This window comes from Actinomycetota bacterium (assembly GCA_005888325.1).
In the GTDB taxonomy this organism is placed as follows: Bacteria; Actinomycetota; Acidimicrobiia; order Acidimicrobiales; family AC-14; genus AC-14.
In genome coordinates, this window is record VAWU01000024.1 from 50,864 (window position 1) to 151,720 (window position 100,857).

90 protein-coding genes, 2 tRNA genes and 3 pseudogenes (1 of these 95 running past the window's edge) are annotated in these 100,857 nt (G+C 70.4%); 41 read left to right on the top strand and 54 right to left on the bottom strand.

Features of this window, described 5'->3' with window-relative positions:
- From E6G06_08405 to E6G06_08440, 8 genes and pseudogenes are all read right to left on the bottom strand, one after another.
- A pseudogene (locus tag E6G06_08405) lies at nt 1-436 on the bottom strand (FAD-dependent oxidoreductase) (it extends 620 nt beyond the left edge of the window).
- 19 nt (nt 437-455) lie between these two features.
- On the bottom strand, nt 456-959 hold the full coding sequence (locus E6G06_08410; GenBank protein TML91815.1) for a VOC family protein: 504 nt from the start codon (nt 957-959) through the stop codon (nt 456-458).
- A gap of 19 nt (nt 960-978) precedes the next feature.
- Nucleotides 979-1,869, bottom strand: coding sequence for an ABC transporter (locus E6G06_08415; GenBank protein TML91816.1), 891 nt, complete (start codon nt 1,867-1,869; stop codon nt 979-981).
- Between the two features lie 4 nt (nt 1,870-1,873).
- On the bottom strand, nt 1,874-2,869 hold the full coding sequence (locus E6G06_08420) for an ATP-binding cassette domain-containing protein (GenBank protein ID TML91902.1): 996 nt from the start codon (nt 2,867-2,869) through the stop codon (nt 1,874-1,876).
- An 86-nt stretch (nt 2,870-2,955) separates the two neighbouring features.
- Nucleotides 2,956-4,338 (bottom strand): glucose-6-phosphate dehydrogenase, encoded by a 1,383-nt coding sequence (zwf, locus tag E6G06_08425; protein ID TML91817.1) that lies wholly within the window; start codon nt 4,336-4,338, stop codon nt 2,956-2,958.
- Nucleotides 4,339-4,386: 48 nt separating this feature from the next.
- On the bottom strand, nt 4,387-5,256 hold the full coding sequence (locus E6G06_08430; protein TML91818.1) for an MBL fold metallo-hydrolase: 870 nt from the start codon (nt 5,254-5,256) through the stop codon (nt 4,387-4,389).
- Complete coding sequence (locus E6G06_08435; protein ID TML91819.1) at nt 5,256-5,675, bottom strand: hypothetical protein; 420 nt, start codon at nt 5,673-5,675, stop codon at nt 5,256-5,258. The genes E6G06_08430 and E6G06_08435 overlap by 1 nt, the downstream gene beginning before the upstream one ends.
- A gap of 39 nt (nt 5,676-5,714) precedes the next feature.
- Nucleotides 5,715-7,352: a hypothetical protein gene (locus E6G06_08440; GenBank protein ID TML91820.1), complete on the bottom strand. Its 1,638-nt coding sequence runs from the start codon at nt 7,350-7,352 to the stop codon at nt 5,715-5,717.
- Between E6G06_08440 and E6G06_08445 the strand changes: the two genes are divergently transcribed.
- Complete coding sequence (locus E6G06_08445) at nt 7,327-7,734, top strand: nitroreductase family deazaflavin-dependent oxidoreductase (GenBank protein ID TML91821.1); 408 nt, start codon at nt 7,327-7,329, stop codon at nt 7,732-7,734. The two genes, E6G06_08440 and E6G06_08445, sit on opposite strands and share 26 nt — an antisense overlap.
- 43 nt (nt 7,735-7,777) lie before the next feature.
- Here the strand turns inward: E6G06_08445 and E6G06_08450 are convergent, their stop codons facing one another.
- The 3 genes from E6G06_08450 to E6G06_08460 are packed head-to-tail and all read right to left on the bottom strand — an operon-like array spanning nt 7,778 to nt 10,657.
- A complete protein-coding gene (locus E6G06_08450) occupies nt 7,778-8,533 on the bottom strand; it encodes a DUF72 domain-containing protein (GenBank protein ID TML91822.1) in 756 nt (251 codons plus the stop codon).
- 7 nt (nt 8,534-8,540) lie between these two features.
- The gene (locus E6G06_08455) at nt 8,541-9,617 is read right to left on the bottom strand and encodes a Zn-dependent alcohol dehydrogenase (GenBank protein ID TML91823.1); all 1,077 of its coding nucleotides are present in this window, start codon (nt 9,615-9,617) and stop codon (nt 8,541-8,543) included.
- A gap of 59 nt (nt 9,618-9,676) precedes the next feature.
- Nucleotides 9,677-10,657: a GGDEF domain-containing protein gene (locus E6G06_08460; protein ID TML91824.1), complete on the bottom strand. Its 981-nt coding sequence runs from the start codon at nt 10,655-10,657 to the stop codon at nt 9,677-9,679.
- A gap of 140 nt (nt 10,658-10,797) precedes the next feature.
- Here E6G06_08460 and E6G06_08465 point away from each other — a divergent pair, with 140 nt between their 5' ends.
- Nucleotides 10,798-11,100, top strand: a complete 303-nt coding sequence (locus E6G06_08465) for a hypothetical protein (GenBank protein TML91825.1) — start codon at nt 10,798-10,800, stop codon at nt 11,098-11,100.
- Between the two features lie 32 nt (nt 11,101-11,132).
- On the opposite strand, the gene E6G06_08470 is transcribed toward E6G06_08465, so the two are convergent.
- Nucleotides 11,133-11,594 (bottom strand): nitroreductase family deazaflavin-dependent oxidoreductase, encoded by a 462-nt coding sequence (locus E6G06_08470; GenBank protein TML91826.1) that lies wholly within the window; start codon nt 11,592-11,594, stop codon nt 11,133-11,135.
- Between the two features lie 102 nt (nt 11,595-11,696).
- Here E6G06_08470 and E6G06_08475 point away from each other — a divergent pair, with 102 nt between their 5' ends.
- Nucleotides 11,697-12,416, top strand: a complete 720-nt coding sequence (locus E6G06_08475; protein ID TML91827.1) for a hypothetical protein — start codon at nt 11,697-11,699, stop codon at nt 12,414-12,416.
- A 75-nt stretch (nt 12,417-12,491) separates the two neighbouring features.
- Here E6G06_08475 and E6G06_08480 read toward each other — a convergent pair whose 3' ends face one another.
- Together E6G06_08480 and E6G06_08485 are read right to left on the bottom strand one after the other, a co-directional pair.
- Nucleotides 12,492-13,562, bottom strand: a complete 1,071-nt coding sequence (locus tag E6G06_08480; protein ID TML91828.1) for a hypothetical protein — start codon at nt 13,560-13,562, stop codon at nt 12,492-12,494.
- A 32-nt stretch (nt 13,563-13,594) separates the two neighbouring features.
- Complete coding sequence (locus E6G06_08485) at nt 13,595-14,950, bottom strand: LLM class flavin-dependent oxidoreductase (GenBank protein TML91829.1); 1,356 nt, start codon at nt 14,948-14,950, stop codon at nt 13,595-13,597.
- Between the two features lie 169 nt (nt 14,951-15,119).
- Between E6G06_08485 and E6G06_08490 the strand changes: the two genes are divergently transcribed.
- From E6G06_08490 to E6G06_08505, 4 genes are all read left to right on the top strand, one after another.
- Entirely contained in the window at nt 15,120-15,533 is a 414-nt protein-coding gene (locus tag E6G06_08490; GenBank protein ID TML91903.1) for a MarR family transcriptional regulator, read from the top strand.
- 50 nt (nt 15,534-15,583) lie between these two features.
- Complete coding sequence (locus tag E6G06_08495; GenBank protein TML91904.1) at nt 15,584-17,419, top strand: ABC transporter ATP-binding protein; 1,836 nt, start codon at nt 15,584-15,586, stop codon at nt 17,417-17,419.
- The gene (locus E6G06_08500) at nt 17,419-19,347 is read left to right on the top strand and encodes an ABC transporter ATP-binding protein (protein TML91830.1); all 1,929 of its coding nucleotides are present in this window, start codon (nt 17,419-17,421) and stop codon (nt 19,345-19,347) included. The genes E6G06_08495 and E6G06_08500 overlap by 1 nt, the downstream gene beginning before the upstream one ends.
- A gap of 71 nt (nt 19,348-19,418) precedes the next feature.
- Nucleotides 19,419-20,072 (top strand): pyridoxamine 5'-phosphate oxidase family protein, encoded by a 654-nt coding sequence (locus E6G06_08505; protein TML91831.1) that lies wholly within the window; start codon nt 19,419-19,421, stop codon nt 20,070-20,072.
- 80 nt (nt 20,073-20,152) lie between these two features.
- On the opposite strand, the gene E6G06_08510 is transcribed toward E6G06_08505, so the two are convergent.
- Nucleotides 20,153-20,947: a hypothetical protein gene (locus E6G06_08510; protein ID TML91832.1), complete on the bottom strand. Its 795-nt coding sequence runs from the start codon at nt 20,945-20,947 to the stop codon at nt 20,153-20,155.
- On the opposite strand from E6G06_08510, the gene E6G06_08515 reads away from it, so the two are divergent.
- From E6G06_08515 to E6G06_08530, 4 genes are all read left to right on the top strand, one after another.
- The gene (locus E6G06_08515) at nt 20,906-21,706 is read left to right on the top strand and encodes a M23 family metallopeptidase (protein ID TML91833.1); all 801 of its coding nucleotides are present in this window, start codon (nt 20,906-20,908) and stop codon (nt 21,704-21,706) included. The two genes, E6G06_08510 and E6G06_08515, sit on opposite strands and share 42 nt — an antisense overlap.
- A gap of 9 nt (nt 21,707-21,715) precedes the next feature.
- Entirely contained in the window at nt 21,716-22,033 is a 318-nt protein-coding gene (locus E6G06_08520) for a rhodanese-like domain-containing protein (protein ID TML91834.1), read from the top strand.
- Nucleotides 22,034-22,129: 96 nt separating this feature from the next.
- Nucleotides 22,130-24,127: an FAD-dependent oxidoreductase gene (locus E6G06_08525; protein ID TML91835.1), complete on the top strand. Its 1,998-nt coding sequence runs from the start codon at nt 22,130-22,132 to the stop codon at nt 24,125-24,127.
- Nucleotides 24,124-25,563 carry an amidohydrolase gene (locus E6G06_08530; protein TML91836.1) on the top strand — a complete coding sequence of 480 codons (1,440 nt, stop codon included), beginning with the start codon at nt 24,124-24,126 and terminating at the stop codon, nt 25,561-25,563. The genes E6G06_08525 and E6G06_08530 overlap by 4 nt, the downstream gene beginning before the upstream one ends.
- Here E6G06_08530 and E6G06_08535 read toward each other — a convergent pair.
- Together E6G06_08535 and E6G06_08540 are read right to left on the bottom strand one after the other, a co-directional pair.
- Nucleotides 25,521-26,582, bottom strand: a complete 1,062-nt coding sequence (locus E6G06_08535; protein ID TML91837.1) for a maleylpyruvate isomerase family mycothiol-dependent enzyme — start codon at nt 26,580-26,582, stop codon at nt 25,521-25,523. The genes E6G06_08530 and E6G06_08535 overlap by 43 nt on opposite strands.
- Before the next feature lie 13 nt (nt 26,583-26,595).
- Nucleotides 26,596-27,813 (bottom strand): CoA transferase, encoded by a 1,218-nt coding sequence (locus tag E6G06_08540; GenBank protein ID TML91838.1) that lies wholly within the window; start codon nt 27,811-27,813, stop codon nt 26,596-26,598.
- A gap of 33 nt (nt 27,814-27,846) precedes the next feature.
- Here E6G06_08540 and E6G06_08545 point away from each other — a divergent pair, with 33 nt between their 5' ends.
- Nucleotides 27,847-28,707, top strand: coding sequence for a histidinol phosphatase (locus E6G06_08545; protein ID TML91839.1), 861 nt, complete (start codon nt 27,847-27,849; stop codon nt 28,705-28,707).
- Nucleotides 28,708-28,719: 12 nt separating this feature from the next.
- Here the strand turns inward: E6G06_08545 and E6G06_08550 are convergent, their stop codons facing one another.
- Nucleotides 28,720-29,040: a GYD domain-containing protein gene (locus E6G06_08550; protein TML91840.1), complete on the bottom strand. Its 321-nt coding sequence runs from the start codon at nt 29,038-29,040 to the stop codon at nt 28,720-28,722.
- A 94-nt stretch (nt 29,041-29,134) separates the two neighbouring features.
- Here E6G06_08550 and E6G06_08555 point away from each other — a divergent pair, with 94 nt between their 5' ends.
- The 3 genes from E6G06_08555 (at nt 29,135) to E6G06_08565 (ending at nt 32,409) form a co-directional block, all read left to right on the top strand.
- Entirely contained in the window at nt 29,135-31,126 is a 1,992-nt protein-coding gene (locus E6G06_08555; protein TML91841.1) for an acyltransferase, read from the top strand.
- A 119-nt stretch (nt 31,127-31,245) separates the two neighbouring features.
- Nucleotides 31,246-31,419: a hypothetical protein gene (locus E6G06_08560; protein TML91842.1), complete on the top strand. Its 174-nt coding sequence runs from the start codon at nt 31,246-31,248 to the stop codon at nt 31,417-31,419.
- Between the two features lie 132 nt (nt 31,420-31,551).
- On the top strand, nt 31,552-32,409 hold the full coding sequence (locus tag E6G06_08565; GenBank protein ID TML91843.1) for an IS3 family transposase: 858 nt from the start codon (nt 31,552-31,554) through the stop codon (nt 32,407-32,409).
- Nucleotides 32,410-32,441: 32 nt separating this feature from the next.
- On the opposite strand, the gene E6G06_08570 is transcribed toward E6G06_08565, so the two are convergent.
- A tRNA-Glu gene (locus E6G06_08570) sits at nt 32,442-32,517 on the bottom strand.
- Between the two features lie 130 nt (nt 32,518-32,647).
- Between E6G06_08570 and E6G06_08575 the strand changes: the two genes are divergently transcribed.
- Nucleotides 32,648-33,871: an MFS transporter gene (locus E6G06_08575; protein TML91844.1), complete on the top strand. Its 1,224-nt coding sequence runs from the start codon at nt 32,648-32,650 to the stop codon at nt 33,869-33,871.
- Between the two features lie 20 nt (nt 33,872-33,891).
- On the opposite strand, the gene E6G06_08580 is transcribed toward E6G06_08575, so the two are convergent.
- The gene (locus E6G06_08580) at nt 33,892-34,587 is read right to left on the bottom strand and encodes a hypothetical protein (protein ID TML91845.1); all 696 of its coding nucleotides are present in this window, start codon (nt 34,585-34,587) and stop codon (nt 33,892-33,894) included.
- Between the two features lie 104 nt (nt 34,588-34,691).
- Complete coding sequence (locus tag E6G06_08585; GenBank protein ID TML91846.1) at nt 34,692-35,378, bottom strand: response regulator transcription factor; 687 nt, start codon at nt 35,376-35,378, stop codon at nt 34,692-34,694.
- On the opposite strand from E6G06_08585, the gene E6G06_08590 reads away from it, so the two are divergent.
- The 3 genes from E6G06_08590 (at nt 35,283) to E6G06_08600 (ending at nt 39,034) form a co-directional block, all read left to right on the top strand.
- Nucleotides 35,283-36,119, top strand: coding sequence for a sortase (locus tag E6G06_08590; GenBank protein ID TML91847.1), 837 nt, complete (start codon nt 35,283-35,285; stop codon nt 36,117-36,119). The two genes, E6G06_08585 and E6G06_08590, sit on opposite strands and share 96 nt — an antisense overlap.
- 142 nt (nt 36,120-36,261) lie before the next feature.
- A complete protein-coding gene (locus E6G06_08595; GenBank protein ID TML91848.1) occupies nt 36,262-36,924 on the top strand; it encodes a hypothetical protein in 663 nt (220 codons plus the stop codon).
- Between the two features lie 94 nt (nt 36,925-37,018).
- On the top strand, nt 37,019-39,034 hold the full coding sequence (locus E6G06_08600) for a PAS domain S-box protein (protein ID TML91849.1): 2,016 nt from the start codon (nt 37,019-37,021) through the stop codon (nt 39,032-39,034).
- Between the two features lie 773 nt (nt 39,035-39,807).
- On the opposite strand, the gene E6G06_08605 is transcribed toward E6G06_08600, so the two are convergent.
- Entirely contained in the window at nt 39,808-41,214 is a 1,407-nt protein-coding gene (locus E6G06_08605) for an alpha/beta hydrolase (protein ID TML91850.1), read from the bottom strand.
- 83 nt (nt 41,215-41,297) lie between these two features.
- Between E6G06_08605 and E6G06_08610 the strand changes: the two genes are divergently transcribed.
- Nucleotides 41,298-42,686, top strand: coding sequence for an adenylate/guanylate cyclase domain-containing protein (locus E6G06_08610; protein TML91851.1), 1,389 nt, complete (start codon nt 41,298-41,300; stop codon nt 42,684-42,686).
- 32 nt (nt 42,687-42,718) lie between these two features.
- Here the strand turns inward: E6G06_08610 and E6G06_08615 are convergent, their stop codons facing one another.
- Together E6G06_08615 and E6G06_08620 are read right to left on the bottom strand one after the other, a co-directional pair.
- On the bottom strand, nt 42,719-43,270 hold the full coding sequence (locus E6G06_08615) for a hypothetical protein (protein ID TML91852.1): 552 nt from the start codon (nt 43,268-43,270) through the stop codon (nt 42,719-42,721).
- A gap of 33 nt (nt 43,271-43,303) precedes the next feature.
- Nucleotides 43,304-44,221, bottom strand: a complete 918-nt coding sequence (locus tag E6G06_08620) for an MOSC domain-containing protein (GenBank protein ID TML91853.1) — start codon at nt 44,219-44,221, stop codon at nt 43,304-43,306.
- 80 nt (nt 44,222-44,301) lie between these two features.
- Between E6G06_08620 and E6G06_08625 the strand changes: the two genes are divergently transcribed.
- The 4 genes from E6G06_08625 to E6G06_08640 all read left to right on the top strand — a co-directional run bounded on the left by E6G06_08625 (nt 44,302) and on the right by E6G06_08640 (nt 48,321).
- The gene (locus E6G06_08625; protein TML91854.1) at nt 44,302-45,072 is read left to right on the top strand and encodes a thiamine biosynthesis protein ThiJ; all 771 of its coding nucleotides are present in this window, start codon (nt 44,302-44,304) and stop codon (nt 45,070-45,072) included.
- A 25-nt stretch (nt 45,073-45,097) separates the two neighbouring features.
- The gene (locus E6G06_08630) at nt 45,098-47,401 is read left to right on the top strand and encodes a response regulator (GenBank protein TML91855.1); all 2,304 of its coding nucleotides are present in this window, start codon (nt 45,098-45,100) and stop codon (nt 47,399-47,401) included.
- Nucleotides 47,402-47,415: 14 nt separating this feature from the next.
- The gene (locus E6G06_08635) at nt 47,416-47,844 is read left to right on the top strand and encodes a response regulator (GenBank protein TML91856.1); all 429 of its coding nucleotides are present in this window, start codon (nt 47,416-47,418) and stop codon (nt 47,842-47,844) included.
- Between the two features lie 72 nt (nt 47,845-47,916).
- Nucleotides 47,917-48,321, top strand: a complete 405-nt coding sequence (locus tag E6G06_08640) for a hypothetical protein (protein TML91857.1) — start codon at nt 47,917-47,919, stop codon at nt 48,319-48,321.
- A gap of 106 nt (nt 48,322-48,427) precedes the next feature.
- Here E6G06_08640 and E6G06_08645 read toward each other — a convergent pair.
- Both E6G06_08645 and E6G06_08650 read right to left on the bottom strand, forming a co-directional pair.
- A tRNA-Gln gene (locus tag E6G06_08645) sits at nt 48,428-48,499 on the bottom strand.
- Between the two features lie 19 nt (nt 48,500-48,518).
- Entirely contained in the window at nt 48,519-50,531 is a 2,013-nt protein-coding gene (locus tag E6G06_08650; protein TML91858.1) for a glutamate--tRNA ligase, read from the bottom strand.
- 28 nt (nt 50,532-50,559) lie between these two features.
- Between E6G06_08650 and E6G06_08655 the strand changes: the two genes are divergently transcribed.
- A complete protein-coding gene (locus tag E6G06_08655; protein TML91859.1) occupies nt 50,560-51,972 on the top strand; it encodes a proline--tRNA ligase in 1,413 nt (470 codons plus the stop codon).
- Nucleotides 51,973-52,006: 34 nt separating this feature from the next.
- Here the strand turns inward: E6G06_08655 and E6G06_08660 are convergent, their stop codons facing one another.
- The 4 genes and pseudogenes from E6G06_08660 to E6G06_08675 form a co-directional block, all read right to left on the bottom strand.
- Nucleotides 52,007-52,945 carry a hypothetical protein gene (locus E6G06_08660; protein ID TML91860.1) on the bottom strand — a complete coding sequence of 313 codons (939 nt, stop codon included), beginning with the start codon at nt 52,943-52,945 and terminating at the stop codon, nt 52,007-52,009.
- A 131-nt stretch (nt 52,946-53,076) separates the two neighbouring features.
- Entirely contained in the window at nt 53,077-53,646 is a 570-nt protein-coding gene (locus E6G06_08665; GenBank protein ID TML91861.1) for a PPOX class F420-dependent oxidoreductase, read from the bottom strand.
- Nucleotides 53,643-55,937: an EAL domain-containing protein gene (locus tag E6G06_08670; GenBank protein ID TML91862.1), complete on the bottom strand. Its 2,295-nt coding sequence runs from the start codon at nt 55,935-55,937 to the stop codon at nt 53,643-53,645. Before E6G06_08670 ends, E6G06_08665 begins: the two co-directional genes overlap by 4 nt.
- Nucleotides 55,938-56,010: 73 nt before the next feature.
- A pseudogene (locus E6G06_08675) lies at nt 56,011-57,235 on the bottom strand (cytochrome P450).
- A 109-nt stretch (nt 57,236-57,344) separates the two neighbouring features.
- Here E6G06_08675 and E6G06_08680 point away from each other — a divergent pair.
- Nucleotides 57,345-58,331: a hypothetical protein gene (locus tag E6G06_08680; GenBank protein ID TML91863.1), complete on the top strand. Its 987-nt coding sequence runs from the start codon at nt 57,345-57,347 to the stop codon at nt 58,329-58,331.
- A gap of 2 nt (nt 58,332-58,333) precedes the next feature.
- Here the strand turns inward: E6G06_08680 and E6G06_08685 are convergent.
- Nucleotides 58,334-59,179 (bottom strand): annotated as a pseudogene (locus E6G06_08685) (alpha/beta hydrolase).
- A 42-nt stretch (nt 59,180-59,221) separates the two neighbouring features.
- Here E6G06_08685 and E6G06_08690 point away from each other — a divergent pair.
- The 4 genes from E6G06_08690 (at nt 59,222) to E6G06_08705 (ending at nt 62,574) form a co-directional block, all read left to right on the top strand.
- Nucleotides 59,222-59,656 (top strand): hypothetical protein, encoded by a 435-nt coding sequence (locus E6G06_08690; protein ID TML91864.1) that lies wholly within the window; start codon nt 59,222-59,224, stop codon nt 59,654-59,656.
- A gap of 136 nt (nt 59,657-59,792) precedes the next feature.
- Complete coding sequence (locus E6G06_08695; protein ID TML91865.1) at nt 59,793-60,707, top strand: hypothetical protein; 915 nt, start codon at nt 59,793-59,795, stop codon at nt 60,705-60,707.
- Nucleotides 60,708-60,764: 57 nt separating this feature from the next.
- Complete coding sequence (locus E6G06_08700; protein TML91866.1) at nt 60,765-61,460, top strand: hypothetical protein; 696 nt, start codon at nt 60,765-60,767, stop codon at nt 61,458-61,460.
- Between the two features lie 55 nt (nt 61,461-61,515).
- Nucleotides 61,516-62,574: a VWA domain-containing protein gene (locus E6G06_08705; GenBank protein ID TML91867.1), complete on the top strand. Its 1,059-nt coding sequence runs from the start codon at nt 61,516-61,518 to the stop codon at nt 62,572-62,574.
- Here the strand turns inward: E6G06_08705 and E6G06_08710 are convergent.
- Both E6G06_08710 and E6G06_08715 read right to left on the bottom strand, forming a co-directional pair.
- Nucleotides 62,567-63,418, bottom strand: a complete 852-nt coding sequence (locus tag E6G06_08710; GenBank protein TML91868.1) for a class F sortase — start codon at nt 63,416-63,418, stop codon at nt 62,567-62,569. The genes E6G06_08705 and E6G06_08710 overlap by 8 nt on opposite strands.
- On the bottom strand, nt 63,393-64,247 hold the full coding sequence (locus E6G06_08715) for a DUF4397 domain-containing protein (GenBank protein ID TML91869.1): 855 nt from the start codon (nt 64,245-64,247) through the stop codon (nt 63,393-63,395). The genes E6G06_08710 and E6G06_08715 overlap by 26 nt, the downstream gene beginning before the upstream one ends.
- Nucleotides 64,248-64,441: 194 nt before the next feature.
- On the opposite strand from E6G06_08715, the gene lepB reads away from it, so the two are divergent.
- Complete coding sequence (lepB, locus tag E6G06_08720) at nt 64,442-67,069, top strand: signal peptidase I (protein ID TML91870.1); 2,628 nt, start codon at nt 64,442-64,444, stop codon at nt 67,067-67,069.
- Here the strand turns inward: lepB and E6G06_08725 are convergent.
- The 4 genes from E6G06_08725 to E6G06_08740 all read right to left on the bottom strand — a co-directional run bounded on the left by E6G06_08725 (nt 67,049) and on the right by E6G06_08740 (nt 71,981).
- On the bottom strand, nt 67,049-67,987 hold the full coding sequence (locus tag E6G06_08725; GenBank protein ID TML91905.1) for an MBL fold metallo-hydrolase: 939 nt from the start codon (nt 67,985-67,987) through the stop codon (nt 67,049-67,051). The two genes, lepB and E6G06_08725, sit on opposite strands and share 21 nt — an antisense overlap.
- A 500-nt stretch (nt 67,988-68,487) precedes the next feature.
- Nucleotides 68,488-70,095 carry a citramalate synthase gene (locus E6G06_08730; protein TML91871.1) on the bottom strand — a complete coding sequence of 536 codons (1,608 nt, stop codon included), beginning with the start codon at nt 70,093-70,095 and terminating at the stop codon, nt 68,488-68,490.
- On the bottom strand, nt 70,082-71,002 hold the full coding sequence (locus E6G06_08735) for a branched-chain amino acid transaminase (protein TML91872.1): 921 nt from the start codon (nt 71,000-71,002) through the stop codon (nt 70,082-70,084). The genes E6G06_08730 and E6G06_08735 overlap by 14 nt, the downstream gene beginning before the upstream one ends.
- A 4-nt stretch (nt 71,003-71,006) precedes the next feature.
- A complete protein-coding gene (locus E6G06_08740; GenBank protein TML91873.1) occupies nt 71,007-71,981 on the bottom strand; it encodes a 3-isopropylmalate dehydrogenase in 975 nt (324 codons plus the stop codon).
- A gap of 183 nt (nt 71,982-72,164) precedes the next feature.
- On the opposite strand from E6G06_08740, the gene E6G06_08745 reads away from it, so the two are divergent.
- Both E6G06_08745 and E6G06_08750 read left to right on the top strand, forming a co-directional pair.
- Nucleotides 72,165-72,632 carry a transcription elongation factor GreA gene (locus tag E6G06_08745; GenBank protein ID TML91874.1) on the top strand — a complete coding sequence of 156 codons (468 nt, stop codon included), beginning with the start codon at nt 72,165-72,167 and terminating at the stop codon, nt 72,630-72,632.
- Entirely contained in the window at nt 72,629-73,504 is an 876-nt protein-coding gene (locus tag E6G06_08750) for an alpha/beta fold hydrolase (GenBank protein ID TML91875.1), read from the top strand. The genes E6G06_08745 and E6G06_08750 overlap by 4 nt, the downstream gene beginning before the upstream one ends.
- Here the strand turns inward: E6G06_08750 and E6G06_08755 are convergent.
- On the bottom strand, nt 73,497-74,132 hold the full coding sequence (locus E6G06_08755) for an IclR family transcriptional regulator (GenBank protein ID TML91876.1): 636 nt from the start codon (nt 74,130-74,132) through the stop codon (nt 73,497-73,499). The two genes, E6G06_08750 and E6G06_08755, sit on opposite strands and share 8 nt — an antisense overlap.
- A gap of 41 nt (nt 74,133-74,173) precedes the next feature.
- On the opposite strand from E6G06_08755, the gene leuC reads away from it, so the two are divergent.
- Genes leuC through E6G06_08770 form a run of 3 tightly spaced genes read left to right on the top strand, consistent with a single transcriptional unit; the run spans nt 74,174 to nt 77,228 of the window.
- Complete coding sequence (gene leuC, locus E6G06_08760; GenBank protein TML91877.1) at nt 74,174-75,589, top strand: 3-isopropylmalate dehydratase large subunit; 1,416 nt, start codon at nt 74,174-74,176, stop codon at nt 75,587-75,589.
- Nucleotides 75,589-76,182 (top strand): 3-isopropylmalate dehydratase small subunit, encoded by a 594-nt coding sequence (gene leuD / locus E6G06_08765; protein ID TML91878.1) that lies wholly within the window; start codon nt 75,589-75,591, stop codon nt 76,180-76,182. Before leuC ends, leuD begins: the two co-directional genes overlap by 1 nt.
- A 17-nt stretch (nt 76,183-76,199) precedes the next feature.
- A complete protein-coding gene (locus E6G06_08770; protein ID TML91879.1) occupies nt 76,200-77,228 on the top strand; it encodes a prenyltransferase in 1,029 nt (342 codons plus the stop codon).
- On the opposite strand, the gene E6G06_08775 is transcribed toward E6G06_08770, so the two are convergent.
- Nucleotides 77,218-77,829: a class I SAM-dependent methyltransferase gene (locus tag E6G06_08775; GenBank protein TML91880.1), complete on the bottom strand. Its 612-nt coding sequence runs from the start codon at nt 77,827-77,829 to the stop codon at nt 77,218-77,220. The genes E6G06_08770 and E6G06_08775 overlap by 11 nt on opposite strands.
- Complete coding sequence (locus tag E6G06_08780) at nt 77,826-79,370, bottom strand: 2-isopropylmalate synthase (protein TML91881.1); 1,545 nt, start codon at nt 79,368-79,370, stop codon at nt 77,826-77,828. Before E6G06_08780 ends, E6G06_08775 begins: the two co-directional genes overlap by 4 nt.
- 257 nt (nt 79,371-79,627) lie before the next feature.
- Here E6G06_08780 and E6G06_08785 point away from each other — a divergent pair, with 257 nt between their 5' ends.
- On the top strand, nt 79,628-79,963 hold the full coding sequence (locus E6G06_08785; GenBank protein ID TML91882.1) for a hypothetical protein: 336 nt from the start codon (nt 79,628-79,630) through the stop codon (nt 79,961-79,963).
- Here E6G06_08785 and E6G06_08790 read toward each other — a convergent pair.
- Complete coding sequence (locus E6G06_08790) at nt 79,947-81,509, bottom strand: phosphoglycerate dehydrogenase (GenBank protein TML91883.1); 1,563 nt, start codon at nt 81,507-81,509, stop codon at nt 79,947-79,949. The genes E6G06_08785 and E6G06_08790 overlap by 17 nt on opposite strands.
- Before the next feature lie 81 nt (nt 81,510-81,590).
- Entirely contained in the window at nt 81,591-82,784 is a 1,194-nt protein-coding gene (locus E6G06_08795; GenBank protein TML91884.1) for a pyridoxal phosphate-dependent aminotransferase, read from the bottom strand.
- 18 nt (nt 82,785-82,802) lie between these two features.
- Here E6G06_08795 and E6G06_08800 point away from each other — a divergent pair, with 18 nt between their 5' ends.
- The gene (locus tag E6G06_08800; protein TML91885.1) at nt 82,803-83,924 is read left to right on the top strand and encodes a phosphoserine transaminase; all 1,122 of its coding nucleotides are present in this window, start codon (nt 82,803-82,805) and stop codon (nt 83,922-83,924) included.
- A 75-nt stretch (nt 83,925-83,999) separates the two neighbouring features.
- Nucleotides 84,000-85,112, top strand: a complete 1,113-nt coding sequence (locus tag E6G06_08805; GenBank protein TML91886.1) for a D-alanyl-D-alanine carboxypeptidase — start codon at nt 84,000-84,002, stop codon at nt 85,110-85,112.
- Here E6G06_08805 and ilvC read toward each other — a convergent pair.
- The 9 genes from ilvC to E6G06_08850 form a co-directional block, all read right to left on the bottom strand.
- Nucleotides 85,109-86,134, bottom strand: coding sequence for a ketol-acid reductoisomerase (gene ilvC, locus E6G06_08810; GenBank protein ID TML91887.1), 1,026 nt, complete (start codon nt 86,132-86,134; stop codon nt 85,109-85,111). The genes E6G06_08805 and ilvC overlap by 4 nt on opposite strands.
- Before the next feature lie 6 nt (nt 86,135-86,140).
- On the bottom strand, nt 86,141-86,674 hold the full coding sequence (ilvN, locus tag E6G06_08815; GenBank protein ID TML91888.1) for an acetolactate synthase small subunit: 534 nt from the start codon (nt 86,672-86,674) through the stop codon (nt 86,141-86,143).
- On the bottom strand, nt 86,674-88,398 hold the full coding sequence (locus tag E6G06_08820; GenBank protein TML91889.1) for an acetolactate synthase large subunit: 1,725 nt from the start codon (nt 88,396-88,398) through the stop codon (nt 86,674-86,676). Before E6G06_08820 ends, ilvN begins: the two co-directional genes overlap by 1 nt.
- 170 nt (nt 88,399-88,568) lie before the next feature.
- A complete protein-coding gene (ilvD, locus tag E6G06_08825) occupies nt 88,569-90,251 on the bottom strand; it encodes a dihydroxy-acid dehydratase (protein TML91890.1) in 1,683 nt (560 codons plus the stop codon).
- A gap of 30 nt (nt 90,252-90,281) precedes the next feature.
- Nucleotides 90,282-91,697 (bottom strand): Asp-tRNA(Asn)/Glu-tRNA(Gln) amidotransferase subunit GatB, encoded by a 1,416-nt coding sequence (gatB, locus tag E6G06_08830; GenBank protein ID TML91891.1) that lies wholly within the window; start codon nt 91,695-91,697, stop codon nt 90,282-90,284.
- Nucleotides 91,694-93,112 carry an Asp-tRNA(Asn)/Glu-tRNA(Gln) amidotransferase subunit GatA gene (gatA, locus tag E6G06_08835; GenBank protein TML91892.1) on the bottom strand — a complete coding sequence of 473 codons (1,419 nt, stop codon included), beginning with the start codon at nt 93,110-93,112 and terminating at the stop codon, nt 91,694-91,696. Before gatA ends, gatB begins: the two co-directional genes overlap by 4 nt.
- Nucleotides 93,109-93,411 carry an Asp-tRNA(Asn)/Glu-tRNA(Gln) amidotransferase subunit GatC gene (gene gatC, locus E6G06_08840; GenBank protein TML91893.1) on the bottom strand — a complete coding sequence of 101 codons (303 nt, stop codon included), beginning with the start codon at nt 93,409-93,411 and terminating at the stop codon, nt 93,109-93,111. The genes gatA and gatC overlap by 4 nt, the downstream gene beginning before the upstream one ends.
- A gap of 2 nt (nt 93,412-93,413) precedes the next feature.
- Nucleotides 93,414-94,172: an alpha/beta fold hydrolase gene (locus tag E6G06_08845; protein TML91894.1), complete on the bottom strand. Its 759-nt coding sequence runs from the start codon at nt 94,170-94,172 to the stop codon at nt 93,414-93,416.
- A 15-nt stretch (nt 94,173-94,187) separates the two neighbouring features.
- On the bottom strand, nt 94,188-94,496 hold the full coding sequence (locus tag E6G06_08850) for a 4Fe-4S ferredoxin (protein ID TML91895.1): 309 nt from the start codon (nt 94,494-94,496) through the stop codon (nt 94,188-94,190).
- A 50-nt stretch (nt 94,497-94,546) separates the two neighbouring features.
- Here E6G06_08850 and E6G06_08855 point away from each other — a divergent pair, with 50 nt between their 5' ends.
- Nucleotides 94,547-94,954, top strand: a complete 408-nt coding sequence (locus tag E6G06_08855; GenBank protein ID TML91896.1) for an SCP2 sterol-binding domain-containing protein — start codon at nt 94,547-94,549, stop codon at nt 94,952-94,954.
- A gap of 57 nt (nt 94,955-95,011) precedes the next feature.
- Here E6G06_08855 and E6G06_08860 read toward each other — a convergent pair whose 3' ends face one another.
- The 3 genes from E6G06_08860 to E6G06_08870 form a co-directional block, all read right to left on the bottom strand.
- Nucleotides 95,012-96,538 (bottom strand): multidrug efflux MFS transporter, encoded by a 1,527-nt coding sequence (locus E6G06_08860; protein ID TML91897.1) that lies wholly within the window; start codon nt 96,536-96,538, stop codon nt 95,012-95,014.
- Between the two features lie 239 nt (nt 96,539-96,777).
- Complete coding sequence (locus tag E6G06_08865) at nt 96,778-97,656, bottom strand: SDR family NAD(P)-dependent oxidoreductase (GenBank protein ID TML91898.1); 879 nt, start codon at nt 97,654-97,656, stop codon at nt 96,778-96,780.
- 12 nt (nt 97,657-97,668) lie between these two features.
- Nucleotides 97,669-100,386, bottom strand: coding sequence for a PASTA domain-containing protein (locus tag E6G06_08870; GenBank protein ID TML91899.1), 2,718 nt, complete (start codon nt 100,384-100,386; stop codon nt 97,669-97,671).
- A 55-nt stretch (nt 100,387-100,441) separates the two neighbouring features.
- Between E6G06_08870 and E6G06_08875 the strand changes: the two genes are divergently transcribed.
- Nucleotides 100,442-100,857: HIT family protein (locus E6G06_08875; protein ID TML91906.1), on the top strand; the 416-nt coding region annotated here is incomplete at its 3' end.

A 100,857-nucleotide genomic window follows, 5' to 3' on the forward strand; every position in this document is an offset into this window, starting at 1 on the left:
TGGTGATCATGATCACGTCGGCGCGGACGACCCGGGGCTCGCTGCCCGCGGTGGCATGGACCACGACGGTCCGATCGCGATCGAGGGTCGCAGTCCCGTAGATCATGTCGACGCCATGGCGACGCAGATTGGCCGCGGCGCTCTCCGTCATCAGCCGGACGACATCGTCGGTGCGATGGCGCAGCTTCTCGACGGCAGCCTCGGGAGCGAGGTCGAGACCCACGTCATAGACGTCGCGCCGGCGGAAGCCCGTGAGATAGAGGGCGGCCTCGCGCATGGTCTTGCTCGATACCGCACCGCCGACCATCGTCCCGCCCGGCCGACGCTGCCGATCGACGACCGCGACGCGCCTTCCCCAGTACGCAGCCTGCGCGGCCGCCTTCTCACCCGCGGGGCCGGCGCCGAGCACGACGAGGTCGTAGTGGGCTGACTCCACGTCGCCGACCGGGTACGGCCTACAGGACGGGGCTTCCGTACATCTCGCCGAGGGGGTCGGCGATGAGCTCGAGACGGGCGCCGTCCGGGTCCCGGAAGTAGATGGAGGTCCCGCTCTCCTCTTGATAGGGGACGGCCGCGTCGTCCAGGCGCGCCTTCGCCTCGTGCCACCGCTCGGGCGTCATCGAGATCGCCACGTGGTGCAGGCCGCCGAGCACCTCGGCGTACGGGCCCAGGTCGAGCCCCGGGAAGTCGAAGAACGCGAGCAGGTTGCCGTGGCCGAGGTCGAAGAAGAAATGGCTCGAGCCGCGGTAGTCGCGGTTCTCGAAGATCTCGGTCAATGGGAAGCCGAGCACCTCCTGATAGAAGCGAACGGTCCGCTCGACGTCAGACGACAGCAGCGCGAGGTGGTGGACGCCGCCCGCCGACGGCGCCGGTCGCTCGTCCGGCGGCCGCAGGTACGCCTCGCGGATGCGCCGGCGCTCCGCCTCGATGCGCTCGAGATCGATGGACGTGTCGCTCATGGCGTGTCTGCTCCGATCCTTAGTCGGCCCGGTCGAATTCCAGCACCGCAATCCACAGGAAGATCATGCCGGTGACGGCCACGACGGCCAGTTGGACGAGCGTCGGCACGGTCCAGCCCCACCAGGTGAGGGGTGGGTTGAGGTGCGCCAGCGCGAGCGGGCTCGCGTGGACGTGCTCGAACACCGCTTGGCGGAGCGGGTGCACCGCGTAGGTGATCGGGTTGAGGTGCACGAGGATGTTGAGCCAGCGAGGCAGGCCGACGAGCGGATACAGGATCCCGGACAGGAACATCAGCGGCATCAGGATCATCTGCATCAGGCCCATCATCGCCTGCATCTGCTTGATCCGGGCGGCGACGACGAGCCCGAACGCGGTGATGGTGAAGCCGAGCAGCAACATCTCCACCGCGAGGGTCGCGAGCATCACGGGCGAGTACGGAACCTCGACCAATCCCGCGAGCGCGAGCACGATCAGGCCCTGGATGGCCGCGACCGTGGCGCCGCCGAGGCACTTGCCCAGGATGATGGCGCTACGCGGCACGGGCGCGACGAGCATCTCGCGCAGGAACCCGAACTCGCGGTCCCACACGATCGACACCGCGGAAAACATCGCGGTGAACAGCACCGACAGCGCCAGAACGCCGGGAAAGATGAAGGTGCGGAGACTGACGTCGCCGGTCGAGCCTCTCGTGAGCGACGACAGCCCGGTGCCGAGCACGAACACGTACAGGATCGGCTGGACGAGCGCGGTGAGGATCCGGATGCGGTCCTGAGAGAAGCGGATCATCTCGCGTTGCCACACGACCTTGACCGCCCGCACGTCCTGGGCCGCGCCTCCTTCGGGAAGACGGATCTCCACAACCGCGGCACGCGCGGGAGCGGCGACCGAATCGGAGGTGCGCGTCGTCATGACCTCACCTCCGGGCCGCGGCGGCGAACGGGCTCGCACGGAATCGATCCGAGCTCGAGATCTCGGCGTCGCGAATGGTACGGCCCGTGTAGGTGAGGAAGACGTCGTCCAACGACGGGCGCGACACGTGCACCGACTCGATGGGCACGCTCAGCTCGGCGAACAGACGAGGGACGAACTGTTCGCCCGCGGTCACCGCGAACGTCACCGCGCCTTCATGGACGGCGGCGTCGACGCCGAAGGAATCGCGCAACTGGCCGATGGCTTGCGCGTCGTCTGCGGTCCGGATCTGCACGCGGTCCTTTCCCACGCTGGCCTTCAGGGCCTCGGGTGAGTCGAGGACCACGATGGCGCCTTCGTCGATGATGGCGATCCGGTCGCAGTGCTCGGCTTCGTCCATGTAGTGCGTCGTGAGGAAGATCGTGATGTCCTCCTGTTGCCGGAGCTCGTGGATGTACGCCCAGATCGAGGCTCTCGTCTGAGGGTCGAGCCCGACCGTCGGCTCGTCGAGGAACAGGACGCGGGGCGAATGCAGGAGGCCGCGGGCGATCTCGAGGCGACGCTTCATGCCACCCGAGAAGGTGTTGACTCGACTGGCGCGCCGCTCCCAGAGCCCCACCATGTCGAGCACCTGGTGCATGCGATCGCCGATGAGACCGCGGGGCACGCCGTAGAGCTCGGCGTGGAAGCGGAGGTTCTGCTCCGCCGTCAGGTAGAGGTCGAGGGTGGTGTCCTGGAACACCAATCCGATGTTGCGCCGGACCTCGCCCCGCTCGGTCACCACGTCGTGGCCCGCCACCAGCGCGGTGCCGCCCGTCGGCTCGACGAGCGTGCACAACATCCCGATCGTCGTCGACTTGCCCGCGCCGTTCGGCCCGAGGAAGCCGAACGTCTCCCCCGGCGCAACCTCGAAGTCGACGCCGCGCACCGCGACGAGCTCTCCGTAGCGCTTCTGGAGCCCCCGCACCGACACCGCCGACCGTGCGTCGCGCTGCTGCAGATCCGTCACCTACCGACCTCTCGACCGCCGGCCACTCGACAGTGGCGACTCTCCATCATGGCATCGACACGCAGCTACCCGAGTCGTCACCCGACCACCGGGTCGTGCCAACCGCCGGCGCTCGCGATCAGCGCATCCGCCTCCTTGGGGCCCCACGAGTGAATCGGGTAGGCCACCGCGCCCGTGTGGTTCGTGAGCACCGAGTCGACGACGGCCCAGGCGGCCTCGACGCCGTCCTCGCGAGCGAACAAGAGGCTCTCGCCCGCCATCGCGTCGCCGAGCAGACGCTCGTAGGGAGCCATCTCGTCGGGGAACTGGTTGTGCAGGTAGAGCTCGAACTGCTTGCCGACGAAGTCCTCCCCCGGCAACTTGGCGCGGGCCCCGAACGCGATCGCCACCTCCGGGTTCAAGCGGAACCTCACGTAGTTCGTGGCACCCGGCGCGGGCTCCGAGTCGGCGAACACCTTCTGCGGCGGTGCCTTCAGCTCGACGCGCACCTCGGTGCACGTGACCGCGAGGTTCTTGCCGGCCCGCACGTAGAACGGCACGCCGCCCCAACGCCACGAGTCGATGAACATCCGCAGCGCGACGAACGTCTCGACGTCGGAGTCCGTCGCCACGCCATCCTCGTTGCGGTAGCCGTCGAACTGGCCGCGGACGACGTCGTCGGGCTCGAGCGGGCGCATCGCCCGAAACAGTCGCTCCTTCTCGTCGCGCAGTGCTTCAACACCCATCTCGACCGGGGGCTCCATGGCGAGCAGCGCGATCACCTGCAGCAGATGGTTCTGCACGACATCGCGGAGCGCGCCGACCTCCTCGTAGAGTCGCCCCCGGCCGCGAACCCCGAAGTCCTCCGCCATCGTGACCTGCACGCTCGCCACGTAGTTGCGGTTCCAGATCGGCTCGAGAAACGAGTTCGCGAAGCGGAAGTATAAGATGTTCTGCACCTCCTCCTTGCCGAGGAAATGGTCGATCCTGAAGATCGACGACTCGGGGAAGACCGATCGCAGCACCTCGTTCAGCGCGCGCGCAGAGGCCAGATCCCGGCCGAAGGGCTTCTCCACGATGACGCGTGCGTCCTTGGCGCAGTCCGCCCTCCCCAGTCCCTCGACGACGACGGGGAACAGGCTCGGGGGGATCGCGAGGTAGTGCGCCGGCCGCTTCGCACCGTCGAGCGCATCGCGTAGGGCGTCGAACGTCGCCGCGTCCTCGTACCTGCCGTCGATGTAGCGAAGCGCCCCGAGCAGTCGATCGAACGCCGCCTGGTCGTCGATGCCGCCATGCGCCTCGACGCTCTCACGGGCCCGAGCCTGGAATCGGGCCAGGTCCCATCGTGAGTACGCGACGCCGATCACGGGCACGCCGAGACGTCCGTGCTTCGCCATCGCGTAGAGGGCCGGGAAGATCTGCTTGTACGCGAGGTCGCCGGAGGCACCGAAGAACACCAACGCGTCGGAGGGATCAGCCACGCGCCGAGCCTGTCAGTCGGCCGCGGGGCGCGGCAAGAGGACGCTGACTCACGCGGTCAGACGTACACCGCTTGCGTCGAGCACGACCTTCAGCCCCTCGTGGGCGAGGCATACGCGTTCCTCGGTGCCGTCCCACTGCCGGCGGGCTTCGGCGAGGAGCACCTCGAGCTCGTCGTCGTTGTGGTACGGATCGTGGTGGAACAGCACCACCATTCCGACGTCGGCCTTGCGCGCGAATGCGAGGGCGTGCTCGATGCACGAGTGACCCCACCCGACGTGGTGCGGGTACTCGTCGTCGCCGTACTGTGCGTCATGGAACAAGATGTCGGCGTCACGCGCCACGTCGTACCCGCTCATCCAGGCCGTCGGCTGATCGCGGAGATGCACGCCCAACGACGGCTCGTGATCGGGCAGGTAGACGAGCACTCTCCCGCCTTCCTCGATCCGGTACCCGACGGTGGGGCCCTGATGCGTCACCTTGGCGGCGCGAACGGTGGCCGAGCCGATCGACACCGCCTCCTCGGGCGCGTCGTGAAAGGTGAGTCGGGCGGGGATGTCGCCCAGCCGCACGGGGAACAGCGGCGGCGAGAGATAGATCGCGATGCGTTCCTCGAGGCCCTGCACCGGCGACGCCGGGCCCCAGACGTGCACGTCGAGGTCGGGTCGGAACAGTGGGCGGAAGAAGCCCAGGCCCTGGAGATGATCGAGATGCAGGTGCGTCAGGAGGATGTGCAGCTCCTTGGGATGCTCGTCCTCCATCGCGACGCCCAGCGCGCGCATGCCGGTGCCGGCATCCAGGACGAGCGTGTGCCCACTCTCGAGCTGGACCTCGAGGCAGGAGGTGTTGCCGCCGTACCGAACCGTGTCCGCGCCCGGCGCCGCCACGGAACCTCGACAACCCCACACCCGAGCGCGCATCAACCGCCGCCCTCCGGCGCGCGCTCCCAGAACACCGCGACGACACCGTGCATCTCGTCGGCAGCACCGAACAAGGGGTACGCGGTGGTATCGACGAGCCGCCGCACACCGTCGTAGCCGGTCGCCATCAGCGTGCGATGAGCGGGACGCCGTTGGAAGAAGGCGATCCCCGCGGCGGTGTCGCGCCGACGCACGGGAGAGCCGTCCCGCTCGGTCAGCTCGAGCACCGCGCCGAACTCGAGCGCCGGGATCTCGCCGAGCTCGGCGAACGTGCGCCCGATCAGGAGCTCGGCGGCCTCGTTGAAGAAGACGAGCGTCCCCCCGGCATCGATCAGGAACATCGGCGTCGCCAGGTTCGACGCGAGCTCCCGGGCGAGGATCAGGGGGAGGCTCTTGGCCTCACCGGCAGGGCTCGTCACGGCCTCACGTTATCGAGGGGCCGGCCGTCGTCTCGGCAGCTACGGCAGGGACGTGTCGGGCGGGCCGGGAGCGCTCTTGTGGTCGGGGTCGTCACCGGGCGGCTGGTAGGGCGAGACGAGGCGGGCGTCGACGACAGCACCGACACGAGGATCGTAGCGCAGGCGCAACGCGCGGTTGCTGTTGTAGTAGGGCGTGACCCACAGCTCCCAGGCGCGCTGCCACCACGACACCTCGGTCGCCCACGTCTGCGTCACCGCGACAGGATTGGCGTCGAGCTCGTGGCGGGTGAGGTCGAGGAACGGTTGCAGGCGGTGATCGGCCGCGAACGCGGCACCGGCGGCGTCCGCGCTCGAGGCGCGCGCCGGGTCGTCCCGCACGGGCACCGCGACGCGCACTTCGACGGGCGGGCGAGGCATGCCCGGGTAGTCGGCGGGTTGGTTGTAGCCGACGAAGGTCGCGGCCAGCTCCTGCGGCGCCAACGGTCCGGGGGGCACGCGGTCGTCGGTCGTGCCGGACCACCGCGTCTCGCCGCCGGGCGCGATCGTCTCGACGACGAGGTTCAACGTGCACAATTGCAAACGGGAACCGGCGGCCTTCGGGTCGACGAGGGCGCTCGGCGCGAGCGCGTTGTGGGGTCCAAGCCAGCCCGCCAGTGGTGTCGTGCCGTCCCATTGCATCGGCGCGCGACGATCGACCACCGGTGCACCGGCGGTCGTGAGCACGGCGGAAGCGGGTACGGCACACCCACCGTGCACCCAGTGCACGGGCACCGCGCCGACGTTGCGTACCACCACCTCAGCCCTCACCCGCTGTCCGACGTCGACCTGGCCGGCAGGCAGGGTGACGGTCAGCTCGATGCCGTCCCGGACGGTCGATGCGCTGAGCAGACCACGGATCGCAGTTGTCGTCGGGCCTGCTGCCACGTTCTGGCGGTGGTCGGCGTGCCTCCAGCTCACGACCGCGGCGGCAACGACCAACGCGGCGACGACAGCCGCTGACACGCCGCTCCGAACGACGCGCCGCGTGCGTGCGCGACCGAGCCACGCGNNCCCGTTCAGCCGGTCGACGGGGTCCCCGCCACCGTCGGGCCATCGCACCGCTCGGCGCAGGGCGGCGCGCCCGTGGTGCAGGTGCGTCTCGACCGCGCTCGGCGCGATCCCGAGCGCGCTCGCCACCTCCGCGACCGGATAGTCGCCGATGTGGTGGAGGCAGACGCAACGGCGCTGCTGAACCGGCAGGGCCCGCACCGCGCCGAGCAGGTCGGGTTCGGGCGCGCCCGACTCGGCGAACCCACGCGGTTGCACCACCGCGAGCCCCTCGGCCCTTCGCCGGCGATGGCGCCCGCCGTTCTGCAGCCGGCTCATCGCGACGCGCCGGACCCAGCCGGCGGGGTCGTCCAGCGACGCCACCCTCGCCCACCGGCGACCGGCCTCGACGAACGCCTCCAGCACGGCGCCGGCGGCCTCGTCGTCGCCCTCGGCGACCGCGAGCGAGCGGGTGAGGCGCGCGAACTCGGCACGGAACAGCACCTCGATCGTGGGTCGCCCCTCGCTCACCGCCCCCATCTCACCATGACCCTCGTGCGCTGTCCGCATGTCGGGTCCGCGCCGACGTGGGCATTTTTCCGCCGGGCGTGCCGTTGCCACCTGCATGGCCGGATGGAACGACAAGATCATCGAGGAGTTCCGAGCCAACCGCGGCAAGGTCGGCGGTCCGTTCGCGGGGGCTCCGCTCCTGCTGCTCCACAGTGTCGGCGCCAGATCGGGTGCGAGCCGTGTGCACCCGGTGATGTACCAGAAGGTCGGAGACAGCTTCGCCGTGTTCGCCTCCAAGGGCGGCGCCCCGTCCAATCCCGACTGGTACCACAACCTGGTGGCGAACTCACGAGCGACCGTGGAGGTCGATTCGGAGACGTTCGCGGTGGTGGCTCGCGTCGCGGAGGGCGAGGAGCGCGAGCGCATCTGGACGAAGCAGAAGGCCGCATACCCCGGCTTTGCGGAGTACGAGCAGCGGACCACGCGGTCGATCCCGGTCATCATTCTCGAACGGGAGAAGTGAGCGCCGCCCACCGATTGGAGCGAACGCTACGGGCTCACCGCCGTCATGGTCGGCGCAGCCGCTCCGCCAACCACCGGGCGTCCTGCACCGCAAAGCCCTCGTGATCGTTGTTGAAGTACGCGTGGACATCGCACCCCTCGTCGAGCCAGGTGCCCAGGCGGTCGGCCACCCGCCAGAGACGGCGCCCGCCGTAGCTGCCCCAGTACTTGCGCTCGAGCGCGTGCGGCCCGTGGAAGCGGACGTAGGTCCAGTCGGCGGTGAGCTCCCACGGGTGCTGGGCCAGCAGATCGTGCACGCAGAGCGCGGCACCGTGCCTGCGCAGGACATCGAAGACGGAGTCATGCAGCCACGACGCCTCGCGCAGCTCCACCGCCCACCGCATCGTCCGCGGCGCGGCGGCGAGGAACTCGTCGAGGCGCTCGGGGTCGCGACGCCAGCGGGGCGGCAGCTGCACGAGGGTCGGGCCCAGAGCCGGGCCCAACCGCTGCGCGCGATCGAGGTGATTCGGAAGCCAAGAGGCCGCGTCCTTGAGCTTCATGCGATGCGAGCCGAACGCGCCCAGCTTCAGCGCGAAGAGAAAGCCGGGCGGCGCCTGCGCGGCCCATCTTTCGACGGTCGTCGCCGGCGGCAACCGGTAGAAGGTGTTGTTGACCTCCACCGTGTCGAAGAGTTCGGCGTAGTGCTCGAGCCAGCGCCGCTGCGGCAGGTCAGCCGGGTAGACCGGACCGCGCCAGTCTCGGTACGCCCAACCCGAGCAGCCCACCCGAGCCCGACCCCGCCCGCGCCGGCCGCCGGTCAACCGGGCCTCACACGATGACGCTGCGAATGACCTCGCCGGCCTCCATGGCCTTGAATGCGTCGTTGACCTCGTCGAGCGAGATGCGACGCGACACCATTGCACCGAGGTCGAGCCGGCCGGTCTCGGCGAGCGCGATGAAGCGGTGGAAGTCGCGCTTCACCTGGGCGGAACCGTAGACGCAGCCCAACAAGCGCTTCTCGCCGCCGAAGAGCTGCCATGCGGGAAACGTGACCGTGGCATCCATGCGCGGCATCCCCACGATCACCGCTGTGCCGCCCGGGCGCGCCATCGAGAACGCCTGGATGATCGTCTCCGGCAACCCGATCACCTCGAACGCATAGTCCGCGCCCCGACCGCTCGTGAGCGCCTGGACCTGGGCCACCGGGTCGCCCTGGGAGGGGTCGACGAGATCGGTCGCGCCCAACTGCTCGGCGGTCTTGCGCTTCAGCTCGATCGGGTCGACGGCGATGATGCGGGCCGCGCCCGCGATGCGGGCGCCTTGGATGACGGCGGTGCCGACACCCCCACACCCCACGACCGCGACCGTCGAGCCGGGCTCGACGCGGGCGGTGTTGAGCGCGGCTCCGACACCCGTTGTCACGCCGCAGCCGATCAGAGCCAACTGCTCGACCGGGAGGTCGGTGTCCACCTTCACGACCGACCGCTCGTCGATCGTCATCACGTCGGAGAAGGTGCCCAGGCCGGTCATGGCCGTGACGACGCTGCCGTCCGGTCGGGTGGCGCGGGGTACCGCCGAGAACGACCACATCTGCTCGCAGAGGTTGGCCCGGTCGTGGAGGCAGTAGAAGCACGTGCCACAGGCAGGGACGAAGGAGGCGACGATCCGGTCGCCGGGGCGGACCCGGCCGACCTCCGCGCCGACCTCGAGCACCACCCCGGCGCCCTCGTGGCCGAGGATCGACGGCGGGGGCAGGGGCACGTACCCGTTGACGATCGAGAGGTCGGAGTGGCAGACGCCGCTGGCCAGCACCTCCACGGTCACGTCCTTCGGACCGGGCGGCCGGGGAGTCACCTCCTCGATCGACAGCGGTTCGCCCTCCCCGACGAAGATCGCGGCGCGCATCTTCCCCTCCTTGCTGGTCGTCTGAGCCGAAGGTACTCGCGGGTGGCGCGCCGCGTGCTCTAGATGGCGATCCCGACGTCGTAGAGCTGGTGCAGCGACTGATAGTTGCAGATGGTGTTTCGTCCTCGGCGCTTCGCTTCGTAGAGCGCCAAGTCCGCACGGGTCAAGGTCACCGCCGTCGTGATCGCCTCCTCGTGGGTCGCGAGCCCGCCGCTCCAGGTCGTCCGGGGTCGACGCGCTCGCCAACCCTGGAGCAACCGACCGGCGATGACGTCGGCGCCTTCGCCCACAGCCCGGAAGACCGCCAGGAACTCCTCGCCGCCGTACCGGGCGACGAGGTCGGCGTCGCGCAGCGCGCCTTGCAGGTAGGCGCCGAGCTCGCGGAGCACGTCGTCGCCGGCAGCATGTCCGCTGTTGTCGTTGACGGCTTTGAAGTGGTCGAGGTCGATCATCAACACGGCGTCGCCCGGCTGTAGCGTCGAGAGGATCGCCGTGGCATGACGCCGGTTCCCGAGACCCGTCAGCTCGTCGCGCTGGGCGAGCGCGCCGAGCAGGACGGCCTGGCGGTCGGACTCGGCGTGCGCCGCGTCGAGCTCGGCAACTGTGCGGGCGATGATCTCGGCGACGAGGACGCAGATGGGCAGGGTCACGGTCGCCGAGGGAAGCGCGGCAGCATGATCGCCCGGCCCGAACAGCAGCGGGGCGAGGTATGTGACGATGGCGATCGGCGCCATGAACAACGACGTATGTGGCGGCTGGGTCATCCCCACCCAGACGAAGACCACAACGAAGCAGGCGCTGTAGGAGTAGCTGGGGGCCATCCCGAGGTACGTCGGCATGGCGATGAGGGCCAACGCCGACCCGACCAGCAGCAGGCCGGCCCGTTTCGGCCAGCGATCCCACGGGGCGACCCACGCGAGCACGGCCACGAGCACGTCGGCGAGCGCGATGAGGTCGGCGGCGAGGCCCGCATGGGGCGTCCCCGGCACCCGGTTCGCGGTGAAGGAGAACACCCCTCCGAGCGCGAAGAACACCGCCACCTGCCGCACGCCGCGGTGTCGATCTCGAACGGATGAGAGCACTGCAGCGGATCATCGGCTGCGAGGCACCCGGTCTGGACCCTTTGGTGCCGGCTCCATCTCGGCGCCGGCGGCTCCGGCCCACCGCCTAGCCTGGGGCCATGACGACCATGGCGGAGCGGTTGCGCCAGGCCCGGGTCAAGATCGACGACGCCCGCGACGTCGTGCACGGCGATACGGGGGCGTCGCCGGTGCTGGTCGCGGTGGTCGACGAGTTCGCCGGCAAGGCCGAGAAGGCCGCGGGCGCCGACGACGAACGGGCTGCGGTGATCGAGCTCGAGCAGGCAGGCGACAGCGCCAAGGCGGCGGTGGAAGCCGACACCGGCGTGGCGGAAGCCACCCGGCAGGTCGTGCTGGACGCCCACCTCGCCATCTGCATCGCCAAGGCCAAGCTCGACGGTTGAGCACCGGCCGGCCGGCCGGCCGGCGAAGCGGATCAGGGTCGTCCGGCTTCGATGTGGAAGACCGGGTGATCGGGAGCGATGCGGCGCAGGTCCTCCTCGGACGAGTCCGGGCCGACACCTCCGAAGAACACGCCCACCTCGGCCTTCCAGCGCTTCAGGTAGGCGCGTAACAGCTCGGGCTTGTCCTCGTCGGAGATCTCGGTGGCTCGGAACGGCTCTGTCTTCCTTCCGAGCCGGAGCTCGCCCTCCCCCGAGATTCGGAGATTTCGCACCCATTGCGTGTGGCCGCGCGGCGCGACGAGGTAGCGCTCCCCGTCGCGGGTCAAGACGTTCACCGGCGTCTCGCGCCACTCGCCCGACCGGCGGCCGCGAACCCGCAGGACCCGAGAGCCCCACACGCTGAGCCCGGCGCTCGTGAGCCAGCCGACGATCCGGTTGAAGACGTGCTTGGTGAACCAGCCGGGTCGTTTGTACGGAATTGCCTTGTCCTCCATCGCGGCTCCTCCCGAGCTCTCGTGCGAAGAGTCTGCCCGTCCGCGTCGCACCGAGGTCCCGCGAACCTGGCCGCCACCCGGAAGACCCGGCAAGCTGGGCGGGTGGACACTCCGACGAGCCCGAGCCGCATCGCGTTCATCTGTGCCATGCCGATGGAGCTGAAGCCGCTGGTGAAGAAGCTCTCCCTTCACAAGACGGAGATCGGCGGCGTCACCGTCCACCCGGGCACGCTCGGGGGACGCGAGGTCGTCGCCATCGTGACCGGCATGGGAACCGAGCTGGCGGCGGAGGGAACCCGGCGCATGCTCGACGCGCTGTCGGTCGACCGCGTGGTCGTGGTGGGCATCACGGGCGCGGTGGAGAACGAGACGCCGATCGGCACGCTCATCCTCCCGGAGGTCGTCGTCAACAGCGCGACGGGCACGGAGCATCGCCCGGCTGCGTTGGGCGACGGCAAGTCGCACGGAAAGATGTGGACGACCGACGTGCTCCTCACCGACGCCGAGCACATCGCAGGGCTGCGGGCCCAGGGCGTCGTCTCGCTCGACATGGAGACCGCCGCGATCGCCGAGCTCTGCGAGACGCGTGGCATCCCGTGGTCGGTGTTCCGCGTGATCAGCGATCGGGCGACCGACGGGAGCATCGACGAGGAGGTCTTCCACCTCAGCAACCAGGACGGGACACCGAACCCGCGAGCGGTCGCGCGCTACTTCGCGAAGCACCCGGGACGCATCCCCCGCATGGCCCGGCTGGCCAAGGGCGCCAGGCTCGCCACCGAGACCGCCGCCGACGCCGCGATACGCGCCTGCTCGCAGGCGTAGGCCGCCGCACCCCGAGCCCGGCGCGGCGGCGACGCCCCGACGGCACTCACAAGGTCGCGAGAGCAGAGCCGACGATCACGCCGAACCCGGAACCCACAGACCGGTGTAGATCAGGGCGAACATCACGTTCGGTGCCAGGAACATCCAGCTGATCACAACGATGCCTCGGACGAGTTGGGCGGGCCCGCGTGCGTGACCGATGAGCAGGTGGTAGGCCACGACGAGAACGGGCGCCGCCACGGCCAGCACGAGCAGCATCCGCCGGGAGATCACAACATCGAGTGCGGAGAGCATGACTGCGTTTGCGCATGCGCCGGTCCAGGCGACGAGACCGATCTGATATGCCCGGTGATAACCCAGCCGCGTGGCGAGCGTGTCGTATCCCGCGGCGAGGTCGGCCTGGTGATCAACGAGGGTGGTCGGCACGTAGAGCGCGATCGCAACGGCAACCCCCTGGGCCAGCATCACCCAGGGGAAGGACGCGAGCGGACGAGCGACGCTCCAGCCCGCGAGCAACGGAAGCGCGCCGACGCCGAGGCCGTTGACGAGCACGTCGGCCCCCGCCCGGGACTTGAGCCGGACCGGTGGCACGCTGTACGCCCAGGCCAGGACCAGGAAGGCGGCCGTGACCAGGACGAAGCCGGCGCTCACCGCGGCCGCCCCCGTCAGCGCCACCGCCCCGAACCCGTACGCCGCCCGTCGAACGAACGCGGGCGAGAGCGCACCGTCGACGAGCGGGCTGTTCTGCTTGCGAGGGTTGTTGCGATCCCCGTCAAGGTCGTGGACATCGTTGATCGACAGCGCGGCCGTCCACGCCACGGGGCCCAGCACGAGGGCCGCCACGAGCAGCGGCCGGGCATCGCCCAGGGTGTGACGGAACGTGTCCCAGAAGTGGGCGGAGCGGGCTCCGGACTGAGACGCGTCCGCCCAGAAGCGCGTCCAACGATCGAAGCCGGGAAAGATCGTCCGCGTGGCAAGGAGGTGGCCGACCCACAGGGGCACGAGGGAGACCATCCAGATCGGAGGCCGAGCCAGCCGCCACAGCGCCACGACGACGTCTCCGGCCGTCGAGCCGGCCCGTTCCGGACCGCCGGCCATAGCCGCATTGGGGAGCGAGTCGCTGCCCGGCCGGTGCCGGGTTCCCATCGACGGAACGCTACCGCCGCCTCGTCGCGCCTCTACGCCTCGCGGGCCGCGAGCCCCTCGATGGGCGAGCGATCACCCACCGATGTGCCCGCCGCGATGCTGTCGAGCAGCTCGTCGCCGCCGGCCGCCTTGATGAGCTGCTTCGGCAGCGCCTCCATCACGTAGTCGTCGGGCATCGCCACGTCGGGCTCGACCCGGCGCGCCATTGCCGCCTCGACCACGGGCTCGAGCCGGGCCGCCTTCGCGGCGTGCTGCTTCTCGTCGCGCGCCTTGAACTCCGGCAGCACCTCGGAACCGAAGAGCTCGAGCGACTCCATGATGTGCTCGTGGCGCGTCCGGCCCGCCTGCAGCACGAAGATGATCTGGTCGACGCCGACCTCTTCGTAGCGGCGCAGGAACTCGCGCAGCTGCGCGGGCGTGCCGATCGCGCCGCGGAGCCCCTCGGTCTCGCCCGCGGCGACCTTGGCGCCCAGCGTCTCCTGTTGGAGCGCCACCGCGACCTCGGGGTCGTAGCCGCGCTCGGCCCGTTTGGCCTGAAACTCCTCCCACACGTTGGTGCGGCCGGGACGATGGTCGCCGAACACGTAGTAGTGGGCGAGCGAGTAGCCGAAGAAGTTGCCGCCCTCGAGGCCACGCGCGATCGCTTCGCGCTCGTCGCGATGGCACATCATCGTGGTGACGCACGCCACTTGGGGGTTGACGGCGCGGCCGATCGGCACGCAGCTCTCGGCGAGCGCGCGCTCGTAGTCGCCGACCCAGTGAATGGCTTCCTCGGGGTCGATGAACGCGAACGTGAGCGCGCCGATCCCGTGCCGGGCCGCGAGCAGGATCGTCTCGCGGCGAGAGCACGCCACCCAGAGGGGCGGGTGGGGCTTCTGCACGGGCTTTGGAACGACGTTGCGCGGCGGCACCTGCACGTACGCGCCGTCGACACCGGTGAACGGCGATTCGGTCATGCACCGGATGGTGACCTCGAGGCCCTCGCTCCAGGCATCGCGCTTCTGCGCGGGATCGATGCCGAAGCCACCGAGCTCGGCCGTCGACGACGACTCACCCGACCCGAACTCCACGCGCCCACCCGACACGAGGTCGAGCATGGCGAGCCGTTCGGCGGTGCGCACCGGGTGGTTGTACTGAGGCGCGGTCTGGATGATGCCGTGGCCGAGGCGGATGTCGCGCGTTCGCTGCGATGCCGCCGCGAGGAACACCTCGGGCGCGCTGGAATGGGAGTACTCCTCGAGGAAGTGATGCTCGACCTCCCACACGCAGTCGATGCCGAGCCGATCCGCGAGCTCGACCTGATCGAGCGCGTCCTGCACCAGTCGCAGCTCGGCACCGTCGTCCCACGGACGCGGCAGCTGGAGCTCGTAGAAGATCCCGAACCTCATGGCCGCATCGTAGGGTCCGGACCGCCCCACCCGGCCCTGGCGCGTCGAACAACTACCGCAACGCCCACTACTTCGACATACTCATAGTGTGAGAGTCGAAGCATCCTCCAACCACGCATCCAGAAACGAGGCGCCCGCGACGGCCGATGCGGCCGGAGGCGTCGGCCTCCTGCCCGGTCGCACCGTCGCCTGGTTGGCCAAGTCGCTCGACCGGGCCCTGGCCGGCGAGGGTCTGTCGCTCCCCCAGTACCGCCTGCTGGCCTTCCTGTCCGAGGGCTCGTCGGCGGCCACCGCGCTGGCGGGGCAGCTCGCCGTGAGCCCGCCCAGCCTCACCGCCCTCGCCGACGGGCTGGTGGCGCGGGGCCTCGTCGAGCGGCGCACCGATCCAGCCGACCGTCGCCGGGTGGCCCACGTCGTGACCCGCAAGGGCCTGCACGCGTTGGCGGCCGCGGACCGGGCCGTCGAGCGGCAGCTCACCACCCTCGCCCAGCGTCTGCCCCCGGCCCGGCGCCGGCGTGCGATCGACGGGCTGGGCCTGTGGTCGCAGGCCCTGACCGTGGCGCGGCCCCCCCGGCCGCGATGACCTCGACCGTCGAGCGCGACCTCATCGCGCTGAGCGGGCCGTGGGAGCCGATGGCGGTCGACGCGCGTCACGGGCCCCCTCTGGCGCTCATCGACCCCGATCCGAAGCGGGGGTGGATCCGGCGCGTCCTGCCGTTGTTCGCGGCGCGCCGGGTCGCGGTGATCGGCTCGCTGGTCTGCGCGTTCGCGGCGATGCTCGGCCAGGTCGCGGTTCCCCGGGTCACCATGGCCGCGATCGACGCCACCCTGGCGCACCGATCGGGCGGGCTGATGCCCTACGTGTGGATCCTGCTGGCGCTCGCGGCCGGACGCGGCCTCCTCACCTTCGTCTATCGCTACTACCTGTACCGCGTCGCGTACGACGTCGAGTACGACCTGCGGGTCGCGATGTACGAGCACCTCACGCGTATGTCGTTCTCGTTCTTCGATCGCGTGCAGTCCGGCCAGCTCATCTCCCGCGCCAACTCCGACATCCGGTCCATGCAGCTCTTCCTGACGTTCGCGCCGCTCCTTGTCCTCAACATCGTCAGCTTCTTCGTCGCCTTCGGCCTCATGTTGTCGGTCGACGTGCCCCTCGCGCTCGTGGCGCTGGCGCCACTGCCCTTCGTCTACATCGTGGGGGTGCGGATGCGCGATCTCACGTTCCCGATCTCGTGGCTCATCCAGGCCCGCTCGGCCGACACCGCCACGATCGTCGAGGAGAACCTCACCGGTGTGCGGGTGGTGAAGTCGTTCGCGGCCGAGAAGTCGCAGATCGGCGTGCTCGCGGCGGCGGCACGGCGGTTGCAGTGGGCCTCCGTGCGACAGATCGACGTCCGGGCCCGCTATGCCCCGATCATGGAGGGTCTTCCTCGGCTCGGCATGGCGGCGGTGCTGCTCTACGGTGGCGTTCTCGCCATCGACGGGCGCGTCACGATCGGCACGATCGTCGCGTTCAGCGCCTATGTGGTGATGTTGCAGGCCCCGTTCCGCATGCTCGGGTTCTTCATGATGATGGGCCAGCGCGCGGCCGCCTCGGCCGGTCGCATCTACGAGATCCTCGACACGCCTCCGGAGATCCTCGATCGCCCGGGCGCGATCGATCTCGTGAGCCCGGAGGGACGCGTCGACTACCGCGACGTCACGTTCGGCTATGCAGGCGCGCCGCCCGTGCTGGACCACTTCGACCTGCATATCGAAGCGGGCGAGACCGTGGCCCTCGTGGGACGCACGGGCCGTGGCAAGTCGACGGTGGCCCGGCTCCTGACGCGCTTCTACGACGTCGACAGTGGGCACGTCGAGATCGACGGGCACGACGTCCGCGACCTCACCCTCGTCAGCGTGCGCGGTCAGGTGAGCATGGTGCTCGACGAGCCGTTCCTCTTCTCGGCGTCCGTGCGCGACAACATCGCCTACGGAAGGCCCGACGCGCCGTTCGACGACGTGGTGGCCGCGGCACGCACCGCCAACGCGGTCGAGTTCATCGACGAGCTTCCCGACGGCTACGACACGCAGATCGGCGAACGCGGCTACACGCTGTCGGGTGGGCAACGCCAGCGCATCGCGATCGCCCGCACCCTCCTCGTCAACCCCCGCGTCCTCATCCTCGACGACGCAACCAGCGCGGTCGACGTGCACGTGGAAGAGGAGATCCACGGCGCGCTCCGCGGCCTCTTGGATGGTCGCACCACGCTGATCATCGCCCACCGGCTCTCCACCATCCGGCTGGCCGAGCGGGTGGTGCTGCTCGAACGGGGCCACATCGTCGCGGACGGCACCCACGCCGGACTCATGGCCACCGAGCCCCGCTACGCCGAGGTGCTGGCCCACATCGAGGAGGAAGAGGCGGCCGCGGCGCGAGCGTCGACATCGGCGCCCGGCGGCGGCGTCGTGCGGGGACCGGTCTGATGGCGTGGGGCGGGGCCGGCCCCGGCGCCGGCGGCCACGGCTTCTCCGGGGGACCTCCGGGCCGGCCGCAGGGGGGCCTCCCGTTCGCGGGCATCCCCCCGGAGCTGCAGACGCGCGTCGACAAGGTGCTGGCGGGTGAGCCCGAGCACCCGGTCGAGCGGGTCACGTTCAGCCAGGTCGACTACGACCGACGGCCGCTCACGCTCCGTCGCTTCATCGGGCCCTACTGGGCCGCGATGCTCGCCGCGTTCGTGCTCGTCGGGCTGGAGACGGCCGCGACGCAGGCGGGCCCGCTGCTCACCCAGATCGGCATCGACAAGGGAATCCGCCGGAGCGACACCGCAGTTCTCGCGACCGTCGCCATCCTCTACCTCGCGTCGGTGCTGGTCGGCGGGGTCGCGTCGTACGCGCGCACCGCGTGGACCGGGCGGGTGGGCGAACGTCTGCTCTTCTCGCTCCGCGTCCGCATCTTCTCCCACCTCCAGCGGCTGTCGCTCGAGTTCTTCACGCGAGAGAAGGCGGGCCGCTTGATGACCCGCATGACGAGCGACGTCGACTCGCTGACACAGCTGTTCCAGGACGGCATGGTGCAGATGGTGGTGCAGGCCCTCACCATCGTTTTCGTCACCATCGTGCTGTTCTCGCTGAACGTCGCGCTGGCCACCGTCACGGTGCTCGCGGTCGTGCCCGCCATGGCCGTGCTCACGTTCTGGTTCCGGCGAGCGTCCGACCGGGGCTTCGACGAGGTGCGCGACCGCATCGCGGAGGTGCTGGCCCACCTGCAGGAGAGCCTGTCGGGCGTGCGCATCGTCACCGCGTACAACCGGGCCCGTCACAACATCGGCGACCACCGCAACGTCGTCGGCGACTACCGCGCCGCGAACAACTACACGGCCCGCGTCGGCGCCTTCTACGGACCCGGCACCGAGGTCATCGGTGTCGGAGGCCAGGCGCTCATCCTGCTGGTCGGCGGCAACATGGTGCTCCGCGGCAGCCTGACGATCGGCGAGCTCGCCGCCTTCGTCCTCTACCTCAACGCATTCTTCGCGCCCATTCAGCAGATGGTGCAGCTGTACAACACCTACCAGCAGGGCCAGGCCGCCCTCCGCAAGCTGCGCGAGCTGTTGGCCACCGAGCCCACCGTGGGCGAGCGGGTGGACGCGGAGGAGCTGCCGCCACTCCGGGGTGAGATCACGCTCGAGCACGTGACGTTCGGCTACGAGCCCGACCGCCCGGTGCTGTTCGACATCGACCTCACCATCGGCGCGGGCGAGACGTTTGCCTTCGTGGGCGCCACGGGTGCGGGCAAGTCGACCCTCGCCAAGCTCGTCACGCGCTTCTACGATCCCGGCGTCGGCCGCGTGCTCCTCGACGGGACCGACATCCGCGGCGTCACCCTCGAGTCGCTGCGGCGACAGCTCGGGGTCGTCCCTCAGGAGCCCTTCCTGTTCGCAGGGTCGATCCGAGACAACATCGCCTTCGCCCGCCCCGACGCGAGCGACCAAGAGGTGCTGGAGGCCTGCGTCGCGGTCGGCATCGACGACCTGATCGAGCGCCTGCCCGACGGCATGCACACGCCGTGCCACGAGCGCGGCGTCGCGCTCTCTTCGGGCGAACGACAGCTTCTCGCCCTCGCGCGCGCCTTCCTGGCGCGTCCGCGGGTGCTCGTGCTCGACGAGGCCACCTCGAACCTCGACCTCCTCTCCGAGGCGAAGATCGAGCACGCGCTCGACGTGCTGCTCGAAGGGCGCACGGCCATCATCATCGCCCATCGGTTGGCCACCGCGATGCGCGCCGACCGACTGGCCGTCGTCCACGACGGTCGCATCGTCGAGCTGGGCACACACCACGACCTGGTCGCTGCCGGCGGCCGCTACGCGGGCATGTACGCGACGTGGGAGCGTCACGCCGCGGGCTCGCGCGCGTAGGTCTCGGCGCGCGCCGGTCAGGCGGTCGACGTACATTCTCAGCCACTGACCGGGCGAACCCGAGGTTCCCGATGACGCTCCCACCCAGCTCCCGAACCGAGGTCAAGCGCCTGCCCGAGCGGGCGCGCTACGACACCGAGATCGTGCACGGCATCCTCGACGATGCGCTCGTATGCCACGTGGGCTTCGTGATCGATGGGCAGCCGGTCGTGATCCCCACCATCCACGCACGCAGCGGTGACCGCTTGTACCTCCACGGCTCGCCGGCCAACCGGATGCTGCGCACCCTCAAGCAGCCGGTCGACGTGTGCGTCACGGTGACGCTGGTCGACGGCCTGGTGCTGGCACGCTCGGCGTTCCACCACTCGATGAACTACCGCTCGGTCGTCGTGTTCGGATCGGCACGCGAGGTCACCGACCCGGCCGAGAAGATGACGGCCTTTCGCGCGCTCGTCGATCACATCGCGCCGCGACGCTGGGACACGGTGCGCGCGCCGAACGAGAAGGAGATTCGTTCCACGCTCGTGCTCGCGCTCGCGCTCGCCGAGGCGTCCGCCAAGATCCGCACCGGGCCTCCGCTCGACGACGAAGCCGACTACGCCCTGCCGGTCTGGGCGGGCGAGCTGCCGTTGCGCACCGTGCCGGGCGTGCCGGTCGACGACCCCCGGCTGGCGCCGGGCGCCGCCGTTCCCGACCACGTGACCGACTGGCGCCGGTCCCGCTGAGTCAACCAACAGCCTCCTTGTCGCGCTCAACCACCCTGACGGTGGTTGAGTACGACAAGAAGCGGGGTGGGGGCTCGTGATCAGGCGAAGCGGGCGTTGGACAGCGCCGCCATGGTCGTGACCGCCACGCTGAGCAGACCCGCTCCCCGCGCCCAACCCGCGGGTATGCGCGCCAGCGCCACGACGATCACGAGCGCGGCGATCCCCTTCATGCCGAGGAGCCCCATGGCACCGTGCCACCGCAGCACCCATCGGTTCAAAGGGTTCTGCTCGGCGTTGCCCGCGGCGAGCGCGTGGACGGTCGTGACGACGTCGGCGAGCTGCGCCATGACGAGCAACGCGACGACGTGTCGCAGGCCCAGCCGACGCCGCTCGTACCCGTCCCGCGATGAGGCACCGGGCTCCTGAGGGGGACCCTGCCCTGTGGTGAGTGCGATGCCTATTGGTCGGGCGTCGGAGCGCGCCCCTTGAGCGACCCGGCGGATCCTCACGCTCCGAGGTGGTGCTGACGCCGGTCGGGAGACGCGATGGCCGTTTGGCGCGAGCGGCTCCGCAGGGCCGATACCCTCGTCGGTGACCCCATGCGCTCCTTTCGCCTCTCTCTTGTCGCGCCCCTGCTCGTGGCATCGACGCTCCTGCTCACGGGCACGACGGCGACTGCCGAGCCCACCACGACCACGAGCACCGTCACGACCGAGACCACGTCGACCACGAGCACGACGGCGCCGATCACGACCACCGCGGTGCCGGCGACCACCCCCACCCCGTCGTCCACCCCGCCGGCGCCACCGCGGGCGGCCGGGGGCGGCGACGAGCCCGTCGACGGACCGATCGTGCTCCCTCCCGATCTCCAGGCGAAGATGAACGCGGTGCACCGCACCCGTCCGAACGACGACACCAAGCTCCTCGAAGTCGTGACGGCCTACGCGACCTCGGCCCACATCCCGCTCGAGCAGGCCATGGTGCTCGGGCTGGGCCACTTCCCCGTCGCGGGGCCGGCCCACTGGACGCACGACTGGCTGCTCCCCCGGCGCGGGCCCCCCATCCATCTGCACCAGGGCACCGACGTCTGGGCCGCGATGGGCACGCCGATCCGGGCACCGTTCGCGGGGCGGTTGCGCTACGAGGACGGGGGACTCGGCGGGCTAGCCGCCTACGTCACCGTCGCCGACGGCACGTACTACTACCTCGCACATATGGCAGGCACCGCGCCGGGCCTGGCGTCGGGCGCGCACGTCACGCAGGGACAGATCGTGGGCTTCGTCGGCGACTCGGGCAACGCGCGCGGTGGCCCCGCCCACCTCCACTTCGAGGTCCACCCCCATGGTGGCGCTGCGGTCGACCCGAAGCCGATCCTCGATCGCTGGGTCGACGAGGCCATCGTTTACGCCTTCGCGCTCGCGACCAATCCGACCGCGACGACCGCGCCGGAACCCGTCGTCGCGGCCCCCGAACCCGTCAGCCCACCGAGGACCGCGACCGCTCCGCGGCGCACCGCGCGTGCCGCGAGCATCGGCTCGCGGGGAAACGCGGCCGGTCAGATCTTCGTGATCGGCTCGCTTCTGGCCCTGTGTGGCGGGAGGGTGATACGGCGCACGCGCGCGAAACTCGCGCGGGCTCCGGACGACGAGTAGGGGGACGACGTGGACCCGAGACAGGTCGCCGAGCGACTGGACGAGGTGCAGCTGATCGACGTTCGCGAGCCCGACGAGTGGGAGGCGGGTCGCATCGAGGGCGCGCGCCACATCCCGCTCGGCGAGCTCGGCGAGCGCCTCGACGAGATCGACAAGGGCCGGCCGGTGGTCGCCGTCTGCCGGAGCGGAGCGCGCAGCAAGAGGGTGGTCGACGCGCTGCGCTCGCGGGGCTACGACGCCGAGAACCTGGTGGGCGGGATGCAGGCGTGGGACGAGGCGGGCCTGCCCTTCGGCGCGCCGGACGGTGGCCCGGGGCGTGTCGCCTAGTTGCCCGTCGACTGCGTGCCGCTTTGCGTGCGGTGCCCCTTCGCGCCGGGGCCTCGCCCCATCGGCGCAGGACGAACAGTCGTGATCTGATACGGCGTGGCCACCACCCACCGCCGCCTCCTCTTCTCCCCACTCGCCATCGGGCCGGTGACCACGGCCAACCGGATCGTGCTCGGCGCCCACTTCACGCAGTTCGTCGAGCCGAGCGGCACCGCGGGCGAGCCGGGCTTCTACGGCGAGCGCTACGGCCGCTATCTGGCCGAGCGGGCGCGCGGCGGCGCCGGCCTGATCATCGCCGGGCAGGCGCAGGTGCACCCGACCACCGCCTACCAGATGCGAAACAACGCGCTGGCGTGGGATCCCGCGGCCGTCCCGCAGTTCGAGCGGGTGACGGCACCGATCCACGAGCACGGCGCGCTCGCCTTCCTCCAGCTCGCCCACAACGGCGGGGTCAACGACGGCACCTGGTCGAAGCTGCCGGTCTGGGCGCCGTCGCACGTCGCGAACTACAACGAGCCGCCACACGCGCTCGAGCCGGACGAGATCGGGGAGGTCGTCGAGCACTTCGCGCGGTCGGCCGGACATGCCGCCGCGGGAGGGTTCGACGGCATCGAGGTCCACGGTGCCCACGGCTACCTCATCCACGAGTTCCTCTCTCCCAAGAGCAACCGCCGCACCGACGGGTACGGCGGCAGCCTCACGAACCGCATGCGGTTCTGCGTGGAGGTGCTGGAGGCGGTGCGCGCGGCTGTCGGTGACCGTGTCGCGGTCGGCATCCGACTGGTCGGCGACGAAGAGGCGCGCGACGGCCGCGGGCTCACGCCGGACGACGCGGCGGAGATCGCGGTGCGGCTCGAGGACGCCGGCCTCGTCGACTTCGTCAACGTCAGCATCGGCACCTCGGGCATGGGGATGGTCCGCCCGCTCTACACACGGCACCTGCTCGGCGTCTATGCCGCGCATGTCGTGAAGAAGGCGATGCGCCGGACGCCGGTGTTCGCCGTCCACCGCATCCTCACGCCGGACGAGGCCGAGGGAGTTCTCGAGCGCGACGAGGCCGACGCCATCACGCTCGTCCGCGCCCTCATCGCAGACCCCGACTGGCCGGCAAAAGCACGGGCGGGGCACGACACGGATATCCGTGCGTGCACCGGCTGCAACCAAGGTTGCTACGGCAACCTCACGCAGGGACTGCCGATCACGTGCGTCACCAACCCCACCGTCGGCCGGGAGGCGGAGCTGGGCCCGGCAACGCTCCGAGCCGCGCCCCGCCCCAAACGAGTCGTCGTCGTCGGCGGTGGCCCTGCCGGGCTCGAGGCGGCGTGGGTGGCGGCCGCACGCGGTCACGAGGTGACGCTGCTCGAGCGAAGCGTGGAGCTGGGCGGCAAGATCCGTTTGGCCCAGCGCCTGCCCGGGCGGGCCGAGCTGGCCGACTTCGCCGACTGGCGTGCGGGTGAGTGCCTCCGCCGGGGGGTCGACATCCGTCTGGGTGTCGAGGCGACCGCGCCCGAGGTGCTCGCAATGGAGCCCGACGCCGTCGTCGTCGCCACCGGCGGGCGCGCCCGCGTCGACGTCGCCTCGAAGTGGCACCCCCTGCCCGTACCGGGCAGCGAACAGCCCTTCGTGATGGACCACGAGCAGGCACTCACGCGCGCGCACGAGCTCGGCGAGCGAGTGGTGGTCCTCGACGCCGTCGGCCACATCGAGGGCATCGGGTTGGGTGAGCTGCTCGCGGCCATGGGCGTCGACGTGACCGTCGCGTGCCCCCTGCCCACGCCCATGCTCCTCGACGCGGAGACCATGGCGATGGCGTTGTCCCGAATGGCACGCGCGGGCGCGCGTTGGCGGCCGAGCACGGCGCTCGTCTCGATCGGCGACCACGAGGTGGTGCTGATCGACACGCTCTCGCTCCGCACGGAGACGATCGTCGCGGTCGACAGCGTGGTGGTCCGCACCCATGGGATCCCCGACGACGACCTCTTCCACCAGCTCCGTACCCGCGTTCAGGAGGTGCTGCGGGTGGGCGATGCCGTCGCCGTGCGACTGGCCGACCGGGCGATCTTCGACGGGCACGTCGCCGGCCGCAGCCTGTGACCGGCGACGCTGCCGACGGGGCGGCGCGCCTGCTCGTCACCGGATGCGAGGTCGAGGGCGTGCCCGGGCTCGACGTGCGCGTCCGCGACGGCGTCGTCGTCGAGATCGCGCCGAGGCTCTCCGTCGAGGGTGACGCCGTGCTCGATGCCGCGGGTGGCGCCCTCCTCCCCGGTCTGCACGACCACCATCTCCATCTCATGGCGATGGCGGCCGCGCTCGAATCGGTCCCGTGCGGCCCGCCGGCTGTCGGCGACCTCGACGCGCTCGCCTCGGCCTTGCGCAACGCCTCCCGCGCGCTTCCGGTTGGCGCCTGGCTGCGCGGCGTCGGCTACCACGACTCGGTCGCCGGCGCGCTCGACTGCGACGTCCTCGACGCGTTGGTCGCCGACCGCCCCGTCCGCGTGCAACATCGAAGTGGCGCGCTCTGGGTGCTGAACCGTGCCGCGCTGCGCGCCACCGGGCTCGAGCGGGCCGCGCCGACCGGGCGTCTGTTCCACGCCGACCGACTGCTCGGTGATCGCGTGCCGCGGGTCGCCCTCGACCTGGCCCGGGTGGGCCGGCGTCTCGCCGCAGTCGGGGTCACCGGGATCACCGACGCCACGGCTGGGCTCGACGGTCGCGCGCTCGATCTTCTCACCGCGGCCGTGGGTCGCGGTGACGTCGCCCAGCGGCTGGTGGTGCTCGGCCCGTCCCACCTGCCGGAGCCGGGTCACCCGCGATTGACGCTGGGACCCTGGAAGCTCGTGCTCGACGAGGCTGACGAGGGGAGCTTCGAGCCCGGAGCGATCGCCGACACGATCGCGGCCGCCCATGCAACGGGGCGTGCCGTCGCGATCCATTGCGTGTCGAGGGTCGAGGTCGTCGTCGCCGTCGACGCGCTCGCGCGGTCCGGCTCGCTGCCCGGCGACCGGTTGGAGCATGCGAGCGTCCTCCCCGTCGGCCTCGAACAGCGGTTGCGCGAGCTGAGCGTGGCGGTGGTGACGCAACCCAACTTCATCGCCGAGCGAGGCGACACGTACGCCCGTGAGGTCGACGCCGCCGATCTCGAGGTGCTCTACCGGTGTCGAACGCTGCTCTCTGCCGGCGTCGCGGTGGCAGGAGGAACCGACGCGCCCTTCGGCATCGCAGACCCATGGCGCGCGATGCGCGCCGCCGTCGACCGCCGCAGCGCCGGCGGTCGCGTGCTCGGTCCGCAAGAGGCCGTCACTGCGCGCGCCGCGCTCGACCTGTTCCTGAGCGATCTGCACGTGCCCGGCGGACCCCCGCGCCGGGTGCGCGTCGGTAGTCCGGCGGACCTGTGCCTGCTACGGGAGCCACTCGCGAACGCGTTGAAGACGCTCGACGCCGGCCAGGTGCGCGCCACGATCATCGACGGCCGGGTGGTGCACTCGACTCAGAGCGCGGAGTTGTCCAGCCAGCGGGCGAGCACGTCATGATCACCCAGGCAAGCGAACCGCGCGTCGGCAACGGGCAGCCGGCGGTAGAGCAGCAAGAGAAGGTCCGCGACCGGGGCACTCACGCGGACCGAGGCGTCGTCGCGTCCCCGCGCCCAGGTGAAGCCCTTCGGCTCGAGGCGCACGACCCAATGGACATCGACGTCGGTGCCGTCGAGCCGTATCGACTCGCCGTCACCGCGCAGCGCGGCCACCTTGGGCGCGAAGTACGCCGCGTTCGGCAGGTTCTCGAGCAGCTCGTCGATCCCGTCTGCCGCGGTGTCGGGGTCGATCGCGGGATCGCGGCCCAACGCGAGCTCGGCATCGGCGCGATGCACGGTGGTCTCGTGCAGCATGCGGCGGGACCAGAAGCGCACGTGCGGGTCGGCACCCCACACCCAGATCGACGCATCGGGGTCCGCGGCGCGCAGCGTGGCAACCAGTGCCTCACCTCCGGAGGCCAGCCACACTGGCAGGCCGCTCACGTCGGGAGGTAGCCCGAGGTCGAGCTCGGCCCGAGCGAGGCGCTCGATGGAACCATCTCGCACCATGCGCTCGGCCCAGCGGTGAACCGCACCGATGTGTCGCACCAGCTCGGCGATGTCCCAGCCCGGGCACGTCGGTACCGGCAGGCTGAGGTCGGGCCCGGTTATCGCCTCGACGTAGCGGCCGACCTCGACGGCGAGCGCCCGGCAATGAGCCGCATGGTCCCGAGCCGCGAGATGCACGCCCGCATCATGCCCGTCCGTGCCCGGCCGGCGCCCTGTCGCCGCTCGGGCCGAATGGTGTGACGCCAGGCCAGCAGGCTCGCGGCGGCGGCCGTCACGCCTCCCGCGATGGCCACCGACTCGGCCAGCGGGTACGGCGTCGAGGGACCGACCGAGTAGAAGAACAGCAGCAGCGCCACGTGCACGCTCGTGTACGCGAGGAAGAGCACCCCGAACACCCAGAGCGGCGGGCGCGTCATCTTGACGTCCTCCATGCCGATCGTGTCGACCGCCCGGCGACCGCGCTTGAGCCATCGCCCAACGGGGTCTAGAGGATCGCGCCCGACTCCTTGTAGCCGGCGATCTCCGGCCAGGTCAGGCCCAGCTCGAGCAGGACCTCCTCGGTGTGCTGGCCGTGGTCCGGTGCGTGCGAGAGATCGGGTGACGTCTCGTCGAACTGCACGGGGCTGGCGACCAGCGTGAAGTCGACGCCTTCCGCGGACGCCACCGACGGCAGGTACCCGTTGGCAACCGACTGCGGGTCGTCGTGCACCTCGCGCACCGTCTGCATCGGTGCCCAGACCCCCTCGAGCGTGGAGAACCTCGAGCACCACTCCGCGAAGGGACGGGAAGCGAGGACCTCGTCGAGCAGCCCGATGCACTCGCGGCGGTTCTCGTACCGGGCGGCCGCGTCCTTGAAGCGGGTGTCATCGATGAGCTCCGGGCGCTCGATGTGGCGGCAGAAGTCGGCCCAGTAGCGGTCCGACTCGAGCATCATCAGCATGATGAACCGGCCGTCCTGGGTGCGGTAGACGCCCACGATGGGATTGGGTGCCGCGGCTCGGTCGAAGCTGCGCGCGTGGGTGGTCTCGTAGAGCTTCGCCGCGACCACGTCGGGCCCGAGGTTCCAGAGCGCGAGCCCGAGAAGCGACACGTCGACGACCGACGGCTCACCGGTGCGCTCCCGCCGGAACAGCGCGGCGGCGATCCCCCCTGCGATCGTCATGCCACCCATCACGTCGCCGAACGCCGGGCGAGGGCTGATGGGCCACTCGAGCCCGGGGGGCGTGAGCGCCATGGCAAGGCCGCCGCGCGCCCAGTAGGAGGCTCCGTCGTAACCGCCCTTGCGCGCGTCGGGGCCGCGCACGCCCTGCCCGGTGCCCCGGACGTAGATGATGTCGGGGTTGCGCGCGCGGATGTGCTCGACGTCGATGAGCAGACGCTCGCGCGCGTCCGGGAGGAAGTTGGTGAGGAAGACGTCGGCGGTCTCGGCCAACCGATAGAGCAGCTCACGGCCATCGTCGCTCGCGAGGTCGAGCGCGACGCTCCGCTTGCCGCGGTTCGGCTGCTCCATGATGTAGTTGATCCCGCCCGCACCGGCTGGAATGAGACCCGAGCTGATCAGGCCGCGCTGGGGATCACCGGTGACCGGATGCTCGATCTTCAGGACGTCGGCGCCCCAATCCGCGAGCACCGCGCCCGCCGCGGGCACGAACGTCCACGACGCGACCTCGATGACCTTGACCCCCTGCAGCACCTCGCGCATGCCCCATCCTGGCTCAGCGAATACCCTCGCCGCGTGAGCACGGACACCGACGACCTCGTTGCCGGCGCCGTCGACATGCACTGTCACTTCGGGCCCGACGCCCACCTGGAGCGCAGCGTCGACTGCCTCGAGGCCGCCGAGCAGGCACGCGCGCTCGACATGGCGGCCATCGTGCTGAAGAGCCACGACTACCAGACCGCGGCGCTCGCCTATGCAGTCGACAGGGTGACGCCCGGCATCAGCGTGTTCGGCGGCATCGCCCTGGATGCTCCCGTGGGCGGTCTCAACCCGCACGCGGTGGACGTCATGTGCCGCATCGGCGGCAAGGTGGTGTGGATGCCGACGCTCTCGTCCGAGAACGACCATCGCAAGTTCGGGCTGCCCACGCCGGGGCTTTCGATCCTCGACGGCGACCTTCACCGCGCCCAACGCGTGAAGCCCGAGGTGCTCGAGATCCTCGCGCTCGCGAAGGAGTTCGACGTCGTGGTCGAGACGGGCCACATCTCGTTCGCCGAGATCCTGGCCCTGCTCGCGGCCGCCGCCGACGTCGGCGTCGACAAGGTGGTCGTGACACATGCGATGGAGCCGCTCGCCGGGCCCCAGCTCGACATCGCGCAGATGTGCGAGGCCGCGGACCGGGGGGCGTACATCGAGCACTGCGCGATGACGTGCTCGGGCTACCTCGCCGAGACGCCGCCGGCTGCCGTGGCCGACGCCATCCGCGAGGTGGGCCCGGCGCGCTGCATTCTCTCGACCGACTACGGCCAGAAGAAGAACGTGGCGCCCGCGCCAGGTCTGCGACAGTTCCTGGAGCTGTTGCTCGCCGAGGGTGTGAGCCGGGGCGACATCGACGTGATGGCCAAGGAGAACCCGGGGCGGCTGCTCTCGATGTAGCCCGCCTCGCCCCTACGAACCCGGCGCTCGGTAGGAAACCTGTGTCTGCGCGGCCCGATCGATCTCCTCCGGTGTGAGAAGGACCACGGTCTTCGTGGTCGCCGCCCCGCTCGCGCCGACGGCCATGCCGATCGCCGCGGCCGACACGTTGTCCGGAAGATCGACGATGACGAAGGCATCGTCGTCGCCGAACGCGAAGTGAAAGCTCTCCACCTGCCCACCGACGTCGGCCACGGCCTTGGCGACCGCGTCCCGGCGGGCGGAGCCCCCCTTGCTGATCACGCCTTTCATCCCCTCGGCGGAGTACGACGCGGTGATGAGGTACTTGGCCATTGGCTGCCTCCGTTGGTCGACTTGGCGTCAGTCTCGTCCCGGCGGGCGCTACCGGCAACACCCGCGCGAATCGCCACAGCGATAGACATCGAACGTGCGCATCGGGCGGGGAGTCTCGAGAGCGGGGGTGTCGTCGCGCCTCGGCTACGAACCTGGCCTCGACGGCGTGCGAGCACTGTCAGTGTTGGCCGTCATCGCCTACCACGCGGGGTATGGGTGGGGCCGTGGCGGGTTCCTCGGCGTCGACGCCTTCTTCGTCCTCTCGGGCTTCCTGATCACGACCCTGCTCCTGCTCGAGTTCCGCGCGCGTGGCACGATCGCCCTCGGGCAATTCTGGGCACGTCGGGCACGGCGCCTGCTTCCCGCCCTCCTGATCGTCCTCGTTTTCGTCGCCCTCTTCACCGCAACGGTGATGCCTGCCGTCGAGCGGGCGAAGGTTCGAGGAGACGGGCTGTCGGCCCTTTTCTACGTGGCCAACTGGCGCTTCATCTTCTCTGGCCAGTCCTACTTCGACCTGTTCTCCGGACCGTCGCCGCTGCGCCACCTGTGGTCCCTCGCGATCGAGGAACAGTTCTATCTGGTATGGCCGCTCGCAGTCCTCGCGTGCCTGCGCTTGGGACGCTCGCTCCGGCTCCTGGCCGGCGTGACCATCGGTGGCGCCGCCGTATCGGCCGTGGCCATGGCCGTGTTGCACCGGACGGAGGATCCATCCCGCGCCTACTACGGGACCGACTGCCGCGGCCACACCCTCTTGGTCGGCGCACTGCTCGCCATCATCCTCGTCGTCCGTCCGCCGGGGCACGGGCTCGTCAGTCACACATTGGGCGCGCTGGGCTTCGTCAGCCTGGCCGGCGTCGTCTGGGCCTGGCACGACGTGGCCGCCACCTCCCGCTCCTACTACGAGGGCGGCTCGCTCCTCTACGCCGTGGCCGTGGCCATCGTCGTGGCCGGCGCCATGCAGCCAGGGCCACTGAAGGCGGTGCTCTCGTTTCCCGTGCTCGTCTGGCTCGGCCGGCTGTCGTACGGGCTGTACCTCTGGCACTGGCCGGTGGACGTGTGGCTCTCCGCCGGACGTACAGGTCTCGCCGGAACGCCGCTCAACGCGCTGCGCCTCGGGATGACGCTCGCAGCCGCGACGGTCTCCTACTACCTGGTCGAACAACCGATCCGACACGGATGGCTGCGCCATCGCATCACCTGGAAGGCGGCCGTTGTGGCCGTGGCCGCCACAGCCGTCGCCATGGTCACATCGACGGCGGGTGCCGCCGAGCCACCGAGCTACGTCGCCGCCTTCGGCCAGCCCTCGCCCTGTGGGGAGCCTCGTCCGGTGGAGCTCCGCGCCGCCCGCGCCGCCAACGCCCGAAGCTCCGAGCCGAGCCTGCGGGGGCAAGAGGGGACGCGCCTGTTGCTCATCGGAGATTCGACCGCTTGCAGCCTCTACCCCGGGCTGCGGGCTGTCGGCGAATCGTCGGGGATCGAGGTCCGACAAGCGGCGGTTGTCGGGTGTGGCGTCGCCAGCGGCGAGATCGTGAGCGCCCGTCATGACTACCTGCCGTTGGGGACCAAGGTCTGCCCCGGCCTGGTCGAAAAGGCGGTCAGTCGAGGTTTGCACGAACTGAACCCCGACGTGGTCGTGTGGATGAGCGTATGGGAGAAGTCCGACCTTGTTGTCGACGGTCGGACGGTCGCGGCAGGCACGCCCGAGCGTGATGTCGAGATGCTGGCCCGCATGGGCGCCGCCCTCCACCGCCTCACCCGCAAGGGCGCGAGGGTCGTCCTGGTCACCGAGGCCCCGCACGCACCGGGTCGGGCCTTCGGCCAGGAGCTGAAGAGGAGCACAACGGTGGATGATGCGGAGTTCGCTGGCCTCAATCAGCTTCTCCGGCGCTTCGCCCGCGGCCATGCTGACGAGACGGTGATCGTCGACCTCGCCGCCAAGCTCTGCCCTGCGGGGTCGCGTTGCCCGGAGCGCGTCGAGGGGATCCGACCACGACCCGACGGCGCCCACTTCGATCCCCCCTCCGCGGTCTGGGCCGCTCGGTGGCTGCTGAAGGAGATCGGACGCGCCCGGCACACATCGGCCTGACGGACGCGACCCGAAACCGGCGTTCGCCGCCCCAACATGGCTGGCTCGCTGGCTTGACCTTGACCCCGGATGGTGGACCACCTTTGTGACAACTTGGCCCTGTCCGACGGGAGCCAGGCATGCCAAGGCACTATCCGGCCGAGCTTCGGCGGCTGACCTGTGAGCGGATGCTCGCCGGGGAAGCGGTCAAGGATCTCGTAGCCGAGCTCGGGATCTCCGAGCACACGCTGTATCGGTGGCGGCGGCAAGCGCTCATCGACGCTGATGAGCGGCCGGGAGCAAAAGAGCTATGAGGCCGACCCGTTGCAGGCAGCCCGCCGGCGCATCATCGAGCTCGAGGCCGAGCTGAAGCTGGTCAAGGCCGCCAGTGCGCTCTTCACCGAGGGCGCCGTCGACCCAAAAGGAAGTTCCAGGTTGTCCGAGGGCTGAACAACCTGGGCTATTCCGAACGAGTCGCGTGCCGGGTCGTCGGGTTGAGCCGCTCGACGTACTACGACATCAAGCACCATCGGCCGACCGACCGCGAGATACGCCGTCTGGTGTTGGCCGATGCGATCGTCGACATCCATGCCCGCTCACGCGGCACCTACGGGATGCTGCGTGTCCGAGCTGCCTTGGAGATCGAGCAAGGGCTCATCGTCAACAAGAAGCTCGTGTGGAAGATCATGCGCCAGCTCGGCCTCAAGGGCCTGCCCGGACCGCGCAAGGGGATGAAGAACCTCAAGAACGCGCCGACATGCGAGGACCTAATCAAGCGCCGGTTCACCGCATCAGCACCGAATGAGCTATGGCTCACCGACATCACCGAGCATCCCACCAGCGAGACCAAGATCTACTGCTGCGTCGTGCTCGACCTCTTCTCCCGCAAGGTCGTCGGCTGGGCGATCGACCGGCGCTGCGACACGGCGCTGGTCAACGACGCCCTCGCCAAGGCGCACTCGTCGCGGCCATCGACGCCGGGCACGGTCGTCCACTCCGACCACGGCAGCCAGTTCACCTCCTGGGCCTTCACCGAGAATGTCCGCCGACTCGTGCTCATCAACTCCATGGGGACCGTCGGCGACTGCTACGACAACGCCCCCATGGAGTCGTTCTGGGGCTCCATGCAGATCGAGCTACTCAACCGGCAGCGTTGGCGCACCAACCTCGAGCTCGCGGTCGCGATCGCCGACTACATCGAGCACTTCTACAACCCAGCCCGCCGCCACAGCACGCTCGGCTACCTCACACCCAACGAATTCGAAGACCTACATTCAGCCAACACCCCGGCCACGTCGTCATAACGAGTGGTCCACCAACTGGGGTCAAGGCCTGCTGGCAGCCCCAACGGGATTCGAACCCGTGTTTCAACCTTGAGAGGGTCGTGTCCTAGGCCGCTAGACGATGGGGCCGAGCTGCGAGCCGGGGCCTGGAGCCAGCGCTCCCTCACGCTCGGGCGGGAGCGTACCGCAGGGCACGCGACATCGCGACGGGTCCAGACCCTCCTGTGACGCATGATCGGTGACGCATGAAGGCGCTCGTATGGGGCTGAGCTCAGAGGTCCGGCGGGTCGTCACCGCTCGGGGGCTCCGCGGCTTCGCCGACGGCTTCGTGAGCGTGCTGCTCGTCGGCTATCTCGGCTCGCTCGGGTTCTCCCCTTTCCAGATCGGCACGATCGTCACCGGCACCCTGCTGGGCTCCGCGGCTCTCACCATCGCCGTGGGCCTGATCGGGCACCGCGCCCGAGTCCGGACCCTGCTGCTCGGGGCGAGCGTGCTGATGTTCGCCACGGGGGTCGGCTTCGCCTCGGTGAGCGCCTTCCTCCCCATGCTCGTGGTCGCGGTCATCGGGACGCTCAACCCGTCGGCGGGCGACGTCAGCGTGTTCCTGCCCACCGAGCAGGCCTACCTGGCCGGCCACGCGGGCGGGCCCGAGCGCCCTCGCCTCTACGCGATCTACAACCTCGCGGGCGCGATGGCAGGCGCGTTCGGTGCCCTTCTGTCGGCCGGCCCTGCAGTGCTCGCACGGACGTTCGACCGCTCGCTCGAGTCGCTCCAGCGCGGGGGCTTCCTGCTCTACGCCACCGTCGCGTGCGTCATCGCGCTCGTCTATCGGCGACTGCCCCGGGAGCGCGCCGACGCCGCGGGCGCCCTCGCGGGACGGCCGCTCGGCCCGTCGCGCCGCATCGTCCTGCAGCTCGCCGGCCTGTTCAGCCTCGACGCGGCCGCGGGCGGTCTCGTGGTGCAGTCGCTTCTCGTGCTGTGGCTCCACCTTCGCTTCGGCCTCTCGGCTGCGACGACCGGAAGCGTCTTCTTCGCCGTGGGCCTGCTGAGCGCGCTCTCACAGCTGCTGTCCGCCCGGCTGTCGGCGCGCTTCGGGTTGATCCGGACCATGGTGTTCACCCACCTGCCGGCCAACCTCATGTTGATCCTCGCCGCGTTCGCGCCGAAGGCCTGGCTCGCGGTCGGCCTGCTCCTCGTGCGCTCGCTCTTCTCGCAGATGGACGTGCCCGCACGACAAGCGTTCGTGATGGGCGTAGTCACCCCCGAAGAGCGCGCCGCCGCGGCGAGCGTGACGAACGTGCCGCGGAGCCTCGCGTCGGCGACCACCCCTGCGCTCGCCGGGCTCATGCTGACGCACAGCAACATCGGCTGGCCCCTCGTGATCGCAGGTGTGGGCAAGGCGAGCTACGACCTCCTGCTGCTCGCGTTGTTCCGTTCGGTCGTACCAGAGGACGAAGAGCTCCCGCGCGCGGGGAGGCGGTAAGAATCGAGCGACTCGAAGCGTCACCGTTCGCTGATGCGAATCGGAACGGACGCGGTCCCCTGGCTGGCATAGGGGTTCGGGGGGCACGTCCCGCTGACGATCTCGGGGCTCGCTGCATACGCGTCGAGGGTGAGGTCGGCGGCTCTGCTGTAGGTGTGCCGGAACGTCTTGACGACGTCGTCCGGCGTTGCTCCGGGCAGCGACCAAGGTCCGGTCGCGGCTCCAACGCAGTTGACGATCGACTGGGGCGGAATCATCGCCGCTGCCTCGTCACCGAACGCCATCGTGACGTCGCCGATCAGCGCGTCGGCGTCGCTGACGTGGACTGTGACGGTGACCTGTTCTCCAACCCGTGGGGAGCTGGGGCTGTAGGTGATGACGATCTCGACCGGTGCGTTCGGGCCCGGCGCGGGATCCCAGCGGAACGGGCCGCAATCCGGATCGCGGCTGTTCCGGCATGCGTCGCCGGGACCTGTGTTCGCCAGTTCGACGACCTGCTTTCGATCCTCGCGCGTACGCCCTTTCGAGTCGGAGCCCCGGAAGTCCACGATGGTGAGCGCGGCGAGCACCGGGATCGCGATCAGCGAAACCAGACACACCGCATCGAGCACCGGGACGATACGCGTCAGACGCAGCCTCTTGCTGGCCGCGGCCCGGCCTGGTCGCGTCACCAGCGCGATCGCAATCGCGATCGTCAGTGCGAGAAGGAGGATCATGTCCGAACTCCACTTCAGCGCGAGAGGGTGGATGCGCTACCGGGGTTCGGAGCAACGCGGCAGAGAACGATTCACCGTCAAGGGTACCGGCAATCCGGAGACGGTCAGCGACGGCGGAGCACGCCCTGCTCGCGGGCCATCGACACCGCCTGGAGCTTGGAGTGCGCGCCGAGCTTCTTCAGGATCGACTGCACGTGGGTCCGGACGGTGTTCAAGCTCACCGTGAGCTCCGCGGCGATGGCCTTGTTCGACGCACCGCTCTCGACGCGCGTGAGGATGTCGCGTTCTCTCTTGGTGAGGATCCCGCCCACATCGCCGCGAGCGAGAAGACCGCCGAGCTTGGCCTGCGGCAACACGGCCTCTCCCGCGTGCACCGCGCGCACCGCCGACGTGAGCGAGGCGGCGGCGTTCGTCTTCTCGACGTAACCGACACAACCTGCATCGAGGGCCGCGGCGACCACCTCCGCACTGCTATTACCGGTGAGTAGGAGCACCTTCATACGGGGCAGCTCGTGGCGAATGATGGTCGTGGCGGAAACGCCGTCTCCGTCCGGCAGGCCGTAGTCCATGACCATGACGTCGGGCTGACACATCCGCGCCGCCTCTATCGCGCCCGCGACGTTCACGGCCAGCGCCACGACCTGCATGTCGTGCTCGGCCTCGAGAAGCCGCTTCAGGCTCTCAGCCACCATCGCATGGTCGTCGACGATCACGACCCGGATCGGGCCCATCAGAACACCTTCTTCATCGAGCAGCCCCCCTGCAGTGTGACACCTGGGGCCGGCCCGCATGACAACCGCGCCTCACGCGAAGGCATGACGCGCGTTTCCACGCCAAGGGATGAGGCGCGCTTCGTCGATCGTCTGATCTTCGACGCCCGTTCGGGGGCACGGCTCACCTGTGTCACGACCGTCACCGAGGCCCGTCACATGACACAAGCCCCCAGCGCCGGTCCGATCCACGACCTCCTCGACGCTCGCATCCGCCGAATCGCGATCGTCGCATCCTCACTGTTGATCGCCGTCCTGGTGCTCGTCAGCGGCGCAGGACGCGCCGTGGCCCGCCCCGCCGCCCCCATCGGACAGGCTTCGCGCCCGACGGCAGCGCTGGTGCGTGGTCAGGAAGCCACGGTGGAGATCCCGAGCATCGGGATCTCGTTGCCGGTCGTGACCGGCGCGCAGGACGTCATCGACCGCGGGGTGGCGGCCCACTACAACGGCGCGCAGTGGCGGCATCCGACCGACCCCGGCCGGGCCGGCACCTACTGGCTGGCCGCCCACAACGCCACGCACGGCTCGCCGTTCGAGAACCTCCACGCCATCGCGAAGGGCGCGGAGGTACGGATCACCCGGCTGGACGGCAGGGTCTTCACCTACGTGGTCACGGGACGCGACGTCGTCGGCACCTCGACGACGCTCGAGAGCGTCTACGGCCACGACACGACCACCCCCCGGATCCTCCTCCAGACGTGCGAGGGAGCATCCGAGCGCTTGCTGGTGCACGGGGTTCTCACGTCGGTGACACCCGGCTGAGGATGGTCGGGCTGCGCCTCGTTCTCACCTCGCGTCCTCCCGCCGAAGCGCACCGCGGGACCCGCTCGGGCAAGACGTGCTAATGGAACCGCCGATCGCTGCCGATTCGCCCCTTGGAGCACACGGGAGGGCGAGTCCCAACATGCACCTATCCTCCGCAGGTAGAAGAGCAGCCGTCGACGAGCAGCCAACCCAGGCCGCCAGAGAGGCGCGGCTGGCCGGCATACGCGACCGCTCGACGCTCTCGCTGCAAACCGTCGAGCGCCGCCGCCGCCAACTGTGGGGGATCGCATTCGTGGTCATGGCCAGCCTGGCGATCGGCATCACGTTGCTCGGCGCCGCTCCCGGCGCTACAGGCGGGCTGACCCGGCTCCCCGGCATCAGGTACGGGCAGCCGCTGATGATCGTCGGGCTCTTCGCCTATCTGGTGGAGAAGGAGGCTCATCTCCGGCGCTTGAGCCTGCTGCTCTTCGCCGAACGAGTTGTCGTCGAGCGGGAGCAGGCGCGCCTGGCGGAGCTGCTCGAGGTGGACCGCATCAACACCGGGCTGGCCAGCGACGTGGAGTACGAGGTGGCACGCTCGCTCAGCGCCGTCATCGAACGCCTGCGGACGGTCCGGGAACGCCACACGATGGCTTCGCCACTGGACGCAACCCTGGCGAGCGTCGAGACCGAGCTCGAGACGACCTCGCAGACGGTCGAAGAGATCGTGGCTCACCACCGCGCCGCGCTGGATCAGCTGCTGCGCAGGGAGCACGACGGTCCGCCACGCGACGTCCCCGAGCTGGAGTCGTCCGCGGTCTGAGCAGCTGGTCGGGCGACATCGCTTCAGGCCTGGCCCCGCCTGACCGACACCATCCCAGGAGCACGTGCGCGCCAGGCTCCCGGAGGCGGTGTGCATGGCCGAACCAGGCGAGGCCGAGTTCCGAGGGCTTCGGGCCGCGGAAGCACAGGCGTGGCTCGCGTCGATCGTCCAGTCCTCACACGATGCGATCGTCGGCAAGAGCCTCGACGGCTTGATCACGAGTTGGAACCCGGGGGCCGAGCAGCTCTACGGCTACACGGCAGAGGAGATGATCGGCCGTTCGCTGGACGTGGTGATACCGTCGGACAGCAGGGCCGAGGAAGCCGCGATGTTGGTGCGGGTGATGCGGGCTGAGGGCGTCGAGGAGTACGAGTCCCGGCGCGTTCACAAGGATGGTCGCCTCATCGACGTCTCGGTCACGTTGTCGGCGGTCGCCGACCCCGACGACGTCGTCGTCGGTGTGGCATCGATCGTGCGAGACATCACCGACCGACACCGGGCCGACGTGAAGCTCCGCGCCATGCTCGACGCGGCACCCGACGCCGTGCTCGGCGTCGGTGCCGACGGGCGAATCGTCTTGGTGAACGCGCAAGTCGAGCGCCTCTTCGGGTATCGCCGCGACGAGCTCATCGGCCGGCCCGTGGAGATCCTCGTGCCCGCCCAGAAGGGCGACGTACATCCGGGTCATTGGGCGCGCTACTTCGCCCAACCCGACCCTCGCCCGATGAGGGCGGGGATGCAGGTCGCGGCGCGTCGTAAGAACGGCACGGAGTTCCCGGCAGAGATCAGCATGAGTGCGCTCGAGACGCAGGAGGGACTGTTGGTGTCCGCCGCCGTCCGCGACGTCTCGGAGCGCATCGAGGCGCAAGCCGAGCGCGAGCGGCTGAAGGCACAAGCGGAGCGTGGGCGCCTCGAGCGCCGGCTGCACCAGTCACAGCGGCTGGAGAGCCTCGGCCAGCTGGCGGGGGGAGTGGCGCACGACTTCAACAACCTCCTGGCGGTCATCCTCAACTACGCCGCCTTCATCGCCGAGGACCTCGCAACGCCGACGAACGGCGACGACGGCGAGCGTCGCGAAGCCGTGCGACGCGACGTCGAGCAGGTGCAACGGGCCGCGGAGCGCGCCGCCCGACTGACCCACCAGCTCCTCGCGTTCGCCCGTCGTGAGGTCGTGAGACCCGAGCTTCTCTCCCTGAACGACGTCATTGCCGAGATGGAACAGCTCCTACGGCAAACGATCGGTGAGCACGTCGAGCTCGTCACCTCGCTCAGCCCTGGCCTGTCGGGAGTCATGGCCGACCCCGGACAGATCGAGCAGGTGCTCGTCAACCTGGCGGTCAACGCGCGCGACGCCATGCCGTCGGGCGGCAGGCTGGAGATCGAGACCGAGGACCTCTGGATCGACGAGGACTACGCGGCGCGGCGCCCGGGCACAGAGGTCGGCCCGTACGTTCGCTTGCGAATGAGCGACACCGGCACGGGCATGGAACCAGAGGTCGCGGCGCACGCCTTCGAGCCCTTCTTCAGCAAGAAGGCGAAGGGCGAGGGAACCGGCCTCGGGCTCGCGACCGTGTACGGCATCGTCACCCAGGCCGGCGGCGACGCCGAGCTGACGTCCGAGCCGGGAACGGGTACCACGTTCATCGCCGTCTTCCCCGTCGCGCACGACAGTGCTCCTCGCGCGGAGGAACCTGCCGACGCGCCGTCCGCGGGCCGGGGAGAGACGGTTCTCATCGTCGAGGACGAAGAGGCCATTCGGGAGGTCACGCGGCGAATCCTCACGCGCAACGGCTATACGGTCCTGACCGCCGAGAGCGGCGCCGAGGGGCTCGCGCTCGCTGCGGAGCACGCCGGCGACATCCATCTGCTACTGACCGACGTCGTCATGCCTCAGATGTTGGGCAAGGAGGTGGCCGAGCGCGTGGTCTCGCTGCGGCCCGACATCCGGGTGCTCTTCATGTCGGGCTACGCGCGACCGGTGCTCGCCTCGAAAGGCACCCTCGACCCCGGCGTCACGCTGCTCGAGAAGCCGTTCACGGAGGCAGGTCTGCTGGCGAAGGCCCGCGAGGTCCTCGAGGAGGAGCCGGCTACCGCGGGCAGATCGGGCTGACGATGGTCGGGGCGCTGTCTCTTACGCGCACGGCTGCCGCAGTAACGTCACGACCTCGTCGGGTGCGGCGACGACCCAACCCAGTCCCGGTTCGTCTGTTCGCCCGTTCACGACAAGGACCGGTCGAGTGAACCCGCCGGCGAGTGGAGCGGCGAAGACCATGCGAGTCGCCAACCTGAGGTAGTCGTCCGACTGTTCGGGGATGAGACGTTCGGGGCTCCCACTGCCGATCAAGACACGAACCCGGACCGAGGGTGTGTCCACCAGCGGCTGGTAGAGCTGAAGCTCCCCGGGTTCCGAGATCACCCACCTGTACGTGATGGATGACGCGAGCGCCCAGACGTCGGCATCGAGCACCCGCGCTCCCCCTTCGCAGTGGAGCTCGAACGCCGCTCGCGCGAATCGCCACGGTAGCGAAGCCGCCCGAGAGCCGCTCACCGAAGACACGTCGAGCGCGACGAACGCTCGCGTTCTCGAGGGCCCGACGGCATTGCCGACGCGGCTCGGCGCCCGCGCACCCCTCATCGGAATGGCGCCGGTTTCGACGCCGGCGATCACCAGCGACATCCCGAGCCCCACCACGAGGCCGGCTCGCGACGCGCGAGCCAATGCGCTCCGGTCGCGATGAGAGCGGCGACGCGGCGCGTGCGTGGCGCCTGGTTCTCCGACCGGCAGGACCTCCAGCAGCTCCGACTCGCGTCCGGCTCTCACGGGGCACCTCCCGGGTCAGTAGACGATCGGGATCGCCAAGAGGTTCGCAGGAGATCGAAGCTTCAGTCGTCGTGATCGTCGGAGTGACGGCGAGAGTCGTCGTGACCGGAGTGATGGGACGAGTCGTCGTCATCGTCGGGATGACGGGTGGATTGCACGAAGTCCCGGAGCTGGATCGATGTGAAGTTCGTGGACGAGGCCCAGTTCGGGACGTTCAGGTTCTCGACCGTGCCGCCGCCGCCCCGAGGGGTGGCCGCGATCTGGATGGTGCGATCGGGCGGGTCGGAGGCCGGCAGCGAGACGTCCGCACCCGAGATGAAGGGCAGAGCTGCGAACACCGGTATCGGTGCGCTCAGGTCGGTGACTCCGTCGAGCTTGTGATCGAAGGCGAACAGGGCGTTGAGCCGCTTGGCGCGCGGGGCGATCGCCGGGGTGAGGACATTCTGGCCGTTGATGGTGAGCGCGTCGTTCTGCGCTCCCTGGTCGCCCCACAGCTCCTTGTACCGAATGAAGATCAGAGCGGACGTCGTGGCGCTCTTCTCCCTGAGCGCATCCAGCCCGGTGCCCGGCTCTTGGGTGAGGAGGCGGATGAGGTTGTCGCTGCGTACGAACGGCTCGAAGTAGAAGTGATGGGTCGAGCCGGGGAACAGGATGGCGAGCTCGTAGTGCTCGTCGCTGCTTCCGCGGAACGGTCCCCACGCGCCGTCCGCACCGATCCGGAATGTGGCCTCGGGCCTGTCGTGCTCGCGGAGCCCGGTGCGGGGTGCGACCTCCCAGATCTGCAGTGTCGTGCCCGCAGCCCCCGCGTTGGTCGGGAACAGGTCGGCTCGCCCCGACAGCACCACGTGGCGCTGGGCGACGATGTTCGTAGTCCCGGGGGCGTGGCCGGTGAAGAACCGGTACATCGCACCGAACGTCTCGGCCGAGGTGGCCACCTGCACATGGCTGTGGTCGGGCTGGTACACGTTGGTGGCACCGACGATCTGCAGGGCGGAGTGCCCCTCGCCCCAGACAGCCAATGTGGGTACGCCCCCCGGGGGCGACGAGGCCGGCGCGCCGTCGAGGTTCACGTAGTGGGCGACCCTTGCCGCCCGAGCGAGCGAGCTCGTCAGGTAGCCCTGCGAGATCGCGGTGCCGAGCGAATGCCCGACGAGCTCGACCTTGTCCGCCCCGCTCCGGGTGAGCATCCGGGTGACGAGCCCGTCGAGCTCGTCCCAGACCTTCGACATCGTGGTCGTGGCGAAGCTGGAGTCGTACTCTTCGACGCCGATTCGGTCGGCCGGGTAGCCGTTGCTCGTGAAGCGCATGGCCTGGGTCTCGAACTGGGCACCCGAGCCGACGAACCCGTGCACGAAGATCACCGGCCTCCGCGGCGACCGGGACTCATGGGCCGCGGCCGCCGGCGCGCCTGCGATGGTTGCAGGCAACAGCGTGACGATTGCGAAGATCGCGCCCAAGAGCTTGCGCATTATGGTCCTGTCCCCCCTGTTGTCGACTTCTCCGAGGCTGCGGTGATGCTCCCGCCAGCGATGCTCGTATATCAAGAGCCTTGATGACCGACTCTGGTCGCGACGACCGTTCCTGTCAAGGCTCGCGAGCTTCGACAAGAGCCCACTCGCTGTCCGGTCGGGGAAGTACCGTGGCTCGCGTGGTCGAGACACCTCAGACCCGTTATGCGAAGAGCGGCGACGTTCACATCGCGTTCCAAGTGTGGGGGGACGGGCCATCGGACCTGGTCTTCTTCCCCGGGTTCGTATCGCACCTCGACCGGCTCGGTTCGTTCGCGCGCGTGATCGCCTTCGACAAGCGGGGCACCGGGCTCTCCGACCGGGTCGACATCACCGCGCTCGAGCGCCGGATGGACGACGTGCGCGCGGTGATGGACTCGGCCGGATCCGAACGTGCGACCTTGTTGGGGGTCTCGGAAGGCGGCGCGCTCGCCACCGTGTTCGCGGCCACCTTTCCCGAGCACACATCCGCGCTCGTGCTCTACGGCTCCTTCGCCCGTCTCCTGGAGGACGACGACTATCCGTTCGGTCTCTCGGAGCAGCGGCTCAACTCGTTCGCGGACCACCTCGAGGCGCACTGGGGAACGGGTGTGTCCCTCGGCGCGTGGGCGCCCAGCGCCCGCGACGATGTCCGCCTCCGACACTGGTGGGCCGAGTTCCAGCGGCTGGCCGCCAGCCCGGGCGCGGCGGTGGCTTTCATTCGCACCTTCGGTGGGGTCGACGCGCGCGACGTGTTGTCCGCGATCAGTGTGCCCACGCTCGTCATACACCGCACCGGCGACCGGATGGTCACCATCCCACACGCCCGGTATCTGGCCGAGCACATCCCGGGCGCGCGGTTGGTCGAGCTACCCGGCGAGGACCACCTCTACTTCGTGGGTGACCAGGACGCCATCCTCGACGCAATCGAGGAGTTCGTCACCGGGAGCCGCGCCACCATCAAGCCCGATCGCGCGCTGGCGACGGTGCTGTTCACCGACATCGTGGCCTCGACGGCGCGCGCGGCCGACCTCGGCGACCGCAAGTGGCGCGATCTCCTCGAGGCCTGGCAAGCGAGGGTGCGCAGGTTGCTCGAGCGCTATCGCGGCCGTGAGGTCAACACGACGGGTGACGGCTTCCTCGCCACATTCGACGGCCCCGAGCGCGCCATCCACTGCGCGACGGCGATCACACGCGAGTCACCACCGATCGGGATCGACGTGCGCGCCGGTCTGCACACCGGTCTCTGCGAGATCATGGATGAGGATGTCGGTGGCATCGCCGTGCACCTCGCAGCTCGCATCGTGGCCGAGGCAGAGCCCGGCGAAGTTCTCGTCTCCAGCACCGTCAAGGACCTCGTGGCCGGATCGGGCATCGCATTCGTGGACCGCGGGCTCCACGCGCTCAAAGGTGTGCCCGACGAGTGGCGGTTGTACGGGTTGACCACCGCCTGACTGCTTCTACGCGCGCGGGGTCGGCACTTCGTTCACTCCGCCACATCGCCCTCTAAGAACAACTCCGAGAAAGGCTCCGGGTCGCCGACGCTGGTCGCGGAGGTGCCACGCCGAACGAACTCACGCCGACTGGGCCAGCGGGTGACGAACTGATCGTTGGTGGACGAGTCCCAGCGGATGAAGGTCACGTCGTGCACGTCGATGCGGAACAGGTGGAAACGACCGGGTTGCGGCTCCCACCCGGCTGCGGCGTGGATGGCTCGGGCGTAACCCTGCTGCACGGCCGGATCGAGCTCAGCGATGGCGTGACCTCGGACCTTGTATTCGCCCTCAGTGCCCTCCCTGCTCGTCACGATGCTGTGAACGAGGATCCTCGCGTCGCGCTGCAAGTCCGCAGCCTTGCGAGACCCCCAACCCATCGACAACCACAGATTCCCGTCCCAGAACAACGGCTCGACAGGACTCAGCCGCGGCGACCCGTCTCTCCGGATCGTGCCGACGAGGACGACGCCGGGGTCGCCGAGGCGGTGTCTGCCGAGCTCCGCGAGGGTCGTCTGCTCCAGTTCGAACTCACCCCAGCGCATGCGAACCTCCTCATGAAAGAGATGGCCGCGTCTTCACATCAGCGTGACCGCGTCGCCCTCTCGGATCGTGCCTGCGGCTTCCACGGTGGCGTAGACGCCGGCACAGGGGTACATCCCTCCGGCGACGTCGATGCGGTTCTGCCGGACGAGCGTGCGGAGAACCTCGGTGTCCTTCGGAAGCTCGTCCTGGGCCAACGTCGTCATCACGCAGCGCGGATCGGGGATGGCGACACCGATGCGCGCCTCGCCACCGATCTGGAGCCCGCGGCCGGTCCATCCGTTCTCGAGAAACCCGCCTTCCTGCGTACCGACGATGAGGTTCATCCGAAAACGACGCTCGTCGAACCGACTTTCGGGCCGGAGCTCGTTCAGCCGGTCGAGGGTAGACGTCGTCATGACAGATACAGGGAAGAGATCGAAGAACGCACCGACGGGCACCGCCGAAGGGAGACCGGCTGCGGCGAAGAACGCCGAGCCCAGCTTCGACTCGGTCACGGTGTCGCGGTGTCCCTCGGGGTCCAGGTCCTCGACATCCGGGTGGTACTGGTCGATGGTGAAGTCCTCAGGCGCGGCGCGCTCCAGCTTCACGGGGCGTCCGAAGAAGCCGGAAAGGGTGGCGTCGAGATCGGGAGTATCGCTCCCGATCGAGGTGCCGTCCGGGAGCGTGATCAGTACCGGCGGTTGCTCGTCGCCCGCCTCCGGGGCCTCGAGGAACGCGGCCCGGCACCCGAGCAGGTGCGGTCCGAGCCGTGGACTCTTGCCGCTCATCACCTTGCCGGTCGCGGTGTCGACGAGCGCGTAGGCGCGGTCACCGACGAAACCCCTTTCCGTCAGGTCAGATGCCCCGACCTTCTCACCTCGCATCGACTTGACGGGATATCTCCACAGCGACTTGACGGCACCGACAACCTCACTCATCGCAGGTCCCCTCGGTTCGAAACGACGTCCCATCCTTGCCCTGCGACCCGTGTCGGGCAAGGGTGTCGGACCCCCGTTGCGGGCCGGGTCTGCACGGTGTCCTCTAGCGTCGGGTGATCGCCACCGTTCTGATCCCCGTGCCCGACCGGGACTTCGACGTCACGGAGGTGGCGGTGCCGTGGCGGCTGCTGACGCGCGCCGGCCATTGCGTACGGTTCGCCACCGAGCGCGGCGGCACCGCACCGGCGGCCGACCCGCGGCTGCTCGACGGCGTGATCTTCGGGCAGCTCGGCGCGGCCGCCGAACCAAAGGCCTTCTACGCGGAGATGCAGCGCAGCGAGGAGTTCCGCGCGCCGCTTGCGTGGGCGGACATCGAACCCGACGAGCTCGATGGTTTGATCCTGCCGGGAGGACATGCGCCCGGCATGCGCCAGTACCTGGGAAACGAGTTGCTCCGCGGCAAGGTCGCCGAGTACTGGGCGCTCGGCCGACCGACCGGCGCCATCTGTCACGGCGTGCTGGTCCTCGCCCGCACGTGCGACCCGACGACAGGGCGCAGCCTCCTGTACGGGCGCCGGACCACCTGTCTGCCCAAGTACATGGAGCGGTCCGCGTACCTCGCCACCGCATGGCGACTCGGGCGCTACTACCGCACCTATCCCGCGTACGTCGAGGACGAGGTCCGAGGCGCGCTGCGAGACCCCGGCGACTTCGTGCGAGGCCCACGTGTGCTGTCCAGGCGCGGCACCGAAATCGACGACGGCCCTTCGTTCTTCGTCCGAGACGACAATTACGTCTCGGCGCGATGGCCGGGCGATGCCTACCTGTTCGCGAAACGATTCGCCGACCTGACTCAGAGGCTGACCTCCTCCGGCCGGCACTAAAGGTGGATCCGCGGGACTCCGACACATGGATGAGCCGCCTCCACATGTTCACACCCCGACGGACCACGCCACCCCTCGATCGGTCTGCGCACCGAGAGCGACGGAGCTCACGGCTGCCCAGGTGACCCAGGACGTGAAGCCCTCGCGGCGGATGTCGGCGACACCGTCCGCGCCGGCCGGCGTCGGTCGACGTGCCCGGTTCCGTCCGGAGATCGCGGCGGCCGCCGTCCTCTCGGCTGCGTTCCTCGGCATGTCTCTCCTCGCGGCCGGCGACACGGGTTTCTGGAACGCGGTGGACGACATCGCACAGGTGATCGCGCCGGCCACGGCTTCACTCTCGTGCCTGTCGGCGGCGCGTCGGCGCGACGGACCGGTGCGTGTCGTGTTGCTGCTCCTCGCAGCCGGGACGGCGCTCTGGTGTGCCGGCCAGGTCCACTGGTCGTGGTGGGAGATCCGCAAGGGCGACCCGCCGCCCACCCCTTCGATCGAAGACGTGGCGTTCCTGGGCGCGGCGGTGTTGTTCGTCGTGGCGGTGGCCCTGCTGCTGAACAGCGCGGCGCGGCACCGCTCGCGGCTGCGAGCCGGGATCGAGGGCCTGATGATCGCGGGCAGCGTCCTCTGTGTCAGCTGGTCGCTGGTGCTGCGGACGGTGTTCACCGAGTCGGACAGCTCCATGGTCGCGCATCTGGTGCTGCTCGCGTATCCGGTGCTCGACGTCATCGTCCTGGCGATGCTGCTCTTCGCCCTGACCCGCGTCCAAGGCGCGGCGCGGGTGATGATCAAGCCGCTCGCGCTCGGCATCGGCGCGATTGCCGTGGCCGACAGCGTCTTCACCGGCCTCACCGCCCTGGACCGCTACAACGGCGTGCAGCCCAACGATGCCGGGTGGTTCATCGGCTTCCTCGTCATCGCCGTGGCCGCGCGGCACTCGACGAGACCCGAAACTCCCGAGCCGGCCGGCGCCCGCGGCCAGCGCCTCCTTCTCACCCTTCCCAGCCTCTCGCTCATCGGCGTCGTGCTGACCGTCGGCGTACGCCAGGCGGGCGGGGAGGCCATCGATGGCACCTTGGTCTGGCTCGCCCTCGGGCTGCTCGCCGTCAGCGTCATCTATCACCTGTCGGTGATCTTCGAGAACCAGGCTCTTGGCGCGCACCTGGCCGCCGCCCGCGACGAGGCGCTTGCGGCATCGGAGATGAAGTCGCAATTCCTCGCCAACATGAGCCACGAGATCCGTACGCCGATGAACGGCGTCATCGGCCTCACCGCCTTGCTGCTGGACTCCGAGCTCGACGACGAGCAGCAAGAGCTCGCGGAGGGCGTGGCCACCTCGGCCGAGAGCCTGCTCGGGGTCATCAACGACATCCTCGACTTCTCCAAGATCGAGGCGGGCAAGCTCACGCTCGAGGAGATCGAGTTCGACCTCGAGGATCTGCTCGACGACGTCACCACCATCGTCGCCGACGGCGCACGACGGAAAGGACTCGAGCTCGTGGCGTACAGCGAGCCCGGGCTCTGGACCAAACGGCGCGGCGATCCCGTGCGCCTCCGCCAGATCCTGCTCAACCTCGCATCGAACGCGGTCAAGTTCACGAGCGCGGGCCACGTCATCATTCGTGCGGTGGCTCCCCCCTCGAGTGTCGACAGTCGGGAGGTCCGCTTCGAGGTGGTCGACTCCGGGATCGGGATCGCCCCTGCCGATCAGGAGCACCTGTTCGATCCCTTCTCCCAGGTGGACGCGTCGACGACGCGGAGGTTCGGCGGTACCGGACTCGGCTTGGCCATCGTCAAGCAGCTCACCGAGCTGCAGGGTGGGAGCATCACGGTCGAAAGCCAGGAGGGCGGCGGAACCACCTTCGGGGTCACGGTGCCGCTGCCCGTCGAGAATTCGACGGCCACCACGGAGACATTGCTCGACGTTCTCGTCGGCCTTCGCGCGTTGGTCGTCGACGACAACACGGTCAACCGGATGATTCTGGCCCACACGCTGAGGTCGTGGGGCGTCGTCGTCGAAGACGCAGCGGAAGCCGAAGCCGCCCTCGCAGCCGTTCGGCGACACCGGGGCGCCGAGAGCTTCGGGCTGTACCTACTGGATCACAACATGCCGGGGATGGACGGAGTCGACCTGTCCCGGACCATCCGCGACGAGGACCCGGACACCCATCGGGTGACGCTGCTGCTCAGCTCCGGTGGGGGCGTCGACCGAGACGATGCCCGTGACGCAGGCGTCGACTCCGTCATGGTCAAACCCGTGCGCAACAGGGATCTGTTGCAGCGGGTCATCAGCGGTGTCGTCAAAGAGTCACTTCTCGGAGCCCGATCGGGCCACTAGCAAGGAACGCCCACATGAAGCGCATTCTTCTCGTCGAAGACAACAAGATGAACCAGCTCGTCGCGGTCAAGACTCTGCAGAAGCTGGGCTACGTGGTCAGGGTCGCGAACGATGGCTCAGAAGCGCTCGACAACTACAGCGGCGGCGAGTTCGACGCCATCCTGATGGACTGCCAGATGCCGGGCATCGACGGCTTCGAGACGACGTTGAGGTTCCGCGAACGTCAGGCTGCGACCGGTGCGCCTCCCACACCCATCATCGGTCTGAGCGCACGGGCGATGGACACCGATCGCCGCGACGCCCTCGCCGTCGGCATGGACGATTACCTCACGAAGCCGTTGCGGGTCGACGAGCTGAGGACGGTGCTCGGCCGGTGGATACGCACCGACGACGAGAGCCCGGACGATGCGGTGTCGACGGTGGACGCCGACAAGATCCTCTGATCCAAGCCGCCGTCTCGCGCCGAATCAAGTGCGTTCGGCGAGTTCGGTGCTCGCGGAACAGGAGGATCCGTCATGTCACTCGTCCGTCTCCTTCCTGCTTGGTTCCATGCCATCGCCGACTATGCCGTCGGCCTCTCGCTGATCGTCGTCGCGGTGGCGGTGGGCGGCTCGGCCGGGGCGGTGGCCACCGGTGTCGTCGTGGGCGCCACGGTCCTCGTCGTCAGCATGCTGACGAAGTACCCGCTCGGCGTGGCGAAGGTGCTCCCGTTCACCGTTCACTCTGCCGGCGACTACCTCGCGGCGGCGCTGTTGCTCGGCGCGCCGTGGGCCTTGAACTTCGCCGACGGCGATGGTGGCCTGGCCGCGTTCTACGTCGTCGCGGGCGTCGCGGTGCTCGCGGTGAGCCTCATCACCAACTACCAGTACAGCCCGAAGCGGGAATGGGGCACGGCGAAGGCTGCTGCGAGCCCTGCCTGAGCAGCACCGGGCAACGGTGAAGTGCCACTGGGTTGGACGGCGACTCGTCCAACCCAGTGGAGCGGTCAGGGCGACGACGCGTCGAGGTTCGCGTCGTGGACGTGAGCTCGGGGGGGAGGACTCGAACCCCCAATAACAGGGCCAGAACCTGCCGTGTTGCCGATTACACCACCCCCGAATGGGCGGAAGCGGTCAGGTTAGCCGCTCGTCTTGCGTTGCCGCACACGGGTGACGACCTGGTCGACGCCGCTCACCTCGCGGAACCCGAAGATCCGCCCAAGCCCCACGGCAACGGCCTCGCGCGCGATGAACTTCGCCTCGGTCGCTCCGTGAATCGGGCTCGTGCGTGTCGGCGAGGCCCACCCCACGAGGTTCAGCTCGCCGGCCATCGACGTGAGCCGCAGCGAGTGGAAGGGATCGGACACGAGCAGCACGCGGTCGATCCCGTCCGCGTGCAGGAACGAGGCGGCCGCGGCGAGCGACTGCCAGGAGGAGCGCCCCGTGACCTCGCGGCGGATGGCGTCGTCGGGGACCCCCTGAGTGTGCAGGTAGTCCGCCGATGCCGTCGCCTCCGTGAAGCGATCCCCCGGCTGGCGGCCGCCGGTCACGACGATGACGGGTGCCAGCCTGCGCCGGTAGAGCTCGACGGCGTGATCGAGACGGGCGCGGAGCACCTCGGACGGCCGGCCGTCGTACTGCGCGGCGCCGAGCACCACGATGGCTTGCGCAGGACGGGCCTGGTCACGCCGCGACGTCATCCAGACCTGCACGAAGGTCACGCCGAAGTACACGACGACGACTGCGAACAGGCCCAGCAGGATCCGCAGCAGCGCCTCGCGCAGCCGCTCGAGCGCGCGCTCGCGACCGAGCAGCTCGAGCGACTCGAACAGCGGGGGGCCCACGGTGCGACCGGTGACGGCGACACGGATGGGAACCTGGGCCTTGTTGAGCTTCAACCCGTGGCGCTCGCCGATGACGGCCGTGAGCTCGTGCAGCGCATCGCGCTGCCACGCGCACGTCTCGTACTCACGAAGCGCATCGTCGACGATGGCGAGCGACGTGAGCTGACCCGTCACCTTCTCCCACGCCGCCTGGTCGATCGCGGGCTTGTCGAGGAAGAGGAAATCCACCCACGTCGGCACCTCGGCGAGCGTCTTCACCCGCTGCTGCACCTCGGGCGCGATGGCCTCGAACCGGGCGGGGTCGTACGCCTCCGGCGGCCATGGGGCGTCGAGCTCCAGCCAGGGCGTCGCCTCGCGGACGAACGTCGCCACCGGCATCGCCCGGATGTACTCGGCGTTGATGTGGTCGAGCTTCTTGACGTCGAAGTAGGCGGACGCCTTGGTGACGTGTTCGAGCTCGAACTCGGCCACCAGCTCCTCGACCGTGAGGATCTCCCGCCCGTCGGCCGGCGCCCAACCCAGCAGGGCCAGGTAGTTGCGCATCGCAGCCGCGAGGTAACCGCGCTCGCGATACTCCTCGAGGGCGACGTCGTCGCGCCGCTTCGAGAGCTTCTGGCGCTTCTCGTTCACGATCATCGGGAGGTGCGCGAAGACGGGATCGTTCTCTGCACCCAGCGCCCGGCGCAGGAGCAGGGCTCGGGGCGTCGACGACAGCAGGTCCTCGCCCCGCACGACGTGGGTGATCCCCATGTCGAGGTCGTCGACCGCGTTGGCGAGCAGGAACACCGAGGTGCCGTCGGAACGGAGGATCACGAAGTCCTCCAGCGCGTCGTGGGCGAACCGCACCTCGCCTCGGATCAGGTCGTGCACGACCGTGTCACCTTCGTCGGGCGTGCGAAAGCGCACGACGCGTGCGTCTCCCGGGCCGAGCCCCCGATCGCGGCAGTACCCGTCGTAGCCGGGCTTGGGGTTGTCCTTGGTTCGGGCGTCGATCAGCTCGCGCGTGCAGTCGCACCAGTACGCCCGCCCCTCGTCGAGCAACCGCTGCGCCGAGGCGCGGTACAGCTCCAGCCGACCCGACTGCCGCACGGGCCCCTCGTCCCAGTCGAGGCCGAGCCAACGCAGCGCGCTCGAGATCCCGTCGACGAGGTCTTCGCGCGAACGCGCGGCGTCGGTGTCCTCGATGCGCAGGACGAAGGTGCCCCCGGTGTGGCGGGCGAAGAGCCAGTTGAACAGCGCCGAGCGGGCGCTCCCCACGTGCAGGAAACCGGTCGGCGCGGGCGAGAAGCGAACTCGGGGGCCCGGCATACGGGTCGAGGCTACCCTCGACCTTCCGATGCCCAAGAGCGTGCTCACTCCGCAGGCCGAGAACTTCCCGCAGTGGTACCAGGACGTGGTCGCGAAGGCGGAGCTGGCCGAGAACGGCCCGGTGCGGGGCACGATGGTGATCCGCCCCTACGGCTACGCCATCTGGGAGCGGCTGCAGCGCGAGCTCGACGACCGCATCAAGGCCGCCGGTGCGAGCAACGCGTACTTCCCGCTGTTCATCCCCGAGTCCTTCCTACGCAAGGAAGCCGAGCACGTCGAGGGCTTCAGCCCCGAGCTCGCGGTCGTCACCCACGGCGGGGGCAAGAAGCTCGAAGAGCCGGTCGTCGTGCGCCCCACCAGCGAGACGGTGATCAACGCCTTCTTCTCCAAATGGGTGCAGAGCTATCGCGACCTGCCCATGCTGCTCAACCAGTGGTGCAACGTCGTGCGCTGGGAGCTGCGGCCGCGTCTCTTCCTCCGCACCACCGAGTTCCTCTGGCAGGAAGGTCACACCTGTCATGCGTCGGAGGACGACGCCCGCACCTACGCCCTGCGCATCCTGGCCGACGTCTACGAGCAGACGATGACCGACGTCATGGCCATGCCGGTCCTCGCCGGGATGAAGACGCCCGGCGAGACCTTCGCGGGAGCCGACATCAGCTGGACCTGTGAGGGGATGATGCTCGACGGCAAGGCGGTGCAGATGGGCACCAGTCACCTCCTGGGCCAGAACTTCGCCCGCGTGTTCGAGACCCAGTTCCTCACCGAGACCGGCGAGCAGGAGTTCGTGTGGCAGACGTCGTGGGGCGTGTCGACGCGCCTCGTGGGCGCGCTCATCATGGGCCACGGCGACGACAACGGCCTCTGCGTGCCGCCCCGCCTGGCCCCGGTGCAGGTCGTGGTGCTCGTCGTGCGCGACGAGGAGGGCGTGGGTGAGCGTGCTGCGGCTCTCGCGCAGGAGTTGCGCGACGCGGGAGCACGCGTCGAGCTCGACGCGCGCGTCGCCACCTCGTTCGGGCGTCGAGCCGTCGAGTGGGAGCTCAAGGGCGTGCCTGTCCGAGTCGAGCTGGGGCCGCGCGATCTGGCTGCCGGCAACGCCAACCTCGTGCGGCGGGACGACAACACCAAGACCGCCGTCCCACTCGTCGGGCTGGGCCGGCGCATCGCTGACGTGCTCGACGACGTCCAGCGCGTCCTCCACACGCGCGCGCGCTCGTTTCGCGACGACCACACGGTCGAGGCCTCGTCGCTCGATGACGGGCGCGAGGCCGCGCAGTCCGGCTTCGCCCGGTTGCCGTGGAATCTCGTCGGGGAGGGGCAGGGCGAGGCACGGCTGGCCGAGAAGAGCGTCAGCGTCCGCTGCCTCCAACGGCCGGACGGCTCGGTACCCGCGTCGCGCGACGAAGCCGACCTCGTCGCCGTCGTCGGCCGGTCCTACTGACCCGCGCCGCCGGACGCGGCGCGCGCGGCGGTCGCTACTGGGCTCCCCACCAGACATACGTGAGGTTGATGCCCATCACGGCCTGCCACGGCTGGGCGTTGTCGTACTTCGTGGTGAGCTTGTAGCTGTGACCCGCGATCACCTTCTCGTGGAGCACGCACGCGTTGATCGACATGATGTGCATGAACTCGTCGGGGTGCTCGTACTCCACCACGCTCTTGCAGAGGTTCGTGCCCGTCGTGTCGTCCCTGAGCGTGTTGCTGATCCCCCCTTCGTGCAGGTGGGCTCCGGTGAAGACGACCATGCCGTCGCGAGCCGCGGTCCACGAGCGCGACCTGTAATAGAAGCTCCCGGGCCCACCGTTGCCCGGCACGTCGAAGGTCGACCCGCCGCAGCCCGTGACGTCCTGGAACAGCGGCTGCACCGGCCGGGAGTTGGTGGCGTTGGCGCCCGGTTGGTAGTCGAGCGTGTACTGGATGTAGACGGTCTTGGCGGGGGTGCCGGGCGGGGTCATGTTCATCAGGTGGTAGATGGCGCCCCACTGATCGTTGGCTCCGACGAGGTAGGCGTACGGTCCCCAGATGGAGATGGGCGTGCGCTCCATCCCCGCGCCGATGAAGCGCTCTCGCCTCCCCGGGCACAGCACGTCGGTATGGGCCGAGGTCGTCAGCACGATGTGGTGCAGGTGCACCTTGTCCACCGGCACCGGCGTCCCGTTGGAGTTCACCACGTCGAACCGGGCTCCCTTCAGCCCGAAGCTGCCCGTGGGACGGGGGAAGCCCGATGCGGGCGACCCCATGACCTCGCCCCCGGCGGCGATCGTGAAGGGCCCGTAGCGGAAGGTCTGGGTGAGGGTGTCACCCCCACCCGGAGGCGCATTGACGAGTGGCTCGCACGCGGTTCCGACGAGCAGGACGGCCGCTCCCAGCAGCCCCAGAACGGCAAGCCTCCGACCGTTGGCCGATACACGCATGGCGCCCCCTTGGCTCGTGCTCGATCTCCCGTGCCGCCGTGTGGCGCCACGAGTCTGAATCACAAATGTGAGGAAAGCATGACCTCGCCCGGCCTGCGCCTGCCGAGCTCGGGTCCGCGAAGGTCGGCCCGTCAGGCCGGAGCCATCGGCGTGACCTCCACGTAGACGGAGGCGACCTGCTGCCCCAGCTGTGTATACAGCCGGCGACCGAGCCCGTAGTTCGCCTGCAGACACCGTTCGGCGTCGGCCGCCTCTTCGATCGGCAGGACCCTCGCGGTGCCGACGAGCGGCGCCGAGAGCGGCCGTCCTCGCGTGGTTGCGGCGGCAATGCGCACCTGGGGGTTACGCCCGATGCGCTTCACCTTGGCGGTGGCTGCCCCTGTGTGGAAATAGAGCTTGCCGTTTCCGGTTCCGAACCACAGCGGTGATGGCACGGGCTCACCGCTCTTCTTGTAGGTCACCAGCACGCAGTACTTGCGCCCCTGAAGGTCGGCGAGGCTGCCCGTCGGCGCCATCTCCGCGACGTCCTGCGCCTTCGAGCTTCGCATCCAGTCGTAGAAGCGGTCGCTCGATCGGGCGAACCGTTCGCTCAAGCTCATGGGCAAGACGATGGTGCCCGACGACGCAGCGCCGCAAGTTCGCTCCCCGTGGTTCAGCCGGCCAACGCGGACCCCCCCGATCGAGCGGGCGCCGCATGTCATCCCGCGGCGGCCGCGGGGTGGTGTTCGAGCGCGGGAGCACAGTCGGGCAGCTGGCCGGGTCCCCGCACGAGCTGTGAGCGCACCAGCACCTCGAAGCGCGCCGCGCTGAGTGGCGGGCTGAACAGGAACCCCTGCACCTGATCACAGCCCGACGCGTGGAGGAAGGCAAGTTGGTCGGCCGTCTCCACCCCCTCGGCGACGACGCTGAGCCCGAGCCCGTGTGCCATGGCGATCACCGCCGCCACGATGGACTCACCACGGTTGCGTTGCCCGATTCGACTGACGAAGGACCTGTCGATCTTCAACACGTCGATGGGCAGCTGCGTGAGGTGACTCAGCGACGAGTAACCGGTGCCGAAATCGTCGATCGCGCAGCGCACGCCCATGGCGCGGATGTCCTCCAGGACCGACACGGTGAGCTCGAGATGGTCGAGCGCAGCCGTCTCGGTCACTTCCAACTCGAGCGCGCGGCCCGGCAGCTGGTGGCGCCGGAGCGCGGAGGCGACGAGGGCGGCGAGCGGGGAGCCCACGAACTGTCGCGGCGAGAGGTTGACGGCCAGCGGAAGAGCACGGAGACCGCTGGTCGACCAGATCTGGGCCTGCGCGCAGGCCAGCTCGAGCACGCGTTCACCCAGCGCAGTGATCAGCCCCGTGTCCTCGGCGAGGGTGATGAACTCGCCGGGGCCGAGCACCCCCCGGTCGGGATGGCGCCACCGCACGAGTGCCTCCGCCCCCGTCACCGCGCCCGTGTGCAGGGAGACCTTGGGTTGGAAACGCAGCTCGAGCTCGTCGTTCTCGATGGCCCGCAGCAGCCGGCGCTCCGCGTCGACGCGGGCTTGAACCAAGGCATGGAGCTCGGCGCTGTAGACGGCGACGCCTCCACGCCCCACGTCTTTGGCTTGGTACATGGCGCTGTCCGCCGCGGTGAGCAGCGCTGACGCGTCGGCCGCGTCGTCTGGAAACACGGCGACCCCGATGCTGGGTGTGACCGGCACGGTGTAGGTGCCCGCCTCGAAGTGTTCCTCGAAGGCCGCGAGGAGGCGTTCGGCCACGGCGACCGCGTCACCCGGTGCGCGCAAGTGCGGCAGCAGGACCACGAACTCATCCCCTCCCAGGCGCGCCACGGTGTCCTCGTCGCGCAGGAGCTCGCCGATCCTGGCTGCGACGGCTTGGAGGACGAGATCCCCGCAGGCGTGGCCCAGTCGGTCGTTGATGGCCTTGAAGCCGTCGAGATCCAGGAACAGCAGTGCCACCGCGGTGCCACCCCGGCGGGCATGGGCGAGCGCACGTTCGAGGCGGTCGTCCAACAAGGTGCGATTGGGGAGGCCCGTGAGCCCGTCGTGCTCGGCGCGGTGCTCGACGCTCGCCCGGTCCCACAGCAGGTCGGCCAGGTGCGCGGCGATGACCACCGCCAACACGGCCGATCCCACGGGAAACGTCAACGCGGTACGGGGGGCTCGGAACGCCAGCGCGACGGCGGCCGGCGCGATCACCGCGATGCCGACGAGGACCAGGTGCGCCCGGCTGAACTTGGGCGGGTCCTGCGCGAGCGGTTCGAACAGGTGCTCCATGGAGGGATGAAGCGCCGCCGCGCCCCAGGCCCCGAACGACAGCACGCGTAGCACCTCGATCGTCGGGCTCGTCCAAGGCAGCGACCACGTGGCCGCGGCGGCCTGGAGGCCATGAGCCCCGAACAGCCCCAGGAACCCGATGAGCAGGTAGAGGTAGCTGTCGGGGCGCTCACCGGGCAGGCTCATGAGGCGTCCGGTGACCACGAGCACGGCGACATCGGCTGCAGGGAGTGCGATGGCCGCGAGCATCACCGGGAACGGCACGGGCTGCCCTGCGTGCGACAACAGTGCCCACGCGCACAGCCCGAACGCCAAGGCGAGCAGGCCCGCCTCGACGACGATGTCGCCGCTCCGTCCTCGTCGCCGGCCCTGCACCATCCGCACCACGGCGCTGAGCGTGACGGGATAGCCGACCAAGGCGACGAGTGCGGTCAGGACGAAGACAGTCGACGTCATGGGGACGATCGATCGCGCCGCGTCACTCATCACCACGGCCCCGAGCCCCACGCCCAGGAGGAGTACCGGCTCCACCGGTCCCGCCGCGGCCGGCAACGGCCGCCCAGAGCGATGCCGGCGCAGGCCGAGCGCCACACAAACAAGCGTTGCGAGTCCCATGGCGGTCAGCAGGCGGGTTGACGCCGCGACGCTGTGGGCCCGGGTCGTCCACGCCGCGGCTCCTACCGCCAAGATCAGTGGGGTACGCCAGGCGACGCCGTCCATATCCCGAACATCGGTGCACGAGTGCACAAGATTGAACGACTGGATTCTCGGGGTCGTTCGGGGCGCAGACCCCTTACGGGCGCTTGGTGAACTGCACCGGCATGCGTTTGATGCCGTGGATGAAGGCCGACTGGAGCATGTCGGGGGGGCCGGTCACCTCGATGTCGGGCAGACGGCGGAAGAGCTCGTCGAACATCACCCCGATCTCCCGGCGGGCCAGGTGGGCGCCGAGGCAGAAATGCGGGCCGCCGGCGCCGAACCCGACGTGCTCGTTCGGCGTGCGCCGGACGTCGAAGCGGTCGGGGTCGTCGAACTTCGACGCATCGCGGTTGGCCGAGTTGTACCAGAGGACGACCTTCTCGCCTTCGCCGATCTCCTGACCGCCGATCACGGTCTCCCGGCTGACCGTGCGGCGGAAGTGGATCACGGGGGTGGACCAACGCACGATCTCCTCGACCGCGGTCGGAGTGACGGCCGGGTTCTCCATCCAGATGCGGCGCTGGTCGGGATGGTCGGTGAGCGCCTTCATGCCGTGGCTGATGGCGGTGCGGGTCGTCTCGTTCCCGGCGACGACGAGGAGGATGAAGAAGGACCCGAACTCCTGGGTGGTGAGGGCTTCGCCCTCCACGTCGGCGGTCGCCCGGCTCGGTCAGCTTCCGCTCGCCGAGCTCCATGGCGAACTGGTACAGCTCCATCGCCGCCGCCATCAGGTCCTCGAGGCTGTTGACGTACTCGGGATCGCCGACGCCGAGGATCGTGTTGGTGAGCTCGAAGATGCGGCCGTAGTGCGATGCGGGGATACCCATCATGTCGCAGATGATCTGCAGCGGCAGGGCGGCGGCGATCTCCTGAACGAAGTCGCACTCGCCGAGCGGCGCGACGCGATCGACGATCTCACGCGCCTTGACGCGCACCGTGTCACCCAGGCTCGTCACCATCTTCGGTGTGAAGCCGCGGTTGACGATGCCGCGCAGCTTGGCGTGACGCGGATCGTCCATCGAGATCATCGAGCCGAAGAACTCGCTGATCTCGACGGGCATGTCGCCGATGTTCACGCCCTTGCCCGACACGAACACGTCGGGTCGCCGGCTCGCGGTCCACACATCGTCGTACCGCGTGAGCGACCAGTAACCGGGCCCACGCGGCATCGGTTCGAACTCGGGCTCGGCGAAGAACGCGACGGGCCGTTCCGTCCGCAGCGTGGCGAACGCCGCTTCGCGCTCGGCCTCGGGCCGGATCCAGAACTCGGGGTCGGACAGGTCGATCTCGTCGACCTCGAGGTGTGTCACGGACGTCATGGACGGAGTCTCTCGCGCACGGCTCGCCGGCGTCTCGGGGCAGCACGCGGCCGCCCGGCCGGCCGCTCGGGATTGACGGTGGCCCGGAATTTCATAAACACTCACGTTGATGAAGTACGTGCCGTACCAGCGGCTGGGGGAACGCCCGAACGTGATCGTCGACGGTGCCGCCAACGCCGACACGGTGCTCACGCTCTCGCACTGGCCGCACAGCCCCACGCCCGCCGAGCTCAGCGCCGACCTCTCGGCCGAGATCGTCTTCCGCTATCTCGAGCGACCCGAGCTGCACGTGGCAGTCGACGCGGTGTCCAACAACCACTTCGACGAGGACGGGCTCGTCGGAGTGTGGGCGATGGTGAACCCCGACGAGGCGCAGCAGCGGCGCGACCGGCTGGTCGACATCGCGGCCGCGGGTGACTTCGCCACCTACCGCGACCGGCGCGCGGCGCGCGCCGCGTTCACCCTCGCGGCGTTCGCCGACCCGGATCAATCGCCCTTGGGCGCCGCCGTCTTCGCGGTCGACTACCCGGAGCTGGTCGCGACGTTGTTCGACGAGCTGCTGCCACGACTCGGCGACATCTGTGACCGCGTCGACGACTACCGCGCCCTGTGGGAGGCGGAGGACACCGCGCTGACCGAGAGCGAGGCCGCGATCGAGAGCGGCGCGGCGGTCATCGAGGAGCTGCCGGCCCTCGACCTCGCGGTCGTCACGATTCCCGAGGAGCTCGACCTGCGTCGCGTGCACCGCTTCACCCAGCGGCGTACGGAAGCGATCCACCCGATGGCAGTCCACAACGCGACCAATCGGTTCCGCGTGCTCGTCGTGCAGGGACGCAGCTTCAGGTTCCACTACCGGTACGAGAGTTGGGTGCAGTACGTCTCGCGCAAGCCGCTCCCGCGCGTCGACCTCGCGCCGCTCGTCACTCGACTCTCGGAGCTCGAGCGAAACGGTCGGTGGCGGGCGGACGGGGTGGACGCGATCACCCCCGTGCTGCAGCTCGATGGTGCCGACGAATCGAGCATCGACCTCACGACGTTTCGCGCTGAGCTCGAACGCCACCTCGCCGGCGCGCCTCCGGCCTGGGACCCGTACTGAGATCAGGCGCTCGACAGGTGGTCGAGGAGGAGCCGGTTGAGCTCGTCGGCTGCCTCCTCCGGTATCCAGTGGCTCACGCCCTCGAGCACCTCGAAGCGGTACGGCCCCTCGACGTGGTCGACCGTCGCCTCCGCGCCCTCGCGCCCGAGCGCGACGTCGGCGGTGCTCCACACGAACATCGTCGGCGTGGTGATGGGCCCGAGCCGGTCGATCGCGGCGGCCTCGGCCGCGCGGTACCAGTTGAGCGCAGCCGACATCGCACCGGGCTCGCGCATGCGCCGCACGTAGGTGTCGACGTCGCCGCTGAGCCCGGTGCCCGCGAGCATGACGCGCAGCCGGGTTGCGTCATCCTCGAGCAGCAGCTCCTCCGCTTTGCCCTCCTGGCGGAACACGTCGACGTAGCTCGACCGTTGCCGCTGGTCGTCACCGTGGAGCGCGCGGGCGAACGCCGCGGGGTGCGGGACCGACAACGCGGTGAGCGAACGCAGCCGCTGCGGGTGGCGTCCGGCCACGTGCCACGCGACCGCTGCGCCCCAGTCGTGACCCACCAGGTGGAACCGGTCCGCGCCCAGCTGGTCGGCCATCCCGACCACGTCGGCCACCAGAGGCTCGATCCCCTAGTGCTCCACGCCGACCGGGCGGGCCCGGGGCGAGTACCCCCGCTGGTCAGGCGCGACGGCGCGATAGCCGGCCGCGCCGAGGGGGCCCAACTGGGCGCGCCACTCGTGGCTGCTCTGCGGGAAGCCGTGCAGCAGCAGGACGAGCTCGCCGTCTGGTGGCCCCACCGCCAGGGCGTCGAACGTGAGCCGGCCCACGGCGAGCTCGAGGCGCTCCGGACCGGGCGGCATGGCCGGGGAGGCTATCGAGGGCCACGCACTACCGTCGGAGACGTGAGCGCGTCACAGCTCGAGCAGCGGGTCCGCCTGCTCCCGTCGGTCCGCTCGTGCTCGATCGACGACCGCCGCGTCACCGTCCTGGTCGATCTGGCGACCGACCGCCGCAACGTCGCCGCGGGCGTCGCCTACATCCTCGCCGACCTCGGCATCGAGCGAACGGTGAACGTGCTCGGCGGCACGAGCCCCGCGGCCGAGGTGCTGCCCGCAGCCGCGCCGCGATCGGTGTGGCTCGTGCTCGTCGGGGTTGCTGCGCTCGTCCTCATGGTGCTCGGCGTGGTGGTGCTGATCGCCGACAATCGCGGGTCGTCGGACAGACCCGACCGCGCCCGCAAGCGACCACCGAATGCCACCACCACCGTCGCGGTCCCGCCGTCGGTCACGAGTCCTCCGACGTTCCCGCCCGACTGGCAACTTCGGCCCGGCCCGTGAACGCGCGCCGCGAACGGTCCACGACGCACCCACGGTCGATCCCGTACCATGCGACTGTCATCGCTCGTTCGGCGCCGGCGCTCTTCGGTTCGTCCAGTGGTTGCGGGCCGCCCTCACCGTCCGCAGAGGAGGGGTTGTGGAGATCCAGCGGGGGTTGGGGAGAGGTTTGGGAGCGCTCTTCCCGTCCACCCAGGCGGGTGAGGGTGACGCGTCGACGACCGGCACCGCGCCGACGGAACGCGAGCTGAGCGTGGCCATGGCCCCGACCGACCTCGGCGTCGTCATCCAGGACGTGATCTACGCGGGGCTCGACGCGCTCCTCGCGGCGATGCCGCTCGACCTCTGCGCATACCTGCACCTCGCGGAGGCGACCGGTCCTCAGCTCTACCTCCGCACACCCGACCTCTCGTCGATGGACGCCAACGAATGCTTCGCACTGTTCGGCGCGCTACGCGATGCGCTCGACGCCAACGAGGAGGACGACAGCCCGCTCGAGGTCCGCGGGTTTCACGCGCTGCGCATGAACACTCCCGGGCCTCGGTCGCGCGGACTCCACGTCGTCGGTCGACGCGCGGACGAGCTCGACGAGCGTGAACGCGAGCTGGCCGGGCGCCTGAGCCACGCGTTGGGCGCAGCCACCCACGCGCTCGAAGCGGTGGGCCCAGCGTCGGGCGAGCCCACGCTACGGCTCTCGGTCGAGGTGGTCGAAGGCGGACCGCAGGCCGACATCTCCCTGGAGGCGGGCGGGGAGACGCGCACCGGGCGCGGCACTGCGGAGTCGCCGTTCGAAGCCGTCGCCCGGGCGGTGCTCGACGCCTTTCGCGGCGAGTTCCAGCTCGTCCACGCGGGCCTGCAGGAGGCGGGCGGCGAGCGGGTGGCGCTCGTGATCGTCGAGGACGTGCTCGCCGAGCGGGGCCTCGGGTCGGCCCTGGGCCAGGACCCCCTGCAGGCCACCGCGGCCGCCGCCCTCGAGGCGGTCGGCCGGGTGCGGGACGCGAGCGCCCGGGCCCGGCGCGACAGGCGCATGGGCACCTTCCCGCCCTCCCCCTGACCCAGCCCCGGCCCGAGGTAGGCTGCCGCGTCGACCGAACCGGAGGGGGTTCGCGGAGTGGAGGCTGCTGGCCAGGGCTACAGGCAACGGCGTCGGCGGGCGAAGAAGCTCCGGCGACGCGCCGCCGCCCTGGGGATCCTGGGCGCGGTCTTCCTCGCCGGGGCAGCACCCGCGGGAGCGGGAGCCAAGGCCGGCGTCACACCCAACACCAACTTGAAGGACGGCGACATCGTCACGGTCGCCTGGACGGGCGTCGACGCGGGAGCCCGGCTCAACATCTTCGAGTGCGCGCAACCGCCGACGACGAGCACGTGCGCGGTCACCCAGGGCGTGATGAACTTCGTCAACGCCGCGACCGGCAACGGCCAGGTCATGCTCACCGTGCACACCGGCGCGATCGGCACGAGCGGAGCGCAGTGTCCCGGCGCCAAGAACGACTGCGTCATGGTGATCAACGTCGGCGCGTCCGAGGACCCGGCGGCAAACTTTGTCCTGCCGATCTCGTTCACCGGGGCGCCGGGCGCGAGCCCCGAGCAGCGCGCCGAGCTGGCGCAGACCGGCCCCGTCCATCTCGGCCTCGCCCTCACTGGCGGGGGCGCGATGCTCGCGGGCATGGTCCTCGTGAAGCTGGTGGAGGTCCCGCCGAGCGTGCCCGCGACACCGACGCCACCGCGGCGCGCGTGGCGCCGCACCGACGACGACATCCTCTACCGCCGCCGCCGGTACAAGCCCAAGCACCTGCGACGGCGCTGACGGGGCTCTGCTGCAACCTCAGCCGGCGAACCGACCCCATCGTGCCCGGCCCGTCGTGAAGCGCGTCATCCTCGTTGCGCTGGTCGGCCTGTCGGTGTCGGCGCCCGCGTTCGGGGTCGTCGCGCCCGAGGTGCCGGGCGACCTCGTCGTGTCGAAGGTCGACACCACGCACTACCCACAGGTCACCATGATCGTGGCGCCGCCCCGGCTCCTCGCGCCGCGCGACCTCCCCGCGGATGCGTTCAGCGTCACCGAGAACGGTGAGCGCCGCGAGGTCAACGTGGCGCGGCTGCCCAACTCGGGGCTGCAGATCGCCCTCGTGCTCGACCCGACGGTACCTCCCGAGCTCTTCCGCGCCGCACAGGGCGCGGCGCTCGACTTCGTTCTCCGACTTCCCATCGGCACGCGCGTCGCGCTCATCGACGCGGGTGCGCCGCCCGAGGTCACGCTGCCTGCGACCACCGACCTCGTCGCCGCAACGCGCGCGGTCGGCGACCTCACCCGCCGGCCCGATCGCGCGATCTACGACGCGGTGCGGCGTGCCGACGCCGAGCTCACCCCGGCCAGCCAGGCGCGACACACGGTCGTCGTGTTCACCGGCGGCAGGGACCGATCGAGCTCGATCACGCTCGACGCGCTGAAGCGCCGGCTCACCGTGCGCGGAACGAGCGTCTACGCGATCGAGCTGTCGGGCGGCGACACTGGCGGCGCGCTCGCGACCCTCGCCGCGGGGGCGGGCGGCGAGTCGGTCAGGGTCGCCTCCACCGAGCTCGTGGGCGCGTACCAACGGGTCGCCGACGTGCTGCTGAACCAGTACCGGGTCTCGTTCGCGGCGCGCTCGCGGGGCCGGGCGCAGCTGTCGGTCGGAGTCGCGGCGGACGGGATCAGCGGGGAGAGGTCGCTGGGGGTGGAGCTCACCGCACTCGAAGGCACGTCACGCCGCGCCGGCGGGGCCGTGCCGTCGGAGCGGGGCGGGGGCCGAGCGGTGGCCGAGCCGTTGGCCGCGGGGGTCGCGATCGCCATGGCGCTGCTCGCCGGTGGGCTGCTCGTGTTGCTCGGGCGCGCCGGGCTGCGGGCGCGCTCGACGCCCAGCAGCCAACGAAGCGCTAGGTGACGGGCACCGCGAAGACGACGACGTTGTCGCGATAGAACCGTTTCGATGTGTCGTACAGACCGCCGCAGGTGACGAGGGCCAAGGTGGGCCCGCCGGTTCGGGCGAACAGCATGTCGATCGGCAGCTCGCTCTTCAGGTACTCGCGGCGGGCCTCGACCCGCCAGGCACGGGAGGAGCCGTCCTGGTAGTCGACGGTGACGGTCGCGCCGGGGTCCAGCCGGCTGAGACGGAAGAACGCGCCGGGCCGGCCATTGTGGTCGACGTGGCCCGCGATCACGGACGAGCCCGCCTCGCCGGGCGCGGGACCGTACTCGTACCACCCGAGCATCGCCGGGTCCGCCGGTGCCTCGAGCAGCGGCGAGCCGGGGACGACGCCGACCGGCACGGTCGGCGCGTCGAGCCCGAGCGAGGGGATGTGCACCGCCACCGGACGGTTCACGAGACGCGCGGGCTGGTCCTGGAGGCGAGCCGGGTAGGTCTCGACCGGCGGCCGGCCCGGAGCCAACGGCACCGCGGTGATGGGAGTGGTGGCCGCGCGCGCGGCACGGATGCCTGTCAGCGCACCCACGTCGGACGCGGGACGGGTGGCGAACCACACGACCGGCAGCCCCACGACGCCGGCCGCGCTCAGGGCGAAGCAAACGCGGGCGAGGTTTCGGGCCCGGTGGCGACGCCTGTGGCGCGGACGGTAGAAGCCGAGTCGCTTGCGCGGCGCGTGCCTCGCGCTCGAGATCGCGCGGTCCCGCCGCAACTCCCGCAGCCCGAGGCCGACGAGGACGAGCGCCCCGGCGACCCGGCCCGCAGGACCGAACCGCCGGCTACCGGGTCGCGCGTTCGGCGACATGCCCCCGGCGACGGGATCGGAGCGCGGGTGCCGTCATCACTGCGAGCGCGAGGAGCACCATGAACACGGCGATCGGGAACCGGGCCGGACGCGCCAGCCCGTCGGTGCCGGTGGGCACACCCGCCGGTGCGCTCGTGAGGCCCTGCACGGTCTGCGTCAGCCAGCCGACGCTGTTGTCGGAGGTGGAGCCGATCAGGTAGAGGAACTGCACGGTACCGTCGGCGAGCGTCACGCGGTCGGGCGGCACGACGGCCGTGCCACCGCCGGCGGCGTCGACCGTCACCTGATGGGCGGCCGCCGACAGCTCGAGGGCCGGCGACTGGTTGGGGTTCACCAGGTTGGCGGCGAGCGGCGTGCCGTCGACGATCACGTTGACCGCGGGTGCGGCGGCCGTGTGACGCACGACGAGGCGGGCGGTTCCTGGCGCGACACGGTTCACGTCGTTGTCGAACTGCGTCATCGTGGGCTTCCCGTCCTGCGCCATGTGGACGACGGCCGAGATGTTGGCGCCCGCGGTGACCTTCAGCGTGCCCGCAACGGCAGGTGGAGAGTTGGGGTCGGCCTTGGCTTCACGCACCGCGACCGCGTGGTCGCCGGCGGGGATCTGCAGCGGCGCGGTGGTGCGCTCGGGCTCGAAGCCCTGGAGCGCCACCTTGCCGTCGAGGTAGACGTCGGCCACGAGGCCTCGGAACGCGTGCACGATCGTCACGGTGCCGGTCGGCACTTGTGCCGACGCGGGAGTCGCCGACGGGGCGACGAGAACCAGTGCGGCGATGAGCGCCGGTCCGAGCGCGACTCGTCGGCGCAGCCCACGCGTGATCCAAGGCATATCCCACCCCTCCCAGGGTTGCCAAACGGGCACAGGCTACACCTCTCCTGTCGCGACCCTCCGGGCCGTCGAGCCGGTCGACCCGCCACGGAACGCGGCGCACCCCATCCCCAGCCGGCGAACGCCAACGGCCATCACCGTGCCCACCGGCGGGCATCCAACCGCCGAGCCAGGCAGGGCGTCATCCTTGACGGGTGCGCACGGAGACCGACGCCAGGGCAGGTCAGATGGGTCAGGCGGGTCACGCCGGACGACCGGGCCAGGAAGAGGTCGAGGCCCGCCGGGGGGATGCCGACACATCTCGTATACGCGACGAGACGCTGGCCGAGTGCAACCGGCTCCTCACCGATGCCACGCGCGTGGTGCACGAGGCCCGGGTCGTCGCCGAGGGCATCAAGTCCGAGATGCTCGCCGAGGTCGAAGAGGAGACCCGGCGCCTGCTGGCCGAGACGGAGGGCAGGCGCACCACCGTCGTCGACGAGGCGCGCCGCATGCGCGACGAGATCCTCGCCGAGGTCGACGAAGAGGCGACGCAGCTGTTGGCCGACGCCGAGCGCCGGCGCGACGCGATCCTCGACGAGGCCGGTCGCATCCGCGACGAAGCCGAGGAGCTGCGGCGCACGGCGCGGAGAGACGTCGAGCACGAGCGCGAAGCGGCGCGCGAGGAGGCTGCGCAAGAACGCGCGGTGATGCTCGTCGAGGCCGAGCGGGAGGCGGCCGCGAGGGTCATCGAGAGCGATGCCGAGGCGGCGCGACTTCGCGAGCAGGCAGAGCGTGTCCGCGCGGACGCAGATGAGTCCCGCCGCGCGGCACTGGCCGACATCGACCAGGAGCGCGACGCGGCTCGCGGCGAGGCGGCGCAGGAGCGGACGGCCCTGCTCCGTGACGCCGAGGGTGAGGCAGGACGTGTGCTCGAGGAAGCGACCCGACAGATCGCGGCGCGCGAAGCGAGCCTGCGGGCCGAGATCGAGCGCGAGCGCGACGCCATCGTGGCCGGCGCGCGGGCCGAGGCGGCGCGCGCACGGGATGAGCTCGACGAGATCGAGGCGGAGACCGAACGGCTCACCCAGGAGGCCGCCGCCGCACGATTGTCCACCGAGCAGTCCCAGCGGGAGGCCGACGAGCTGCGGGCTTCGGCCCAGGCCGCCGCCGACCGCATGCGCCTCGAGGCCGAGGAGCGGCGCGCCTCGATCGAAGAGCAGACCGAGCGCGACATCGTCCAGCGGTGGGCCGAGGTCGACGACGAGCGCGCGACGGTTCGTCAGGCGACCGAGCGGGCGCGGGTCACGCTCATCGCCGACGCCGAGCGCACCGCGGCCAACGTGCTCGTCGAAGCGGAGATCGAGCGCCAGCGGGCCCGCGAGCTCCTCGAGGAGGCCGAAGTCGAGGCGCAGCGCGTGCAGACCGCGGCGCGCGAGCGCGCCCGGCACGAGCTCGAGCTCGAGCGAACCGCCCTGCTCGACGACGCGGCGGCCGACATCGAACGTCGCCGGCGCGAGGCCGAAGACGCGCGCGCCGGCGCGGAAGCCGAGGCGGCCCGCATCCAAGCCGAGGCGGCCGTCGCGGCGACCGAGCGCGAGGAGGCCGCGCGCGACGCGGACTCCCTCCGCACGCTCGCCGAGGCCGACGCGGAGCGCATCCGCGCCGCGGCCACCGAGGAGGCGGGCGTCCTCGTCGGGCTGGCCCAGGAGGAAGCCGACCGTCTCCGTACGCAGGCGACGGTGGCGGTCGAGTCAGACGCAGCCGTCGCGCAGGATGCCGAGCGCGTGCTCCTCGAGGCCCGGGTCGAGGCCGACCGTGTGCTGACCGACGCGCTGGCCGAGCGCGAGCGCCTCAGCTGGGACGCGCAGGCCGAGGCGCAGCGCATCGTCGGCGACGCCCGCAACGAGGCGATGGTGCTTCGGGCCGAGATCGAACGGATCCGCGCCTCGCTCGCCGCGGCCGAGGCCCAGGCGACGGAGGCCCAGGCGACGGAGGCGTCCGCCCTGGGAGCGCCGGCGGTCACGCCTGTGCCGCTCGAGCCGCTCGAGCCCTTCACCGGCGCACTGGCTTCCGACGCGCCCGCGACCACGCGATCGGTCATCGAGGACGCGTCGAAAACGGTCGAGATCCCACGCGAGGTCGTCGAGCGGGTGGCGCCGAAGGTGCCCTACGTGCGCGAGTACGGGCTCCGCCGCGACCCGGTCGAGCCCGAACCGCCCGAGGTCACCGGTGTCGCCACCCAGCCGCGCCCGGCAAGCTCGCGGCGGTGGCTCGTCGAGATTCCGGTGCTGGCGGCCCTCGCCCTCGTCGTCGTCCTCGTCCTGCGCACGTTCGTCGCGCAGGCGTACTTCATCCCGACCGACTCCATGCAGCCGAAGCTCGACGTGGGCGACCGCATCGTCGTCGACAAGCTGTCGTACGTCCTCCACGCGCCTCGACGCGGCGACATCGTCGTCTTCGACTCGCCGCACCGCCCGCCTTCAGATCACGCCATGCTCCCCGTCCGCGTCGCGCGCCGCGCCCTCGAAGCCGTCGGCCTCCGCCAGCCCGACACCGACACGCTCGTGAAGCGTGTGGTCGCGCTGCCCGGCGAGACCGTCGCGGGCAGGAACGGCAAGCTGCTCGTCGACGGGAAGGTGCTCGCGGAGCCCTACCTCGCCCGGGGCACGGTCACATCGACGTTCGGGCCCGAGCAGGTCGGGCCGGGCAAGCTCTGGGTCATGGGCGACCGGCGCGCCACCTCGCTCGACAGCCGCAACTTCGGCCCCATCACGCGCGGATCGGTGGTCGGGCGCGTCGGCCTCAAGGTGTGGCCCGTGTCAAAGCTGGGTCGCATCTGACCTCGTCTCCAACCAGCGGCGGAAGCCCGCCGCGTTGGAGTGGATTCCGTTGAGCGTCTCCATTTTCTCGCGCGCTTCCGGAGCGAGCCCGTCGTCGGTGAGGGTGAACGACTCGCTGAGGGCCTCCGCGATGTCGCGACCGTCGTGCCATGCCCGTTCGGCCACCCCGGCCCAGCGCTGCAACGTGTCCTCCGCCTCTTCGAGGATCGACTCGTGGTCGGGGACGAGCCCGTAGTGCGCGAGCGCGATGCCGGCGGGACGGCGGGCCGCGAACCTCCGCATCGACGTGACCGCCTGATCGAGGTCGAAGTCGGGCGGCGGGGTGGAGGGTCGCAGCAGCCCGGCGTCGGGCAGGCGGACGCCGACCGCGTCACCGACGAAGAGGATCCCGCTCTGCGAGTCGTGGAGCGCGAGGTGGTGCTTCGCGTGACCGGGTGAGTCGACGGTCGTGAGCACCCGGGATGGCCCCACCTCGATCTCCTCGCCGTCGGCCAGCACGTGCAGCCGGGCTGCGGGCGTGGGCTCGAGCCGGCCGTACAGGTCGTCGAGCAGGTGCCCGTACACGAGGGAGGCCGACTCGACGAGACGGGTGGGATCGGCCAGGTGCCGAGCCCCCTTCTCGTGCACGTAGACGGTCGCGTTGGGGAACGCGCGGGCCACGTCGCCGACGCCGCCCGCGTGATCGAGGTGGATGTGCGTGACGGCCACGCCGGCGAGGTCCTCCGCGCCCACGCCGAGCGTGTCGAGCGCGGCGAGCAGGGCCGGCACCGACGTCTGGCTCCCCGTCTCCACCAGCACCGGGTCGGGGCCCTCGACGAGGTAGCCCGCGGTGACCTTCTCCCAGCCGCCGAGCAGGGTGTCGATCTCGACGACGCCGTCGCCGATCCGGGTGCTCACGCGGTCGGGTTCGCGAGCAATGACTTCCAGTCGCCCTGGCGCTCCTTCACCTGGGCCGGCGTGAGCCGGAGGGTCGCCTCGGGCACGAGGTCGACGATGGCGCGCTGGTCCCAGTAGTGGTGCCGCGCCTCCTCGAACCGCGGTCGGCGGAACTCCACCAGATCGGGGGGCGCGGTGCCGATGAACCCGAAGAGACCGAACGCGAGGTCGAGATCGTGGATGACCGGCGCCCGGCCTAAGAGCGACGCGCGCTTCAACGCCATGGCCACACAGCCGGCCACCGCGTCGTCCGTGCTCTCCCCCTCGAAGACGTGGAGCTTGTCGGCGAAGCGGCGCGCCAGCGAGAGCGCGTAACCCTGGTCGGGGCCCTGCCGGCCGAGCTTCGGTCCGACCGGCTGCCGGGGCCCGAGGTCGCCGGGGCGGTCGGCCCGCCACGAGTCGGCCGGCTTGGCCGGCTCGTCCTGGCGGGGCTGGTCGGCGAGGATCACGGGTACGTAGTCGGGCGCAGCCATCGGCGCTGCCTACTCCCTCGCCCGCGACTGTGCAGGCGGGGCGTGCAGCAGGCCGAAGACGATCGAGTCGGAGAGGGCCTGCCACGACGCCTCGATGATGTTCTCGGAGACGCCGATGGTCGACCACGTTCGCTCACCGTCGGTGGAGTCGATCAGCACCCTCGTCACCGCGCCGGTGCCCCTCTGCGTGTCGAGCACCCGCACCTTGTAGTCGACGAGGTGCACGTGCTCGAGCGCGGGATGGTGCCTGCCGATCGCGAGGCGGAGGGCCTTGTCGAGCGCGTTGACGGGACCGTTGCCCTCGGCCACGGTGACCACGCGCTCCTGCCCGACGTGCACCTTGATGGTCGCCTCGGTGGTCAACGCCCGGCCTTCGGTCTCGTCGGTGATCACCCGGAACGACTCGATGCGGAAGTAGTCGTGCTCCCAACCCGCGGCGCGGCGCATGAGCAGCTCGAGCGAGCCGTCGGCCGCCTCGAAGTGGTACCCCTCGTGCTCGAGCCGCTTGAGCGTGTCGACGATCTCGTTCAGCGTCGGTCCGTCGAGCTCGATGCCGACCTCACGCGCCTTGAGCTGGAGCGTCGACTTCCCCGCCAGCTCCGAGACCACGAAGCGGGTGCCGTTGCCGACCGCGTCCGGTTGGACGTGCTCGTACGCGTCGGGCCGGCGGACGATGGCGCTCACGTGCAACCCCGCCTTGTGGGCGAACGCCGACGCCCCGACGTAGGGCTGCTGGGGATTGAGCGGCATGTTGACCAGCTCGGCGATGTGGTGGGCGACAGGGGTGAGGCGCTCGAGGCGGTCCTCGGGGATCGTGTGCACGCCCATCTTCAGCGCCAGGTTGGGGATGATCGTCGTGAGATTGCAGTTGCCGGTGCGCTCGCCGTAGCCGTTGATCGTGCCCTGCACGTGCGTGGCGCCGCCGCGCACCCCGGCCAACGCGTTGGCCACGCCGCAACCCGCGTCGTCGTGCAGGTGGACGCCTACCTTCACGTCGGCACCGAAGTAGGCGACGACCTCGCCGACGACACGCTCGACCTCGTGCGGCAACGACCCACCGTTGGTGTCGCACAACACGAGGGTCGTCGCCCCTCGCTCTGAAGCGGCCTCGAGCACGCGCAGGCTGAACTCGGGGTTGCGCTTGTAGCCGTCGAAGAAGTGCTCGGCGTCGAACAGCACCTCGAGCCCGGCGCCGCGCAGGTGCTCGACCGAGTCGGCCACCATGGCGACGCCCTCTTCGAGCGTGGTCTCCAGCGCTTCGGTGACGTGGTAGTCCCAGCACTTGCCGACGATGCACACCGCTCGGGTGCCCGCTTCGACGAGGTGACGGAGGGTGTCGTCGGAGTCGACCTTGCCGAGCTTGCGCCGGGTCGACCCGAACGCCACCAGCCGGCTGGTGTCGAGGTCGAGCTCGGATGCGGCGCGGCGGAAGAACTCGTCGTCCTTGGGGTTGGCGCCCGGCCAACCGCCTTCGATGTAGTGCACGCCCAACCAGTCGAGCTGCTCGGCGATGCGCAGCTTGTCGTCGACGGTGAGCGAGATGCCCTCGAGCTGGCTGCCGTCGCGCAAGGTCGTGTCGAAGATCTCGACGGATCGCGGTACGTCAGGCGTTGACAAGTTCCAACCAGTCCTTGTACTGGTCGACCTCACCGCGGACGGCGGCGAAGAAGACCTCCTGGATGCTGCGGGTGATGGGGCCGGGCCGCCCGATCTCGCGGTCGTCGACCGAACGGATGGGCACCACCTCGGCGGCGGTACCGGAGAGGAAGGCCTCGTCCGCGGTGTAGAGGTCGCTGCGGAGGATGTTGCCGACCTCGACGTCGTAACCGAGGTCGCGCGCGATCGTCATGACCGAGCTCTGCGTGATTCCCTCGAGCGCGCCCGCGCTCGAAGGCGGTGTGACGATACGACCGTCCCTCACGACGAAGAGGTTCTCGCCCGTGCACTCGCTCACATAGCCCTGCGGCGACAGGAGGATGGCTTCGTCGTACCCGCCCTTCAGCGCCTCGACCTTGGCCATCGACGAGTTGAGGTACATGCCCGTGCCCTTGGCCGCGGGCGGCATGGCGTTGGGATCGTGCCGCTGCCAGGAGCTGATCTTCATGCGCACGCCGTTGGCGATGCCTTCGTCGCCGAGGTAGCTCCCCCACCGCCACACCGCGATGGACACGTTCACCGGGCACGGCAGCGGGTTGAGGCCCATCTCGCCGTAGCCCAGGTAGACGATGGGTCGGATGTAGCACGAGTCGAGGCCGTTGACGCGCACCGTCTCCTTGGTGGCGGCGACGAGCTGCTCGGGCGTGAACGGCACGTCGATCATGAAGATGCGCGCGCTGTTGAAGAGGCGCGTGACATGGTCGGTGAGGCGGAACACCGCCGGGCCCTGCGCGGTCGCGTAGGCCCGAATGCCCTCGAAGACGCCGCAGCCGTAGTGGAGCGTGTGGGTGAGGATGTGAATGCGGGCGTCGTCCCAGTCGACGAGCTCGCCGTCCATCCAGATCTTCTCGGACTTCTCGAGTGGCATGCGCTCAGAGCCTTTCTGCGACTGCGTCGCCGAGTTCGGAGGTGGTGCCCGACAGCGACGCAGCTCCGGACACCGCTTTGTGGATCCGGGCGGCGGCGTCGCCCTCACCCAGGAAGTCGAGCAGCATGGCCGCCGACTTGATGGCGGCCATCGGGTTGGCCCGGCCCGTCCCCACGATGTCGGGGGCGGAGCCGTGCACCGGCTCGAACAACGAGGGCCCGGTGCGGGCCGGGTTGAGGTTCGCCGACGCGGCGAGCCCGATGCCCCCGGCGACCGCCCCCGCGAGGTCGGTGATGATGTCGCCGAACAGGTTGTCGGTGACGATCACGTCGTAGCGCTCGGGCCGCTCGACGAGGTGGATGCAGGCCGCGTCGACGTGGTCGTACGACGTCGTGACGTCGGGATGCCCGGCCGCCACCTCGTCGAACGTGCGCTGCCACAGGTCGCCGGCGAAGGTGAGCACGTTCGTCTTGTGCACGAGCGTCAGTCGATGGGCGCGCCGGGTGTGCGCGAGCTCGAACGCGAAGCGCACGCAGCGCTCCACGCCCCTGCGCGTGTTCACCGAGCCCTGGGTCGCCACCTCGTGGGCCGTCCCCTTCCGCAGGAAGCCGCCTTCACCCGCGTAGGCGCCCTCGGTGTTCTCGCGCACGACCGCGCAGTCGAGCCTGCCGCCGTCGAACGGGCGCAGGTTCACATAGAGGTCGAGCTCGAAGCGCAGACGCAGGAGGAGGCCACGCTCGAGCACGCCCGGAGGCACGTCGGGAGAGCCCACCGCGCCGAGGAGGATGGCATCGACGCCGCGCAGCTCGTCGAGCACCGCGTCGGGCAGCACCTCGCCGGTGCGCAGGTAGCGCGCCCCCCCGAGGTCGTAGTCGACGGTCTCGATCGGCACCGCGGCGGCGCGCACGACCTTCAGGGCCTCGGCCAACACTTCGGGGCCGATGCCGTCGCCGCCGATGACGCCGACTCGGTGGGTCATCTCCTACTTTCTTTCCGCTTCTGCTGCTTCTTGTCGGGCAATGAAAAACCGCCCACCAGGGTGGACGGTCGACAAGCACACGCCGGAGACGGCGTGCGCTACGGAATTACGATGATCGTGGGCGTGGTCACAACCACCCCAGTGTAGTCCGACGTACCGGCAGCCGCCTACTAGCCTCGCGGCATGCCCGAGACGCACCTGTCCCAGGATGCCTACGAGCGGCTGAAGGCCGAGCTCGACGACCTCACCACCCGCGGTCGCACCGAGATCGCCCGCCTCATCGAGCGGGCCCGGGAGATGGGCGACCTGAGCGAGAACGGCGACTACCACGCGGCCAAGGACGACCAGGGGAAGATGGAGGCGCGCATCCGTCAGCTCCAGCACCTGCTCGACCGGGCCGTGATCGTCGACCGCGCCGACCCCGGGGGGAAGGTGGCCACCGGCTCGATCGTCGCCATCCGCTACGACGGTGACGACGAGGTCGAGCGCTACCTCGTCGGGTCCATCGAGGAGCGGCGCGACGACATGGCGGTCATCTCACCGGGGTCGCCGCTCGGCCGGGCGCTCGTGGGTCACCAGGCCGGCGACACCGTCGAGTACGCGGCGCCGAGCGGCACGCTCAAGGTCGACATCGTCGAGGTCGGCGCCTGACCGTGACCGTCGGCGCACCGCCTCTGCCGCCGGGCCGCCGAGTCGAATTGCCCGGCCGGGGCACCACGTTCGTGCGCGAGGTCACCGGCCCGCCGGGCGCGCCCGCGCTCATCCTCCTGCATGGGCTGGGCGCCAACGCCGACCTCAACTGGTTCACCTGCTTCGGCGCGCTCGGCCGCCACTTCCGCGTGGTCGCCTTCGACCAGCGCGGTCACGGTCGCGGCATCCGCGTCGGCGTCCGCTTCCGCATGTCCGACGCGGCCGACGACACGGTCGCGGTTGCGGACGCGCTCGGCATCGACCGCTTCATCGTGGTCGGCTACTCGATGGGCGGGCCGGTCGCGCAACTGACCTGGCACCGTCATCGCGATCGCGTTGCGGGCCTCGTGCTGTGCGCCACCAGCCGCGACTTCGGCGGTTCGCCGCGTGAGCGCATGGCCTTCGCCGTCCTGCCCGGTCTCTCGGCGGCGCTGCGCGTGGCGCCGTACCGCGTTCGGCGGAACGTGATGGGCGGGGTCATCAGCGGCCGCCTCGGCGACGGACCGCTCGCCCGCTGGGCCGCGACCGAGCTCGGTCGCAACGACCCGGCAGCCATGATGGCTGCTGCCGCGGCGCTCGGGCGCTTCTCGTCGCGTGCGTGGATCGGCGAGGTCGACGTGCCGACCGCCGTCGTCGTCACCCTGCGCGACTCGCTCGTCCCACCCCACCGCCAGCGCAAGCTGGCCGACGCCATCCGTGGTGCCACCGTGCACCCGGTCGACGCCGACCACGGCGCCTGCGCGGCCGCCCCGAGCCGCTTCGTTCCCGCCCTCGTCGACGCGTGCCGCTCCGTGGCGGCACGTGCCGTCTTCGCCCCCAGCCGACTCAGCTGACGCCCGCGAGGGCGTCCTCGATCTCGCGCGCGGCGCGCATGACCGCCTTGGCATAGCGGCGCCCCGGCGCGCGGGTCGTTCGCTGGATGGGTCCCGACACGCTCACGGCCGCGCGGACGCGGCCCTCGGTGTCGACGACCGGCGCGCTGACCGACGCCACGCCGGCCTCGCGCTCGGCCACGCTCTCGGCCCAGCCCCGGCGCAGCGCGGCCGCTTCCCCCGACAGGACCTTGCCGGCCGAGCCGCGGTCGAGCGGGAGCCAGGCGCCGACGGGCACGATCGTGCGCAGCTCGTTCGGCGACTCGAGCGCGGCGACGCAGAGACGACGGTTCCCGCGGCGCACGAAGAGCTGCACGCTCTCGCCCGTGCTGTGGCTGAGCGCCTCGAGCGCGGGTCGGGCCAGCTCCGGCAGGGCCGCGGCATCGAGGCGGGGCCCGACCGCGAAGCGCCCGTCGGGGGTGCGGCGCACCAGGCCGTGCACCTCCAGCGCCCGCGCCAGCCGGTGGGCGGTGGCGCGCGAGAGACCGGTGGCGTCGACCAGCTCGGCCAGCGACCGGGGCTCGTCCTCGACCGCCGCGAGCACCGCCATTGCCTTGTCGAGCACGCCGACGCCGCTTACACTGTCCACGTGACAAGATTAGAGTCTCACAATATGAGACGCAAGCGACGATGACGCGAGCGACGACGAGGAAGACCCTCAGCGAGAAGGTGTGGGACCGCCACGTCGTGCATCGCGCGGAGGGCGAGCCCGACGTGCTCTACATCGACCTCCACCTCGTGCACGAGGTCACGTCGCCCCAGGCGTTCGACGGTCTCCGCCTCAACGGCCGCACCGTGCGCCGGCCCGACCTCACTCTCGCGACGATGGACCACAACGTCCCCACGACCGACCTCACCCAGCCCGTCGCCGACCCGATCTCGGCCAAGCAGATGGACGTGCTGCGGTCGAACTGCGAGGAGTTCGGCATCACGCTCTACGCCCGTGGTGATCGCAACCAGGGCATCGTGCACATCATCGGGCCCGAGCAGGGCCTCACCCAGCCCGGCATGACGGTCGTCTGCGGCGACAGCCACACATCGACCCACGGCGCGTTCGGTGCGCTCGCGTTCGGCATCGGCACGAGCGAGGTCGAGCACGTGCTCGCCACCCAGACGCTTCCCCAGAGCCGGCCGGGAACCATGGCAGTCAATGTCGACGGCACCCTGCCGCGCGGCGTCACGGCCAAGGACGTCATCCTCGCGATCATCGGGCGCGTCGGCACCGGTGGTGGCATCGGCCACATCGTGGAGTACCGGGGCTCCGCCATCCGCGCCCTGTCGATGGAAGGGCGCATGACCGTCTGCAACATGTCGATCGAGGCCGGTGCGCGCGCGGGAATGGTGGCGCCCGACGACACGACGTTCGCGTACCTCGAGGGCCGTCCACACGCGCCCGCCGGCGGAGCATGGGAGCGGGCGCTCGACGAATGGCGTGCGCTCACCACGGACGACGGCGTGGCCTTCGATCGCGAGGTCACACTCGACGCGAACGCGCTGCAGCCCCACGTGTCGTGGGGGACCAACCCGTCGCAGGTCGCGGCGATCGGCGGCGTCGTGCCCGACCCCGCCTCGTTCCCGGAGCCCGCGGCACGGGAAGCAGCCGAACGCGCGCTCGTGTACATGGGCATCGAGGCCGGGACGCGCATCCACGACATCGAGGTCGACACGGTGTTCATCGGCTCGTGCACCAACTCGCGCATCGAGGACCTGCGGGCCGCAGCCGAGGTGGTCGACGGTCGCCGGGTGCGGCCGGGCCTCCGAGCCCTCGTCGTGCCGGGGTCGGGTCGGGTGAAGGAGCAGGCCGAGGCGGAGGGCCTGCACCGAGTCTTCACCGCCGCAGGCTTCGAGTGGCGGGAGCCGGGCTGCTCGATGTGCCTGGCCATGAACCCCGACAAGCTGGCCCCGGGCGAGCGGGCCGCGTCGACGTCGAACCGCAACTTCGAGGGGCGCCAGGGTCGGGGCGGGCGCACCCATCTGGTCTCCCCCGCCGTCGCGGCCGCCACCGCCGTCGCCGGGCACTTCGTCACGCCCGAGGAGCTCGACTGATGCAGCCCGTTCGCGTCGTCACCGGCACCGCCGTGCCTCTCGACCGCTCCGACGTCGACACCGACCAGATCATCCCGAGCGACTGGCTCAAGCGCGTCGAACGCACAGGCTTCGGTGCCGGTCTGTTCGCCGAGTGGCGTGACGACCGGTCGTTCGTCCTGAACGACGCGAGATACGCGGGGGCCGGCATCCTCGTCGCCGGCGCGAACTTCGGCACCGGCTCCTCGCGGGAGCACGCCGTCTGGGCGCTGGTGGACTACGGCTTCCGGGCGGTCGTGTCACCGCGCTTCGCCGACATCTTCCGCAACAACTGCACGAAGGCGGGCCTCCTGCCGGTGCAGGTCGACGCCGAGGTGGCCCGCAGCCTGATGGACGCCATCACGAACGACCCGACGCTGGAGCTCACGATCGACGTCGAGCGCGGCGCCCTGTCGGCACCTGCGGCCGGCATCGAGACCACGTTCCCGCTCGACGAGTTCACCCGCCACCGCCTCCTCGAGGGCCTCGACGACATCGGCCTGACGCTGCGGAACGCCGATGCCATCGCCGACTACGAGACCCGCCGGCCCCGGTGGATGCCCACGACCGGGTGACCCACTAGGTTGCGGGCATGACCGACGTCACCGCGCCGTCGTCGTCCCCAGGGCTGCTCACCCGATGGCGCGAGGTGTTGCGCACCACGAACCCGCCTGCGGGTCGCCTCGACGTGGTGTCGAAGTGGCTGGTGCTGACGCGCGCCGCGGTGCTGCCGATGACGCTGACGGCCGGCGCGGTCGCGGGCCTGCTCGCGGCCCGCGCCGACGGCTTCAGCCCCGGCCTGTTCACGCTCGCGCTCGTCGGCATCCTGCTCGCACACGTGTCCAACAACCTGATGAACGACCTGTTCGACGTCGAGGTCGGTTCCGACACCGAGACCTACCCGCGCGCCCTCTACGCGCCTCACCCGGTGCTGTCGGGGATGATCAGCCGCGGCGGGCTTGCCGGTGCGGCGCTGGTCGTCAACCTGATCGACCTGGCCATCATGCTGGTGCTCTTCGTCGCGCGGGGCTGGCCCGTGCTCGCGTTGGGCGTGGCCGGCTTCGCGTTGAGCGCGGCGTACACGGCGCCTCCCCTCCGCCTGAAGAAACGGGGCCTGGGCGAGCTCGACGTGCTGTTGGTGTGGGGCCCGCTCATGGTCGGCGGGGCGTACTACTCGGCCGTGGGCGAGCTGCCGTGGCGGGTGTTCGCGGCGTCGATCCCCTACGGCCTGCTGTGCACCGCCGTGCTCATGGGCAAGCACGTCGACAAGATCCCGTGGGACGAGCCCCAGGGCATCCGCACCCTGCCCGTGCTGCTCGGCGAAAGGCGGTCGCGCCGGCTCACGCAGGGCCTGATGGCGGCGTTCTACCTGACGGTCGTGGCGTGCGTGGTGGCGCGTGCGCTGCCCTGGCCCGCCCTGCTGGCGTTCGGGGCGTTGCCGGTGCTCGTGCGGACGTGGAAGGCCTTCGACGCGCCGCGGCCCGAGCGGCCGCCGCCCCTCTTCCCGGTCTGGCCGCTGTGGTTCGCGGCGATCGCGTTCGTCCACACGCGGCGGGCCGGTGCGCTGCTCGTGCTCGGCCTGGTCGTCGCCGCCGTGGCCAACGTGACGATCAGGGCTTGATCCCGGCGAGCAGCGCCAGCTCCCGCCACTTCCAGAAGCACTCGACCTCGGCGAACCCGATCTCGCGCAGCCATCGCAGCTGCGTCTCCACGTCGAGCAGCTGGTTCGAGGGATCCTCGGATGCGCCGACCAGCGCGAGGAACTCATCATGCAGGTGCTCCGTCGGTGAGCTCACGTGCTCGAGGTTGGCGAACACGCCGCCCGGCTCGAGGAGCTCGAACACTTCGGCGTAGAGCTCCCGCTTGCGCGCGTGCGAGCAGTGGTGGATGGCGAAGGCCGACACCACCACGTCGAACGACCCCATGTCGGGCAGAGCGGCGTTGAGGTTGTGGTCGACCACCTCGACGTCGGACCGGCCTGCGTACCGGGTACGCGCGGCGTCGAGCATGGCCGGCGAGAAGTCGACGCCCACTCCGGGTGCGCCGATCAGGCTGAGGACGTGCCCGTCGCCCGTGCCGAGATCGAGCACCCGGCGGGGGCTCGCGGGCAGCAGCGCCAGCAACTCGTCGTAGGCGATGTCGCGCCGGGGTAGGAGAGGCGCCCGCTCGAGATAGGCGTGCGCGTGCTCCGCGGTCGCCCACTCGTTCGTCTCAACGCTCAAGGCCCTATCTCCTTGGCCCGCTCCTCGTCTCGCGCGCGCACCCGCACGACCTTGTTCACCGCGCTGAGGTACGCGCGGGCCGATGCCTCGACGACGTCGGTCGAGACCCCTCGACCCGACACCTTCACGCCGTCCGCCTCGAGCTGGATGATCACGTCACCCAACGCGTCGACACCGCCGGTGACCGAGGAGACGTTGAAGTCGGTGAGACGGCCCTCGACGCCGGTCGCGGCCCTGATCGCCTGGCAGGCCGCGTCGATCATGCCGTCACCCTCCGACGACGCCTCCAGCTTCTCGCCGCCGCGGCCCAGCACGACGCGCGCCCTCGGCACGCCGACGGTGCCGCCGGCCACCTCGAGCGCCTCCAGGGTGAACGCCTGGGTCACGCTCGTGCCCAGCTCCTCGGCGACGATCGCCTCGAGGTCGGCGTCGGTGATCTCCACCTTGCGGTCGGCCAGCTCCTTGAAGCGCGTGAACGCGGCGTTCAGCGCGTCGCCCTGGATGGTGATGCCCATCTTCTGCAGCGTGTCGCGGAAGGCGTGCCGTCCGGAGTGCTTGCCCAGCACGATCTGCCGGCCGGTCTGCCCCACCGACGCGGCGTCGATGATCTCGTAGGTCGTGCGTTCGGCCAGCACACCGTGCTGATGGATGCCCGACTCGTGGGCGAAGGCGTTGCGACCGACGACCGCCTTGTTGTACTGGATCGGATAGCCGGTGAGGCGCGAGACGAGACGCGACGTGCGCGCCAGCTCCTCGGTGCGCACGCCGGTCTCCAGGCCGTCGAACTGGTCGGGCCGGATCTTCAGGGCCATCACGACCTCTTCGAGCGCGGCATTGCCGGCCCGCTCCCCCAGCCCGTTGACGCAGACCTCGACCTGCCGGGCTCCGGCCTGGATGCCGGCGAGCGAGTTGGCGACGGCGAGCCCCAGGTCGTTGTGGCAGTGGGTGGAGGTGACGTAGTCGCCCTTCACCTCTCGCCGCACGTACTGGATGAGCGCGCCGAAGTCCCAGGGGATGCCGTAGCCGACCGTGTCCGGGATGTTCAGCGTCGTCGCCCCGGCGTCGACCGCCGCCTGCAGCACCTCGATCATGAACTCGAGCGGCGTGCGGGTGGCGTCCTGGGGGCTGAACTCGACGTCGTCGGTGTGCTCGCGCGCCCGGCCGACCCCGCTCCTGGTCTCGGCGACGACCTGCTCGGGCGTCATCTTCAGCATGTGCTCCATGTGGCTGGGACTGGTGCTGATGAAGACGTGGATGCGAGCGCGGGCCGCGCCCCGCACCGCCTCCCAGCAACGGTCGACATCGGCCAGCTGGGTGCGCGACAGGCCCGCGATGACGGGGCCCGCGACCGCGGCCGCGATGGCCTGCACCGCCTCGAAGTCGCCCTGGCTGGCGACCGGGAACCCGGCCTCGATGACGTCGACGCCGAGGCGCGCCAGCTGCTCCGCGATCTCGAGCTTCTCCGGTACGTCGAGCGAGATGCCCGGCGCCTGCTCGCCGTCGCGCAGGGTGGTGTCGAAGATCGTCACTCGTTCGGCCATGGGGGTGTGCCTTTCGTGTTCGTGCGTGGGCAACAAAAAACCTCCCGGCCCGGAGGCACGAGAGGTCGAGGGGCGAACGCCTGAAGGCGCTCGCCGCTAGGTAAGGAGGAGGATGGAGGTGACGGGCGGGATGCCACAGGCGGAGGGAGACATGCGCGTAGCATCGTGACAGGGGGGACGACCGCCGTCAAGCAGGTACGCCGTCAAGCAGGTACAAGGTCAAGCAGTCAGACTCGGCAAGTCAAGGAGACGTCCCAGTGATACGCAGTGCGTTCCGCTTCGGGCTGCGAGCCACCCTCCTGACGGGTTGCGTCGTGGGCGTGGTCACGTTCGTGCGCCGACGCTCGTCGACCCTCGCGCCCGACGACGGGCCCGAACCCTGGGGCCGGCGGCCGGTCGCGGTGCCACCCCTCGCCGCATGGGTCGAGCCGCAGGACAAGGCGTGCCCGGCGACGCATCCGGTCAAGGCCAAGCGGTCGAGCAACATCTTCCACGTGCCGGGCGGGCTCAACTACGACCGCACGGTGCCCGACCGCTGCTACCGCGACGAAGCGGCCGCGATCGCCGACGGCTTCGTCAAGTCAAGACGCTGACCTGACGGATCCCCGACGCGGCGCGCAGCTCCTCGAGCAGGTCGGGCGGTGCGGGCTCGCTGAGCGCGAGCACCATGAGGGCCGCCTCGCCGGCGGGCGAGAGCCCGACGTGGACGTTGGAGATGTTGATGTGGCGGTCGCCCAGCGCGCCGGCCACGACCGCGATCATCCCGGGACGGTCGTCGTTGCGCACGACGAGCATGTGGCGCGCCGGCGGCACCTCCACGGTGTGGTCGTCGAGCATCACGATGCGCGGCTCGGAGCGCAGGCCCGAGAGCGTGCCGGCCAGACTGTGCACACCCCCCCGCAGGCTGATCAAGTTGACGTAGTCGTGCGTGTGGGTCGTCGTCGTCTCGCGTACGTCGACGCCGCGCTCGGTGGCCAGCTGGGGCGCGTTCACGTACGACACCGGCTCCTCGCTTCCTGCGCCGAGGAGACCCTTCAGCACCGAGAGGGTGAGGATGCGCGTGTCGTAGTCGGCCAGCTGGCCCTGGTACTCGATCTCGAGCGACGCCGGGACGCCCTCGTTGAGCGACGCGAACAGCGACCCGAGGCGTTCGGCCAGCGGGAGGAACGGGCGCACGGTCTCCGACGCCTCTGACGCGCTCACGTTGACGGCGTAGGGAACGAAGTCGCCGGCGAGCGCGAGCAGCACCTGCTCGGCGATGGTGTCGCCCGCCTTGTCCTGGGCCTCACGGGTGCTCGCCCCGAGGTGCGGCGTGACCACCACCGAGTCGAGCGCGAACAGCGGCGACGACGTGCACGGCTCTTGCGCGAACACGTCGAGCCCGGCGCCCGCCACGTGGCCGTCACGAATGGCGAGCGCGAGCGCTTCCTCGTCGATGATGCCGCCCCGCGCCGTGTTGATGATCCGGATGCCGGGCTTGGCCCGCGCCAAGAGGTCCTTGCCGATCAGCCCCAGGGTCTCGGGGGTCTTCGGCAGATGGACGGTGAGGAAGTCGGCGACGCGCGCGAGCTCGTCGAGGCCCATCAGCTCGACGCCCATCTGCTTGGCCCGCTCGACCGAGACGAAGGGGTCGTACGCGGCGAGCCGCATGCCGAACGCCAGCGCCCGTTGCGCGACCAGCGCGCCGACGCGACCCAGACCCACCACACCGAGGACCTTGCCGTGCAGCTCGACGCCCTCCCACCGCGAACGCTCCCATTTGCCCGCCTTCAACGCGGCGTGCGCCTGAGGCACGTTCCGCGCCTGCGCGAGGAGCAAGGCCATCGTCTGCTCGGCCGCGGAGAGGACGTTCGACTGCGGTGCATTGACGACCATCACGCCCCGGCGGGTGGCCGCGGCCACGTCGACGTTGTCGAGCCCGATCCCGGCGCGACCGACCACGACGAGGTCGGCACCGGCCTCGAGCACGTCGGCGGTGACCTGGGTCGCGGAGCGGATGATGAGGCCCTGCGCGCCGGCCACCGCCCGGCGCAGTTCCTCGTCGGACAGCCCGAACCGTTCGTCGACCTCGTGACCCGCGTCGCGGAGGTGGGCGAGGCCGCGGGGCGCGAGCTGCTCGGTCACGAGGATCCTGGCCACGGCGCCATGCTGGCAGAAATCCCGGGAGCCACCGTCGACCTTTCCGTCATCACCGGTGGATGGAGATCAGCCGCGGCGCCTTCAGCCGCGCAGGAGCTTGTCGATCCGCGCCACCCCTTCGACCAGGTCGTCGTCACCCAGCGCGAACGCGAGGCGCGCGTAACCCGGCGCGCCGAACGCCTCGCCCGGCACGATGGCCACCCGGGCCTCGTCGAGGAGGATCTCGGCCAGCTCGACCGACGACGTCGGGCGCCGACCCCGGATCTCGCGATCGAGCGCGCCCTTGAACGACGGAAATGCGTAGAACGCGCCCTCGGGCTCGATGCACGTGACGCCGGGGACGTCGTTCAGCAGCTCGTGGATCTTCAGGCGCCGGCGGTCGAACGCGGCGCGCATCGTCGCCGCGGCCTCGAGGTCACCCGACACGGCCGCGAGCGCGGCCGCCTGCGCCACGTTGGAGACGTTCGACGTCGAATGCGACTGCAGGTTGGTCGCGGCCTTGGTCACGTCGAGCGGCGCGATCATCCAACCGACCCGCCAGCCGGTCATGGCGTAGGTCTTGGCCACGCCGTTGACGACCACGCATCGCTCGGCCAGCTCCGGCACCAGCGCCGGCATCGAGTGGAAGTGGTGGCCGTCGTAGACGAGGTGCTCGTAGATCTCGTCGGTGACCACCCACAGGCCGCGCTCGACGGCCCAGCGCCCGATCGCCTCCACCTCGTCGCGCCGGTAGACGACGCCCGTCGGGTTCGACGGCGACACGAACAACAGCACCTTGGTACGCGGTGTGCGCGCCGCGTCGAGGGAGTCGAGCGTGGCGCGGAAGCCGGTGGACTCGTCGGTCTCGACGGTGACGGGAACGCCACCGGCGAGGCGGATGGCCTCGGGGTACGTCACCCAATAGGGAGCGGGCACGAGCACCTCGTCGCCCGCGTCGAGCAGCGTGGCGAACGCGTTGAAGATCGCCTGCTTGCCCCCGTTGGTGACCAGCACCTGAGCGGCTTCGACCTGGTACGCGGAGTCGCGCGCGGTCTTCACCGCGATGGCCTCCCGCAGCTCGGGCAGGCCGGACGTCGGCGTGTACTTGTGGAAGCGGGGCTCGGCGCACGCGCGGGCCGCGGCCTCGACGACGTGCGGCGGCGTGGGGAAGTCGGGCTCGCCGGCACCGAAGCCGATCACCGCCTCGCCCGCCGCCACGAGCGCCTTGGCCCTCGCATCGACGGCCAGCGTGGCCGACTCCTGGATCGCGGCAATTCGCCCGGAGATGCGAGGCATGCCTGCAATGCTGGCACAGTGACCGAGCCCGCTCTCCCCGATATCCGACTCCCCGCCAACCTGCTCCCGAGCGACGGCCGCTTCGGCTCCGGGCCCTCGAAGGTGCGCCCCGAAGCCGTCGCCGCGCTGAGCGCCGCGGCACCCGGCTACCTGGGCACGAGCCATCGCCAGGCGGGCGTGAGGTCGGTGGTGCGCCGGCTGCGCGACGGATTGCGCACCCTGTTCTCACTGCCCGACGGCTACGAGGTGCTGCTCGGCAACGGCGGCACCACCGTGTTCTGGGATGCAGCCACCTTCCGGCTCGTCGAGCGGCGCAGCCAGCATCTCGAGTTCGGTGAGTTCTCGGCCAAGTTCGCGGCGGCCGTGGCCGCCGTCCCCTTCCTCGAGACGCCCGACGTCATCGCGTCACCGCCGGGCACGCATCCGGTCGCGACCAGCCGCGACGGCATCGACCTCTACGCGCTCACCCACAACGAGACCTCGACGGGTGTCGCCATGGACGTGCGACGGGTGCATGGTGGTCTCGTGGTGGTCGACGCGACCTCGGCCGCAGGTGGCCTCCGTGTCGACCCCGCGGAGTTCGACTGCTACTACTTCGCGCCCCAGAAGTGCTTCGCCTCTGACGGCGGCATCTGGATCGCGCTGTGCTCACCGGCCGCCATCGAGCGCATCGAGCGCACCGCCGCCGAGCGCTGGGCGCCGGCTTCGATCGACCTGAAGATCGCGCTCGACAACTCACGCCTCGACCAGACCTACAACACTCCCGCGCTCGCCACTCTCTTCCTGTTCCTCGATCAGGTCGAGTGGGTCAACCGCAATGGTGGTCTCGAGTGGGCCGCGGGCCGGTGCGACAAGTCGGCCGGAGCGCTGTACGGATGGGCCGAGGCCAGCGCGTACGCCCGGCCCTTCGTCGCCGATCCGGCGGACCGGAGCCATGTCGTCGGCACCATCGACCTCGACGAGGGGATCGACGCCCTGAAGGTGTCGCAGGTGCTGCGCGCCAACGGCATCGTCGACACCGAGTCCTACCGCAAGCTCGGCCGCAACCAGCTGCGCATCGGGATGTTCCCGGCGGTCGAGCCGGACGACGTCGCCACGCTCACGGCCGCCGTCGACTTCGTGGTCGCCGCCCTGGGCTGAACGCCCGGGCCCCTGCCCCTGCCCCCGCTCCCGGCCATCTGTCACCTCCCGGCCCCCGGCGCCTAGCCTGTCCGGGTGCGCCGCCGCACCGCCGCATTCCTCTCCACGCTGCTCGTCGCGCTCGCGCTGTCGGCGGTCCCCGGCGTCGCCCGGGCCCAATCGGCGCCTCCGCCTCCCCCACCGCCCAAGGCCTGGATCGTCGTCGACGCCGACACCGGCGCGGTCGTCGACGCGTCGAACGAGCGGGTGCCGCTGCGGGCCGCGAGCGTCATCAAGCTGCTCACCGCGCTCATCGCGGTCGAGCAGCTGCCGCCGGAAGCGAGTGTGCCCGTGAGCGCGGTCACCGAGGGCATGCCCGCCACCAAGATCAACATGAAGGCGGGGCAGACGTGGGAGCTGCGGGACACGCTGTACTCGCTCCTGATCGTGTCCGCGAACGACGCGGCCGTCGCGCTGGCCGAGCGGGTGAGCGGCTCGCGCGCGGGCTTCGCGGCCACCATGGCCGCAGCCGGGCGCCGTCTCGGGCTGCAGGACGCGCCTGTGCTGCATGACCCTGCCGGCCTCGACGCGGAGCCCTTCGCCTTCGACGGCGGAAACCTCATCAGCGCGCGCGACCTGGCCGTGATCGCCCGAGCCGCGCTGGCCCAACCCGAGATCCGTGAGATCGTCGCACGTGACACCTACAGCTTCCACGGAGGCGACGGGATCGATCACCGGATCCGCAACCACAACCTGCTCCTGAAGACCTATCCGGGCGCGACGGGCATGAAGACCGGGTACACCGTCGACGCAGGTCACACGCTCATCGGGTCGGCGACACGCGACGGCCGCACCATGATCAGCGTGGTGCTCGGCGCCGTCGACGCCCCCCGCTCCTCCGCCGAGCTGCTCGACAAGGGCTTCCTCCTGCCCGTCGCGCTCGAGGGCCACCTCGGCTACCTGCCACCGGTCGCGTCGGTGGCCGACCCCGCGCCCACATCGCAGCCGCGGCCGCGAGAGGTGCAGGTCGCGGCGGCGCGCGAGGTGGCCGTACCCGGCCGGCCGAACCGCCGTTCGACGGCGGCCGGCAACGTCGTCGTTCTCGTCATCGGTTCCGCACCCGCGCTCGCCATCCTCGGCCGCAGGCGGCGCCTGCGCCGCGGCCGCGAAGGCAAGCGGCCGTTCTTTCTCGTGGGGTTGAGCGGCTAACCGCCCGAGGCGTCCTCCACCTTCTGCTTCCCCGCGGTAATGAACGGCATCATGTCGCGGAGCTCCTCGCCCACTCGCTCGATGGGATGGTTGCGCGCCGCGAAGCGCAACTCGTCGAAGCGCTTCCGTCCGTCGCGGTTCTCCGCGATCCACTCCTCGGCGAACTTCCCCGATTGGATGTCGCCGAGGATGCGCTTCATCTCCGCCTTGGTCTCGGCGGTGACGATGCGCGGCCCGCGCGTGTAGTCGCCGTACTCGGCGGTGTCGGAGATGGAGTAGCGCATGCCCGCCATGCCCTGCTCGTACATCAGGTCAACGATGAGCTTCAGCTCGTGCAGGGTCTCGAAGTACGCCGACTCCGGCTGGTACCCCGCCTCGACGAGCGTCTCGTAGCCGGCCCGCACCAGCGCGGTGACGCCGCCGCAGAGCACGGTCTGCTCGCCGAAGAGGTCGGTCTCCGTCTCCTCCTCGAACGTGGTCTCGAGGACACCCGCGCGCGTGGCGCCGAGCGCGTGCGCGTACGACAGCGCCAGCTCCTTCGCCTTCCCCGACGCGTCCTGGGCGACGGCGATGAGCGACGGCACACCACCCCCCTCGGTGTACGTGCGCCGCACGAGGTGGCCGGGGCCCTTGGGCGCCACCATCGCCACGTCGACGCCGGGCGGCGGCAGGATCTGGTCGAAGCGGACGTTGAAGCCGTGGGCGAAGAACAGCGCGTCGCCCTGGTTGAGGTGGGGCTGGATGCTCTCCTCGTACACCGCCTTCTGCTCGGTGTCGGGCAGGAGCATCATCACCAGATCGGCTTCGGTCGCGGCCCGGTCGATCGACGTCACCCGGAGACCCGCACCCTCGGCCTTCGCCTTCGACGACGACCCCTCGCGCAGCCCGACGCGCACGTCGATGCCCGACTCCTTGAGGTTGAGCGCGTGGGCGTGACCCTGCGACCCGTAGCCGATGATCGCGACCTTGCGCCCGGCGACGAGCGCGGCGTCGGCGTCCTTCTCGTAATGGATCACAGCCATATTGAGCTACCCGACCTTTCCTGTGACGGAGTGCAGGCGGGTGACCTGACGCTCCAGCTTGGGCAGCGCCACCCGGCCGGTGCGCTGCAGCTCGACGATCCCATACGCTCGCATGAGATCCTCGAGGTCGTCGAGCTTCGTCGGCGGCCCGGCGAGCTCGACCGTGAGCTGGTCGTGCCCCACATCGACGATGCGCCCGTCGAACACCTGCACGAGCTCGATGATCTGGCTGCGCGCGGCCGGCTCGGCCCGCACCGTGCAAAGCATCAGCTCACGCTCGACGGAGTCGTCGGGGTGCAACTCGCTGATCTTCACCACGTTGATCAGCTTGAACAGCTGCTTGGTCATCTGCTCGAGCGTCTTCGACTCGACGTCAGCGACGATCGTGATGCGGCTGAACCGCTCGTCGTCGGTGGGGGCGACGGCCAGCGAGTAGATGTTGAAGCCCCGGCGGGCGAACAGGCCGGCGACACGCGTGAGCACGCCCGCCTTGTTCTCGACGAGGACGGTGAGGGTGTGGTGCTTCGGGGCCCCGGGCATCAGCGGCCTCCCTCGCCCTGGGAAGGGTCGAGGATGATGTCGTCGTTCGAGCCGCCGGCCGGCACCATCGGGTACACCTTCTCGCGGGAGTCGGTGCGAAAGTCGATGACGACAGGACGGTCGTCGATGTCGTTCGCCTTGTCGATGGCCGGTTGCACCTCTTCGGGCGACTCCACTCGCAGACCCACGCACCCCATCGCCTCGGCCCACATCTTGTAGTCCGGCAGGTCGGGAGACAGGTACACCTCGGAGTAGCGCTCCTCGTAGAACAGCTCCTGCCATTGACGCACCATCCCCAGGTAGGCGTTGTTGAGGATCGCCACCTTGATGGGGATGCGTTCGGCCGTGGCGGTCACGAGCTCCTGCGCCGTCATCTGGAAGCACCCGTCGCCGTCGACGGCCCACACCATGCGGTCGGGCCGCCCGACCTTGGCACCGATGGCGGCGGGGACGGCGAAGCCCATGGTGCCGAGGCCTCCCGAGTTCACCCACGTGTAGGGATGGTCGAAGCGCCAGTACTGCGAGGCCCACATCTGGTGCTGGCCCACGCCCGACACCACGATGGTGTCGTCGGGTGTCGAGTCGCGGAGCTGCTCGAGGACGTACTGGGGCTTGAGCTCGTCGCCGTCGAACGACTGCTCGTAGTGCAGCGGATAGCGCTTCTGCCAATCGCGGATCTGCTCGAGCCAGGGCCCACGGTCGGGCTGGGCCGCGGCGCCACCCAAATCGCGCACAGCCTTCACTAGCTCCTCGATCACCAGACGGCAGTCGCCCACGATGGGCACGTCGGGCCGGCGCACCTTGCCCAGCTCGGCCGGGTCGATGTCGGCGTGGATGATCTTGGCGTCGGGCGCGAACGCCCCGACCTTGCCGGTGACGCGGTCGTCGAAGCGGGAGCCGAGCGCGATCAGCAGGTCGGCTTTCTGCATCGAGGTGACCGCGGTGTAGTTGCCGTGCATCCCAGGCATCCCGAGGCAGAGCGGATGACTGTCGGGGAACGCGCCCCGCGCCATCAGGGTGGTGACGACCGGGATGCCGGTGAGCTCGACCAGCTCGCGCAGGGCCTCGGCGGCGCGTGCCTTGAGGATGCCGCCGCCGGCGTAGATGACCGGGCGGCGGCTCTCGGTGATCAGGCCGGCCGCCTTCTTGATCATCTGCGGGTGGCCCTTGGTGACCGGCTTGTAACCCGGGAGCGAGACACCGTCGGGCCACTCCCAGTCCATCATCTGGTTGGCGATGTCCTTGGGCACGTCGACGAGGACGGGCCCGGGCCGGCCGGTCGTGGCGATGTGGAACGCCTCGCGGACGATCTGGGGGATGTCCTGCGCGTCGGTGACGAGCCAGTTGTGCTTGGTGACCGACATGGTGATGCCGGTGGTGTCGCACTCCTGGAAGGCGTCGGAGCCGATCGCGGTGCTGGGCACCTGGCCGGTGATGCAGACCATCGGGATCGAGTCCATGTACGCGTCGCACAGCGGCGTGACGATGTTGGTGGCCGCAGGGCCGCTCGTCACCATGGCGACACCGGGCCGACCGGTCGCGTGGGCGTAGCCCTCGGCCATGTGGCCCGCGCCCTGCTCGTGGCGCACGAGGATGTGGCGGATGGGCGAGTCGATGATCGGGTCGTACACCGGGAGGATGGCGCCGCCGGGCAGGCCGAACATCACCTCCACGCCTTCCATCTCGAGGCTCTTGATCAAGGCTTGGGCGCCGGTGAGCTTCATGGGCGGTCTCTTTCTCTGGAACTCGCAGCTCGGGAAATGAAACGACCTCCCGGCTGGGAGGTCGTGGGCGCACGCGCGAGCGTTGGGTCGGCGTGCGCTAGGTGATTACTACGAGGGTCGCGGGGCGAGGGGACATCAGCGCCGAGTGTAGACCATCGTGCCCGCCGCCGTCACGGCTCCGTCACTGCCCCTCGCTCGGCACCCGTGACCAGACGGGCGTACTTCGCGAGCACGCCAGAGGTGTACCGGGGCTGGGGCAGCTTCCAGTCGGTTCGGCGGCGCGCCAGCTCGCCCTCGTCGACGAGCAGGTCGATGGTCTGGGCCTCGGCGTCGATGACGACGCGGTCGCCGTCGCGAACGAACGCGATCGGCCCCCCGTCGACGGCCTCCGGCGCGACGTGACCCACGCAGAAGCCGTGGGTGCCTCCCGAGAAGCGACCGTCGGTGACGAGCGCGGCATCGGCGCCACGGCCCGCGCCCTTCATCGCGCCGGTGACGGCCAGCATCTCCCGCATGCCCGGGCCGCCCTTCGGTCCCTCGAAGCGGATGACGACGACGTCACCGGGCTGGATGCGTCCGGCCATGATCTCGGTCATGGCCCCGTCCTCGCCGTCGAACACGCGCGCCCTGCCGTCGAAGCGCAGCTGGTCCATTCCGGCCACCTTGACGACGGCCCCCTTGGGCGCGAGCGAGCCCTGGAGCACGGCGATACCGCCCTGGGTGTGGATGGGATCGGTGAGGGGGCGCACGACCTCGCCGTCGGGCGCCGGTGGTGAGAGCACCCGCAGGTTCTCCTCCATGGTGCGACCCGTGACCGTGAGGCAGTCACCGTGCAGCAGGCCCGCGTCGAGCAACGCCGCGAGGACGACCTGCACCCCGCCTACGCGGTCGAGATCGACCATGTGGTACCGGCCGTGCGGCTTCATGTCGGCGATGTGTGGCACACGCGCCGCCACCCGGTTGAAGTCGTCGAGCTCCAGGTCGACGCGGGCCTCATGGGCGATGGCGAGCAGGTGGAGCACCGCGTTCGTCGAGCCACCGAGCGCCATGACGACCGCGATCGCGTTCTCGAAGGCCGGCTTCGTCATGATCTGGCGGGGACGGATGTTGGCTTCCAGCAGCCCGATCACCGCGCGGCCGCTCTCGAATGCGAGGTCGTCGCGACGAGGGTCGACCGCGGGCGCCGACGAGCTGCCCGGCAGGCTCATGCCGAGCGCCTCCGCCACCGACGCCATCGTGTTGGCCGTGAACATGCCCGCGCAGCTGCCCGCGGTCGGGCAGGCGTTGCGCTCGATGAGCGCCAGCTCGTCCGCGGTGAGCGCTCCCGCGGCATGGGCCCCCACCGCCTCGAACACGCTCACGATGTCGAGCGCCTCGCCGTGCGCGCCGCGACCGGGCAGGATCGATCCGCCGTAGAGGAACACGCTCGGGAGGTTGAGACGGGCCGCGGCCATCAGCATCCCGGGCAGCGACTTGTCGCAGCCCGCAAAGGTGACGAGCGCGTCGAAGCGCTCCGCGTGCATCATCGTCTCGACGGAGTCGGCGATCACCTCGCGGCTCACGAGCGACGCCCGCATGCCCTCGTGGCCCATGGAGATGCCGTCGGACACCGCGATCGTCATGAACTCGATCGGAAACCCGCCCGCGGCCCGCACACCCTCCTTGGCCCGCTTGGCCAGCCGGTCGAGGGTGAGGTTGCACGGCGTGACCTCGTTCCAGCTGCTGGCCACGCCGACTTGAGCCTTGCCCCAGTCGGCATCGGTCATGCCGATCGCCCGCAGCATCGCCCTCGCCGGCGCCCGCTCGGGCCCGTCGGTGACCTCGTGACTGCGCGGCTTCATCCCGTCACCCATGGCGAGAGGTTATCTGCGTCGCCGCGGGACCTACTCCGCCGCCCGCAGACGTAGGAGCGCGGTGACCGCGCCGCCGTCGGCCTTGTTCTGCGTGGCTCTCATCACCTGGCCCACGAAGAACCCGGTGACCTTGGCGTCGCCGGCCACGAACTTCGCCCATGCGTCGGGATTGGCGGCGATGACCTCGTCGACGACGCTCGCGAGCGCGTCGTCGTCCATCGACTCGAAGCCGCGCGCCTTGGCGATGTCGTCGGGAGCCGCACCCGTGGCCTGCACCTCGGCCAGGACGACCTTGGCCTGGGTCGCGGTGAGCGCGCCCTCGACCTGCATCGTCACCACGCGCGCGAACGTGACGGGGTCGAGCGGTTGCGCGATGTCGACGTTGTGCTCGGCGTGGGTGAGGGCGACGCGCGGGTCCGCGCCCGCCTCGATGGTGGCGAGCAGGAGCCCGTCGAGCTCCTTCTGCACGGCGACGGCGACGTCGGCGGGCCTCACGCCGGCGACGCCCGCGAGCGCGGCCCGGCGCGCCGCCGGCAGCGCCGGCAGCGAGGCGACGACGTCCGAGATCCACTCGTCGGTCGGCTCGAGGGGCACCAGGTCGGGCTCGGGGAAGTAGCGGTAGTCGTACGCCTCCTCCTTGGAGCGCATCGAATGCGTGCGACCTTCACCCTCGTCCCAATGACGCGTCTCCTGCACGACCCTCTCGCCGGACTCGACGAGGGCGATCTGGCGGGCGGCCTCGTGGTCGATGGCGCGTACGAGCGATCGCAGCGAGTTCATGTTCTTGATCTCGCAACGGGTGCCGAGCTCCGACGAACCCGCCCGCCGCACCGACACGTTGGCGTCGATGCGCAGCGAGCCCTCCTCCATCTTGCCGTCCGACGCGCCGGTCGCCACGAGGATGGCGCGCAGCTCGCTGACGTAGGTCTTGGCCTGCTCGGCCGAGCGGATGTCGGGGGCGCTCACGATCTCGACGAGGGGCACGCCCGCCCGGTTGTAGTCGACGAGCGAGTGGTCGGCACCGTGGATGCGCCCGGTCGCGCCGGCGTGGGTGGTCTTGCCCGTGTCCTCCTCGATGTGGGCGCGCACGATGCCGACGTGGGTGCCGTCGGGCAGCTCGAGCGAGCCGTCGACGTTGATCGGTTGGTCGTACTGGCTGATCTGGTAGTCCTTCGGCATGTCGGGATAGAAGTAGTTCTTGCGGTGGAAGATCGACGGCACCACCGAGCATCGCAACGCAGACCCGATACGGATTGCCAGCTCGACGGCGTAACGGTTCAGCACGGGGAGCGACCCGGGCAGGCCCATGCAGGTCGCGCACACATTCGTGTTCGGCTCCGATCCGAACTCGTTGCGGCACCCGCAGAACAGCTTGGTCAGGGTCCGTAGCTCGGTGTGCACCTCGAGCCCCACGACCGTCTCCCACGCGGTGGCGATCGTCGTCACGTCAGGCTCCGCTCGAGAGCTGCGGCAGCGCGGAACATGACCGGCTCGCCCAGCGCCGGCGCCAGCAGCTGCACGCCGACGGGAAGGCCGTCGTCGCCCGTGCCGTACGGCACGGAGATCGCCGGGTGGCCGGCGAGGTTGGACGGGATCGTGCACACGTCGCTCAGGTACATCGTCAGTGGATTGTCTGTCTTCGCTCCCAACGCGAAGGCTGTCGTGGGCGCGGTCGGAGCGAGCAGGAGGTCGTAGTCGGCGTAGGCGGCGTCGAAGTCGCGGATGATGAGCGTGCGCACCCGCTGGGCCTGGCCGTAGTAGGCGTCGTAGTAACCGGCGGAGAGCGCGTACGTGCCGAGCATGATGCGGCGCTTGACCTCGGGCCCGAAGCCCTCGGCGCGCGTCTCGTTGTACATCTCGGTGATGTCCTCGCCGTCGACGCGGAGGCCGTAGCGCACGCCGTCGTAGCGGGCCAGGTTGCTCGATGCCTCGGCCGGGGCGATGAGGTAGTACGCGGACAACCCGTGGACGGCGGCGGGCACCGAGACCTCATCGACCGACGCGCCCTCCTTCTCGAGCGCGCGTGCCGCGATCTCGACCCGCGCGACCACATCGGCGTCGATCTCGTGCATCAGCTCGCGCACGATGCCGACGCGCAAGCCCTCGACGCCGTCGTTCAGCCCTCCCGTCACCTGGGGTGCCGGCGCGTCGATCGAGGTGGAGTCGAGTGGGTCGTGGCCGCCGATCGCCTCGAGGAGCGCGGCGGCGTCGCCGACCGACGACGCGAGCGGCCCGATCTGGTCGAGCGACGACGCGAAGGCGATGAGCCCGTAGCGCGACACCGCGCCGTAGGTCGGCTTCACCCCGACCACGCCGCAGAGGGCGGCGGGCTGGCGGATGGAGCCGCCCGTGTCGGAGCCCAGGCCGACCGGCACGAGGCCGGCGGCCACCGCGGCGGCCGATCCTCCGCTCGACCCGCCCGGCACCCGCGTGCGGTCGTGGGGGTTACGCGTCGGACCGAACGCGGAGTTCTCGGTGGACGAACCCATGGCGAACTCGTCGAGGTTCGTCTTGCCGATGACGATCGCCCCTGCGGCGCGTAGACGGGTGACGACGGTCGCGTCGTACGGCGGACGCCACCCTTCGAGGATGCGCGAGGCGCAGGTCGTGGGCACGCCACGCGTGCACATGTTGTCCTTGAGCGCGACCGGAACCCCGGCAAGGGGGCCGGGATCGCCGCCGCTCGCGACCACCCGGTCGACCGCGTCGGCTGCCGCCCGTGCCTCGTCGCCCATCACGGTGAGGAAGGCGTGCAGCTCGCTCTCGCGCCCCGCGATGCGCGCCAGGTGCTCCTCGACCACGTCGCGCGCCCGACGCGACCCGGAGCGGACCTCGCCGGCGATCTCGGACGCGCCCGTCAAGGCGCCTCGCTGATGATGCGCGGGACCCGGATGCGGCCGTCCTCGACCGCAGGGGCCTGCGCCAGCACCTCGTCGCGGTCGAGCGGCGCGACGACGACGTCGTCGCGCAGCACGTTGCGCAACGGGAGCGGGTGCGCGGTGGGCGGCACGTCGGTCGTGTCGAGGGCGGCCACGTCAGCCGCGTGGTCGAGGATCGCACCCAGCTGCTCGGTGAATCGCTCGAGCTCGTCGTCGGTGAGCCTCAGCCGGGCGAGACGGGCAACGTGGGCGACGTCGTCGCGCGTGATGCGTCCGCCCATGCTCAGAACGACGTGACCTTGAGGGCGAAGTCGACGGCGCGCGCCTCGATCTCGTCCTTGTCGTAGTCGAGGGTGGCGACGTGGTAGCTGCGCTCGAGGGTGACCCGTTCCACGGGACCCGAGACCCGGCTCGCCAGGATGTCGCTCGAAACCGGGGGCACCACGTGGTCCTGCGGGCTGTTCATGATGATGACCGGGCAGTGGATGTCGCCCAGCTTCGGGTACAGCCCGTCGCCGGCCTCGCAGAGCGAGAGCAACGGCGCGAGTGGCGTGGCGTCGTAGGCGAGCTCGTGCCCGGCCGGGTCGGCGACGTCGTTGCCCACCGCGGGCATCGTCGTGTGGCCGTCGGCGAGCAGCTGGCGCATCATCTGGCGGAACGACTCCGCGGGTGGGTCGATGGCGGCGTTGACCGCGACCACGCCCGCGATCTCGGGATGGTGCGCGGCCAACCACACCGCCAGCGTCCCGCCCATCGACAACCCTGCGACCACGACCTTCTCGCAACGGCTCGCCAGCTCGTTGTACGCGACCTCGGCGCAACTCGACCAGTCGGCCCACGTGGTCGCCTGCATGTCGTCGATCGTCGTGCCGTGACCCGGGAGCAACGGCAGCTCGACCGCGAAACCGGCGGCCCCGAACGCCCGGGCCAGGCCGCGCATCGACTGCGGGCAGCCGGTGAAGCCGTGGACGACGAGCGCGCCATGGGGCCCTCCCGCCGCAGAGAACGGCTCGGCACCCGGAAGGACCGCGGATTCACTCATTGTGGAACTCCTGTCTCATACGTAGGGGTCCTCTCGGCTCAGGGGCAGCTCCCACCAGTCGTCAGGCGTGGGAGCGGGCACGGGGTCCTCGTAGATGCAGTCGACCGGGCAGACGGGGAGGCACTTGCCACAGCCCGAGCAGAGCTCGGGGACGATGATGACGTCGAGGCCGTGATTGAAGATGGCCCCGAACTGCGGGGGACAGTGACGCAGGCAGGTGTCGCAGTTGATGCACTCCGACATCTCGATGCGCAACGCGGGCAGCTTCCACTTCGGGTTGCGCTCGTGCGAGCCCACCCGCTCGGTGCGTGTGCCGGCTGGCATCGCCTGAGGCTACCGTGCCCCGAAACACCCGCACATCGGAGGAAGTCGACGTGGCGAAGCACCCGTTCTTGAGCCAGGAGTGGATGGACGAGGCCCGTAAGGTGCGGGAGGAGTACAAGGACAGGACACCCCCCATCGCCCATCAGGTGCGCATGAACCAGGTCATCACCGAGGTTCCGTTCGGCGAGGGCACGCTGCAGTCGCACATGGACACCACCTCCGGCGAGCTGGTCATGGAGGAGGGGCACCTCGACGAGGTCGACCTCACCGTGACGCTCGACTACGCGACGGCCAAGGCGATCTTCGTCGAGGGCAACCCGCAGGCCGGGATGCAGGCGTTCATGGCGGGCAAGGTCAAGGTGCAGGGTGACATGAGCAAGCTCATGGCCATGCAGCAGACGACCCCCGATCCGGTCGCGGCCGAGATCCAGCAGCGCATCCAGGACATCACCGAGTGACGGTGCTGACCGAGTGACGGTGCTGACCGAGTGACGGTGCTCACCCGGTAGCAGTGCTCACCCGGTAGCGAACGCCTCCACCGCGTCGCTCGCCGGCGCCGGCGCGCCGTCCCCCCGCGGCGTACGCCGCACGAACACGGCCGCGACCAGGCCGAGGGCGGCGACCAGGCCGGCGAGCAGGTACGCCTCGTGGTACGACGCCACGAGGCCCGCCTCGCGCTCGCGTGCGGCCTGCACGGTCTGGGCGATCTGGATGCCGGCCACGATGCCCATCTGGGTGATGAGCTGCTGCGTCGCGCCCGCGATGCCGAGGTGGTCGTCCTCCACCGCGTTGGCGACGCTCGCGGCCATGGAGGGCAGCGCCACGCCGAGGCCCACGCCCGCCAGCGCGAGTGCCACCATCACGGCGACGTCGGCGCTGCCGGGATGCACGGCCTGCCAGGCCGCGGCCGACGCGCAGACGCACAGCGCGCCCGTCACGGCCGCGGTGCGCTCGCCGAGCCTCACCGCGAGGTAGCCCGCCGCCGGCGCGCTGAGGGAGAACGACAGCGGTCGGGCGATGGTGAGCAGGCCGATGCGCGTCTCGCCGTAGCCGAACGCCTCCTCGAGGAAGAGGGGCGTGAGGATGAAGCTGCCCATGTACGCGAAGTTGAGGAAGAACTGCACCGCCATGGGCACCGAGAAGTTGCGGCGCGCGAACCACGCCAGGGGCATCAGGGGGAAGGGAGCCCGCCGCTCGATCGCGACGAAGACCGTCATCGCCAGCGGCGACAGGACGAACGCGGCCACCACACCCGGGTGGTCCCAGCCCCAGACCGGGCCGCGGTTGAGCCCGAAGAGCAACGACGTGACACCCGCGGCGAGGGCGAGCGCGCCGGAGAGGTCGAGGGGTTGGCGCTCACCCTGGCCGGTCTCGGGAAGGACGATCGCGGCCAGCACGAGCGCGGCGAGCGTGAGCGGCACCTGCGCCACGAAGATGACGCGCCAGCTCACGTGCTCCACGATGGGCCCGCCCGCGACCACGCCGAGGACGGGAGCGCCCGCGCCGACCAGCGACCAGAAGCCCATGGCCTTGACCCGATCGCCTTCGGGGAACGCCCGCATGATCAGGGCCATCGAGGCGGAGCCGGTCGCGGCGCCCTCGGCTGCGCCGAACACCCGGAAGGTGATCAGCGATGCCGCGTTCCAGGCCACCGCGGTGAGCGCGGCGAACACGATGGCACCGGTCAGCCCGAGCAGATAGACGCGCTTCTGTCCCCAGATGTCGCCGGCCTTGCCCAGCGCGGGCCCGACCACCCCGAAGGCGAGGAGCGGCCCGGTGATGATCCACGTGAGGGTGGCCGTGTCGGAGTGGAGGTCGGCCGCGATGCGGGGCAGCGAGACGGTGAGGATGGTGATCGTGAAGCCCACTGAGAAGAGCCCGGCGAGGGTCGTCCAAAGCACCCACCAGCGCTCGTTGTCGCCGTCCCTGATCCGGCGCACGACGCGCTCGCGGAACAGCAGCGGCCACGGGACGACGACGACCTCGTCGGCTCCCGGCGCCTCGATGGGCATCCGCTCGCCCCGGTCGCCCGACTCACCCACCGGAGGCAACCTAATCGGCGCCCCGGAGCCACAGGGCGGGGAGCCGGAGTCGAGCGCGACGAAGGGCCGTCGGGGTGGCGGCGCACACGGTGGCTGGGGAACACCGTCGCACCGCCTCCCACGGCGGCCCTCCGTCCTCCTAACCTATCCTTCCAGATTCGCACGCTAACGGCAGCCGTCGCACGGCCGTCAGGCACAAACGAGAATTGACCCGATGAGACTAGCCTGCGCGCGGTCTGCTACCCGAGCAGCTTCTTCATCTCGGTCTGGAGCTCGGCCACGGTCCAGCGATCGTCCTTGTCGATGGAGTCGGTGAGCGTCCACGGCTGGAAGTTCTGGACCTTGCCCCCCTGGACGAAGAAGACCTTGCCGGAGGCGGGGCAGCCCTCGGTGGCCAGCCAGGCGACCAGGGGCGAGATGTTGGCCGGGTTCCAGATGTCGAACTTGGCCGGGTCGTCGGGCGGCTGCACGATGTCGCCCAGCCCCGGCGTCGCCTCGGTCATGCGGGTGCGCGCCGCGGGGGCGATGGCGTTGACGCGCACGCCGTAGCGGTCGAGCTCGAGCGCGGAGATCACGCTGAAGGCGGCGATGCCCGCCTTGGCCGCGCCGTAGTTGGTCTGCCCGGGATTGCCGAGCAGGCCCGAGGTCGACGAAGTGTTGATCACCGCCGCCTTGACCGGCTGGCCCGCCTTTGTGCGCTCGCGCCAGTACGCCGCCGCCCACCGCGTCGGCACGAAGTGGCCCTTGAGGTGGACGTGGATCACCGCGTCCCATTCCTGCTCGGTCATGTTCACGAGCACGCGGTCGCGCAGGATGCCGGCGTTGTTCACGAGCACGTGCAGGTCACCGAACGCCTCGATCGCGGCGTTGATCAGGCGCTGGCCTCCCTCCCAGTCGGCCACGTCGTCGGCGTTGGCGACGGCCTCGCCGCCCATCCCCTTGATCTCGTCGACGACCTGCTCGGCCGCAGTGCGGTCGTCGCCCGACCCGTCGATGGCGCCGCCGAGGTCGTTGATGACGACCTTGGCGCCTTCCTGGGCGAAGAGGAGTGCGTGCTCACGACCGATGCCACGGCCGGAGCCGGTGATGATGGCGACGCGTCCGTCAAGTGCTCCCATGGGCGGGAGACACTAGCCCGTGTAGAGATCGACCCCTGAGCCGCGAGCCACCGTCGCGCCCGCGCCCGGGAGCGTGGTGAACACCTTTCGGTTCGGCGGCCCGAAGACATTGGTGACCGAGAGACCGACCTGCTGCATCTTGGCCACCGCGGCATCCACGCTGAGCCCGCCGACCGACGGAACCTTCACGACGTCGGGGCCTTTCGACACGATGACGGTGACCGTGGAGCCGCGCGCCACGTTCGTCCCCGCGGAGGGGTTCGTGCCGATCACCTTGCCGGCAGCCACGGTGTTGCTGAACTGATCGGCGCGGGCCGGCGTGAGCCCGAGCGCGCTGAGCGCGGCGGACGCGTCGGCGTACGTCGTGCCAGTGAGGTCGCCGATCGGGCGCGGCGCGGGACCGGAGGACACCGTGAGGTCCACGGCCGTGCCCTTCGGCAGCGTGCTCTTCCGGGGCGACCAGTCGAGCACGAGGCCCTTGGTCGCGTTCTCGTCGGGCCTCGGCGTCACCGTGCCCACCTTCAGGTCGGCGGCCTGCAGCGCAGCGGTGGCCGCGCCCTGATCGAGGCCTGCGAGCCCGGGCACGCGCACCGGCGACGGTCCCCTCGACACCGTGATGGTGACGGTGGACCCCTCCTTGCGCGAGGCGCCCGCGTTGGGATCCTGCTCGGTGACCTGCCCGGGCGTGGTGCCGTCGACGAACTTGCGCTGCTTGCGGACCTTGAACTGCAGCGGCCGCAGCCGGGCGTCCGCCCGCTGCTCGCTGAGGTTCTCGACGCGGGGCACCGGATGGGTCGGGACGTTGGCCTGCACCCACGCGTAGGCGCCGCCGACACCCGCCAGCGCGGTCACGAGCAGGGCGAGGAGGACCCACGGCCAGCGCCGGCGCCGGGCGGGCCCGACCGCGCCGGGCGGCAGCTCGGCGGGAGGCGCGGCCGCGGGCGGGCGGGTGGGGCCGAGCGGCCCGACCGCGGTGCGGTCGTGGCTGATGACCTGCAGCGTCTCGTCGGCGACCACCGAGCCTGCGAGCGGCAGGGGACGGGGCGCGGGCAGCTCGCGCGCGGCGGCCTCGAGGGCACGCGCGAACCCAGCCGCGTCGGGCCGCACGCCGGGCTCGGGCCGTCCGGCCTGCTCGACGACCGCCTGCAACGGTCCCATCGACTCGGGGGCGACGAGCGGCGTCTCCAGCCGGGCCATGAGCGTGGCGATGGTCGTGTCGGCCGCGAACGGCACCTCGCCGGTGACCGCCTCGACGAGCACGACGGCGAGGGCGTAGACGTCGGCCCGCCCGTCGATCGACGCGCCCCGCACCTGCTCGGGCGATGCGTAGCGCACGGTGCCGAGCACGGCGCCCGCCGGCTCGGTCCAGGCCGCCTCGGCCAGCGCCCGGGCGATCCCGAAATCGGCGATGCGCAGGCGGCCGTCGTCGTCGAACAGCAGGTTGGCGGGCTTGACGTCGCGGTGGACGAGCCCGCGGCGGTGCGCGTAATCGAGGCCATGTGCCGCCTGGAGCCCGACGAGCACGCCCTGCGAAGGCGTGAGGCGGTGGCCGCGGTCGAGGACGGCCCGGAGGCTGCCGCCCCCGAGGTGCTCGCACACGAGGTAGAGCGTCTCACCGTCGTCGCCCCAGTCGAACACCGCCATCACGTTGGGGTGGCTGAGCGCGGCCGACGCCCGTGCCTCGGCCTGGAACCTGCGCACGAAGCCCTCGTCGTCGGCGAGCGCGGGGTGGAGGACCTTGACCGCCACGCGCCGGCGCAGGCTCACGTCCTCCGCGAGGAAGACGTGGGCGGACGCGCCGGTGCCGATCGGGGCCAGCAGGCGGTAGCGACCACCGAGCACGCGGCCGATCTGGTCCACCAGTCGGGTGGGGGCCACGGGCGGAAGGCTACCGTTCAGATGTCCCGACTTGGGGGAACCGCCCGTTCTGAGGAGAATGGTGACGGTGCACTCGTGAGCGACACTGTCCGACGAATCATCATCTCCGTGATCGTGGCCGCCGCGCTCGTCGGGTTGGCGGTCGGCTTCTCCGGGGCGCGGAAACCGGAGGAGGTCGTCCAGCCGGGGGTGGACCGCATCTACCCGACGCCCGGCGACCTCGACCTGCGCCAGGTCAAGATCGGCGCGGTGCTCAAGGCGGGCTACGAGGGGGCGCTGATCCTCGACGGGGCCGAGATCCCCGAGAGCGACCTCTACCGCGAGCCGTCGCTCTACCAGATCGAGTTGCGCCCCGAGAAGGGCAGCATCTTCGCCGACCTCAAGCCGGGCCGGCACTGTGCCTCGATCGTGTTCTGGCCCGCGGCCCAGGGCCGCCGGGCCGCGGCCACCCAGCAGTGGTGCTTCAACCTCCACTGACACATGGCGGCGGGCACCCGGGTGCTGCGCACCACGCCCGCCGCGTGCCGGTGGGGTCCCCTGCCCCACCGGCGCGCGTTGTGTCTCGGCTGACATTTGGCGGCGGGCACCCGGGTGCTGCGCACCACGCCCGCCGCGTGCCGGTGGGGGCCCCTGCCCCACCGGCGCGCGTTGTGTCTCGGCTGACACATGGCGGCGGGCGCCCGGGTGCTGCGCACCACGCCCGCCGCGTGCCGGTGGGGGCCCCTGCCCCACCGGCGCGCGTTGCGTCTCGGCTGACATTTGGCGGCGGGCGCCCGGGTGCTGCGCACCACGCCCGCCGCGTGCCGGTGGGGGCCCCTGCCCCACCGGCGCGCGTTGCGTCTCGGCTGACATTTGGCGGCGGGCACCCGGGTGCTGCGCACCACGCCGAGCGATGAGTGGCAGCTCTGTGCCCGGATGCGTGTTCTGTCAGATCGTCACGGGAGAGATCGCGGCGCACGCGGTGCTCGACGAGGAGCGGACGATGGCATTCCTCGACGCCCGGCCCGTCTTCCCCGGCCACTGCCTGCTGGTGCCGCGTGCCCACTACGAGACCCTGGCCGACCTGCCGGCCGACCTGGTCGAGCCGGTGTTCGCCTCCGCGCAACGCTTGGCCCGCGCGGTCGAGGCGGGCATGGGCGCCGACGGCACCTTCGTCGCGGTCAACAACCGGGTCAGCCAGAGCGTGCCCCACCTGCACGTGCACGTGGTGCCCCGACGGCGCAAGGATGGCCTGCGCGGCTTCTTCTGGCCGCGTCAGAAGTACGAGAGCGACGACGCGATGGCCGCGACTGCAGCTGCGATTCGCGCCGCCCTTCGCGACCC

Excerpts from the sequence above, each read along its gene's own strand:
- ilvD (TML91890.1), bottom strand. The coding sequence starts at position 90,251 with ATGGGTGACGGGATGAAGCCGCGCAGTCACGAGGTCACCGACGGGCCC.
- E6G06_08795 (TML91884.1), bottom strand. The coding sequence starts at position 82,784 with ATGCCTCGCATCTCCGGGCGAATTGCCGCGATCCAGGAGTCGGCCACG.
- E6G06_08670 (TML91862.1), bottom strand. The coding sequence starts at position 55,937 with ATGGACGGCGTCGCCTGGCGTACCCCACTGATCTTGGCGGTAGGAGCC.
- E6G06_08665 (TML91861.1), bottom strand. The coding sequence starts at position 53,646 with ATGACATGCGGCGCCCGCTCGATCGGGGGGGTCCGCGTTGGCCGGCTG.
- E6G06_08550 (TML91840.1), bottom strand. The coding sequence starts at position 29,040 with ATGGCCAAGTACCTCATCACCGCGTCGTACTCCGCCGAGGGGATGAAA.
- E6G06_08505 (TML91831.1), top strand. The coding sequence starts at position 19,419 with ATGACGCTCCCACCCAGCTCCCGAACCGAGGTCAAGCGCCTGCCCGAG.
- E6G06_08615 (TML91852.1), bottom strand. The coding sequence starts at position 43,270 with ATGCGCTGGGGTGAGTTCGAACTGGAGCAGACGACCCTCGCGGAGCTC.
- E6G06_08660 (TML91860.1), bottom strand. The coding sequence starts at position 52,945 with ATGCGTGTATCGGCCAACGGTCGGAGGCTTGCCGTTCTGGGGCTGCTG.
- ilvC (TML91887.1), bottom strand. The coding sequence starts at position 86,134 with ATGGCTGTGATCCATTACGAGAAGGACGCCGACGCCGCGCTCGTCGCC.
- leuC (TML91877.1), top strand. The coding sequence starts at position 74,174 with ATGACGCGAGCGACGACGAGGAAGACCCTCAGCGAGAAGGTGTGGGAC.
- E6G06_08455 (TML91823.1), bottom strand. The coding sequence starts at position 9,617 with ATGCGCGCCGCGATCTTCGTCGGGGAGGGCGAACCGCTGTCGATCGAG.
- E6G06_08820 (TML91889.1), bottom strand. The coding sequence starts at position 88,398 with ATGAAGCTCACCGGCGCCCAAGCCTTGATCAAGAGCCTCGAGATGGAA.
- leuD (TML91878.1), top strand. The coding sequence starts at position 75,589 with ATGCAGCCCGTTCGCGTCGTCACCGGCACCGCCGTGCCTCTCGACCGC.
- E6G06_08575 (TML91844.1), top strand. The coding sequence starts at position 32,648 with ATGGGGCTGAGCTCAGAGGTCCGGCGGGTCGTCACCGCTCGGGGGCTC.
- E6G06_08470 (TML91826.1), bottom strand. The coding sequence starts at position 11,594 with ATGGAGGACAAGGCAATTCCGTACAAACGACCCGGCTGGTTCACCAAG.
- E6G06_08580 (TML91845.1), bottom strand. The coding sequence starts at position 34,587 with ATGATCCTCCTTCTCGCACTGACGATCGCGATTGCGATCGCGCTGGTG.
- E6G06_08500 (TML91830.1), top strand. The coding sequence starts at position 17,419 with ATGGCGTGGGGCGGGGCCGGCCCCGGCGCCGGCGGCCACGGCTTCTCC.
- E6G06_08630 (TML91855.1), top strand. The coding sequence starts at position 45,098 with ATGGATGAGCCGCCTCCACATGTTCACACCCCGACGGACCACGCCACC.
- E6G06_08715 (TML91869.1), bottom strand. The coding sequence starts at position 64,247 with ATGCCTTGGATCACGCGTGGGCTGCGCCGACGAGTCGCGCTCGGACCG.
- E6G06_08740 (TML91873.1), bottom strand. The coding sequence starts at position 71,981 with ATGACCCACCGAGTCGGCGTCATCGGCGGCGACGGCATCGGCCCCGAA.
- E6G06_08770 (TML91879.1), top strand. The coding sequence starts at position 76,200 with ATGACCGACGTCACCGCGCCGTCGTCGTCCCCAGGGCTGCTCACCCGA.
- E6G06_08735 (TML91872.1), bottom strand. The coding sequence starts at position 71,002 with ATGCCACTCGAGAAGTCCGAGAAGATCTGGATGGACGGCGAGCTCGTC.
- E6G06_08465 (TML91825.1), top strand. The coding sequence starts at position 10,798 with ATGACGACCATGGCGGAGCGGTTGCGCCAGGCCCGGGTCAAGATCGAC.
- E6G06_08845 (TML91894.1), bottom strand. The coding sequence starts at position 94,172 with ATGAGTGAATCCGCGGTCCTTCCGGGTGCCGAGCCGTTCTCTGCGGCG.
- E6G06_08870 (TML91899.1), bottom strand. The coding sequence starts at position 100,386 with ATGTCAGCCGAGACGCAACGCGCGCCGGTGGGGCAGGGGCCCCCACCG.
- E6G06_08780 (TML91881.1), bottom strand. The coding sequence starts at position 79,370 with ATGGCCGAACGAGTGACGATCTTCGACACCACCCTGCGCGACGGCGAG.
- E6G06_08620 (TML91853.1), bottom strand. The coding sequence starts at position 44,221 with ATGGGACGTCGTTTCGAACCGAGGGGACCTGCGATGAGTGAGGTTGTC.
- E6G06_08600 (TML91849.1), top strand. The coding sequence starts at position 37,019 with ATGGCCGAACCAGGCGAGGCCGAGTTCCGAGGGCTTCGGGCCGCGGAA.
- E6G06_08745 (TML91874.1), top strand. The coding sequence starts at position 72,165 with ATGCCCGAGACGCACCTGTCCCAGGATGCCTACGAGCGGCTGAAGGCC.
- E6G06_08680 (TML91863.1), top strand. The coding sequence starts at position 57,345 with ATGAAGTACGTGCCGTACCAGCGGCTGGGGGAACGCCCGAACGTGATC.
- E6G06_08535 (TML91837.1), bottom strand. The coding sequence starts at position 26,582 with ATGGCTCAAGCGCGGTCGCCGGGCGGTCGACACGATCGGCATGGAGGA.
- E6G06_08850 (TML91895.1), bottom strand. The coding sequence starts at position 94,496 with ATGCCAGCCGGCACACGCACCGAGCGGGTGGGCTCGCACGAGCGCAAC.
- E6G06_08640 (TML91857.1), top strand. The coding sequence starts at position 47,917 with ATGTCACTCGTCCGTCTCCTTCCTGCTTGGTTCCATGCCATCGCCGAC.
- E6G06_08585 (TML91846.1), bottom strand. The coding sequence starts at position 35,378 with ATGCGGGCCGGCCCCAGGTGTCACACTGCAGGGGGGCTGCTCGATGAA.
- E6G06_08610 (TML91851.1), top strand. The coding sequence starts at position 41,298 with ATGACCGACTCTGGTCGCGACGACCGTTCCTGTCAAGGCTCGCGAGCT.
- E6G06_08590 (TML91847.1), top strand. The coding sequence starts at position 35,283 with ATGGTCGTCGACGATCACGACCCGGATCGGGCCCATCAGAACACCTTC.
- E6G06_08655 (TML91859.1), top strand. The coding sequence starts at position 50,560 with ATGCCCAAGAGCGTGCTCACTCCGCAGGCCGAGAACTTCCCGCAGTGG.
- ilvN (TML91888.1), bottom strand. The coding sequence starts at position 86,674 with ATGCCCGGGGCCCCGAAGCACCACACCCTCACCGTCCTCGTCGAGAAC.
- E6G06_08415 (TML91816.1), bottom strand. The coding sequence starts at position 1,869 with ATGACGACGCGCACCTCCGATTCGGTCGCCGCTCCCGCGCGTGCCGCG.
- E6G06_08605 (TML91850.1), bottom strand. The coding sequence starts at position 41,214 with ATGCGCAAGCTCTTGGGCGCGATCTTCGCAATCGTCACGCTGTTGCCT.
- E6G06_08710 (TML91868.1), bottom strand. The coding sequence starts at position 63,418 with ATGTCGCCGAACGCGCGACCCGGTAGCCGGCGGTTCGGTCCTGCGGGC.
- E6G06_08430 (TML91818.1), bottom strand. The coding sequence starts at position 5,256 with ATGCGCGCTCGGGTGTGGGGTTGTCGAGGTTCCGTGGCGGCGCCGGGC.
- E6G06_08540 (TML91838.1), bottom strand. The coding sequence starts at position 27,813 with ATGCGCGAGGTGCTGCAGGGGGTCAAGGTCATCGAGGTCGCGTCGTGG.
- gatC (TML91893.1), bottom strand. The coding sequence starts at position 93,411 with ATGGGCGGACGCATCACGCGCGACGACGTCGCCCACGTTGCCCGTCTC.
- E6G06_08635 (TML91856.1), top strand. The coding sequence starts at position 47,416 with ATGAAGCGCATTCTTCTCGTCGAAGACAACAAGATGAACCAGCTCGTC.
- E6G06_08560 (TML91842.1), top strand. The coding sequence starts at position 31,246 with ATGCCAAGGCACTATCCGGCCGAGCTTCGGCGGCTGACCTGTGAGCGG.
- E6G06_08410 (TML91815.1), bottom strand. The coding sequence starts at position 959 with ATGAGCGACACGTCCATCGATCTCGAGCGCATCGAGGCGGAGCGCCGG.
- E6G06_08480 (TML91828.1), bottom strand. The coding sequence starts at position 13,562 with ATGGGAACCCGGCACCGGCCGGGCAGCGACTCGCTCCCCAATGCGGCT.
- E6G06_08595 (TML91848.1), top strand. The coding sequence starts at position 36,262 with ATGCACCTATCCTCCGCAGGTAGAAGAGCAGCCGTCGACGAGCAGCCA.
- E6G06_08485 (TML91829.1), bottom strand. The coding sequence starts at position 14,950 with ATGAGGTTCGGGATCTTCTACGAGCTCCAGCTGCCGCGTCCGTGGGAC.
- E6G06_08865 (TML91898.1), bottom strand. The coding sequence starts at position 97,656 with ATGGGAGCACTTGACGGACGCGTCGCCATCATCACCGGCTCCGGCCGT.
- E6G06_08650 (TML91858.1), bottom strand. The coding sequence starts at position 50,531 with ATGCCGGGCCCCCGAGTTCGCTTCTCGCCCGCGCCGACCGGTTTCCTG.
- E6G06_08495 (TML91904.1), top strand. The coding sequence starts at position 15,584 with ATGGCGGTCGACGCGCGTCACGGGCCCCCTCTGGCGCTCATCGACCCC.
- E6G06_08445 (TML91821.1), top strand. The coding sequence starts at position 7,327 with ATGGCCGGATGGAACGACAAGATCATCGAGGAGTTCCGAGCCAACCGC.